A 115,343-nucleotide genomic window follows, 5' to 3' on the forward strand; every position below is an offset into this window, starting at 1 on the left:
CCCCGGGCCGGTCACACCATACGAATCAGCGACCCGCGAAGTACGGGACTAGCGGTTTAGTTCGCCGGGGCGGGGCCAATCCACCAGGCGCGGGGCCAGACCGCCGGGACGGGCGGTTCAGTTGGCCCGGAGCGGGCGGTTAGTTCGTTGACAGGCGGAACGCCGTTCGGCCGAAGGCTACTTGGTCGCCGTCTCTGACCACGGCTGCGCCGATGACGCGGCGGCCGTTGACCGTTGTGCCGTTGGTGGAGCCGAGGTCGCGCAGGACCCACATGCCGCCCTGGCGGCTGAGTTCGGCGTGTACGCGTGAGACGCTCTCGTGGGTGAGCCGCAGGCCGTTCACGGGGTCGCGGCCGATGCGCAGCGCGTGCGCGGTGCCGGGGTGCGGCAGCAGCAGCTTGGGCAGCCGTTCGGCCTGCCAGGCCCTGCGCAGCCGGACCGTGAAACCGGAGACCGCCTCGACGCTGCCGAAGACCGCGCGGGACAGCCGGCTCTCCTTGGGCAGGTCGGCGGTGAGGACGGCGAGCTCGTCCGAGCGGCGGGCGGTGAGCGCCAGCTCCATGCGCCGGATGAACGTGTCGTGCGACAGCCGCCCCATGGCGACGCCGTCACGCAACACCTTCAACGCCCGGTCGCGCTCCGCGTCGGACAACCGCGCGGGGTACGTGTTGAACTCGAATGACGACGTCACGGTGGTGATTGTCGGTCAGTGAACCCCGGGTGTCCAGAAAACGGGAAAGAGGGTGTCTGCGGAGCGCATCGGTCCGCCGTGGAGGACGATGGCGGTGCTACGTCACGGTGAGCAGACGAAGGGGAACCGTCCGTGCAGTTCGAGGTGTGGGCACCGCAGGCCGAACGCGTCACGCTCCAGTGCGACGGAGCCACCCGCGCGATGGAGCGCGATCCGGGACGGGCGGGGTGGTGGACCGGCGAGGCGAAGGCGTCCGACGGCACGCGGTACGGGTTCGCGGTGGACGACGGCCCCGTCCGCCCCGACCCGCGCTCACGCCGCCAGCCGGACGGCCCCGACGGGCTCAGCGCGGTCGTCGACCAGAGCCGGTACACGTGGCGGACCCGGTGGTCCGGGCGTCCACTGGCGGGCGCGGTCCTGTACGAGCTGCACGTGGGCACGTACACCCCCGAAGGCACCCTGGACGCGGCCGCCGAGCGTCTCGACCACCTCGCCGAACTCGGCGTCACGCACGTCGAGTTGATGCCGCTGTGCGCGTTCCCCGGCCGGCACGGCTGGGGGTACGACGGGGTGTCGCCGTGGGCGGTGCACGAGCCGTACGGCGGTCCCGAGGCGCTGAAGCGGTTCGTCGACCGGGCCCACGAACTCGGTCTCGGCGTGATCCTGGACGTGGTCCACAACCACCTGGGCCCGTCCGGCAACCACCTCCCCGAGTTCGGCCCGTACTTCACCAACACGCACCACACGCCGTGGGGCGCGGCCGTCAACCTGGACGCGCCCGGCTCGGACGAGGTGCGCGCCTACCTGCTGGGCAGCGCGCTGGCCTGGCTGCGCGACCACCGGCTCGACGGGCTGCGCCTGGACGCGGTGCACGCGCTGGCGGACACGCGCGCGTACCCGTTCCTGGAGGAGCTGTCGGCGGCCGTGGACGCCCTCGCCGCGCAGACCGGCCGGCCGCTGTTCCTGATCGCCGAGTCCGACCTCAACGACCCGCGGCTGATCACCCCCCGCCGGGCGGGCGGCCTGGGGCTGCACGCGCAGTGGAACGACGACTTCCACCACGCCCTGCACACCGCGCTCAGCGGTGAGTCCCAGGGCTACTACGGCGACTTCGCGCGCGACCCGTTCGCCGCCCTCGCCAAGACCCTCACCGGCGGTTTCTTCCACGACGGCACGTACTCCGGCTTCCGGGGCCGGCGCCACGGCCGCCCGCTGGACCGCTCCCTCGTGCCCGCGCACCGGCTCCTGGGGTACGCGCAGACCCACGACCAGGTCGGCAACCGCGCCCAGGGCGACCGGCTGTCGGCGTCGCTGTCCCCCGGCCTGCTGGCGTGCGCGGCGGCGTTGACGCTGACCGCGCCGTTCACGCCGATGCTGTTCATGGGCGAGGAGTGGGCGGCGGGCACGCCCTGGCAGTACTTCACCGACCACACCGACCCGGAGCTCGCCGAGGCCGTACGGCGGGGCAGGCGGCGGGAGTTCGCGGCGCACGGCTGGGCCGAGGAGGACGTGCCCGACCCGCAGGACCCGGCGACGCGCGAGCGCTCCTGTCTGGACTGGTCCGAGCCGGGGCGCGAGCCGCACGCGCGCGTGCTGGCCTGGTACCGCGAGCTGATCGCGCTGCGGCACGCACAGCCCGACCTCACCGATCCCGACCTGTCCGACATCAAGGTCGCCCACGACGCGCAGGCCCGCTGGCTGGCCTTCCGGCGCGGCGACGTCCGGGTCGCCGTCAACCTCGGCAAGGAACCCGCCGCGATCCCCCTGGGCCCGCGCCCGGCCCGCGTACTCGCCGCCTGGGACCCGGTGACCACCCCGGGCCCGGACGGCCTGCTGCACGTGCCCGGGGAGGCGTGCGTGGTCCTGGAACAGGAGTAACAGGAGTATCAGGAGTAACCCCTCAGGAGCTGGGCGAACTCCGAGGGGCTACTCCTCGTCGTCCGGCGCGCCGTCCCCGGCTCCCTCCCCGTCCTCGCGGAGCTCCGTCACCCGTTCCAGCAGGATCGGCTCCCAGGCCCGTAGCAGCCGGGTCCGTGCGTCGGCGTCGAGGTGCTGCGCGAGGTGGACGACGGTGTCGCAGCGGGCGAGCCACAGGCCGCGCAGGCAGGGGCGGGCGCCGTAGCCGGCGAGGGTGGCGGCGCGGACGGCGGCGCCGGAGCCGACGGCCACGGCGAGCCCGGCGATGTCCTCGGCGGGGTCCCCGATGACGGCGTCGCTCCAGCCGAGGACGCCGCGCACCCGGCCGTCGGCGCTCACCACGAGGTGCTCGCCCCGCAGGGCGTGGTGGACGAGGACGGTGGTGCCGGGCTGCGCGGCGAACTGGGCCGCGCCCGGCGCGGTGAGCTGGTGGAGGCGGGCGGCGTCGAACTCGTCGGCGCGGGCGAGGCGTTCGGCGGCGGCCACGGCCCTGCGGCGCAGCGCCTCCAGGGAGCGCGGGGCGGCGCGCGGCACGCCGAGCGTCTCGGCCTGCCGGGACGGCACCTCGCGCAGCCCCCGGAGCAGCCCGGCGAGGTCGGCCTCGCCGACGGCCGACACGTCGTACTCCTCGGCCGTGCCGCCGGGCAGCCTGGTGTCGAGGGTGTAGACGAGGCCCGGTGACCACTCGCCGTGCGCGACGCCGACCGGCACGGCCACAGGGACGTGCGGGCGGACGAGGTCGCGCAGCCGCAGTTCGCGGCGGCGGCGCACGGTCGCCGCGCGGTCGGGGGCGAGGCGCAGCACATGGCGGGAGCCGACCCACCAGGCGCTGTGCGCGCCGCCCTCGGTCACGCCTTCGGTGACGCCTTCGGTGACGCCTTCGGTGACGCCTTCGGAGACGTCCTCGGTGACGGGCCGTACCTCCGGTCCGGGGCCGCCGACGCCGACCTCGGCGAGGAGGGCGCGGACCAGTCGGCGGACGGTGTCCGCGGTGGGTGTCGGTGCCTGGTTCATGGTCGCGCCGCTGCCGTTCGGGATGGGTGCCGGGGACTCCTGGGGGTGGCTCAGTCCACTATGACCAGCTCGCGGGTGGTGTCGTTGAGCCGCCGGCCGCCGTCCTCGGTGACGGTGACGATGTCCTCGATACGGACCCCGAACCGGCCCGGCAGGTACACGCCGGGCTCCACGGAGAAGCACATGCCGGGCACGAGGGGCTGTTCCTCGCCCTCGATCATGTACGGCGGCTCGTGGGTGGTGACGCCGATGCCGTGTCCGGTGCGGTGGATGAAGTACGCGCCGTAGCCGGCGTCGGCGATGACCGCGCGGGCCGCCCGGTCGACCTCCTGGCAGGCGACGCCGGGCCGCACCGCCCGGAAACCGGCCTCCTGGGCGGCGCGCACGAGGTCGTGGACCCGGCGCTCCTCGTCGGTCGGCTCGCCGACGTGGACGGTGCGGGAGGTGTCGGAGCCGTAGCCGTCCTTGAGGCCGCCGAAGTCGAGGACGACCATGTCGCCGCGCTCGATGACCCGGTCGCCGACCTCGTGGTGCGGGTTCGCGCCGTTCGGCCCCGAGGCGACGATGGTGAAGTCGACCTGGGAGTGCCCGAACCGGCGCAGCAGACCGGCCAGGTCGGCGCCGACCTCCGTCTCCCGGCGCCCGGCGAAGGGAACCTTCCGGATCTCCTCGAACGTTGCATCTGCGGCTGCTCCCGCGGCCGCCATCAGCTCCAGCTCCGCCGCGTCCTTGACGGCGCGCAGCATGGGCAGGGCGTCGGTGAGAGCGGCGTAGGAGCTGGCGGGCAGAGCCCGCTGGAGGCCCAGCAGGTGCATCGCCCAGGCGTTGTCGCTGACGCCGAACCGGCCGCCCGGGTCGAGGAGGCCCGCCGTGGCGACGTAGGGGTCCGTGCCGTCGGTCCAGTCCCGCAGGGTGAACGAGGGGGCGCCGACCGCCTTCGCGGCGTCGGGTGCCTCCAGGGCCGGTACGACGAGGACGGGGTCCCGGCCCGCGGTGAGGACGAGCAGGGTGAGCCGTTCGGTGGCGGCGGTGGGCGCGTAGCCGGTGAGCCATACGAGGTCGGGGCCGGGTGCCACGAGCAGTCCGGCGAGCCCGGCGTCGGCGGCCTCGCGCGCGGCCCGCGCCATCCGGGCCCGGTAGTCGTCGGCGGTGAAGGGCGCGGGGGCGGTGCCGGTCATCCGGGCCTCCCAGACAGGACGTGGCGACTGACGCGTGGCGGACACTGACGTGTGGCGGACATGGTGCCACCGGCGCGGTGACCACGGGCAGCATCCTGCCCGTACGGCGTGGGTCGCGCGAGCCGGTGGCACGGGTTTCGCGCGGGAACACGGCCACCCTGAGGTCGGACGACGTCAGGTGACGATGCCGGGGACGACCATCAGGTGCTGGTACCCACCACTTCGATGACGCACCGTCACCTCCACCCCCTTTCCCGGGCGGACCTCGTCGACGGCCCGCGCGAGGTCCGTCGCCGAGTCGATCCGGGCGGTGCCGAAGGTCAGCAGGACGTCACCGCGCACCAGGCCCGCCGTGTAGCCGGGGCCGGGGATGTGGACGGCGACGATCTTCGCCCCCGCCTTCTCCGCGTCCACGATCTCCAGCCCGAGGGTGGCCTCGGCGAGCCGCGGCGACGCCCCGGCCGCCCCGGCCGTACCGGACAATGCGGACGACGCCCCGGACGCGGAGGGACCACCGCCCCGGCCGGACCCGGCACCCGGCCCGCCCTGCGTCCCCGCCGCCGTTCCTGCCGCGCCCTCCGCTCCCCGCGCCGCCTGCCTCTGCAGTTCGGCCAGTCTGCTCACGCCGATCACGGTCGCCCCCAGGGTGCCGAGTCCGACGCCGGACAGGAGCAGGACGGTGCCGGCGAACAGGCCGAGCAGCAGGGTGGCCGCCCGTCGGCCGCGGCGGCCGGGCACGGCGTGCGGACGCAGCCCCGGGCCGCCCGGCCCACCACCGCCACCGCTACCGCCGGGCTCCTGACCCGGCATGGGCTTGGGACGCAACGCTGTCTGTTCCATGGATCGCCTCCGGCTGGTGCTCTACCCGGCACACCGGCGCACCACGAGCCACGAACGGGTGACAGTCAGGAGATCATCAGGCCCGGAGCGGGTGCCGTCGGCGCGAGGTCCGGCAGGAAGCCGTGGGTGCGGCGGGACAGGAACTCGGACTTGTAGCGGTCGACCTCGCGGTGCCAGTGCAGGATGCCCGCCAGCCAGTTCTGCAGGTCGGCCACGTAGTGCCCCATCGCCGCGCGCGCCTCGGCCGAGAGGTCGAAGTCGTCGTAGAGGACGGGCAGCTCGTGGGCGATGACGTGCTCGAACTGCTCCATGCGCTGGGTCATCAGGTCGTGGACGATGCCCAGCCCGGTCGGGTAGTCGCAGCCGAAGAAGTTCTGCACGACGAGGATCGCGTTGTGCAGCTCGCCCTCGTACTCGATCTCCTTCTGGTAGGAGAAGACGTCGTTGGTGAGGCACGCGTAGTCCACGGCCGCGTTCTCCAGTGCGCGGACCGGGCCGCTGCGGTAGACCTCGGGTGGGATGGCGGGGCCCTGGCCCATGCGGCACAGGCTCAGGGTGAGGTCGGAGCCGAAGGTGGCGCGGCGCATCTCCAGGTAGTCGACCGGGTCGGGGACGCGGTTGAGGAGCTGGTTGGACAGCTCCCACACCCAGCTCTCGGTCATGGCGTCGACCGCGTCGCGCAGGGTGCGCCGCTGGTCGGGGGTCATGCCGGCGGTGGTGCGCGCCCACAGGTCGATCAGGCCGCGCTCCATGCCGTTGACGGGGACGACGGGGGCGTCCTCGCCGTCGACGGGCATGCAGGCCGACAGCCGGGCGGTGGTGAGACGGGCGGCGGCCAGGTCGCGGCGGGCGCCGAAGACCAGCGGGTAGTAGTCGTCGCCGTAGGTGCCCCAGGCGAGCCAGTGTGCGCTGAGGTCGAGGGCCTCCGGGGTGGCGTCCGGGTCGAGGCCGGCCGAGCACAGCGGAAGGTCGTAGGCGGCGAGTTTGTCCTCGTCCCAGACGCCCTCCTCCAGCATGCCCATCTGGTGCATCCACGCGGTCAGACGGGGGCGGCAGGCCTCCAGGTGCGGGCTGAGCTCGACCTGGAACGGCATGTGGAAGTCGGGCAGCAGGGACGGGCCGACCTTCTGGAACGGCACGTGCGTGTACGCGCGCAGGCGTTCGGCGGCGGCCGAGGCGAGCAGCGCGCCGACGTCGGCGGCGGAGGTGCCGGGGCCGGTGAGCCTCTGCCAGGGCGCGTCGGACCTGGCGCCCTTGTTCATGTAGCGGCTGGAGCGCATGTGCCATTCGTGGCCGCCGGACTGCCAGTCCTGGAGCCCCTTGGTGTAGGCGGCGACGGCGAGGACGTCGCCGGGGGTGAGGCCCTTCTCCAGGGCGATCGCGGGCACTTCGGTGAAGGCGGTGTGCTCGAACTGGTGGAGGCGGGAGGTGAGGATGTCGTTGACGGTGTCGGCGGCCTGCTGGGTGGTGCAGCCGAAGAACTTCTCCAGGACGAGCACGCCGTTGCTGTTCTCGCCCTCGTCCTCCACCTCGCGCTGATAGGAGAACAGGTCGTTGCGCAGGTGCACGGCGTCGGAGAAGGTCTCCATCAGCACGCGCAACGGCCTCGATCCGGCGACGGCGGCGGGGACTTCGGCGGTCGCGTACTCCACGAGCCCCGCCGACCAGGGCGCGCCGCCCACCTTGCGGCGCATCTCGATGTACTCGACGGGGTTGGCGATCCGCCCCTCGTTGATGTTGGACAGCTCCCACATCGACTCGTTGAGCAGATGCTCCGTCGCTACGGCGAAACGGCGGCGCCAGTCCTCCGACATGGCCGGCACCGTGCGCGCCCACAGGTCCTTGAGGCCCGCCTCGACCGGGTTCTGCGGCTCGGGCACGGCACTCGACAGGTCGAGCGGCATGAACAGCGGAAGCCGGTCCAGGTGGGCCTTGCCTGCGGCGCGGTCGGGGGTGCGTTTGAACATGTCGAGGAAGTGGTCGTCGAAGAAGAACACCCACACGTACCAGTCGGTGATCAGCGACAGCGCGGGGCCGTCGCAGTCGGGGTGGGTGTAGGCGCAGAGCAGGCCGTAGTCGTGCGCCTCAAGGTCGGCCTGGTCCCAGATCCCGGACCCCTCCAGCATGCCCATGTCGCGGGCCCACTGCGTCGAGTGGGCCCGCGCCTGTTCGACGTGCTGGTTCAGGCGCGCGGGATGCGGCATGTAGAAGTGCGGGAGTTCGAACGGTTGCGTCATGGCCGGGCCCTACCCGGGGGCCCGAACCGCCATCCCCGGCACGGCACATGATCACACCATCGCGTGAATCAACGGAAAGCGGTGAACCGTTCAGGAGTCTCCATGTCTCACTCCCGTACTTGGATCAGCGCGTGAGTGCCGCCGATGCGCCAGGCCTGGCCCTCGGCGGCGACGAGTGCGGCCTCCGTGTCGGCGGTGAGGCCGGTGATCACCTCGGACTTCAGTGTGCGCAGGGCCGCCACCGGGCCGGGGAAGTAGGCGGTGACGTCCGCGAAGGGGGTGGTCGGGGGCCGACGGCTGTCGCCCACCAGGCGGCGGTAGTTGAGGTCGCCCTTGACGATCGTCAGGCCGGCCTCGGCGAACTCGGCCCGCAGGTCGTCCGGCATCGCCGCGTACGGCAGCGGGGCGGCGGCGAAGGGGTGGGCGCGGACCGTCAGGGTGCCGTCCGCCATGGCCGCCCACAGCCGCCGACCGTGGTCGGCGGCCACGCCACGCGCGCCCGTCAGCTTCCGCAGCGCGTCGACGACGTCGGCCGTCGTGGCGTCGGAGACGTAGTACGGGTACGGCTTGACGTGCAGGACGACCCGGCCGCACCGCCCGTGGGCGAGGAGGTGCGAGGCCAGGAGGAGGTCGGGGATCAGCTCACGGCCCGCGTTGTCGGCCACCAGGCACAGGGTGTCCACGCGGGTCCCGGTGCCCGCCTGTGCGCCCGGCAGCAGGGACCACAGCGTCTCGCTGTCGTCGGCGACCAGACCCGGTACGGCGGCCCGCTCCTCGGCCCCGGCGTCGGACAGCCGGAAGCCGAGGTCGGCGCGGTTGCCCCAGAGAGAGCCGTGCAACAGGGCGCGGCCCCGCTCTTCGACCGTGCGGTCCTCGAGGGCGTCGAGCGCGGCCAGTTCCTCGTCCGTCTCGGGGGCGTTGAGCTCGGCGAGCTTGAACGGGCGGAAGGGGTCGATGCCTTGCCACGGGCCGGGGCCGAAGTAGCCGACGGCGTCGAGGAGTTGCCGGTAGAAGTAGCTCTCCGACCACAGCCAGGGAACGTCGAACCAGGAACGGCCGGCGTACGCGTCGAGACCCCAGGACCGCCACCGGTCCCGGTCGTGGGCGTCGGCGGGGAGCGGTTCCATCACGCCCTTGGTGCAGTTCGCCAGCAGCGCGTCCAGGGCCTGGTGGATCTCGGGGCCATAGGGGAACGCGTCCCGCACCTGCCGGATGATCGCCGGGTGCCGTTCGGCCAGGACGCTGTGCGGGAACGAGCCGGGTTCGTCGCCGAGGATCACGGGCGGGGCGGGGGTGTCGGGCATGCCGATCACCGTATCGCGGGGCCGACTCCCCCGGCCCTCCCGACCGCCCCGGCCGCCCTGGCCGACCCGATCGACCCGCCGTACGCACCCCCACCCACTACGCGGCGCCCCTCACACCACCGCCATGATCTCCCGCTCCAGGCGCGCCGCGAGGCTCAGGTAGCGCGGTCGGCGCGGTACCGGTACCAGGCCCCGGATGAGGACGTGCCACATCTCGGCCATCCGGCGGGGCAGTCGGCCGACGGGTTCGCGGGAGCGGCCGACGACGCGGGTGCCGACGAAGAAGCAGACCAGGGAGTGCGCGACGGCGTCGACATCGACGTCGGCGTGGATGTCGGACTCCTTGGCCGCGCTGACGAGTCGCCGGGAGATCAGGTCGAGCAACTCCGCGAAGGGGTGCGGCAGGGGCGGCCGGACCGCCACTCCCCCGGTCGCGAGCCGTAGCCCGGCCCGGGCGATCGGGCCCTCGACCGACAGACGCGTCAGACCGAACGTCAGGCGTATCAGGGCTTCCAGGGAGCAGTAGCCCCGGTCGTCGATCTCGCCGGCGACCCGGCGCGCGGCCTGGGACTGCAACTCCATGATGGCGTGGGCCAGATCCTCCTTGGCCGCGAAGTGGAAGTAGAGGGCGCCCTTGGTGACATGGGCGTGCTCGACGATGTCACTGAGGCTTGTCGACTCGTAGCCGTGCCGGTCGAACAGGTCGGCGGCGGCCGTGATGATCGTCGTGCGGGTTTGTTCGGCGCGTAACTGCCTCGCCATCGACTGGTACTCTCCCGGGCCGGTAAAGAACGGGTCATGCCGTTTTTTCTTACCCAGCGTACACGCTGGTTCACCGTACGGCGATGGTGACCATGTACGCGGGTGCCGCCGACTCCCCCTGCGATCCCCGGACTTGCCCGTGGATCATGGGCTGTCGGGAGGCAGCCTCCCATAGGAAACGTACCGTGGGCATAGTCGAGGAGACCAGCAAAAAAGACGGGTCGCGCGGTTTCTGTGCGCAAACTACCGGAGGACGAAGCCCTGGAGGGGCAGAGTGACACGTGTCATTGAACACCGAGGGAGCGCGGACGCGCCCGGCGAACGGTTGCGGGAAAAGACGAAAAGGCGGGCCGGTCGGTGTCCATCCACACCGGCCGGCCCGCCCGTTCATCGCTCGCGGTGACCGCGAGAGGTCGTTCAGAAGGTCAGCTTCCAACTGTTGAGCTGACCCGTGTCCCGCGCGGCCGTGTCCTGGACGCGCAGCTTCCAGGTGCCGTTGGCACTCTCGCCGGAAGCGTCCACCGAGTAGGTGGTGTTGACGTTGTCGGCGGAGTCCGAGGAGTTGGCCGACTTCAGCCGGTAGGCGGTCCCGTCGGGGGCGACCAGGTCGATCACCAGGTCACCGCGGTAGGTGTGGGTGATGTCGACGCCGACCTGAAGGGTGCTCGGCGCGTTGCCGGTGCGGCCGCTGACGGCGATGGACGACTCGATCGCGGAACCGTTGTCCGGGACGGCGGCCGTGGTGGTGCTGGAGAAGGTGGTGCCCGCCGTGGTGCCGCCGGAGCCGCTCACGGCCGCCACCGTCTTGGCCGCGTCGGCCAGACCCGCGCCGCAGCCGCCGGAGCAGGCGCCGGGCAGGGCACGGGCGTTGGCCTTGATGGCCGTCTCGATCTGCGCCGGGGTCAGCGTGGAGTTCGCCGACTTCATCAGCGCGACCAGGCCCGCGATGTGCGGGGTGGCCATGCTGGTGCCCTGGTAGTAGGCGTACGACTCGGTGGACGGCGTACGGCTGCCGGAGTTCAGCGTGGACAGGATGCCGTTGGCGGTGCCGGTGCTGGTCTGGCCGCCGGGGGCCGAGATGTCCACCAGGGAACCGAAGTTGGAGTAGGACGCCTTGGCGCCCGCACGGTTGGTCGCGGCGACCGAGATGACGTTGTTGCAGTTGCCCGGGTTGTGGTTCGCGACGTTGTCGTTGTCGTTGCCCGACGCCACGACGACGGTCGTACCCCGGCCCACCGCGCCGTTGATCGCGGTCTGGGTCGCGGAGGAGCAGGCGCCGTCGCCGCCCAGGCTCATGTTGATGACCTTGGCGACGTTGCCGTTGGCGGGCACGCCCGACACGGTGCCGCCGGACGCCCAGGTGATGGCGTCGATGATGTCGGAGTCGTAGCCGCCGCACTTGCCGAGCACGCGCACCGGGGAGATCTTCGCGCCGTACGCGATACCGGCGATGCCCTTGCTGTTGTTGGTGACGGCGGCGATGGTGCCGGCCACGTGGGTGCCGTGCCAGGAGGAGGAGCCGGCCGGGACGCCCGAGCCGCACTCGTTGGCGTTGTAACCGTCGCCCGGGTCGGCCGGGTTGCTGTCGCGGCCGTCGCCGTCGACGGAGACCGCGGTGTCGGCGATGAAGTCGTAGCCGCCGACGATGTTCGCGGCGAGGTCGGAGTGCGTGACGTAACCGGTGTCGATGACGGCCACCGTGACGCCGGTGCCGGTCGTCGTGCCCCAGGCCGCGGGAACGTTCATGCCGGCGGTGGACTCGAAGAGGTCCCACTGCTTGGCGTACTCGGTGTCGTTCGGGTCGGCCTTCGGCTTGTTCAGCCGGTCCGGGACGACGTAGGCGACCTGCGGGTCCGCCTGGTAGCGGGCGACGACGTCGGCGACGTCCGCCTTCGTGAGGTCGGCGCCCAGGTCGACCAGGGCGGCGCCGGTGCCCAGACGGCGCTGGAAGTCGACGTCCTCGCCGGCCTCCTTGCCCTTGGCGGCGGCGTCGGACTCGGCGGCCGGGTTCGACTTCGCCTCGGCGGCACCGGACTTGTAGCCGACGATGAGGCGCTCGGCGGGGGCGCCGGGCGCGGCCTCGGTCTGGGCGGCGGGGACGGCGGAGCCCGGGGAGACGGCGTCCGAGGCGGCGACGGCCGAAGCGGTGGAGGCGGCGGTGAGCAGGGCCGCGGAGACCGCGGCGACGGATATCAGCTTCCGTCGCAGGGCGGGGGACGTACGCAAGGGCGTGCCTTTCGTGGCCGGCTCCGGACAGGGCGGAGCGGCGGTCGATTCGCTTCGGCGTCGAAGCGGCAGGGGGTGAATCGAAAGCAGCGCGGAAGGCCGGCCAGCGCGAGCGTCGACCCCGTCGGGGGTTACCTGTGGATCGACTGTGCAGGAACGATAAGCAAAGAAAGAGTCATGGGGATACAGGGGAAACCCTCGATCCGACCAGAAAGCCACCCTTGACGATCAAGTTCGGTCAGAGATCGATTAAAGATCGCCCATTTTCATCCGGAACGTGATCCACCGCTTGGCCCGTCACTCGGTCGGCGGACGAGGGCGCGCTGAACGCGCCGGGACGCGTGCGCGTACTGACGGCTGACCGTTCCCGCGCCGGCCGAGGAGACGTCCCCGATGCCCCGCACCACCGCACAACGCACATACCGCGCACGCCGTACCGCGGCGCTGGCGGCCACCGCCGTGAGTCCGCTGCTGCTGGGACTGTGGGCCGCCGGCCCGGCGCAGGCGCACGGCGCGCCCACGGATCCGGTCAGCCGGGTGTACGCCTGCTCCCCCGAGGGCGGTGCCGACGCGCGGACCGCGGCCTGCCGGGCGGCCGTCGCCGAGAACGGCACGTCGTTCGCCGCCTGGGACAACCTGCGGGTCGCGAACGTGAACGGCCGCGACCGGCAGACCATCCCCGACGGGCAGTTGTGCAGCGGCGGCCTGTCCGCCTACAAGGGGCTGGACCTCGCCCGCGCCGACTGGCCCTCGACCCGGCTGACGGCGGGTGGGACGCTGCGGATGACGTACGCCTCGACGATCGCGCACACCGGCACGTTCAAGCTGTATCTGACGAAGCCCGGATACGACGCGTCGAAGCCGCTCACCTGGTCCGATCTGCCGGAGCGGCCGTTCGCCGAGGTCAAGGACCCGGAACTGACGGACGGCGCCTACCACTTCACGGCGAAGCTGCCCGTCGACCGGACGGGCCGTCAGATGCTGTACACGATCTGGCAGAACACCAGCACGCCCGACACGTACTACTCGTGCTCGGACGTGGTGTTCTCGGCGGCGGCTCCGGCGGGCGGAGCGGCGAGCGGGGCTGGCGGGGCCGGCGGGGCGACGAAGGCTCCTGCCGCGGCCACGCCGAAGGCGAGCGGTACCCCGACCCCGGCGTCCGGCACGCCGGCCACGTCGGCGTCCGCCTCCGCGTCGGCGCCCGCGGCGGCCGATGCCGCTCCCGCGCAGGCCGACGCGGCCGGTGCGGACAGCACGCCGGTGGCGTCCGCCGGCACGGCCGGCTCCGGACCGTCCGCGCCCATGCTGGCGGGCGGCGCCGCGGCGGTGTTGGTACTCACCGGCGGCGCCGCCCTGGTCATGCGGGTGCGTAAGCGCTGAACTCCGTTCTTACGGTGATCAGTTGACGTTGACGCCCGCGCCACCGTCGGTCACCGGGGCGTACTTCGCGGTGAAGTAGCCGTTGGCGAAGCAGAGCGACGAGCCGGACGACTTGGCGAACTGCTGGCCGGTGAAGGTGATGCTGTTGTCGGTGTTGCTGGTCGTACCGGTCAGACTGGCCGCCTGGTAGACGCAGTTGATGCTGCCCAGCAGGGTGCGCAGCACGACCGTGGTCTGGATGACGGAGCCGCTCGCCGGGGTCACCGTGATGGTGTTGTCCGAACCCACGCTGGCGGTGTACGGCAGGTTGTTGACCGTGACGCTGGTGACGCCGAGCACGCCGATCACGTTCGCGGTGCAGGTGCCGAAGGTGTGCGCCGAGAGCGACTCGGTGGCGGTGCCGGGCGCGGTCGGGTTGGCGGTGACGGTGGCGTTGAACCCGGACGAGGCGCAGGAGACGCCGCTGGTGCCGGTGGCGCTGGAGTACAGCGTGGCGGCGGTGCCGGTGGCCAGGGACGCGTTGAGGACGTCACCGACGGCGACGTCGCCGTTCGCGGTCGTCAGCACCGCACCGGCCGCGGCGGCCGGGGTGACGGCCGTGAGCGAGAGCGCGGCGACGGTTGCGGCCAGGGCGAGGAGGGAGCGGGAGCGGGTGCGCATTTGCGGGTGCCTCTTTCTCAAGTGGGGCTTTTGTGCGGGGGAGTTGGGGGGGTTGGAACAGTCGGGGGACGCGGGTCGGCGTCCGCCGTTGCCGGTCCGTGACGCCTTCTCCGTACGTGACGGACCGGCAGCGGTCTCCAGCCGGTGACCGGCAGGAGGCACTGGCGAGTGCTCCGGCAGGGCCGGGCGGAAGGGGCGACCGGTCGCGGCCCGCCGGGGGGAAGCGGCCGTGCCGGTGCCGTGAAGGGATCGAATCTCGGGACCGGGGGCCCGTATTGGCTGAAAAGAGTCCGGGGCGCGGACGGTGTCGCCGCGCTGCGGATCCGGCGCCACGGATCCGGGCTGGGCCAGAGAGAGTTCTAGACCTGAGGGTCCGTCAACGTCAAGACCAATAGCGGAAGTTGATGGCCCGAGGGGCACATCTGGGGGATATATGCGCAGCGGCGCCGCCGGGTGGAGTACCGCCCGCCGCCGCGGGCGGAGCGGGTGACGCATACGCGGCACAAAATGAACACTCTTTTTCCACATCTCCCTTGACCCGCCGCTGTAACCATCGGTAACTTCCTGGGCGGCTACTGCTGCGTAACGAGAAAGGCCTTACGGCTTCCGGGAGTTGTGAGGAGGCGTGCGCGGCAGCCGCTGTCCGCGCCAGGACAACGCGCCACTGAAGCCCAACCCGCACACTCAAGCGCATGGGAGCAGACATGGCCTCGTCCCCGGACGTCACGTCGTCCGCCGGCAACATCCCCGAGAACCCCGAAAGCGGTTCCACAGACAGACGTGGCCGGGTCCGGCTGCGCCGGGCCGCCGTCATGGCGGTGCCCGCCACCTTCGTCGCCGCGGGACTCGCGGTCCTCACCGCGCAGGGCGCCCTGGGAGTGCAGTTCGCGATCTCCGGGATGCCGTTCGTGGTCACCGCCGACCGGCTCGACGGAACCGGCTTCGAGCAGTTCGGCAGCCTGGACAGCATGATCGAGAACAGCCCCAACCAGGGCGACACCGGCGGCCAGGTCCTGGTCGTCACCTCGGTCGTCCAGGACGGCACGATCACCAACATGTGCCAGAGCGTCGACCTCGGCGGCATCCAGCTCATCCTCACCGCCGGTGGCGGATCCAAGCCGGTGAGCGTGTCGAACCTGGCCATCGACTCCGATGTCATCACCGGTGACGCCGAGTTCAACAACATCGAGATCGGCGGCGACGCGAGCACCTTCGCCAAGGGCGGCGTCAAGGGCCCCGAGGGCGTCTACGGGCAGCAGGCCGACAAGGTCGTCATCAAGAAGCTGTACCAGCACAACTACGCCGCCACCGCCGCCGTGTTCAAGCTTCCCGGCCTGCACATGAGCTTCTCCAGCGAGGGCTGCAAGCAGTGAACTCCACCCAGTGGCGGGACAGCTTCCGAGTGTGGCGGGGCCGTCGGCCCTTCGCGGGCGGTCTGCTGCTCGTCCTGGGCGGCGCCGAGATCCTGGTGACCATGAAGGCACCGCTGCCGGTCATCCTGCACGTCGGCATGCAGGGCCTGGCGGGCTACCTCCTGCCGGCCCTGATGGTCCTCTGCGGCCTGCTGATCCTGTTCAACCCGGCTCAGCGGCTGTTCTACTCGATCATCGCGATCGCCGTCTCGCTGGGCACCTGGCTGACGTCCAACATCGGCGGCTTCGTCGTCGGCCTCCTGCTGGGCGCGGTGGGCAGTTGCCTGGCCTTCGGCTGGCTGCCCGACCAGGAGCCGCGCAAGAGCCGCCGTCGGCGCCGCAAAGAGGCACAGGACGGTCCCCTGCCGGGGGCGGGGAAGCCGGCCTGAGGTCGGCCATCCGCCCGCACGTCACTCCACCACCCTCCTTCCGTACGTGGCACGTCAGCACTTGGGCACTTCAGCACTTCGGTACGTCGCTGTCTCACCGGCGGGGCCGACAAGCTGGAGTGCCTCAGTCTTTCTCGGCGAGCACCGCACGGATCACTTGGGAACTTCTTTGCCGTCGTGGGGAGTTCTGCGGATGATCACTGAATTGGGTTTCGACGTGAAGGAGCGACACCGGCATGGTGTTCAAACGGCTGCTCGGGGCGATCGGCGTAGGCGGCCCCTCGGTGGACACGGTGCTCGACGGCGGGGCGGTGCTGCCCGGCGGGGCGCTGTCGGGTGAGGTCCGCCTCCGGGGCGGCGGTGCGGCCGTGGAGATCGAGGCGATCGGCCTGGAGCTGATCGCGCGCGTCGAGGCGGAGCACGAGGAGGGCGAGAGCGAGGGCAGCGTCGTCTTCGAGCGGTATGTGGTCGGGGGCGGCTTCCGGCTCGACGCGGAAGAGGAGCGCAGCGTCCCGTTCACAATCACGGTGCCCTGGGAGACGCCGGTCACCGAGCTGTACGGGCAGCCGCTGGGCGTCGTCCTGGGGCTGCGCACCGAGCTGGCGGTGGCCGGCGCCCGCGACCGGGGCGACCTCGACCCGGTCGCCGTCCGTCCGCTGCCCGTGCAGGAGGCGGTGCTCGAAGCGCTCGGGCAGCTCGGGTTCGGCTTCCACTCCGCCGACCTGGAGTACGGCCGCATCGGCGGCACCGGGCAACGGCTGCCGTTCTACCAGGAGATCGAGCTCACCCCTCCCCCGCGGTACGCGCACGCGGTGACCGAGATCGAGCTGACCTTCCTCGCCACTCCGTCCGACCTGGAGGTCGTGCTCGAGGCCGACAAGCGCGGCGGCCACGACGCGCTGACCCGCTTCACGGTGCGGCATGAGGACGCCCCCGTCCTGGACTGGAACAGCGAGGTCGACGGCTGGATCCGCCGCCTCACCGAACACCGCGAGGCATACGGCGCACAGTCCTACGTCCACTCCACTCCGCACTCCGAGCACGGTTCCGGCATGGGCATGGGCGCGGCAGTCGCCGCGGGCGCGGCCGGCCTGGCCGTGGGGGTCGTCGGCGGGATGGTAGCGGCCGAAGTGGTCGACGAGATCGGTGACTTCTTCGAGGACGAGGACCAGGAGGAGTCGGGCGAGGAAGACTGAGACTGGGGTAGGAGTGAGGCGCCGGGGGGACTGAGGTGCGGTAGAGGGACACCTCCCGTGTGGAACTCGCCTCCGGCGGCACGGGCATCATCTCGGCGTCGGCGAACCGGCGGCCCGGCGCCGACGCCGAGTTGCTGGCCGCGCTTCAGCGGAACTGCGTTCCGAGGGTGGGCTGCTCTTCCGCACCCCACCCGCACCCGCACCCAACCGAATTGACCACCAGTCGACCCCCTATTGACGGTCAGTCAATTCGCGTGCGGACGTACACCTTTTCGGCGTCTCGCCGCCCTTCCACATCACAATGCGGTGGCGGCATCTCGCGCACGTGGTTGCTCACTTGACTACCAGCGGTCACACACGGTTGGCTCCGAGCCAAAGATGTCTGCCGCCGGGGCACACCCCTCGCTTCGGCGCCGTTCTCGCCCCGTCCTCCTGCTCTGCCGCCCAGCGAGGTGCCACCCCCCATGACGACTCCCGCCCCGCGCCTCGCCGCCGGAACTCGCTGACCAGGCAGTTCCCCGCTCCCCCCGCCCCGCTGATCACCCTAGGACGACTATGTCTCCACGGACAGGTGCCCGGCGCCGCCGTCTCGGCTCCATACGTCTCTCCCTGATCCTCCTGGCGCTGGTGCCCAGCATCACCCTCACCGCCATGTGGGGTGTGACGACGACCCAGATGTTCTCGGAGGGGCTGCGGCTGCGCGCGCAGACCGAACTGAGCCGGTCGACCGGCGCCATGGGCACCGAGGCGACGCTCGCACTGCAACGGGAACGCAGCCTGTCGGCCGTGTGGCTGTCCACGCCGGACGGCTCCCGGGCCGCGCTGGAGGCACAGCGCAAGAAGACGGACGCGGCGGTCGCCAAGCTGGCCGCCCGGGGGGACGACATCAAGCGGGCGCCCGCCCGGGTCAAGGACCGGCTGTACTCGGTCGTCGCGTCCGTGGGCAGCCTGGAGTACTACCGGGGCCAGGTCGACGATCCCACCGACATCACCCCCGCCCAGGCGCTCGACCAGTACACCTCGATCATCGACGACCAGATCCACGCCTTCCAGGAGCTGTCCCAGGTCGACGACGGCGACCTCACCTCGCAGGCCGGCCCGCTCGTCGCCCTGGAACACGCGGCCGAACTGGTCTCCGAGGAGGACCTGCAACTCACCCTGGCCGGGCCGAAGCAGCGGATGACCGAGGAGGAGTGGGCCGCGTTCGCGCAGTTGGTGAACACCCGCCGCTGGCTCGTGCAGGACCAGATCGTCCCCCTGCTCGACGGCCCCGGGAAGACCCAGACCGAGAAGATCCTCACGAGCTACCAGTGGCAGATCCTGGAGTCCATCGAGGACAAGGTGCTCGCGGCGCGGGCGACGCCGAGCGACAACGGTGACATCGTGCTGCCGGACGTGCAGAAGGAGTGGCGCTCCGCGCTCATCGACGTCTCCGACCAGTACGCGGGGCTCATCCTTCAGCAGACCGGCACCCTGCTCCAGCACAGCGCGGACAACGCGCGCGAACTGCTCATCAAGGCCGCCTCCCTGAGCGCCGGCGGTCTCGTCGCCCTGCTGCTGTGCATCGGCATGTCCTGGCGGATCACCCGCTCGCTGTCCCGGCGGCTGCGCGGGCTGCGGATGGCCACGCTGAGCCTGGCGCACGAACGGCTCCCGGACGTGGTCTCCCGGCTGGACCGCGGGGAGACCGTCGACGTCGACTCGGCGGCCCCGCAACTGGACTACGGCAGCGACGAACTCGGCCAGGTGGCCTCGGCGTTCAACACCGCGCAGCGCACCGCCGTGCACACCGCGGTCGAACTCGCCGACACCCGGCGCGGGTTCCAGAAGGTCATCCTCGGCATCGCCCTGCAGAGCCAGAACCTGGTCAACCTCCAGCTCAGCAAGCTCGACTCGCTGGAACGCCGGCACCAGGACCCCGACGTCCTGAGCGGCCTGTACGAACTGGACTCCACGGCAAGCCAGTTGCGCCGCTACGAGGAGAACCTCGTCATCATCAGCGGCGGCCGGCCGGGGCGTAGCTGGTCGGAGCCGGTGGGGCTGGTCGACATTCTACGCAGCGCCGTCGGGGAGGTCGCCGAGTACCAGCGGGTGGAGGTGCACACGGAGGAGGAGGTGTGCATAGCGCCGCCCGCCGTGGCCGACGTGATCCATCTGCTCGCCGAGCTGATCGACAACGCGACCTCCTACTCGCCGGCGCCCAGTCCGGTCGGGGTGCGGGCCGCGCTGGTGGCCCGGGGGCTGGCGATCGAGGTCGAGGACCGGGGCCTCGGCCTGTCCGGCGACGACTACGTCTCGTTCAACGCGCAGTTGGCGGTCGCTCCGAAGTTCGACGTGGTGGCGCTCGCCGACGACCTGCGGCTGGGCATGTTCGTGATCGCCCGGCTCGCGACCCGGCACGGCATCTCCGTCACCCTGCGCCCCTCGCCGTACGGCGGCACCACCGCCATCGTCCTGGTCCCGCACGACATCGTGGTCCGCGAGGCCCCCGGCTCCGAAACCCCGGCGGCCGACGCAGGACGCGTACCGGTGACCACCGGATTTCGGACCGCCCAGACCGTGACCGGCCCCCGGGAGCGCGAGCACGGACCGGAACAACGCCCGGAGCACAGCAGGTCCGCCCCCGAACGCGACCAGCCGGCCGCCCCGTCCCCGTCCCCGGCCTCGCCCTCCCCGGCGGGCGGTAGGTCCTCGGCGAGCCCCGCCCCGCTCCCGAGGCGTACGACGAAGTCGGCGGCGCAGGCTCGCGGAGTCGGTCACGGGGCGGCGACGGTCCGGGCCACGGGCCCGACCACCCGCGCCGCCGGCCTCGCCCCGCTGCCCCGCCGGGTCCCGCAGACCAGCCTCGCCACCGAGTTGCGCGAGGAATCCGCGTCCGCAGCGGCCGCCGAGGGAGACGGTTTCCCGGACGACGACTTCAACGCGGAGCGTGCGGCCTCTTCCCTCGCCGGGTTCCAGCGCGGCACGCTGCGGGCACAGACCGACACCGACACCGACACCGACCCCTTCGGCTCCGGCACCGACACTTTCGGCACCGACGGCTTCGGCTCCGCCGCCGACGGCTTCCGCTCCGACGTGTCGCTGTCCGGACCGCAGGACACGTCCGCCGAGGAGGCAGCCCCCGGACCGCCGGTCACCGCCGCCGGCGCCGCCCAGAGCCCCACCCCGCAACCCCCCACCGACCGCTCATGAAGGACAACCCGATGACACACTCCATCCCCGGCACGAACACCCAGCTCGACCAGTTGCTCACCGGTCTCGTGGACCGGGTCGCGGACGTGAACCAGGCCGTCGTCCTCTCCGAGGACGGGCTGGTGGTCAGCAAGTCCACCGGCTTCCTGCGGGAGGACGCCGAGCGGCTGGCGGCGACCGCGTCCGGCCTGATGAGCCTCAGCAAGGGCGTCAGCATGGACTTCCGCGGCGGCCCGGTGCGCCAGGCCCTCATCGAGATGGCCAACACCTACCTGATCCTGACCTCGGCCGGCCCGGGGGCCCACCTCGTCGTGCTGGCCGGGAAGAACGCGGACGTCGGCGTGGTGGCGTACCAGATGAACATGCTGGTGAAGAAGATCGGCGAGCACCTCAGCGCGGCACCGCGGGCCCATGTCGGTCCCGCCGTCCGCACCAACGGCGGGTGAGGTGAGCGTAGGCGACGAAGCGGGCCGGCTCGTCAGGCCGTTCACCCTCACCGGTGGCCGGACCCGGCCCAGCCGCGCCGACTTCACGCTCATCACGACGGTGACCGCGGTCGACCCGCCGCCCCCGCGGGTCGCCCGGCCGCAGCCGGAACGCGCCCGCATCCTGCGGATGTGCGCCCGGCCGCTCGCCGTGGCGGAACTCGCGGCCCACCTCGACCTGCCGGTGAGCGTGGTCGTCATCATGCTCTGCGACCTGCTGGAGGCGGGGCTGATCACGGCCCGGCCGCCCCGTCCCGTCAGCCGCGCCGGGGACCTGGACCTGCTGCAGAAAGTGAGGGACGGCCTTGGCCGGATCTGATCCCACCACTCAGGCACCCGACACCGTGAAGATCCTCATCGCGGGCGGTTTCGGCGTCGGCAAGACCACCATGGTCGGGTCGGTCAGCGAGATCGCGCCGCTGCGCACGGAGGAGCCGCTGACCATCGCCGGGCTGGAGGTGGACGATCTGAAGGGCATCGAGGAGAAACGGTCCACCACCGTGGCCCTCGACTTCGGACGGATCACCATCAGCGCCGACCTGGTGCTGTATCTCTTCGGCACGCCCGGCCAGCAGCGGTTCTGGTTCATGTGGAACGACCTGGCGGTCGGCGCGCTGGGGGCGGTGGTCCTCATCGACGTGCGCAGACCGGAGTCCAGCTTCGCCGCGATCGACTTCTTCGAGCGCCGGGGCATCCCCTTCGTCGTCGCCGTGAACGGCTTCGACGGGTCGCATCCCTATCCGACGGAGGAGATCAGGGAGTCGCTGACGCTGCCGCCGCACGTTCCCGTGCTGTTGTGCGACGCGCGGGAACGGGAGTCGTGCCGGGACGTGCTGATCGCCCTGATCGACCGGCTGATCGACGACGCCGACGAGATGGGCCGCCACCCGAGCCCGGCCCACTGACTGCGCGGCATCGTCAGCGGGCTCCCGTCGCGCGCAGTGCGTCGGCGGTCTCCGGGTGGGGTCCGGCGGTCGCCCACTCCAGCGGCGTCCGCCCGGTGCCGTGGTCCTCCCGGAGACCGGGGTCGGCGCCGTGGGCGAGGAGGGTGCGGACCGTCTCGGTGTGGCCCCAACAGGCCGCCGCGCACAGGGGTGTTCCCTCCGCGCCGGGGCCGGCGCTCTCGGCGTCGGGTGGCGCACCGGCCGCCAGCAGGCTGCGAGCGGTGTCGGCGGAGCCCTGAACGCAGGCCGCGTACAACGGAGTCGTGCCGTCGGCGTCGGCTGCCGACGGGTCCGCGCCGGCCCGCAGCAGCCGGTCGACCTCGGGAGCCGCCCCGGACATCGCCGCCGCCGTCAGACGCTTCGTCAGTTTCTTCCGCCGACGTCGGTTCACGTTCCGCCCCCGTCGTGGTTCACGGTCGCCGAGACCGACAACCCGCGCACGGTCACCGCGACCGGCCGCTCCCCGCGCACCGCCGACGAGCGCGATCAACTCGCCGACGGCGTCAGCCACTTCGGGCCGGGTGGTGTCAGGTCGGGCCGGATGGTGTCAGGTCGGGCCGGGGACCTCAGGCGCCCAGGCCGGCCGACTTGAGCCAGGCCTTGGCGACGTCCAGCGGGTCCTTGCTCTCCAACTGCACCTGGGAGTCGAGGTCGAGCAGGGTCTTGGTGTCGAGCTTGGCGGAGACGGCGTTGAGCGCGGCGACGCCCTCCTGGGAGAGCCCGCTCTTGTAGACCAGCGGCGTCACGTTCGCGAATCCGAAGAGGTTCTTCGGGTCCTGGAGGACGACGAACTTCTCCTTGACGATCGTCGGGTCCGTGGTGAAGAGGTCCGCGGCCTGCACGGTGTTCTTCTTCAGCGCGGCCTGGGTGAGCGGGCCGCCGGCGTCGAGGGCCTTGAAGGACTTGAACGTCAGCCCGTACTCCGACTTCAGACCGAGCAGGCCCTGCTGGCGGGTCTGGAACTCGGGCGAACCGCCGAGGACCAGCTCCGGCGCGACGTCCTTGAGGTCGGCGAGCGTGGACGTGGCCGTGAGGTTGTACTTCTTCGCGGTCTCCGCGTTGAGCGTGACGGAGTCCTTGTCCTCGGCGGGCGACGACTCGAGCAGCGTCAGCTTGGAGTCGAGCTTGGCCTTCGCCGCGGCGTTCACGGTCGCGAGCGAGGTCTGCGTGGCCTTGGCGTCCAGGTAGGCCAGCAGCGAGCCGTTGTACTCCGGCAGGACGGTGATGGAACCGTTCTTCAGCAGACCGTAGGTGGTCTCGCGGCTGCCGATGTTGGGCTTGTAGGACACCTTGATGCCCTTGGCCTTCAGGGCCTCGCCGTAGATGTCGGCGAGCAGGATGCTCTCGGCGAAGTTGTTGGAACCGACGATCACCGTGTCGCCGGCCGCCTTGTCGCCGGCGAGCGGGTTGTCGGAGCTGTCGGACGAGGAGGAACACCCCGCCAGCAGGGTTGTCATCGCGGCGAGGGCGACGACCGCCGCACCGGGGTGGTTCCTGATGGACCTGCTGCTGCGCGAGTTGGAAGTCACTGTTCCCGTTCCGGGCTGTGGGGTCGATAAGAGCTCAAACACTGTGGCCTGATCCAATCCACCGGCTTCTTGGTCAGTCAAGAGCAGCCGGGTTACCGATTGGCTTCGATCCGTGATCACTTGCATTCGGATCGCGTTCGGATCGCGTCCGGATCGGGAGACCACCTGTGTACCCCTCCCGAGGCCCCCGGAAGGCCGTAGTACACGGCTTCGTAATGGATTCTTGACGTAGGGCCGCGCTGTCGGCCGTTCGAATAGACGGTAGTGTCGCCAAAGTTGGCGTCAGCCACAGCAGTCGGCGTCGGCCACAGCGGTGTGCGGGGGTCGCCTTCGTATCGATCACAGTCGATTCACATTCGGATCACATTCGGACACGCGCGTGCGGCAGGTCGGCACGCACCACCCCTTGCACGCCTGCAACACCCCCTTGAAGGAGGCCCGGTGTCCACGAAAGAGGTGGACGCGCCCGCCCGGTCGGCATCCTCGGCACCGCCGTCGTCCGTGCGCCGGGGACTGCGGGGTTTCGCCGACCGGTGGCCCTTCCAGCGCAAGCTGAACGTACTCGTCGGCATCCCGCTGACGGTGATCGCCCTGCTGCTGACGTATCTCATCGTCGACCTGGTGCAGGAGTCCGACCGCGCGGAGGAGACCGCCCAACTGGTGCGCGACAGCACCCAGGTCGCCCAGCTCGTCGCCGACCTTCAGAACGAGCACCAGCAGGCGATCCTGCTCTCCGTGCGGCACGAGGCGTCGTTCGACGGCGGCACCCCCTCCACCGACGGCTACCGGCAGGCGCAGGCCACCGTGGACGCGCAGGTGCAGAAGGTGATCGAGGCCTTCGGCGACCGGCTGCCGGGCACCGAGGCGCAGGCGCTGCGGGAGGTCCAGGGCCTGACCGGCCTGCGGGCCACCATCGAGCAGAGTTATCTGCCCGCCGACAACATCGACCCCGCGTACTCGGGTGCGGCCGACGGCCTCATCGACAGCCTGGGACTGGAGCGCAACTCCGCCCTCGCCACCACCTTCACCGGCAACCTCCTCGACTCGCTGCTGCGCGCCGACGCCGCGCACGGCGCGTACGAGACCGGCGTGTTCTCCGCGCGCACCGGTGACAGCAACGCGCTCATCGAGTTCACCGGCGCGGTCGGCTCGTACGCGATGTTCACCTACCAGGCCGAGCGGTTCGAGCGGTTCGCCACCCCGGCGCAGGCCGACGAGTTCGGCGGCATCGAACACAACTCCTCGCAGGCCTCGATCGGCAAGCACTACGCCGAACTGGCCGTGGATCCCAGCGCGTTGCAGGCCGAGTCGCAGAGCGAGATCCGTACGTCGTTCCGGACGGCCCTGTCCTCCTACCCCGACTACAGCGCGCAGGCCGAGATCCGTCTGAAGATCACCGCGTCGCTCATCGACCAGATCGCCGACCGGGCCGACCACGCCGCGTCCAGCGCCCAGTGGCGCGCGGGCCTGCTGCTGACCCTGGCGCTGCTCTGCTTCGCCCTGTGGATCGCCTTCTCGATCCTGGTCCGGCGTTCCGTGGTGCGCCCGGTGCTGGCGCTGACCGGGGCCGCCCAGGAGGTCGCCGACGTCGCGGGCCGCGAGCTGGCCCGGGTCGCCGACGACGACGCCGAGGAGTCGGGCCCGCCGCTGCTGCGCGCGCTGCCGGTCACCGCGGACGACGAGATCGGTGAACTCGCCGAGGCCTTCAACAACGTGCAGACCACCGCGGCCGCGCTGCTGGAGCGCCAGGTGCTCAGCCGGCGCAACGTCGCCGAGATGTTCGGCAACGTCGGCCGCCGCGTCAGCAACCTGACGACCCGTCAACTCGCGCTGATCGACGCGGTGGAGCGCGGCGAGACCGATCCGGCGCTGCTGGAGCGCCTCTACTCCATCGACCACATCGCGGTCCGGCTGCGGCGCAACGCCGACAGCCTGATGCTGCTGGCCGGCATCCGCGAGACCGTCCTGGACTCCGGTCCGACCGCGCTCACCAACGTCGTACGCGCCGCGCTCGGCCAGATCGAGGGCTTCCAGCGGGTACGGCTGCGGGCCGCGACCGAGGCCATGGTGGAGCCCGACATCATCGGCGACCTGACGCTGATGATCGCCGAACTCCTGGAGAACGCCGTGTCGTTCTCGCCGGAGGGCAGCCCCGTCGAGGTCGTGGTCGGCACCGACCACGACGGCGCGTCGATCACCGTCGCCGACCACGGTCTGGGCATGAGCGCCGAGCGCCTCGCCGAGGAGAACGCGCGTCTGGTGCGCCGCGAACGCCTCGACGTCGTCCCGACGAAGGTGCTCGGCCTGTTCGTCGTCGGCGCGCTGGCCCGCCGCTGGGACGTCGACGTCACCCTGACCCGTACCCCCGGCGGCGGTGTGACGGCCGAGGTGCTGATCCCGTCGACGCTGCTCCTCACGATGAGCGAGCTGGACCCGGCCGACAAACCCGCCCTCACCGGCGCCCCGTCGACCCCCGCGGCCGGCCCCGCCCCGGCCGCCTCGGTCCCGTCCTGGGCCACGACCGACGACGACCCGACCACGCTCCCCCGCCGGGTCCCCCGCCGCGACCCGTCACCGGCCGGGCAGCCGGAGCCCCCGCGCACCCCGGCGCCCGTCACCGAGCACCCGCCGTACGAGCCCGCCCCGGCCGCGACGACCGCCACCCCGGCCGGTACGTCCGCCCCGGACACCCACACCCGCCCGACCGAGCCCCAGCCCGACACCGCCACGGCCCCGGACCCGACACACCTCGCCCGAACGGCCGGCCTCGAAAGCAGCCCCGTTCGCCCGGCAGACAGCCCCGAGGCCCCGGCCCCCGTCGGGCCCGACGGTGCCCGGCCGCTGCGGCGGCGGGTGCGCGGAGCGACGTTGCGGACGACCGTCGACGCCGCCGCCGCGCTACAGACCGCGCGGCAGGCCGCCCGTCCCGCCGACGCGGACGCCGTGCGCAGTGAGCTGGAGGAGTTCGAGGCGGCCGTGGCCCGCGCGCACCGGGACACCGGTGAGCACCCCGTCCCCACCGAGGCCCTGATCGCCCTGCGCGGCGACCACCGGACAGCGCCGTCCGACCCGATCGACGTCCGGGGCACAATGCACCACCAGAACCACCAGAACCACCTTCCGGAAGGAGCCGAGCAGTGAGCACGTCGACAGGTGAGACTCCCACCGGAGACGCCAAGCCGACCGATCTGCGGGCCGCCGCAGCCGACTTCACCTGGCTGCTCAACCGTTTCGCCACCGAGACCGCGGGGGTCGTGGACGCCATCGCGGTGTCCTCCGACGGGCTGCTGATCGCCGTGTCGGAGCTGCGCGAGCACGCCGACTCGGAGCGGCTGGCGGCGATCGTCTCGGGCATCACGAGCCTGGCCGCGGGCGCCTCCGGCAACTACGGTCTGGGCAGCCTGAACAAGGTCATCATCGACCTGGAGGGCGGCCATGTCCTGGTCTCCGCGATCGGCAGCGGCGCCGTCCTCGGCGTGGTCACCGACAAGGAGGCCAAGCTGGGCAACATCGCCTACGAGATGACGGTGTTCGCCAACCGCGCCGGCACCGCGCTCAGCCCGCAGCTCGTCCTGGAACTGAAGAACAGCGTCGGCGTCACGCGTACGCGCTGACCCGCGTGCCACCGGAGAGAGAGCGAACACCGATGGCGGACGGCCGCACACCGGAGGGCGAGGGCGAGGACGGCGTCGTACCCGTCGGCCCCGCCCCCGCCGTCCGGCCCTTCCTGGTCACCGCCGGCCGGGTGGCGGGCGCCGGTGAGGCGTCGTCCGGCCGGACGATGCCCGTGGAGACCCAGTTGGTGGCCACCACCGACGGGCTCGACGTACTCGACCGGCTCGCCTTCGAACAGCACGACATCGTCGCCGCCTGCCGGGTCCCGCAGTCCATCGCGGAGATCGCGGCCCGGCTGCGGCTGCACCTCAACGTGGTGCGGGTCCTCGCCGAGGACCTGCGGACGGCGGGGCAGCTCTCGGTGCACGTGCCCGACTCCGGCGTCACCCACGACGCATCCGTTCTGCGCAGGCTTATCGATGGCCTGCGGGCCATCCCCGACTCCCGGGGGGTACTTCCGTGACACCGACCGAACCACTGGTCCGCACCTCCGCCGACCGGGGCACCGTCCGACCGCCGCTGCCGGTGAAACTGGTCATCGCGGGCGGCTTCGGCGTGGGCAAGACCACCGCCGTCGGCTCGATCTCCGAGATCGCGCCGCTCACCACCGAGGCCGCCATCACCGAGGTCGCGGCGGGGGTGGACGACCTCAGCCACACCCCGCGCAAGACGACCACGACGGTCGCGATGGACTTCGGCTGCATCACCATCGACCCGACCCTGAAGCTGTACCTGTTCGGCACGCCCGGGCAGGAGCGGTTCGGGTTCATGTGGGACGACATCGTGGAGGGCGCGATCGGCGGGCTGGTCATCGTCGACACGCGCCGACTGGACGACTGCTACGCCGCCGTCGACTACTTCGAGCACAAGCAGATCCCGTTCGCCGTCGCCGTGAACGCCTTCGACGGCCAGGTCGCGCACACCCTGGACGAGGTCCGCTGGGCCCTCGACGTGTCGGAGGGCGTCCCGCTGCTGGTCTTCGACGCCCGCGAGCGCGGCTCGGTACGCGACGCCCTGCTCGTCGTCCTGGAACAGGCACTGGCCCGCTCGGAAGGCTGACAGGGCACATCCGTCCACGACTGGAGTCGGCCCTGCCCGCCCGGACCCTCGACGGCGTCGCCTCGCTCGCCCTGCCGGGCAGGCTGTTCGAGGTCGACGCCGTGGCCGTACGGCCCTCCCCCAAGGGCCAGTCGGTCCAGGCTAGTTGGTCCTGCGTACCCCGGGTGAGACGGCCGTCTTGCTCGCCGCCCAGAACAGGGCGAGGGTTCCGAGGGCCAGGCCGGCGACCAGGGTGGCGCCGCCGACGACCTTCTCGTAGTCGTGCTGGTAAAGGCCGTCGACGATGTAGCGGCCGAGGCCGCCGAGGCTGACGTAGGCGGCGATGGTGGCCGTCGAGACGATCTGGATGGCCGCCGAGCGCAGGCCGCCGAGGATCAGCGGGAGCGCCACGGGCAGTTCGACGCGCAGCAGGACGTCGGACTCGCGCATGCCCATGCCCCGGGCCGCGTCCACCGGGGACGGGTCGACGGAGCGCATCGCCTCGTAGGTGGTGACCAGGATCGGCGGTACGGCGAGGACGACCAGCGGGATCATCACGGGCAGCATGCCGAAGCCGAGCGCGATGGTCGCGACCACCAGCAGGCCGAAGGTGGGCAGCGCGCGGCCGGCCGTGGCGACCAGCGAGAGGACGTTCCCGCCGCGCCCGAAGTGGCCGGTGACCAGGCCGATCGGCAGGCCGATCAGGGCGGCGAGGGCCAGCGCCTCCACGGAGTACTGGACGTGTTCCCACAGCCGGGTGGGGATCCCGTCGTAGCCGTGCCAGTGCGCGCTGTCGCTGAAGAAGGCGTTGACGAAGTTGAGTACGTTCACCGGGCTGCGTCCTCCAGGGCGGGCACGGCCGGTTCGGTCCGCACTACGGTGCCGGTGGCCTTGGACTTTCCGGCGCGCGTGGCGCTCGGCATCCAGGGGGTGAGCAGGATGCGTACGACGACCAGCAGGGCGTCCGCGAGGACCGCGAGGGCGGCGCTGGTGAGCACGGAGTTCCAGGCGAGTTCCGGCCGGTTGTAGATCTGCGCGTCGTGCAGCAGGTTGCCGAGCGCGCCCTGGTTGCCGATCAGCATGCCGACGCTGACGAGGCTGATGCTCGACACGGTCGCCACCCGCAGACCGGCGATGATGGCGGGCACCGCGATCGGCAACTGGACCTGGAGATAACGGCGTACGGGTCCGAAGCCCATGGCGGTCGCGGCGGCGAGGGTCTCCTGCGGGACCGAGCGGACGCCGTCGACGATCGCCGGGACGAGCACGACGAGGCTGTAGATCGTGAGCGGGATCATCACGGTCAGTTCGGTCTGGCCCGTGTAGTCGATGAGGACGACGAAGAAGGCCAGCGACGGGATGGCGTAGAGCACGGTCGTCACCCACAGCACCGGCGGGTACAACCAGCGCAGCCGCACGCACAGTTGGGCCAGCGGAAGGGCGAGCAGCAGCCCGCCGAGCACCGGCAGCAGGGCCTCGCGCAGGTGCAGCCCGATCAGGCCGAGCCAGTCGTGCTGGAGGTCGCTGGGGATGTCGAAGAAGCGGTTCACCGGATGACCTTCTGCGCGGCTGCCGCGATCTCCGGGGCGGCCTGCGGCTGCTCGCGTCCGGCCGCGTGGGCGCCGCGGATGGCGTCGCCGATGACGCTCTGCGAGACGACTCCGGCGGCCCGGCCCTCGGCGTCCACGGCGACCGCCCAGCCGGTGGGCGACAGGACGGCGCAGTCGAGCGCGGCGCGCAGCGAGTCGCGGCCGGCGACGAACGGCCGTCCGTACGGCAGCAGTTGGCCGGCGTCGACCTGTCCGGCGGTGAGCCCGGCGGGCTCGCTCCAGCCGAGCGGGCGGCCGTCCAGCGCGGTGACGAGGAGGTAGGGGGCGTCGGCCGCGGCGCGGGCGAGCTGCTCGGCGGTGGCGTCGATCGCGACGATCGGGGCGGTGAGCAGGTCCAGTCCGGCGGAGGAGAAGAACGACAGGCGCCGGATGCCTCGGTCGGCGCCGAGGAAGTCCTCGACGAACGCGTCGGCCGGGTCGGACAACAGCTCGGCGGGCGGAGCGAATTGGGCGAGCCGCCCGCCGGTGCGCAGCACGGCGACCATCGTGCCGAGCTTGACGGCCTCGTCGATGTCATGCGTGACGAAGACGATCGTCTTGCCCAACTCCTCCTGGATGCGCAGGAGTTCCTCTTGCAGACCCTTGCGGACGACGGGGTCGACGGCGGAGAAGGGCTCGTCCATGAGCAGCACGGGCGGGTCGGCGGCGAGCGCCCGTGCCACGCCGACGCGCTGCTGCTGGCCGCCGGAGAGCTGGTAGGGGTAGCGCTTGGCGAACGAGGCGTCGAGGCCGACGCGTTCCATCAGTTCGCGGGCACGGGCGCGGGCCTTGTCCTTGTTCCAGCCGAGCATCCGGGGCACGGTGGCGATGTTGTCGACGATCGTGCGGTGCTGGAAGAGTCCGGCGTTCTGGATGACGTAGCCCATGGACCGGCGCAGGGTGTTGACCGGCTGCTGGCGGCTGTCGACGCCGTCGATGAGGATCGTGCCCTCGCTGGGCTCGACCATCCGGTTGATCATCCGCAGGGTGGTCGTCTTGCCGCAGCCGGAGGGTCCGACGAGGACCGTGATCGCGCGGTCCGGTATGTCGAGGGAGAGCCGGTCGACCGCCACCGTGCCGTCCGGGTATCGCTTGGTGACTGAATCTATCCGTATCAAAGCGCCGAATACCCTTCGGGTCTGGCATGTTCTGCCCGCACTCGACCACGCGTTTTCGGGTCGTTGCGGGTTGAGTCTAGACGGCTCGTGTGGCGGGCGTTTTGCGGGGAGCGGCCGAACTTCGCCCTGCGTTTCTCCCGTTACATCTGTGCCCGAGCTGTGAGTCCGCTGATTCTCACCCTTCCCTCAGGGTCGGCTCAGAGATCCCCCAGACACGGCCTCGATCGTCATGGCCATGAACGAAACGAACGCGGGAGGCGTCCGGCAGCGGTCGGTCGAGATCGTGGTGCCGGTCTACAACGAGGCACACGTCCTCGCTGACAGCATCGGCCGCCTCCACGCACACCTCGAAGAGTCCTTCCCGTTCCCGTTCCGCATCACGGTCGCGGACAACGCCAGCACGGACGACACCTGGTACGTGGCGACCGACCTGACTCTGCGCCTGCCGCACGTGCACGCCGTGCGGCTGGAGCAGAAGGGCCGGGGGCGCGCCCTCAACCACGTGTGGAGCCGGTCGGACGCCGACGTCGTCGCCTACATGGACGTGGACCTCTCCACCGGCCTGGAGGCGTTCCTGCCGCTGGTCGCCCCGCTGCTGTCCGGCCACAGCGACCTGGCGATCGGCAGCCGGCTGCACCGCCAGGCGGCCGTGGTCCGGGGCACGAAGCGGGAGTTCGTCTCCCGCTCCTACAACCTGCTGCTGAAGGCGGGGCTCGGCGCCCGCTTCTCGGACGCGCAGTGCGGCTTCAAGGCCGTACGCACCGACGTCTTCCGGGCGCTCGCCCCGCACATCGAGGACACCGCCTGGTTCTTCGACACCGAACTCCTGGTCCTGGCCCAGCGCAACAGGCTCCGCGTCCACGAGGTGCCGGTCGACTGGACCGACGACCCCGACAGCCGCGTCGACATCGTCCGCACGGCCGTCGACGACCTCAAGGGCATGGGCCGCATGCTCCGCGCCACTCTCACCGGCCGCACCCGCGTCCCCGCCGTACCCCGCCGCACGAGCACCCCGCAGGTGCCCGCCGCGCGCACCTCCCCCGCCGTCCAGCCCACCGGGGCGACCACCCACCTGGAGTACGCGTCATGACGACCCTCGCCCCGCCGCCCGCCCCCGCCCGGGAGGACGGCTCCCACCGCCGGACCACCCCGCCCGGCGACGGCGGACTCGCCGCCCGCGCCCGGCACCTGTTCACCGGCGCCCCCGACGACCCGCGCTGGGCCCGCCCGACCCTCTGGGCGATCCTCGTCCTGGCCACGGCCCTGTACGCCTGGAACCTCACCTCGATCAGCGGCAACACCTTCTACAACGCGGCCGTCTACAGCGGCACCAAGAGCTGGAAGGCGTTCTTCTTCGGGGCTCTGGACTCGGGCAGCTTCATCACGGTCGACAAACCGCCGTTCGCCCTGTGGGTGATGGGCCTGTCCGCCCGTGCCTTCGGATACGGCACCTGGCAGTTGACGCTGCCGATGATCGCCGTCGGAACCGGTTCCGTCGCACTGCTGTACCGGCTGGTCAAGCGGGACTTCGGCGCGGTCGCCGCGACGATCGCCGCGCTTGCCCTGACCCTCACCCCGATCACGGTCGCCATCACCCGGGACACCAACCCCGACCCGATCCTCGTCTTCCTGATGCTGCTCGGCGCGGCCGCCCTGCTGAAGGCCGTCCGCACGGGCCGGCTGATGCCGATGGTGTGGTCCGGCGTCGCCATCGGTTTCGCGTTCAACACGAAGATGATGCAGGCGTACGTCGTCCTGCCCGCGTTCTTCCTGGTGTACCTGTGGGCCGCGAACGCCTCCCTCGGCCGCCGGATCCGCAACCTGGCCGTCGGCACGGTCGCGCTGGTCGTCTCCAGCGCCTGGTGGATGGTGGTCGTCGACCTGATCCCGGCCTCCTCCCGCCCCTACATCGGCGGTTCGACCGACAACACGGTCTGGGACCTGGTCATCGGCTACAACGGCTTCGGCCGGATCTTCGGGGCGAGCTCGTCGGTGGGCTCGCAGGGCAACGGCGCGAGCTTCGGCGGCGACGCGGGCCTGTACCGGATGTTCAACGAGATCATGGGCGGCCAGATCTCCTGGCTGATCCCGTTCGCGGCGATCGCGCTGGCCGGCGGCCTGGTGCTGCGCGGCCGGACCCCGCGCACCGACGCCAAGCGCGCCGCGCTGATGCTGTGGGGCGGCTGGTTCGTCCTGCACTACCTGACCTTCGCCCTCGCCGAGGGCACCTTCCACCCGTACTACGTCACCGCCATGGCTCCCGGCATCGCGGCCGTGGCCGGCGCGGGCGGCGTCATGCTCTACGACGCCTTCCGGGGCGGCTCGGCGGCGAAGTGGGGTTGGGTGCTGCCGAGCGCGATCGCGGCCAGCTCGGTGTGGGCGGTCGTCCTGCTCCAGCGGGTGTCCGGTTCCGGGACGCTGTACACGGTCGCCGAGGTCGTGGCCGGTGTCGCCGGGGCGGCCTCGGTGATCGGGCTGCTGGTCGGCCGGTTCACGAAGCGGCAGCGCCTGATGGGCGTCGCGGCGCTGGCGGCGGTCGTCGCGCTGCTCGCCGGTCCGGCCGCCTACGCGGCCTCGGCCGCCACCTCCAGCACCAACGGCACCAACCCGACGGCCGGCCCGAACACGGGCGGCGGCATGGGCGGCATGGGCGGCGGCGGTGGCCAGCGGCCCAGCGGCACGAAGGGCGGACAGGGCACCAACTCCGGTAAGGCGCCCAGCGGTTCGGGCGGCGACCAGGAAATGGGCCAGCCCCCGTCGAACAGCGGCAGCGGCTCGACGGAGTCAGGCTCGACGGAGTCCGGGACCACGGAATCCGGCTCCACCGAGTCCGGCAGCGCCGAAGGCGGCGCCGGTGGCGGCATGGGCGGCGGCGGGACCCAGGTGTCGTCCGCGATGATCACGTACCTGAAGAAGAACCAGGACGGCGCGACCTGGCTGGTCGCGGTGGCCACCGACCAGACGGCCTCCTCGATCATCCTGGAGTCCGGTCAGCCGGTCATCTCCATGGGCGGCTGGTCCGGCAGCGACAACGCGATGACGCTCGCCAAGCTGAAGAGCCTCGTGAAGGCGGGCAAGCTGCACTACATCGTCGTCAGCGACAGCGGCCAGGGCTCCTCGAACTCCGAGATCTCGACCTGGGTCAAGGCGAACGGCACGGCCGTCTCCGACTACAGCGGCCTCTACCGCCTGGACGCCTCCGACGTCGGCTGAGAAACCCCGTACGGCAAGGACCGTACACACGAAGAGGCGGGCCCCGGTGAAACCGGCGGCCCGCCTCTCGCATGCCCGAAAGCCGCTAAGCGGCCGAAGCCGCAGCCGCCCCCGTCGCCGTCGCTGTCGCTGTCGGGAATCCGCCGGTGCGCAGTACCCGCCCGCCGGGCAGGACGGCGTACACCTCGCAGCCGTCCTGGGCCGCCGCCCAGTCGACGCCCTCCGCGCCCATGGCGAAGGCGGCCGTGGCGACGGTGTCGGCCTCGGTCAGGGTCGGGGCGACGACGGTGAGGCTGTCGAGGCCGGTGGCGGGGCGGCCGGTGCGGCCGTCGAGGATGTGCTCGCCACGCTCGTAGCGCGCGGAGGTGGCGACCGCCGCGTCGGTGAGGTCGAGGACGGCGCACAGCTTGTCGGCGATCTCCGGGTGCCGGACGCCGACCCGCCAGGGCCCGCCGGACACGACCACGTCGCCCCCGGCATTGAGGCAGAAGCGGCCGAGGCCGGCGCCGGTGAGCAGCTCCGCCGCCCGCTGCACGGACCAGCCCTTGACCACCGCGCAGGGGTCGAGGGCGCGGCCGGGCAGTCGGACGTCGAAGGCGCCGCCGGTGGCCACCCGGTACCGCTCGCAGAGGGCGAGGACCTCGACGAGGTCGGCGCTCAGCTCGCCGGCCGACAGCTCGCCCCGGCCGTACCGGGACACCTCGCTGTCGGCCTTGAACGGGCTGAACCGGGCGTCGACCTCGCGCAGCCAGGCGAACACGGCGTCCCCGGCGCCCTCCGGGACGACGGTGTCGTCGACCCGCAGGGAGACCGGGAACCCCATGACGTGTTCGACGCGGTGCACGTCAGGCGCCCTTGGCGTCGATGGCGGCCTGGAGGGACTCCTTGTAGCCGTCGCTCGTGACGGTCGCGCCGGACACGGTGTCGATGTCCGCGCTCTGCGCCGTCAGCGTCTCCGCGATCAGCTTCGGCACCGCCGCCGTCGTCTGCGGATGGTTGGGCTGCTTCAGCATCGCGACGGCCGTGATCTTGTCACCCTCGAAGGTGACCTGGACCTGCACGTCACCCTTCTCGGTGGCCACGGTCGTCCCCGCGACGGTCCGCGCGGCCGAAGCCGACGCCGAGGCCGACGCCGACGCCGACGGGGACGCCGAGGCGGCGGCCGTCCGCGCGTCGATCGCGGCCTGGAGGGACTCCCGGTAGCCGTCGCTCGTGACGGTCGCGCCGGACACGGTGTCGATGTCCGCGCTCTGCGCCGTCAGCGTCTCCGCGATCAGCTTCGGCACCGCCGCCGTCGTCTGCGGATGGTTGGGCTGCTTCAGCAGCTTCACGGCCGTGATCCTGCCGCCCGTGTAGGTCACCTGGACCTGGACGTCGCCCTTCTCCGTGGTCACGTTCGTACCGGTGAAGGTGGTCGAGCCCGAGGACCCGGCGGAGGTGGAGGACGTGGAGGGGGTCGAGACCGCCTCGGTCGTGGTGGTCGTCGTACCGGTCGACGGCTCGTAGCGCCAGACCGGGATCAGGCCCACCACGGACAGGACCAGGACAGGTATTGCTCGCTTCACGGTGTCTCTCTCATCCCGCCAGGCTGAAACGCTCGAAGTGGATCTGCGTCTTGGGCACGTCCAGCTCGCGCAGGGTGCCGAGGACCGCGGTCATCATCGGCGGCGGCCCGCACAGGAAGACGTCCCGCTCCGCGATGTCCGGCACGAGCGCGGCGAGTTCGCGCGGCGCCAGCCGGTCGGGCACCGGCGGCCCGGTGACCAGGTGCAGTTCGGCGCCCTTGGCGACGGCCAGCTCGCGCAGCTCGTCGTAGAGGACGGCGTCCCGCTCGCCGGACACCCGGTAGACGACCACCGCGTGGCCGTCGATCTCCTCGAGCAGCGCGCGGATCGGGGTGACGCCGACGCCGCCCGCGATGAGCAGGGACTCGGGGCGGGTGCGGTGCATCGCGGTGAACGCGCCGTAGGGGCCCTCGGCGAAGACGCGGGTGCCGGGCTTGATGTGGCGCAGGCCCGCCGAGCCGTCGCCGGCCGCCTTCGCGGTCAGCCGCAGCCGGGTGCCGTCGGGCGCGGCCGACAGCGAGAACGGGTTCGCCTGCCACCAGCGGTCCTTCGTCAGGAACCGCCACAGGAAGAACTGGCCGGCCCGGGCGGGCAGCTTGTCCAGGTCACGACCGGTGATGTAGACGCTGACGACGTTGTCCGCCTCGGGGACGACCGCCTCGACGCGGAGCCGGTGACGCCAGTTGCGCCACAGCGGCAGCACCGCGCGGCCCAGGAACACCGAGCCGAGGGCGACGCCCCACACGCCGTACCAGTACGCCGTGGCGGCCGGCGACGCGGTGAACGTCGTACCGACCGCGACCTGGTGGGTGAAGGCCAGCACCACGGCGACGTACGTGTACAGGTGGATGAAGTGCCAGGTCTCGTAGGCGAGCCGGCGGCGGGCCCAACGGGCCGAGACGCCGCCGATGACCAGGATGAGCACCATGGCGACGGTCGCGCGCAGCACGCCCTCGACGGTCTCGGCGAGGTCGACGAGCTGGCTCACCGGGTTCAGCGAGGAGGACTCGGCGTAGCCGAAGGTGATGAAGACCAGGTGGCCGACCAGCGTCCACAGCAGGCCGAAGCCGGTCCAGCGGTGCCAGTTGGTCAGCCGGTCCATGCCGATCCGGCGGTCCAGCCAGGGCAGCCGGGCCACCAGCAGCAACTGGAACGCCATCAGCAGCGAGCCGTACAGGCCGGCGAACCGGCCGATCACGACCAGCGCGTTGGACGCGAAGCCCGCCTGGACGGCGAAGAGGGTCACGACGGCCGCGTTCACGGCGAGCACGGCGTACAGGCCGGTGCGGGCCACTACTTTGGGACGTATCGCCGTGGGGGGCACGGGAGGCGATTGGACGGTCGTCACGGACGGAAGCTCCTAGTTCGGGTCCTCAGATCACAGAGCTTGTCCGTGCTTTGCTGTCGATTCCCTGTCGTACAACTTTCAAGATCTTATCGATCCGCGCGCGCGTGAGCCGCGGGTCTGGCGCCCGGGGCCGGGTGGCGCACTATGGGCGGGTGGAAAAAGTACGCCTCCTCGTCGTGGACGACGACCCGCCGATCGCCGATCTCGTGGCGACGGTCGCCCGCTACGAGGGATGGGACGCGGTCACCGCGAACTCGGGCGAGGAGGCGCTGCGCCGGGCCGCCGACTTCCGTCCCGACATCGTGGTGCTCGACCTGATGCTGCCCGACATCGACGGTTTCGGCGTCCTCGACCGCCTGCGCACCACCGGGACGATGGTGCCGGTGGTGTTCCTCACGGCCCGCGACGGGGTCGCCGACCGGGTCGCCGGGCTGACCCGGGGCGGCGACGACTACCTCGTGAAACCATTCGCCGTGGAGGAGCTGATGGCCCGGCTGCGGACCGTGCTGCGGCGCAGCACCGGCCCCGCCTTCCAGCGCTCCGTGCTGCGGGTGTCGGACCTCACCATGGACGAGGACACCCGCGAGGTCCGGCGCGGCGGCAAGCTGCTGACCCTCACGCCCACCGAGTACGAGGTGCTGCGCTACCTGATGCGCAAGTCCCCGACCGTGCTCACCAAGGCGCAGATCCTCGACCACGTGTGGGAGTACGGCTTCGGCGGCCGCTCCAACGTCGTCGAACTGGTCGTCAGCCGGCTGCGCCGCAAGCTCGACGCGACGGGCGACGACCCGCTGATCCAGACGGTCCGCGGTTTCGGGTACGTCATCCGGCAGGCGGCCGAGTGATCGGCAGGTGCTGGCAGTCGTACCGTCGGCTGCGGCTCGGCACCCGGCTGGCGCTGGGCCTCGGCGCGCTGTCGCTGGTGGTGTTCGCGGTCGTCGGCACGGCCCTGACGACCTATATGCGGGACTACCTGTCGGCCCAGATAACCGACCAGTTGAAGCTCGCGCAGGTGGCCCAGTCCAAGAGCATCGCGACGTCCGGCACCCTGGCGGGAAAGAAGTACTACCGCTGGTACTACGCCGTGTACGACGTGTCGAACGGCACGCCCGTGCTACGCAAGCCCGAGGACCCCGCCGACATCCCGAAGGACGTCGCCGACTTCGACGCGCTGGCCGAGGCGCAGACCGCCGCGCACACCGAACTGGTGCGCACCGACGACCTCAGCGGCGAGGGCCAGTACCGGCTGCGCGCCTGCGAGGTCGAACCGGGCCTGATCCTGGTCAGCGCCGCGCCGCTGGACAACCTCCAGGACACCGTCCGGCAGTTGATCACGATCCAGGTCGTCACCTTCGGCCTGGCGCTGCTCGCCCTCGTGGTGTTCGGCCGGGCGCTGCTGCGGCGCGGTCTGCAACCGCTCAGCGACATGGCGCACACCGCGCACGGCATCGCCTCGCACGATCTCACCGAATCGGCGTCCCGCCTCCCGCTGCGCGCGGACGCGCCGGGCGGCGGCCCCGAGGTGGAGGAGCTGCGCACGGCCTTCAACACCATGCTGGAGCACATCGACGACTCCCTCGCCGTGCGCGCGGAGGCCGAACAGCGGCTGCGCCGCTTCGTCGCCGACGCCTCGCACGAGCTGCGCACCCCGCTGATGTCGGTGCGCGGCTACGCGGACCTCTTCCAGTACGCCGCCGCCAACGCGCCCGAGGAGCGGGACAAGCACCTGGCCCGGCTGCGCGCCGAGGCCGCCCGGATGGGCGTCCTCCTCGACGACCTCCTGCTGCTGGCCCGGCTGGACGCGGCCGAGGTGGAGACACCCCTGCGGATGGAGGACGCCGACCTGGTGGAACTGGTCGAGCAGGCCGCCGACGCGTTTCGCGCGAGCCATCCCGGCCATCCGCTCACGGTGACGCCGGGCCCGGCGTCCGTACGGCTGCGCATGGACCCGCACCGCATCCGCCAGGTCCTGGACAACCTCCTCACCAACGCGGCCGTGCACACCCCGGCCGGCACCCCGGTCTCCATCGGGGTGAGCGTCTCCCCGGACACCGCGCGGGTCCAGGTCGCCGACCAGGGCCCCGGCATCCCGCCCGGCGACCGCGCCCGCGTCTTCGACCGCTTCTACCGCGTCGACAAGGCCCGCAGCCGCGACCACGGCGGCAGCGGCCTCGGCCTGTCGGTGGCCCGCTCCCTGCTCCGCGCACACGGCGGCGCGCTGGAACTGGGCGCGGGAGCGGAGGGCGAGGGCGGGAGCGAGGGCGGGGGCGCGACGGTGTTCACGGTGACACTCCCGTCGACGCCGACCCGCTGACGGCGGCGGTGGCGGTTACTGCGGTGGCGGGGACAGCTCAGACGGTGACGGCAGGGGCGCGGGAGTCGGCGACGGTACTGCGGGCCGGGTGAACCTCGGGGGGCGGCCGGGATGAACTCCTGGGGGTACGGGCAGAAATCCCACAGCCTCACCGCGCCTCCCCCCGCCCCACCACACCGCGGTCGCCCGTCCGCCCGCACTCCGTCGGCTTCCGGACACCGCACCGTCACACCGGAGGGGAACCACTCCCCCGTCCCCCTCCCCCGGCAGGCCCCACCCCGATCCGTCAAGCCGCCGCGCGCGGTCACGACGCGGAAGGACGACGTGCGCCGTGTCCCTGCTGCCCCTCGACGAACCCGCGACCCCGCCCCCGACGCCGGCCTCGCCCCCGCTCGCGGACGACCGCCCCCGCCCCCGCCCGCTGGCCTCCACCGCCACCCGCCGCGCCCTCGGCCTGCTCCCGCTGCTGCTGCTCGCCGTATGGGCGGCGGTCGACTGGCACGCCGTGCGCGACGGCGCCGCGCGGCTGGCCAGCGCCGATCCCTGGTGGCTGCTGGCAGGGCTGCTCTTCACCTACCTGGGCGCGGTCGTCGCGGCCTGTGTCCGCCAGGGCGCGGTCCCGGAGCGGCTGCCGCCGGGCCTGCTGGTGGCCTCCCAGATCGCCGCGGGCGCCGCGAACCACGTCCTGCCCGCGAGCATAGGAGCGCACGCGGTCACCCTCCGCTTCCTGCAACGCCAGGGCGTCGCCCTCCCCCGGGCCACCGCCTCGATCGCCCTGTACTCCCTGGTCAGAGCCGTGGCGAAGACGCCGGTTGTGCTGGTCTTCCTGCTCGCCGCGCCCAGCGCCGTACCCACCGCCAGGCTCCTGCCCGAGGGGCGGACGCTGTTCCTGGCCGCCGTGGGCCTGCTGCTGGCCCCCACGGCGTTCGCGGTGCTGCTGACGCTCGTCCGACCGCTGCGCCGCCCGGCCCTGGACTTCGTACGGACGGCCCTGACCGACGTCCGGCACCTGCACACCCGCCCCTCCCGCTTCCTCCCGCTGTGGGGCGGGGCGCTCGCGGCGCCGCTGGTGCAGGCGAGTGTGGTGGCCTCCGTGGGGACGGCGCTGGGCGTCCCGCTGTCCTGGGCGCAACTGCTCTTCGCCTACCTCGCGGCCAGCACCGCGGCCGGTGCCGTCCCCGCGCCGGGCGGGATCGGCCCCATGGACGCGGCCCTGATCCTCACCCTGGCCGGCTACGGCACCCCGCTGAGCCTGGCCACGGCGACGGTCATCGGCTACCGGGTGCTGACGGTCTGGCTGCCCCTGCTGCCGGGGATGCTGATCCTGTCGGCGCTGGTGCAGCGGGAGCACCTGTGAGCGGCCGTTGAGCGGCCGTGCGATGCGGCGTCCTCAGTTCTCGTCCGCCGCCAGCCGCAGCGAGATGCTGTTGATGCAGTACCGCTGGTCGGTCGGGGTCGCGTACCCCTCCCCGGCGAACACGTGCCCGAGGTGGGAGCCGCAGCGGGCGCAGCGCACCTCGGTGCGCAGCATCCCGTGGGTGCGGTCCTCGATCAGCTCCACCGCGTCGGTGTCCTTCGGGTCGAAGAAGGACGGCCAGCCGCAGTGCGACTCGAACTTGGTGGCGGAGGTGAACAGTTCGGCGCCGCAGGCGCGACAGGAGTAGACGCCCTTGGTCTTGGTGTCGGTGTACTCACCGCGGAACGCGGGCTCCGTCCCGGCCTGCCGCAGGACGGCGTACTCGGCCGGCGTCAGCTCCGCCCGCCACTGCTCGTCCGGCTTTTCGACGTCGTACGACATGAGCTCAGCCCCTCAACTGGAAAGACGGTCCAGAATGCGCGGGCCCAGGTCCGTCACGTCACCCGCGCCCATGGTGAGAACGAGATCACCGGCCTTCGCCATTCCCGCGATCGCGCCGGGCACCTCGTCCTTGTCGTGGACGGCGGTGACGTCCGCGTCCGCCGCGCGCGCCGCGTCGATGATCAGCGCACTGGTCACGCCCGGGATCGGGTCCTCGCGGGCGGGGTAGATGTCGAGGACGACGGAGGCGTCGGCGAGCGCCAGGGCCTGGCCCATCTCCTTGCCGAGCTCCTGCGTCCGGGAGAACAGGTGCGGCTGGAAGACGACGAGGATGCGAGCGTCGCCGGCCGCCGCGCGCATCGCCTCCAGGTCGGCCGTCATCTCGGTCGGGTGATGCGCGTAGGAGTCGATGACCTGGACGCCCGCCGCCTCGCCCTTGAGCTGGAGCCGACGCTTGACGCCCGTGTACGCGCCCAGCGCGGCGGCGAGGTCGGCGGCGGGGACCCCGAGGGCGACGCCCGCGGCGAGCGCGGCGACGGCGTTGTGCGCGTAGTGCCGGCCGGGCACGGAGACCGCGAAGGTGAGCTGCTGCCCGTCCAGCAGGACGGTGACCTCGCTCTTCAGCCCCTGCGGGACGACCGCGAGCACCCGCACATCGGCGTCCTCGGCCTCCCCGTACGTCACCACCCGCACGCCCTCGACGCGCCGCGTCAGCTCCCGCGCGCCCTCGTGGTCGGCGGTGATCACCAGCGTGCCGCCGGGGACGATCTTCCCGGCGAAGGTCTCGAAGGAGTCGTAGATCTCGTCCATCGAGGCGTAGTTGGCGTGGTGGTCGAGCTCCACGTTGAGGACGATCGCGACCTCGGGGGCGTACTTGTGGAAGCTGCGGTCCGATTCGTCGGCCTCGGCGACGAAGATCTCGCCGGTGCCGTGCAGCGCGTTGGAGCCGGGCGCGTCCAGGTCGCCGCCGATCGCGTACGAGGGGTGCAGCCCCAGCTCGGACAGCGACACCGCGAGCATGGACGTGGTGGTCGTCTTGCCGTGCGTGCCGGCCACGGCGATCGGACGCAGCCCGTCCATCAGGCGGGCGAGCGCGTCCGAGCGGTGGACCACCGGGATGCCCAGCTCGGCCGCGCGGGCCAGCTCCGGGTTGTCCGCGCGGATCGCCGACGACACGACGACACAGCTCGCGTCGTCGGCCAGGTGCGCGGCGGCGTGCCCGATGTGCACCGTCGCCCCGAGCGCCCGCAGCGCCGCCGCGGTCTCGGACTCCTTGGCGTCACTGCCGGCCACCTTCGCCCCACGCTGAGCCAGGATCTTCGCGATCCCCGACATCCCGGCCCCACCGATCCCGATGAAGTGCGGTCGGTCCATGGCGATAGGAAGGCCGGGTGCCATGCGTGTTCTCCCAGAGTGCGACGACAGCAAAACAGTGCACCCCACCTTATTCCGCAAGCCCCGCTTCAACCGACCGAGGCCCACGGGCACCTCTTCCGCAAGGCCAGACCAGCCAACTTAGGGGCGCGGGGAACTGCGCGACCAGCCACGACGCACCCGCAGCCGAAAACGCACCGCACCCCCCAACAACGGCGCCCCCGCCACCCCGCCGCCCTACGCCTTGCTGTGCGAGAACAACTTCAACACCGGCACCCCCACCTTGTGCCGCGCCCGCGAAGCCCAGTCCCGATGAAAGAACTCCTCCACGTAGTGGGGATCGGTCAGAACGATCACCTCGTCCGCCCCCACCTCCGCCACCAGCGCCTTCAACGCATCCAGCGGATGATCCTCGACCAACCGCCCCACCGCCTCATTCCCCGCCGCGCGCAACGCCGTCAAGGACACCGAAAGAGCCCGCTCACCGAACCCCTTCGCATCAACCCCTTCCGGCGTCTCCCGCTCCCGCGCCGCCTCGTCCAACTCGCCGAGGGCAACGTCGTCGATGGCCCGCAGCAACCGGTCCGCCTGATCGCCGCGCGGCTGGAGCAGCACCTGGAAGGAGACCGGCTCGTCCCCGTGCAAGGTGGTGACGAACTCCACGTCGGCGGACGTCAGGGCCTTCTCGATCATCAAAACGCTTGTGAACACCAGCGCCCCATTCTCCTTCGAGGACCCCCGTGGCCCTCTCTCCTCCGTGGGCCGTTCGTGGCCCTGCGGAAACCTGCGGAAACCATCCTTCCCCGTGTTCGCACGGGTACTTCGAGATTCAGTGTGCCCGTCGGAAGCTAAACGGAACGGGTGATTCCGCCGATTTCAGGACCATGGACCACGATCGAACTCGTTTCCGGCATCACGGCCGCCGGTACCTGGCGAACAGGAAACCCTCCTCCTCCAGGAGAGACGCCAGTGCGAACCGCTGCGGAACCGCGACCGACGGCCCGCCCGCGATCCGCTGCGCGTCACCGGCGGTGAGCATCGGGGAGACGGTCAGACACAGCTCGTCGAGCACGCCACCGGCGATGAACTGCCCCAGCAGCCGGGGCCCGCCCTCGGTCAGCAGCCGGGTGTACCCGAGCGCGGCGAGCGCCTGTACGGCCCGGGGCGGATCCACGCCCATGCCGTCACCGGCGACCACCACCCGCGCGCCCGCCTTCTCCGCCGCCGCGACCCGGCCGGGGTCCGCCGCCGCACCCGTCAGGAGCAGCGTGGGGACCAGCGGCGAGGTGAAGAGGGGAAGCGAGAAGTCCAGGTCGAGGCTGGCGGTGACGACCGCGACGGCGGGTGCGGGCCCCTGCCCGGCCGCCGCGCGCCGCCCCGCGAACTCGGCACGCGCGCGTGCCGGGCGGTACCCCTCCAGACGGACCGTTTCCGCGCCGACGACCACGACGTCCGCGAGCGCCCGCAGCGTGCCGAAGATCCGCATGTCGGCGGCGGTGGAGATGGGCTGCGAGCGGCCGTCGTGCTGGGCGGCGCCGTCGAGCGTGGACACCATGTTGCCCCGCAGCCAGACCCGCGACTCCCCGGTGCCGGCCTCCGGGTAGGCGTACGCATCGGCGAGTTCGTCGAGACTCCACTCACGGTCCGCCGCCGCGCCGGTGCGGGGCGTCACCGTCCCGTCTGTCTGGTTGGTCTGGACTGTCTGGTCGGTCACAGGGAACAGCCGTCGCATGCCAGGCAGTCTGGCATGCCCCGTAGCATGGGGAACCGTGTCGTCCTCCTCCCTCGCCCCCGGCATCGACCCGATAGCCGACGCGACCCCCGTCTCCCTCTGCACCCGCCAGCCGCACGTCCCCGCAGACCGGCTGGTCGCCGAGATGGTGCCGCCGCCACGCTTCGACTCGGTCCGTTTCAGCACGTACCTCCCGGACCCGAACCAGCCCAGCCAGCCGCAGGCGGTCGGCGTCCTGGAGGACTTCGCGGCCGGACTGGGCGGAGCGCACGCCGTGGGCACCGCCAAACGGGGGATTTTCGGCTTCGGCCGGGCGAAGGCGGCCAAGGTGCTCGCCGGACCGCGCGGCGTCTACCTCGACGGCGGCTACGGCGTCGGCAAGACGCACCTCCTGGCGTCCCTGTGGCACGCCACCCCGGCCGAGCCCGCGCTCAAGGCGTTCGGCACCTTCGTCGAGCTGACCAACCTGGTCGGCGCCCTCGGCTTCCAGCAGACGGTGCGCACCCTCTCCGGGCACCGGCTGCTGTGCATCGACGAGTTCGAGCTGGACGACCCGGGCGACACCGTGCTCGTCTCGACACTGCTCGGCAAGCTGGTCGACGCGGGCGTCGCGCTCGCCGCCACCTCCAACACCCTGCCCGGCAAGCTCGGCGAGGGCCGCTTCGCGTCCGTCGACTTCCTGCGCGAGATCCAAGGCCTGTCGGCGCACTTCCGCGCGCTGCGCATCGACGGCGAGGACTACCGCCACCGCGGTCTGCCCGCCGCGCCGACGCCGTACTCCGACGAACAGGTGACGAAGACGGCGTACGCCACCGGCGGCGCGTCGCTCGACGACTTCCCGCATCTCCTCGACCACCTCGCCAAGGTCCACCCGAGCCGGTACGGCGCGCTCACGGATGGCCTGAAGGCGGTCTGCCTCACCGATGTGCAGCCGGTTCCCGACCAGTCGACGGCCCTGCGGCTCGTCGTCCTGGCCGACCGGCTCTACGACCGCGAGGTCCCGGTGCTGGCCTCCGGACTCCCCTTCGACCGGCTGTTCAGCGAGGAGATGCTGAACGGCGGCTACCGCAAGAAGTACTTCCGCGCGATCTCCCGACTCACCGCGCTGGCCCGCGACGCGGGGCGACTCGTCGAGCACCATTAACCGGTCCGGACCATCCGGGTCAAGGGTCGGTTCACGCCAACTTCCGCCGCTTTTGAGGCGCACTTCTACTGGAAACGTCAAGTTAACGCTGCAAACAACTTTGCCGGGCTAACGTGTTTCTTGACCAGCAGTTGACCAACCGTTGGTCTGGACTAGAAGCGTGAACTACCTGGAGGGAGGCGTATGTTCCGAGGTGCGACGGCCCGGACCCTGATTTCGATCCTCGCCGCCGTCCTGCTCACCCTCCCCTTCTTCGCTCCGACGTCACCCTTCGCACAAGCGCACACAACGCGTCAGGCTGAGGCCAAAGCTCAGCCCGGAATCAAACTCTCCGGGAAGGCGAAGCGCGACGAGCTCGTCGCGTTGCGCGACTGCGACCACTCCGACGACCCGACCGGCCCGCTGCGTACCCGCGAAGGGCACCGGGCCGCCACCACCGCCCCCGTCGCCACGGCGCCCCAGGAACCCGAGCGTGCGCTGCTGGCCGAGGATCCCGCCGCCGCGCACCAGCCGGCCCGGCCGGGCGACTCGCATCACCGGTTGTCGAGATCCTCGACAGCCCACTCTCCGGCGGCACTTCAGGTCTTCCGCTGCTGAGAGAGCAGAGCAGAACAGCAATTCCCCCACCTGTCCTGTGTCCTGCACATCCGACGCGCCCCCACCGCGCGCCAGGAGGAGTCACCACGTCATGCAGCCCCTCATCGACAACGCCCGTATGTTCGGACAGCGCCCTGAGGAGTTCGCCAAGCTGGCCGAAGGCCAGTCCCCGCAAGTCCTCTTCATCACCTGCTCCGACTCGCGGGTCGTTCCCGCCCTGATCACCGGCGCCCGTCCCGGCGAGCTCTTCGAGCTGCGCACCGCGGGCAACATCGTGCCCCCGTACGGCTCCGACCGCCCCACCGGCGAGGCCGCCACCATCGAGTACGCGGTGGAGGTCCTCGGCGTCAGCGACGTCGTCGTCTGCGGCCACTCGCACTGCGGTGCCGTCGGCGCGTTGGTGCGCGGCGACGACCTCGACGCCGTCCCCGCCGTCCGCGACTGGCTCGCGCACGCGGCGGACGAGCCGGAGGCCAACGACCCGAGCGACCCCGACGACCCGACGGTCATGCGGGCGGTGCAGAACCACGTGCTCGCCCAACTGCTACGCCTGCGCTCCTACCCGTGCGTGGAGAAGCGGCTGGCCGACGGCCGGCTGCGGGTGCGCGGCTGGTACTACGAGGTGCACACCGGTGCCGTACGCGAACACAGCGTCGACACCGACGGCTTCGAGGCTCTGTGAGCGCCGCGATGACCAACCGCAGCCCTCGCCTCATATCCAAGTTCCCCTACCTGAAGCAGGACTTCGCCGCTTCACTCGTCGTCTTCCTGGTCGCGCTCCCGCTGTGCGTGGGCGTGGCCGTGGCCTCCGGCGTGCCGGCCGAGCTCGGGCTCGTCACCGGCATCGTCGGCGGCATCGTCACCGGATTCATGCGGGGCAGCAGCCTCCAGGTGTCCGGTCCCGCGGCCGGTCTGACCGTGCTGGTCTTCGAGGCGGTGCAGGAGTTCGGCCTGCCCGTCCTCGGAGTGATCGTCCTCGCCACCGGCGCCCTGCAACTCGCCATGGGCGCCCTGAAACTGGGCCGCTACTTCCGGGCCATCTCGGTCTCGGTCGTCGAAGGCATGCTCGCCGGAATCGGCCTGGTGCTGATCGCCGGTCAGTTGTACTCGGTGGTGGGCACCAAGGCCCCGTCGTCCGGCCTCGGCAAGATCGCCGGACTGCCGGCGGCGCTCGTGGACGCGGCCGGCAGCGCCGCCGCGCTGGCCTCGCTCGCCCTCGGCGCCGGCACCATCGCGGTGCTGGTGCTGTGGAAGCGGCTGCCGGCGAAGGTGCGTACGGTGCCAGGACCGCTCGCCGCGGTCGGCCTGGCCACGCTCGCCGCCCTGCTGCTCAACCTGCCCGTGGCCACCGTCGAGGTGCAGGGCCTGCTCGGCTCCATCCAGCCGCCGTCGCTGTCCGCCTTCGGCGATCTGGCCAGCGTCGGCCTGCTCGGCACGATCGTCGCGTTCACCCTGATCGCGTCGGCCGAGTCCCTGTTCAGCGCGGCGGCCGTGGACCGGCTGCACGACGGCCCGCGCACCGAGTACGACAAGGAACTGATGGCGCAGGGCGCGGGCAACGCGATCTGCGGCATGCTCGGCGCACTGCCGATGACCGCGGTGATCGTACGCAGCGCGGCCAATGTGCAGGCGGGCGCGCGGACAAAGGCGTCCCGCGTGCTGCACGGCCTGTGGCTGCTGCTGTTCGCGGCCCTGCTGCCCGACGTGCTGGCCTACATACCCATCCCGGCGCTGGCCGGCATCCTCGTGCACGCGGGCGCCAAGCTCGTGCCCGTGCGGGCGATCACGGGGCTGTGGCGCGAGCACCGCGGCGAGGCGCTGATACTCGTCGTCACGGCCGTGTCGATCGTCGCGGTCAGTATGTTCGAGGGCGTCCTCATCGGTCTCGCGCTGGCCGTCGCCAAGACGGCGTGGGAGGCCTCGCACATCAAGCTGGAGGTCGTCGACAAGGGCGCCGGGCCCGTTCAGGCGTACCTGTCGGGCAACGCGACCTTCCTGCGGCTGCCGAAGATGCTCGACAACCTGGAGGCCCTCCCGCAGGACCGCCCCGTCGAGCTCGACCTCTCCGGCCTGCACCACCTCGACCACGCCTGCCGTTCGGCCCTGGAGAACTGGGCCGAACGCCACAGCGCGGTCGGCACGGAGCCGGTCAAGGTCACCGAACCGGTCAAGGTCACCGAAGCGGCCACGGCCGTCTAGCCCACCACCCGCCCGCCGTCCGGTCCGGGGCCCGGGGCATGGCCCCGGACCGGACGGCGGGCATATCGTTGCAGTGCCAGACAAAACGGCCCTTACGGACCTCTTGCTGAGGAGGTCGTCATGCTCCAGGAGCTGCTGGGCGTGGCCGCGGCGGTCGCCGCCGGCGGTCTCGTGTACCTCGGGGCGGCCGCGCGGGTCGTCAAGCAGTACGAGCGCGGGGTCGTCCTGCGGCTCGGCCGGCTGCGCGGCGAGGTCCGCCCGCCGGGGTTCACGCTGGTCGTCCCGGCCGTGGACCGGCTGCGCAAGGTCAACATGCAGATCGTGACGATGCCGATCCCCGCCCAGGAGGGCATCAGCCGCGACAACGTGACCGTACGGGTCGACGCGGTCGTGTACTTCCGGGTGGTGGACGCGGCGGCCGCGCTCATCAACGTCGAGGACTACCGTTTCGCGGTCTCCCAGATGGCCCAGACCTCACTGCGTTCGATCATCGGCAAGAGCGAGCTGGACGACCTGCTGTCGAACCGCGAGAAGCTCAACGAGGGTCTGGAGCTGATGATCGACAGTCCCGCCATCGGCTGGGGCGTGCAGATCGACCGCGTCGAGATCAAGGACGTGTCGCTGCCGGACGCCATGAAGCGCTCGATGGCCCGCCAGGCCGAGGCCGACCGTGAGCGGCGGGCCCGGATCATCAACGCGGACGCCGAACTCCAGGCGTCCAAGAAGCTCGCCGAGGCGGCCAAGGAGATGTCCGAGCAGCCCGCCGCGCTCCAACTACGGCTGCTCCAGACGGTCGTGGCGGTCGCCGCCGAGAAGAACTCCACGCTGGTCCTGCCCTTCCCGGTGGAACTCCTCCGCTTCCTGGAAAAGGCCCAGCAACAGCCGCCCCCTCCACACCACGGATGACGGACACCACGGAGCCCTGTTGGTCAGGTCTGGTCTGGTCTGAGTCTGGTCTGGTCTGAGTCTGGTCTGGTCTGAGTCTGGTCTGAGTCTGGGTCCGGTCTGGTCCGGCGTGGACCGGGCGGGTGACTGACGCTCGGGCGCGCCCGCCCGTGGACCGAACCGGTCACTCATTACTCATATCTTCATACCGTGATCGTTCCCGTACGCCGCCTCGCCGCCGTCGCCACCGTCTGCGCCCTCGGCGCGACCCTCACCGCCTGCGGCACCTCCCAGACCCCACAGCAGCCACACCGCCCACAGCCACACACGGCGGAGCCAACCCCCGCCCACACCTCCACCCCGACCCCCACCCCCGCCGCCGCTCCGTCCCGGCCCCCCACCCTGGCCCCGGGCCCGGCCGGTCTCACCCCCGTCTTCGAGCACGCGCCGCGCACCGCCGACAAGACCGTCGCCCTCACCTTCGACGCCGACATGACCGCCGACCAGGGGTCCCGGGCGGCGTCCGGCGAGCACTTCGACAACCCGGGGCTGATCGCGGCACTGCGGGCGCTGAGGGTGCCGGCCACCGTGTTCATGACCGGGCGGTGGGCCGAGGAGTACCCGGACCAGGCCCGCTCGATCGGCCACGACCCGCAGTTCGAGATCGCCAACCACTCCTACAGCCACTACGCCTTCACCGACGACTGCTACGGCCTGCCGACCGTCCCCGAGTCCGGCATGCGGGCGGACGTGGAGCGCGCCTACACCGCCTTCCGCAAGGCGGGCGTGCCGAACGCGATGCCCTACTTCCGTTTCCCCGGCGGCTGCTACGACAAGCGGGCGCTGCGCGCGGTGAGCGGCACGGGCGTCACCGCCGTGCAGTGGGACGTGGTGAGCGGCGACGCCTTCGCGACGGACGCGGACGCGGTGGCCCAGCAGGTGCTGGACGGGGTGAAGCCGGGATCGGTCGTCGTCATGCACTGCACGCGCAGCGCCGCCCCGACGACCGAGCGGGCGGTGCGCGCGATCGTCCCCGAGTTGCGCCGCCAGGGGTACCGGTTCGTGAAGGTGTCCGAGCTGATCGGTGCGACGCGGACGCCGCACTGAGCCTCGTAGGCTGAAGGCATGAGCGATGACGACGGCGACCAGGGCGGCGGGCCGCCCTACGCGGAGTGTGTGCTGTGCCGCAAGCCGACCGAGTACCCGGAGTCACACAAGGGGATCACACTGTGCCCGGTCTGCGAGTGGCAGGAGGCCCAGCGCACCGCCTGCTCAGGGTGATCGGCGGGAGGTCAGTGCGCAGGCCGTGACCGTCGCGGCGGCCAGGAGTGCCGCGACGGCCAGGGGCAGGATCGGCAGGTGGACGGTCGCCGAGCGCGAGCCCTCGGCCAGACCGCGGCCGTGAGCAGCAGCGCGTCCTCTCGTGCGGCGGCGTCCAGTAGCCTGCGCCTTGTGAGTGAGAGTCCCTTTCAGACCGAGCCGAACCCCCGTGACCAGGCTCCCCAGTTCGTGTTGCCGCTTGTCGTGCGGGTGGAGAAGGCCGCGCCTCCCGCGCGTACCGACGCTCTCGAGACCGCCGCTCGTGCCGTGCTCGTGCTGCTCGGCGACGAGCGGTCCGTCGGGGACGGCGAGTGGGCGCAGGTCATGCGGGACTGGCAGGACGCGCGGATCCGCAAGGTCGTCCGGCGGGCCCGGGGAGCCGAGTGGCGGCGGGCCGGGGAGCTGCCGGGGATCACTCTCACCGGGAAGTCGGCGGAGGTGCGGGTGTTCCCGCCGGTGCCGTTGGACGGCTGGCCGAAGGAGCTGGCGAAGCTCCAGGTGTCCGGCACCGACCTCGACGACCCCGAGCCGCCGACGGAGGCCGAGGCCGGGACGGTCGTCCTGTGGATGAGCCCGGACGTGGACATGTCGGCGGGCAAGGCGATGGCGCAGGCCGGACACGGCGCGCAGCTCGCCTGGTGGGAGCTGTCGGACGAGGAGCGGACCACCTGGCGCGAGGCCGGTTTCCCGCTCGCCGTGCGGACCGCGACGCCCGAGCGGTGGCGTGAACTGACGGCGAGCGGGCTGCCGTTGGTGCGGGACGCGGGGTTCACGGAGATCGCGCCGGGCAGTTGCACGGTGGTCGCCGAGCATCCGGCCCTGCGCGCCCGCTGATCCTCCGTCGTTCCTCGCCGCTGATCTCCGTTGACCGTCTGAACCTCAAATGTTGCTCTGAAGGCGGGCGGCGGGCGGTTCGGCCGGCGTCGGTGCGGTCATACAACCGTCACCACGGAGGACCACTGAAGCGCGCGAAGGAGGCGGGGCCATGATGCGACTGGGCACGGGGATCGGCTGGCGGCCGGAGATCGCGGACGCCGTCGAGCGGATGCCGGGCATCGACTGGGTCGAGGCCGTCGCCGAGAACGTGTGTCCGGGGCATCTGCCCGACTCCCTGCTGCGGCTGCGCGAACGCGGGGTCACCGTGATCCCGCACGGCGTCTCGCTCGGGCTCGGCGACGCGGAGCGGCCCGACGCGGGGCGGCTCGCGGCCCTCGCCGAGCGGGCCGAGGCGCTGGGGTCGCCGCTGGTCACCGAGCACATCGCGTTCGTCCGCGCGGGCGGCCCCCTGACGGCGTCGCCGCGCCTGGAGGCCGGGCATCTGCTGCCGGTGCCGCGCACCCGTGACGCCCTCGACGTGCTGTGCGAGAACGTGCGCATCGCGCAGCAGGCGCTGCCCGTACCGCTCGCCGTCGAGAACATCGCCGCGCTCGTCGCGTGGCCGGGCGAGGAGATGACCGAGGGACAGTTCCTGTACGAACTGGCCGACCGCACGGGCGTACGGCTGCTCATCGACGTCGCCAACCTGCACACCAACCACGTCAACCGGGGCGAGGACCCCGCGAAGGCGCTCGCCGAACTGCCCCTGGAGGCCATCGCCTACGTCCATGTGGCGGGCGGCTTCGAGCGGGACGGCGTCTGGCACGACAGCCACGCCCACCCGGTGCCCCGGCCGGTCCTCGACATCCTGACCGACCTCGCGTCCCGGGTATCTCCGCCCGGAGTGCTGCTGGAGCGCGACGAGAACTTCCCCGAACCGGTCGAGCTGGAGCGGGAGTTGGGCACGATCCGGGAGGCCGTCGAGCTGGGCGCGGCCAGCGGTGCCGGTGCTGGTGCCGCTGCGCAAGTCCGGTCGAACGTACGGGAATTCGGCCCCGTGGAGGCCGAACTCGCGCCGCCCGCACGGGAGTCGGATCCGGGCACCCCGGACGAAGCCGCCCGGCAGCGCCTCGGCCTCGCCCAGACGGCCCTGTTGTCGGCGCTGGTGGCCGGGACGCCGGTGCCGGAGGGCTTCGACCGGGTGCGGCTCGGTGTCCAGTCCCGGGCGCTGGCGGCGAAGCGGGCGGACGTGGTGGCGAAGGTGGCCCCGGAGCTGCCGCTCATCCTCGGCGGCGGTTACCGGGCCGCGTTCGTCGCGTACGCCCAGGGGCATCCGATGCGCGGCGGCTACCGGCAGGACGCCCTCGACTTCGCCGAGGAACTGCTGCTGGGCGGACGGCTGACGGAGGGCCGGTCCCGTCGCGAACTGCGCCGCTGGTGGCTGGACCGCTCGGGCCCCGCACCCCGACCGAAGTCACGGCTGGGCCAAGTGGGGCGAGTGGGAAGGTCGTTGATCGGACGGTGACGGCGACTCCCGTTTCGCCCGTCATATCTGTTACGTCCGTGACGCACGCCTTCACCCCCGTACGGCAGTTGGCCGGGGCATCGCAGTAATATGCCAGGACTAGGACTAGTGACCAGGGCCAGAACTCGACCGAAGCGCACTACCGAATCGCAGCAGCGTGCAGTGCCGAGAGCAGGAGGCACATCATGCGCCCGCGACCCCCGATCAAGGGCAGAGGCATCTTCAGTGGTACCGGACTGATCATCACGGGCCTGGCGGCGACCCTCGCGGCGCTGGTCTTCCCGGTCTGGTCGTACTCCGACCGGTCGGGCACGGGAGTGGACGTCCTGAACGCGCAGAGCGTGTCGACGCAGTACGGGCCGCTGTCCGCGCTGGACCGGGAGTTCGTCACCAAGGTCCGGCTGGCCGGGCTGTGGGAGCTGCCCGCGGGCCGGCAGGCGCAGACGAAGGGCACGACCGAGGCCGTACGGACGGCGGGCGAGCACCTCGTCGAGGGGCACACGTTCCTCGACGAGCGGGTGCGCGCCGTCGCCTTCCGACTGGGCCTCGCGCTGCCGAACGAGCCCAACGACCAGCAGCGGGGCTGGCTGCGCGAGCTGGACGCGGCGCAGGGCGAGGAGTACGACTTCAAGTTCGCCAACATCCTGCGCGTCGCGCACGGGCGGGTGTTCTCCCTCGTCGCCCAGGTGCGGGCCGGCACCCGCAACTCGCTGGTGCGCGAGCTCGCCGACGACGCCAACACCACCGTGCTGGACCACATCAAGATCCTGGAGGCCACCGGGTACGTCAACTACGACGCCCTGGCCCGGGACCTGGCGGCGACCAGTACACCGCCGCTCACCTTCCCTCCCACCCCACCGGCCCTGTCCGCCCCGCCGACCCTGCCGGCCTCGCCGGTGGACCCCGGCTATCCGCTGCCGCCGGCCACGGCCAGCCCGCCACCGCCGTCGCTGTCACCGTCGCCGTCGCCCGGGTCCTGAAACGGAACGTCACATACCCACAACACTCCTCTACGGACCGTGGACAAGGCATGGCGTTTCCCGGTGGGTGTGGCATAGAAACGTGACATGTTCTGGGCCCTTCTCCTGCTGCTGGCATGGAGCGTCGCAGGCGCGGCGTGCACCCGGCTGTGCCTGGCCGCCGTCCGCGCGGCGGCCGTCCAGGAGCAGGCGGACGAGGACGCGGCAGCGGCCCGGCGGCATGACCTGACGCTCTACGAGGCGGCCTTCCTGTCCGGCGGACCGGGCCGGGTCGCCGACCTCACCATGGTCTCCATGGCCCGCCAGCGGCGGCTGCTGCTGGCCCGCACCGGCTGGGCGACCGTCGTGGATCCGCGCGGGCGCGACGAGATGGAGCGGTCGGTCATCGGGGCCATCGGCCCGGAGGGACAGTCCCGTATCGCGCCGGTGCGGGCGGCGGCGTCGGCCGCGGACGCGGTGCGCGGGCTCGCCGACCGACTCGTCAGCGCCGGCCTCGCGGTGCCCGACGGGGCCCGTACGACGGTCGCGGCCGGGGTGCGGCAGGTGCGGGTCGCCGCCGTGGTCGTCCTCGCGCTGGGCGCGACCGCGCTGCTGGTCCCCGCCACCCCGGACATGCCCCGCGACCTCGTCGCCCTCTGGTTCGCGCTGCCCCTCGCCCTCACCCTGAGCTGCCTGGCCGTGGCACGGGTCGAGGTCCACCCGTACGCGCGCTGGGCCTCCCCGGCCGGACAGCGGCTGCTGGGCGCGCTGGCCCGCCGCACCGGGGGCACGGGGGCCTTGGGGGACGACCGTACGTTTCTGACCTCTGTCGCCGTGCGGGGGATCCGCGCGGTCGGTGAGCCGGATCTGCGGGCGGCCTTCGCGCATCGTGAGCCGTACGGGCGCGACTGAGGCGCTGAGGCGGGGCGCGCTCGACCACCGGGGGGCGCACAAGGGGCATTGACGCCGACACCAGCCGACGGTGCTTGCCTTCCCCCACGACCGAACCAACCATCCCTTGTGTCGCCCGTGTCGCCGCCGTGCACCGAAGGGACCCCCCGATGAGAGCCGCCGCCCTCCACTCGGCCGCAGGAGCCCTGCTGCTGACCGCACTCTCCGCCGTCCCGGCGGGCGGCGTCCCGAGCGCCCCCGGTGCCCCCGGCCGCTCCGCCGCTTCCGGTGTCGTCCCCGGTGTCGCGCTCGCCGCCGTACGGGCCGCGGCGCGGGGCGTCGACTTCGGGAACTGCTCCGACGCCCAGGACCTGCCCGGCAGCATGCAGTGCGGCACGGTCACCGTCCCGCTCGACTACGCGCACCCGAACGGCAAGCAGATCAAGCTGTCCGTCAGCCGGGTGCAGGCCACCCACCGGGACCCGCACAACAGCAAGCGCCGGGTGCCCCGGCAGGGCGCGCTGGTGTTCAACCCGGGCGGTCCCGGCGGCTCCGGACGGTACTTCCCGCTGATCGGGCTGCTGCCGGAGTGGAAGCGGATCGGGGCCGCCTACGACCTCGTCGGCTACGACCCGCGCGGCGTCGGCGGCTCGGCGCCCCTGTCCTGCCAGGACCCCAAGCGCTTCTTCAAGGGCCCCGCCCCCGCCCCGGTCCACCCCTCCGAGTCGTACAAGCGGGAGCGCGTCGCGCAGGCGAAGGCGTACGCGCAGGGCTGTGCGCAGCGGGCGGGCAGCGCCCTCCAGCACTACAACTCGCTCAACAACGCCCGCGACCTGGACGTCCTGCGCGCCGCGCTGGGCGAGGAACGGCTGACGTTCATGGGGGCGTCGTACGGCACCTACTTCGGGGCGCTGTACGCGACCCTGTTCCCGTCGCACGTGCGGCGGATGGTGTTCGACGCGGCCGTGGACCCGGACCCGGCGCAGATCTGGTACCGCAACAACCTCGACCAGTCGGCGGCGTTCGAGAGCCGCTGGACGGACTTCCGGGAGTGGATCGCCGAGCACGACGACGTGTACGGCCTCGGCGACACGGCGGACGCGGTGCTCACCAGCTACGAGCGGGCCCGCGCCCGGCTGGCCGCGCAGCCGGCCGGCGGGAAGGTCGGCCCGGGCCAGCTCCAGGGCGCGTTTCTGCAGGCCGGGTACTACGACGACTACTGGCCCGCCCGCGCGCAGGCGCTGTCGGAGTACCTGAAGGGCGACCCGACGCAGCTCGTCGCGCAGGCCGGGCCGGTGCGGGAGGCCGCCGCGGAGGCGGAGAACGCCAATGCCGTGTACACGGCGGTGGAGTGCAACGACGCGCCCTGGCCGACGGACTGGAAGGTGTGGGACCGCGACAACACGCGGCTCGCGCGCGTCGCGCCGTTCGAGACGTGGGACAACGTGTGGGCGAACCTGCCGTGCGCCTACTGGCCGGCGCCCCGGCAGCAGCCGCTAGACGTGCGGACCGGTCCTGGCGAGCTGCCGCCGACGCTGATCCTGGCCGCCGAACGGGACGCCGCCGCGCCGTACGCCGGCGCCCTGGAGATGCACCGGCGGCTGACCGGCTCGGTGCTGGTGACCGAGCGGGACGCGGGCACGCACGGCATCGCGGGCGGCCCGAACGCCTGCGTCAACGGCCACCTCGACGCGTACCTGCTGGAGGGCCGGCTGCCGGTGCGGCGCGCGGCCTGCGCACCGCGCCCGGCGCCGAAGCCGGCGGCCCCCTCCGTGGAGCGGGCCGCCCGGCCGGCGAGCTGATCAGGCGAGGCCGGCGACCAGGTCGGCCACCGACTTGCGGCGGCCCGTGTAGAACGGGACCTCCTCGCGGACGTGCATACGGGCCTCCGAGGCGCGCAGGTGGCGCATGAGGTCGACGATGCGGTACAGCTCGTCGGCCTCGAACGCCAGCAGCCATTCGTAGTCGCCCAGCGAGAACGAGGCGACCGTGTTGGCGCGCACGTCGGGGAAGCCGCGGGCCATCTTGCCGTGGTCGGCGAGCATGCGGCGGCGGTCCTCATCGGGCAGCAGGTACCAGTCGTAGCTGCGCACGAAGGGGTAGACGCTGACGTAGTTCCGGGGCGTCTCGTCGGCGAGGAACGCCGGGATGTGCGAGCGGTTGAACTCGGCGGGGCGGTGCAGCGCCATGTTCGACCAGACCGGCTCCAGGGCGCGGCCCAGCTTCGTGCGGCGGAAGAGGTTGTAGGCCTCCTGGAGCTGGTCGGCGGTCTCGGCGTGCCACCAGATCATGAGGTCGGCGTCGGCGCGCAGGCCGGACACGTCGTACGTGCCGCGGACCGTCACGTCCTTCGCGGCGAGCTGGTCGAACAGCTCCTGGACCTCGTCGGCATAGCCCACGCGGTTCTCGGGGAGCACGTCCTTCAGCTTGAAGACGGACCACAGGGTGTAGCGGATGACCTCGTTGAGGTCCTTGGCCAGCTTGCCCTTGTTCGGGACCCGGCCGGACTCGGTGGTGGGGGCGTCGTCGCTCATGGTGCTCATTCTCCCGCTCCGCCGTGCAGACTTTGCACCGGGTTGGCCGTGAGCTCCCGGACGGCGCTCAGGTCGCCGCCGAGCTGGTCGACCGCGGCGTACGCGCTCGCGATGCAGGCCGGGATGCCGACGCCGTCGTACTGCGCGCCGCACACGGCGAGGCCCGGGAGCTTGGCTACGTCCTCGCGGATGCGGGCCACGCGCGCGTGGTGGCCGACCGGGTACTGCGGCAGGCCGTCCGTCCAACGGGTGACGCGGGTCTCGACGGGTGCCGCGGTCAGGCCGGTGGCCTCGCGCAGGTCGTGCCGGGAGACGTCGACGAGGCCGGCGTCGTCCCGCTGGAGGATCTCCGTCTCACCGTAGCGCCCCACGGAGGTGCGCAGGACGACCGTGTCGGGGTCCTCGTCGGCGATCCAGCCCCACTTCTGGGAGGCGAAGGTGGACGCCTTGATGGTGCGCCCGTCGACGGGCGGGACGAGGAAGCCGCTGCCGTCGGGCAGGGCGGTGTCGGCGCGCCGGTAGGCGAGGGTGATCAGGGCCATGGAGGCGTACTCCACCGCACGCAGTCCGGCGGCGGCCCCGGGGGACTCGGCGGCCAGCAGTGCGGCGGCGGCCGGTGCGGGGACGGCGACGACCACGGCGTCGGCGTGCAGCACCCGCTCCCCCGCGGTGACCTGCCAGCCGCCCGCGGGCTCCCTGCGCAGCCCGGTCACGGGCACGCGCGTGTGGATCTCCGCGCCGCGCGCCTCGACGGACGCGGCGACCGCGCGCGGGAGGGAGCCCACGCCGCCCTCGACGCCCATGAACACGGGCCCGGTCTGCTGGTTGGCCGCCGCCTTGGCCTGGATCTCGCGGACGGCCTCGGTCAACGACGTGTGCGTGCGCACCGCCTGGAAGAGCTGCGGGACGGCCGAGCGCATCGAGATCCGGTAGGCGTCACCCGCGTACACCCCGCCCAGCAGCGGTTCGATGAGGCGGTCGACGACCTCGCGGCCGAGGCGGGCGGCCACGTACTCCCCCACCGCCACGTCCTCGCCGACCTCGGTGCGGGGCAGGTCGGCGTCGCGCTCGATGCGGGCCAGGCCCTCGTCGGACAGGACGCCGGAGAGGGCGGCGGCGGTGCCGGGGACGCCCATGACATGGCCCTTGGGCATGGGGCGCAGGGCGCCCCGGGTCCAGATCGACGCCGTGGCGGTGGCGGGCGTGCGGAGGCGGTCGGTGAGGCCCACCTCGCGCGCGAGGGCGATCGCCTCGGGCCGGCGGGCCAGCATCGACTCGGCGCCGAAGTCCACGCGCACGCCCGCGATCTCGCCGGGCAGCAGCTTGCCGCCCACCCGCTCGGACGCCTCCAGCACGGTCACCCGCGCGCCGCGCTCCAGCAGCCGGTGGGCGGCGGCCAGCCCGGCGATCCCGGCTCCGATGACGACGACGTGCTGCCCCGCGCGTGGGCCCGTGCCCGTACCCGTTGTGCTCATGCCTCCCACTCTCTCAGACCCCACTGACAGCCCCACCGGCACGCCCCGGTGTCCTTCCCGCGTCCCGACCGTGACCGCATCGGAACCGATCCCCTCCAACGTCCCGGCCCGCCCATGCGTCGAAGAAGCGTCAGTCGTCACAACCCAGGGGGACCCACATGCGCACACGACGATCGGTACGCCTTTCGGTACGACGTCCCGTACGGCCCGGCCATGCCCTGGCCGGGCTCCTGCTGGCCGCCGCCCTCGCGCTCACCGGATGCAGCGGCGCGGACGACATGGGCGCGGGCAGCAGCGCCGACAAGGCCGCCGCCCCGGAGCCCGGCGCCGCCCAGGACGCGAAGGAGGGCGCGGGCGCGAGCGGCTCGCAGGCCACCGCCGCGCCGAAGCTGAACACCGCTCGCATCATCCGCACCGCCTCCCTGACCGTGCAGGTCAAGGACGTGCCGAAGGCCCTCGACGAGGCCCGCGCGACCACCGAGAACGCGGGCGGCTACATCGGCGACGAGACGACCGGCCGGGACGAGGACGGCGCCGAACACACCCGCGTGGTGCTGCGGGTGCCCGTCGAGAAGTACGACGCCGTCCTCGCCGCCCTCCAGGGCGCGGGCAAGCTCCTGGAGCGCACGGCGAAGGCGCAGGACGTCACCGACCAGGTCGTCGACGTCGAGAGCCGGATCGCCTCGCAGCGCGCCAGCGTCGCCCGGGTCCGCGCGCTGATGGACCGGGCCACCCGACTGAGCGACGTGGTCACCCTGGAGGGCGAGTTGAGCAGCCGGGAGGCCGATCTGGAGGCGCTGCTCGCCCAGCAGGCGTCCCTGAAGGACCGCACGAGCCTGGCCACGGTCACCCTGACCCTGTCTCAGAAGCCGGTCGCCCCCGCCGCCGAGAAGGACGACGACCCCGGGTTCACGGACGCGCTGGCGGGCGGCTGGGACGCGTTCGTGACGATGCTGCGCTGGATCACCGTCGTGTTCGGCGCGCTGCTGCCGTTCCTCGCGGTGGCCGCCGCGCTCCTGCTGGCGTGGCTGCGGCTGGTACGGCCGCGGCGACGGATCCGGCGGCAGCGCGCGGCACAGGTGAGCGGGGCGGAGCCGGGCGGGCCGTCGGCGGGCGTGCCTGGGCAGGACTGAACTGCGGGTCCACCGTAGCGTGTTCGTATGAGCATCGAGCGACTGGTCGTGATCGGCGGTGACGCCGCGGGCATGTCCGCGGCGTCCCAGGCCCGGCGTCTGAAGGGGCCCGGGGAACTGGAGATCGTCGCCTTCGAACGCGGCCACTTCACGTCGTACTCGGCGTGCGGCATCCCCTACTGGGTGGGCGGTGACGTCACCGCGCGGGACGACCTGATCGCGCGTACGCCCGAGGAGCACCGCGCGCGGGGCATCGATCTGCGGCTGCGCACCGAGGTCACGGAGATCGACGTGGCGAGGCGGCGGGTACGCGCGCGTGACGTGGATTCGGGGGCGCGGTCCTGGACGTCGTACGACAAGCTCGTCGTCGCGACCGGGGCCCGGCCGGTGCGGCCGGATCTGCCGGGGATGGACGCCGAGGGCGTGCACGGGGTGCAGACGCTGGACGACGGGCAGGCGCTGCTCGACACGCTGGCACGCGCGCGTGGGCGGCGGGCGGTCGTCGTGGGGGCCGGTTACATCGGCGTGGAGATGGCCGAGGCGCTCATCAACCGCGGGTATGAGGTGACGGTCGTCAACCGGGGCAGCGAGCCGATGTCGACCCTCGATCCGGACATGGGCCGGCTGGTGCACGCGGCCATGACGGGCCTGGGCATCACCATGGTGAACGACGCCGAGGTCACCGCGCTGCTCGCCGACGCGGACGGCCGGGTGCGGGCGGTGGTCACGAAGGACGCCCAGTACCCGGCGGACGTGGTGGTCCTCGGCATCGGCGTCCGCCCGGAGACCGCGCTCGCGAAGGCCGCCGGTCTGCCCCTGGGCGCGCACGGCGGGCTGCTCACGGACCTGGCGATGCGGGTGCGCGGCCATGAGGAGATCTGGGCGGGCGGCGACTGTGTGGAGGTCCTCGACCTGGTCTCGGGCCAGGAGCGGCACATCGCCCTCGGCACCCACGCCAACAAGCACGGCCAGGTCATCGGCGCCAACGTCGGCGGCGGGTACGCGACCTTCCCGGGCGTCGTCGGGACCGCCGTCAGCAAGGTGTGCGACCTGGAGATCGCCCGCACGGGCCTGCGCGAGAAGGACGCGCGCAGGGTCGGCCTCCAGTTGGAGACGGTCACCATCGAGTCCACCAACCGCGCCGGCTACTACCCCGGCGCCTCCCCCATGACGGTCAAGATGCTCGCCGAGCGCCGGACGGGCCGGCTGCTGGGCGTCCAGATCGTCGGGAGGGAGGGCGCGGGCAAACGCGTGGACATCGCGGCGGTGGCCCTGACGGCCGGAATGACGGTGGAGCAGATGACAGCCCTGGACCTGGGCTACGCCCCGCCGTTCAGCCCGGTGTGGGACCCGGTGCTGGTAGCTGCAAGAAAGGCAGCAGCGAAAGTACGGAACCTCTAGGCGGGCGTCAGGGCGACCGCTCCTTAAGCAGTCCCGGTGAGCCTCGGCAGGGCGGAAACCGCGGCCGGCGCCGTCTGCTGCTCCATCGGCTTCGCGTGTGCCGCGACCGCCGGCCGGGTCCGCAGCCGGTGGCTGACGGCCTCGTCCAGGGTCACCGGCCGCTGCATCTGCGAAGCGAGCCGCCCGGCCTCCTGGCCGAGTCGTGCCACGTCCTCCCAGGGCAGCCGGATCACCAGGGAGATCTCCGCCTCGCCGTCGGGCGTGGCGTGCATGGGGGGAGTAACTCGGTCGTTCATCGCCTGTTCCTCACGTCGTCCCCGCGGCCCGCCTTCCTTCGTGCCGCGAGCGGTTGCCGGTTCATACGCGCCCGTGCGAAGACGCGTTCACCGATTCGTCGAACGGATCGCGGGCAGTAATTTCCTGTGGTCATCCCCGTCCATGACGTGAACCCCGCGCGCCGCACCCCCGTGGTGACGTACGCGCTGATCGCGGTGAACGTCCTCGTGTTCTGGTTCATGCCGGGCCTGTCCGGCTCCGTGGCGGGTGACAGCGGCCTCGCGCAGAGCTGCCATCTGCACGCCTTCCTGGAGCACTTCGCGGCCGTACCGCGCGAGTTGATCCACCATCACCTGCCGCAGCTCGTCCCCACCGGCGAGGTGCGCGGCGCGTCCTGCCAACTGGGCCCGCCGGGCTACGACAAGTCGCCGGCGCTGAGCGTCCTGACCGCGATGTTCCTGCACGGCGGCTGGCTGCACCTGCTGGGCAACATGCTGTTTCTGCTGATCTTCGGAAACAACATCGAGGACCGCATGGGCCACGTCCGCTTCGCGCTCTTCTACGTCGTCTGCGGCTACGCGGCGTCCTACGGCTTCGCGCTGCTGAACGCCGACTCGACCGACCCGCTGATCGGCGCGTCGGGGGCGATCGCGGGGGTGCTGGGCGCCTATCTGGTGCTGTATCCGAAGGCCAGGGTGTGGGTGCTCGTCCCGTTCCTGGTGTTCCTGCCGCTGCGCCTGCCGGCCTGGCTGGTGCTTGGCTTCTGGTTCGGCCTTCAGGCCGTGTACTCCTCCGGCGAGGGCGTCTCCGACGTGGGCACCGTGGCGTACGCGGCGCATGTCGTCGGGTTCCTGGTGGGCATGCTGCTGGCCTGGCCGCTCAAGCCCGGCACGCCCCCGCCGCCGGAACCGCGCGGCCTGCTGTTCGGCAGACGGGCGCGGCCCCGGCACACGTGGTGAGCGCGCCTAGCGGGCCGTCTGCGTGTGGACGTACTCGGTGAGCCGGGTGAGCGCGTCCGGGTCGGTGGACGGCATCACGCCGTGCCCGAGGTTGAAGATGTGGCCCTCCAGGCCCTTCGCCGCGTCGAGGACCTCGCGGGTCTTCGCCTCGACGGCCTCGGTGCCGGCGAACAGGACGGTCGAGTCGAGGTTGCCCTGGAGCGCCTTGCCGGGGCCGACCCGGCGCGCTGCCTCGTCGAGCGGGACGCGCCAGTCGACGCCCACGACGTCCGCGCCGGCCTCGCCCATCAGGCCGAGCAGCTCGCCGGTGCCGACGCCGAAGTGGATGCGCGGGACGCCGTACCCCTCGACGGCCTTGAAGACCTTCGCGGAGGCGGGGAGGACCGAGCGGCGGTAGTCCACCGGGGCGAGCGCGCCGGCCCACGAGTCGAAGAGCTGGACGGCGCTGGCGCCCGCCTCGATCTGGACCTTGAGGAAGGCGGCCGTGATGTCGGCGAGGCGGTCCAGGAGGTCGGCCCAGAGCTCGGGGTCGCCGTACATGATCGCCTTGGCGTTCTCGTACGTGCGGGACGGGCCGCCCTCGATGAGGTAGCTCGCGAGGGTGAACGGGGCGCCGGCGAAGCCGATGAGGGGGGTGGCGCCGAGCTCGGCGGTCAGCAGGCCGATGGCCTCCGTGACGTAGGAGACGTCCTCGGGGGTGAGGTCGCGGAGCTGGGCGAGGTCGGCGCGGGTGCGGATCGGGTTCGCGACGACCGGGCCGACGCCGGGCTTGATGTCGAGGTCGATGCCGATGGCCTTGAGCGGGACGACGATGTCGCTGTAGTAGACCGCCGCGTCCACGTTGTGCCGGCGCACCGGCTGGAGCGTGATCTCGGCCACCAGCTCGGGCCGCGTGCAGGAGTCGAGCATCGCGATGCCCTCGCGCGCCTTGTGGTACTCGGGCAGCGAACGGCCGGCCTGCCGCATGAACCACACTGGCGTGTGCGGCACGGGCTCGCGCCTGCACGCCTTCAGGAAGGCACTGTCGTACGTCGCTGTCGGCTGGCGGCCCGCGGGGCTCTCGTTCGCGCTCACGACGGCAAGTCTCGCACGGCCCGCGAGCCACCGGGCCCGCCCCCTGCGGCACCTGTGCGCCGCGCCTCGGGTGTGCGCGGTCCGTGCGCCTGTTCGCCCAGCGCGCACCCGTCCGCGAGCCCCGCGCGGGTGTCTTGCCCTGCGCGAAGGCCCCGTTCCCCTTAATCTTCCCCGCATGGCTGCGGCTCAGGGACGACTGTCGGACGGCGCTGGCGGGATGGATGACGCGAACGAGGGGGACCGGGATGGGAGTGCGTCGACTCCGTTGCCCTTCCGGGCCGCCGTCGACGCGCTGAGGGCGGCCCGGTTGCGGCCGCAGATCGAGGTCGAGCCGACACCGGCTCCGAAGCGGCTCGCCCCGTTCGGGTACGCCCTGGAGGCGACGGTCGTGGACGGCGACCAGGATCTGGCCGACGGCCGTCTGGTGCTGCTGCACGATCCGGCCGGGCACGACGCCTGGCGCGGAACGTTCCGCCTGGTCACCCTCGTGCGGGCCGAGCTGGAGCCGGAGATGGCCGCCGACCCGCTGCTGCCGGACGTGTGCTGGTCGTGGCTGACCGGCGCGCTCCAGGCGCGCGGGCTGGCCTGCGGCGAGCCGAGCGGGACCGTCACACGCGCGAGTTCGCACTACTTCGGCGGGCTCGCCGAGCGCCCGGCGAACTCGCAGATCGAGATCCGGGCCTCCTGGACACCGCGCGAGGGCCTGGGCGGGGTGCCGGACACGGGGGCGCACCTGGCGTCCTGGTGCGATCTGCTGGCGCAGGTCGCCGGGCTGCCGCCGGCAGGTCCTGGCGACGCGTCGGTGGTGACGCTGCCCCAGCGCAGAGGCCCGCAGTCACGTTGACCGGCTGTCCGCCGCCGACCACCATCCCTTTGACGATGACCGTCTCTGCCTGATTGCCCGTCTCTGCCTCAATGCCCGCCCCTGCCTCAATGACCGTCCCTGCCTCAATGACCGTCTCTTTGTCGATACGACCATTTTCGATCCCGTAAGGCATCCACTTAAAACCGACTCGATCTTCGGATGATCGATCGCGTGTCCGAATTGCACAGATTGTTACTCACTAGATCGTGATCATTCTCTAAAGGACCCCAGGTTTACTGCCGAAGACGACTGTGACCTTGAAAGCACGGTTCGTCCCGGCTTCATCCCCACGAGCCCCACGAGCCGGCTCCCGTCCCCCACCCAGGAGGCCTGGTGTCCGTTCTCCTCGAGCAGCCCGCAAGCCTGGTCGCCTACCGCCCGAACAAGCCCACCGCCATGGTGGTCGTGGCCGACCCGCGCGTCCGCTCCACCGTCACCCGTCACCTGTGGGCGCTCGGTGTGCGCGACGTCATCGAGGCCTCGTCCATCGCGGAGGCTCGTCCCCGCATCGGCAACCCCCGCGACATCTGCGTCGCCGACGTCCACCTGCCCGACGGCTCCGGCCTCACCCTCCTGTCGGAGACCCGCGCCGCGGGCTGGCCCAACGGCCTCGCCCTCTCCGCCGCCGACGACATCGGCGCCGTGCGCAACGCCCTCGCGGGCGGCGTCAAGGGCTACGTCGTCACCGGCACCCGCACCAACCTCGGGCTCCCCAACCGGCCCGGCGGCGCGCCCATCGGTTCGGCCGCCCGGCTGCACCGCCGCCCCCCGGGCGCCCCGAGCCACCCGGGCGGCTACCGCGAGCTCTCCGGCCGTGAGGTCGAGGTGCTGCGGCTGGTCGCGGAGGGCCAGTCCAACAAGGCGATCGGCGTCTCGATGGGCCTGTCGGCGCTGACCGTCAAGAGCCACCTCGCCCGCATCGCCCGCAAGCTCGGCACGGGCGACCGCGCCGGCATGGTCGCGGTGGCCCTGCGGACCGGCATCATCCACTGACCCGCCCTCCCCCGCGCCCGCACCCGCCCCCGAGCCCTCCCTCACCCCCTCCTTCACCCCGACTTCACCGAGCTGACTGGTTTACGACCCTCTGACGCCCGTCGACGGAACGTTCCGTCGGCGGGCGCCGTCGATACACGGATACCCTTGACAGGTGACCGACGCCCAAGAAACCGCAGCAGCCAGCTCACTGCGAACCACCGGAGGCGCCCCTCCGGACGATGGCGGATCCACTGCTTCCGGGGCGCCGACACCTCTGCTGGAACCGCGCGAGGGCATTCCTCCCGTGATCGTCGACGACGCCTCCCTCGCCGAGGTGATCGCCGCCTTCGCCGCCGGCTCCGGTCCCGTCGCCGTGGACGCCGAGCGGGCGTCCGGCTACCGCTACGGACAGCGCGCCTATCTGGTGCAGCTTCGTCGCCAGGGCGCCGGCAGCGCGCTGATCGACCCCGTGGCCTGCCCGGACCTCTCCGCGCTCGGCGAGGCCCTCTCCGACGTCGAGTGGGTGCTGCACGCGGCCACCCAGGATCTGCCGTGTCTGCGCGAGATAGGCATGGTGCCGACGCGGCTGTTCGACACCGAGCTGGCCGGACGGCTCGCCGGATTCCCGCGGGTCGGCCTCGGCGCCATGGTCGAAGGCGTGCTGGGCTTCGTCCTCGAGAAGGGCCACTCCGCGGTCGACTGGTCGACGCGGCCGCTGCCCGAGCCGTGGCTGCGGTACGCGGCCCTCGACGTCGAGCTCCTGGTCGACCTGCGCGACGCGCTGGAGAAGGAGCTCGACCGGCAGGGCAAGCTGGAGTGGGCCCACCAGGAGTTCGACGCGATCGCCTCCGCCCCGCCGCCCGAGCCCCGCAAGGACCCGTGGCGGCGTACGTCCGGCATGCACAAGGTGCGCCGGCGGCGGCAGTTGGGGGTCGTGCGGGAGCTGTGGCAGACCCGGGACAAGATCGCGCAGCGGCGGGACGTGTCGCCGGGCAAGGTGCTGTCGGACGCGGCCATCGTGGAGGCCGCGCTCGGGCTTCCGCTGAACGTGCAGGCGCTCGCCGCGCTGAACGGCTTCGGGCACCGGATGGGACGACGGCAGCTCGAGCAGTGGCAGGCGGCCGTCGACCGCGCGAAGGCGCTCGGCGAGTCCCAACTGCCGCAGCCGGGGCAGCAGGTGACGGGGCCGCCACCGCCGCGGGCCTGGGCCGACAAGGATCCGGCGGCGGCCGCGCGGCTGAGTGCGGCGCGGTCGGCCGTCTCGGCGCTGGCCGAGGAGCTGAACATGCCGCAGGAGAACCTCATCGCTCCGGACTCGGTGCGCAGGGTCTGCTGGGAGCCGCCGAAGCCGCTGGACGGGGAGAAGGTCGCGCACGCGCTTGCTTCGTACGGGGCGCGGGCCTGGCAGGTGGAGCAGGTCGCTCCCGTTCTGGCCGCTGCGCTGGCGGACTCGGGCTCGGACTCGGGCTCGGGCTCGGCCTGAAGCCCCTCACCTCGTCGCTCCTCTCATGAAGCCGTTGTAGATGTACTTCTGGAGGGCCAGGAAAACGATCAGTGTCGGCAGGATGACCAGGACCGCTCCTGCCGAGATCGTTTCCCAGTGGGCCGCGTAGGGGCCCTTGAAGCGGAACAGGGACGTCGAGATCACGCCAAGATCTTGTGACGGCATGTAGAGGAACGGGATGTAGAAGTCGTTGTAGACGGCGATCCCCTTCACGATCACGACCGTCGCGATCGCGGGTTTCAGCAGCGGGAAGATGATCTTCCGGTAGATCGTGAAGGCGTTGGCGCCGTCGAGCCGGGCGGCCTCGTCCAGGGAGATCGGGATCGAGCGCACGAACTGCAGGAAGATGTAGATCGAGACGATGTCCGTGCCCATGTAGAGGGCGATGGGCGCCCAGCGGGTGTCGAACATGCCGAGGCTGTGGACGATCTGGAAGGTGGCCACCTGGGTGGTCACCCCGGGGACCAGCGCGGCGACCAGGAACAGGGCGATCACCAGTTTCCGGAAGCGGAAGGTGAACCGGTCGATCGCGTACGCCGTCATCGAGCCGATGAGGACCGTGCCGCCGACCGAGACGACGAGGATGAAGGCGGTGTTCCCGAACGCCCTGAGCATGCCGCCGTCCTGGAACGCCGTCACGTAGTTGTGGAAGTTCAGCAGGTCGTGCGGGAGCGTGAGCGCTCCGCCGCCGTCCGCCGTCTCGTTCTCGGTCTTCAGGGACGTCAGGAGGACGACGCCCAGCGGGAGCAGGACGATCAGCGTCGCGGCGAGCAACGACAGGTACACGAGGGCGCGGGCCACGGCTCGGCGTGTCATACGAGGTCCACCCTGTCGTCGGGGACGAGGCGTCGCTGCACCCAGGTGACCAGCAGGATGATCAGCAGCAGCACGACGGCCGCCGCCGAGGCGAGCCCCGTCTTGTTGAACTGGAAAGCCAGCTTCACGGTCTGGATCACGAAGGTCTCGGTGCCGGTCGCCCCGCCGGTCATGATGTACGGGATCTCGAACGCCGACAGCGAGCCGGAGACGGACAGGATCACCGTCAGGGTCAGCACCGGCTTGATGCCGGGCAGGATGATGTAGCGGAACTGGTGCCAGCGGCCCGCGCCGTCCAGTTCGGCCGCCTCGTACAGCTCCCCCGGGATGGACTGGATCGCGCCGAGGAACAGGACGAAGTTCATGCCGAGGTAGCGCCAGATCGAGACGCCGGCCAGGGAGACGTTCGCCGAGGTCGGGGTGCCTAGCCAGGCGTGGTCGGTGTGGTAGCCGAAGAGGCCGAGGACCGTGTCGAAGGTGCCGCGGTCCTGGAAGAAGTAGAGGAAGACGAAGCCGATCGCCACGCCGTTGACCAGGGACGGGAAGAAGAGCACGCCCTTGAAGAAGTTCCGGAAACGGATGTCGAAGCTCAGGATCGTCGCGAAGTAGAGCGCGGCGACGATCTGGATCACCGAGGCGGCCAGGTAGTAGCCGCTCACCCAGAAGACCTGGAAGAGGTCCTCCCTGGTGAAGATCTCCGTGTAGTTCTCGGCGCCCGTGTAGTGCAGTTCGGGGCTCACGCCGTCCCAGTCGGTGAAGCTGTAGGCCACCATGTTGGCGATCGGCGCGTAGGTGAAGGTGATCAGCAGGGCGAGCGGGGCGAGCAGGAACAGCCAGGGCGTCAGCAGCCGCCAGGCCGTGTGGGTGCGGCGGGCGGGGGTGTGCGTCATCAGTCGCCCACGTTCGTCTGCGCCGCGGTCCACTTCTTGCCGAGGCCGCCGAGGAAGTCGTCCAGGCTGCCCTTCTTCGCGCCGCGGGCGAGGTCGACCAGGTCCTGGCGGTACTCGGGCTTGTAGATGCCGACCTCGGACTCGTCGTCGATCAGCTTGACCTTCGCGCCCGCCGTGTCGTCCAGCTCGATGAGTTTGACGCCCGCCGTCTCGTACGGCTTCAGCACGTCGGGCATGGCCGCGTCCTTGAGCGGGGAGATCGCCAGGTTGTCCTTGTCGTAGCCGGACTTGTCGGTGAACCAGTCGATCCAGGCGCGGGCCGCCTCCTTGTGCTTCGAGTGGACGTTGACGGCCTGGTTGTAGTCGGGGCCGACGGTCGCGCAGTACGCGCCGTCCGTCTGGGCGGGGAACGGCATGAAGCCGATGTCGTCCGGGTTCACGCCGGCCTTCTTCGCGGCGTCCTGGAACTGGATGATCGCCCAGGTGCCGAGCCACTGGGTGGCGATCTCGCCCTTGGCCGTACGGGGCTTGGACTCCTCCCAGTTGCTGGTCGTCGGGTCCTTCTCGGCGAGGCCCTGCTTGACGATGTCGTACAGCAGCGTGTCCCCGACGCGCAGGTCGGAGCCCGCGGCCCAGGGGTCGCCCGCGGCGAGCTTCGCGGTGGCCTGAGGGTCGCAGTGGACCGCGCCGTCGACGTACGTCCATGAGGTCAGCGGCCACTGCGCGGCGAAGTTGGTGTAGTAGGGCACCGCGTCGGTCCTGGCCTTGATCGCCTTCAGGTCGGTGAGGAACTCGGCCGGGGTGGTGGGCCATCGGGTGACCCCGGCCTCCTTCCAGATCCGCTTGTTGTAGACGAAGCCGGGCATCACGCCGACCGGGCTCTGGCCGTAGACCTTGCCGCCGACGGTGGTGTAGTCGGTGAACCGGTATTTCCTGCCGCGTTCGGCGGCGGTGCCGAGGGAGGCGAAGAACTTCGGGTAGTCGTCCTTCTTGATGACCGCGGGGATCAGCAGGACGTCGCCGTAGTCGTCCGTGTTCATGCGGATCTTGATCTCGGACTCGTAGTTGGTGAGGGCCTGGAACTCCACTGTGACCTTGGGATAGGTCTTGTTGAATTCGGCGGCGTACTTTTTCATCGTGCCGTCCTGCACGAGGTCGGTCCGCACGGTGAGGACCGTGATGGTGCCGCTGACCTTCGCCGGGTCGGCGGGCGCGTTGGCGTCCGCGCCCTTGGTGCTGGCTCCGGTGCCGGTGCAGCCCGGGAGCAGCAGGGCCGCTCCCGCGACCGTGGCGAGGACCTGGACTGTTCGGCGGTTCAGGTGCCGGTTCATGTGCCGGTTCATGTGCGTCACTTCCGTTCTCGGGACGGATGAGCACGTGCGGGGTGGTCGAACACGAGCGGGTTGGCTGATTCGGCACTCTGACAGCGCTTTCCTCAACCGGTAAAGTCCCATTCCCGCCAACGATGAATACATGGCGCTCAGTTATGGGCTTGACCGGTTTAGGGAGTGCGCATGCTGGAGGCCTCACCGCTCGACGACGGATGGCAGTTGCGGCACGAGGGAAAGGCGCTCCCGGCCGTGGTGCCGGGCTGTGTGCACACCGATCTGCTCGCCGCCGGGGTGATCCCGGACCCGTTCCTCGGCACGGGTGAGACCGAGGTCGCGTGGGTGGGGCGGCGCGAGTGGACGTACGAGACGGAGCTGCCCGCGGCGGTGTCCGGGCATGAGCAGACCGACCTGGTCTTCGACGGGCTCGACACGGTCGCGGAGATCACGCTCGGCGGTCGACTCCTGGGCCGGGTGCGGAACATGCACCGCTCGTACCGGTTCGACGTGACGGGGCTGAGCGGGCCGCTGGCCGTCCGGTTCGTCTCGGCCTACGCGGAGGCGGAGGCCGTGCGCGGGAGGGTCGGCGACCGCCCGGCCGCCTACGCCGAGCCGTACCAGTACGTGCGCAAGATGGCCTGCTCGTTCGGCTGGGACTGGGGGCCGACCCTGGTGACGGCCGGGATCTGGCGGCCGGTGCGGGTGGAGCGCTGGTCGACGGCCCGGCTGGCGCGGGTGCGCCCGCTGGTCACCGTCGAACAGGGCGTCGGGGTCGTGGAGTTGCACGTGGACGTGGAGCGCACCCGGGTGGAGGCCGGGCTCACCCTGGAGGCCCGGGTGGGCGGCGTGCGGGCGCGGGCCGAGGTGAGGGGGTCGCGCGGCGTCGTGCGGGTGGAGGTGCCGGACGCGGAGCTGTGGTGGCCGCGCGGGTACGGCGAACAGCCGTTGTACGACGTCGAGTTGACGTTGCATCACGGGAACGCGCCGCTCGACGTGTGGCGGCGGCGGGTCGGTTTCCGCAGCGTCGAGCTGGACACCTCGGCCGATGCGCACGGCACCGGGTTCACCCTGGTCGTCAACGGGGAGCGGCTCTTCGCGCGGGGGGTCAACTGGATCCCGGACGACGTGTTCCCGTCCCGGGTGACCCGGGAGCGCTACCGCACACGGCTGCGGCAGGCCGCCGACGCCGGGGTCGACCTGGTCCGGGTGTGGGGCGGCGGGATCTACGAGAGCGAGGACTTCTACGACGCCTGCGACGAGTCGGGCCTGCTGGTCTGGCAGGACTTCCCGTTCGCGTGCGCGGCCTACCCGGAGGAGCAGCCGCTGCGCGGCGAGGTGGAGGCGGAGGCCCGGGAGAACGTCGTACGGCTGATGCCGCATCCGTCGCTCGTGCTGTGGAACGGGAACAACGAGAACCTGTGGGGGTTCCGGGACTGGGGGTGGGCGGAGCGGCTCGGCGGGGACTCCTGGGGCGAGGGGTACTACCTGGGCGTACTGCCGCGTGTCATGGGCGAGTTGGACCCGACGCGGCCGTACACGGCGGGCAGTCCCTGGTCGGGTTCGTGGGAGCACCATCCGAACGATCCGGCGCACGGCACGCACCACTCGTGGGAGGTGTGGAACCGGCGGGACTACGCCGAGTACCGGAGCGAAGTGCCGCGGTTCGTCGCCGAGTTCGGCTGGCAGGCGCCGCCCGCGTACGCGACGCTGCGGCGGGCGCTGCCGGGTGAGGAGCTCGCGGCGGACTCGCCCGGCATGCTGCACCACCAGAAGGCGGAGGACGGCAACGGCAAGCTGGAGCGCGGGCTCGCCCGCCACTTCGCCCTGCCCGAGGGGGACTTCGACCGGTGGCACTACCTCACGCAGGTCAATCAGGCGCGGGCGGTGGCGACGGGCATCGAGCACTGGCGGTCGCACTGGCCGGTGTGCGCGGGCACGATCGTCTGGCAGCTCAACGACTGCTGGCCGGTGACGTCCTGGGCGGCGATCGACGGGGACGGGCGGGAGAAACCGCTCTACCACGAGCTGCGCCGACTGTACGGGGACCGACTGCTCACGCTTCAAGTGCGCGGTGAGGAGCTGGTGTTGGCGGCCGTCAACCAGTCCGCCGAGCCGTGGACGGGGACCCTGTCGTTGCGGCGGGTGTCCGTGGCCGGGGAGGTGGTCGGCGCGGCGAGCGTCGAACTGGCCGTCGGGGCGCGGGCGGTGGGCGAGGTGCGGGTGCCGGTGGAGCTGACGCCGGACGGGGCGAAGGAGTTCCTGGTGGCCGACCTGGACGGGCTGCGGGCCGTGTACTTTCCGGTGCCCGACCGTGAAATCCCTTACCCGACGCCCGAGTTCGAGGTGAGTGTGGCGCCGGGGGCCGTCACGGTCACGGCCCGCACCCTCGTACGGGATCTGTTGTTGCAGGCCGACCGGCTGGATCCGGGGGCGCGCGCGGACCGGGGGCTGGTGACGTTGCTGCCCGGGGAGCGGGTGACCATCGGGGTCGAGGGCTGGGAGACTCCGGACGCCGCCGCCGCCCGGGCCGCGCTGTACTGCCAGGAGCCCGCTCGATGACAGCCTCCCCGTCGCCCCGCGTCACCATCAAGGACGTCGCCGCGCGCGCCGGAGTGTCCAAGGGTGCCGTGTCGCTGGCCTTCAACCGCAAGCCGGGGCTGTCGGAGGCGACCCGGGACCGGATCTTCGCGGCGGCGCGGGAGCTGGGCTGGGAGCCGAACCTCACGGCCCGGTCGCTGTCCAGCTCCCGGGTGGACGTGGTGGGGCTGGCGATCTGCCGGCCGGCCCGGATGCTGGGCCTGGAGCCGTTCTACATGGAGTTCGTCTCCGGGGTGGAGAGCGTGCTGACCGAGCACTCCTGCTCGCTGCTGCTGCGGCTGGTGCGCACCGTCGAGGAGGAGGTCGGGCTGCACGAGTCGTGGTGGCGGGGCCGCCAGATCGGCGGGTCGATCCTCGTCGACTTCCGCGCCGACGACCCCCGGGTGGCGGCGGCCGAACGGCTCGGGATACCGGTCGTCGCGGTCGGGCACCCCTCGCTGACCGGGAGCCTGACGTCCGTATGGACCGACGACACGACGGCGGTGACGGAGGCGGTGCGGTATCTCGCGGCGCTCGGGCACCGGCGGGTCGCCCGGGTCGGGGGCGCGGCGGCGCTCGGGCACACGACGATCCGGACGGCGGCCTTCGACGCGGCGGCGCGGAGCCTGGGGCTGGCCGGGGCGTGGCAGGTCGCCACGGACTACTCCGGGGAGGCGGGGGCGCGGGCCACCCGGTCGATGCTGACCGCCGCGCCGCCGGACCGGCCGACGGCCATCGTCTACGACAACGACATCATGGCGGTGGCCGGGCTGGCGGTGGCCGCCGAGATGGGGCTCGGGGTGCCGGGGGACGTCTCGCTGCTCGCCTGGGACGACTCGCAGTTGTGCCGGCTCACCCATCCGACGCTCTCCGCGATGAGCCATGACGTGCACGGATTCGGCGCGGAGGCGGCGCGGACGCTGTTCGGGGTGATCACGGGTGCGGGCCCGGGCTCGCACCCCGTGCCGACGCCGGTGCTGACGCCGAGAGGGTCGACCGCGCCGCCCCGGACGTGAGCGCGGGCGGGACGGAGAAGGGGATGGCGGGCGGGCCTGCGAATGTTTCTCGGGTGTGACCTTCGCCGCTTGGCCCTCCCGGACTGGGCAGCCACGTTACCCACAAGTAGCATGGGTTCTGAGCGCGCGCTCAGCGCTTGCGTGTCGCAGCAGTGCCACCCCGCACCTGGAGGAGAGCCATCGTGCCTCGTACCGTCAGGGACGTCGTCTTCGTAGACGGCGTCCGTACCCCGTTCGGCAAGGCGGGCCCGAAGGGCATCTACCACGAGACCCGGGCCGACGACCTCGTCGTGAAGGCGATCCGGGAGCTGCTGCGCCGCAACCCCGGTCTCGACCCCGCGAAGATCGACGAGGTCGCCATCGCCGCGACCACGCAGATCGGCGACCAGGGCCTGACCATCGGCCGCACCGCCGGCATCCTCGCGGGGCTGCCGACGTCGGTGCCCGGTTACTCGATCGACCGCATGTGCGCGGGCGCCCTGACCGCGGTCACCACGGTCGCCGGGTCCGTGGCCTTCGGCGCGTACGACATCGCCATCGCCGGCGGTGTCGAGCACATGGGCCGCCACCCGATGGGTGAGGGCGTGGACCCCAACCCGCGGTTCGTCAGCGAGAAGCTGGTCGACGAGTCCGCCCTGTTCATGGGCATGACGGCGGAGAACCTGCACGACCGCTACCCGCACATCACCAAGCAGCGCGCCGACGAGTACGCCGTGCGCTCCCAGGAGAAGGCCGCCAAGGCGTACGCCGACGGCAAGATCCAGGCCGACCTGGTGCCGATCTCGGTGCGCCGTACGAACGCGGAGGCCGGTGAGACGGGCTGGGGCCTGGTCACCGCCGACGAGCCGATGCGCCCGGGCACCACCCTGGAGAACCTCTCCGGGCTGAAGACGCCGTTCCGCGTGCACGGCCGGGTCACCGCCGGCAACGCGGCCGGTCTGAACGACGGCGCGACCGCCTCCCTCATCGCGTCCGAGGACTTCGCGCGCGAGCACGACCTGCCGGTGAAGATGCGCCTGGTGGCGTACTCCTTCGCGGGCGTCGAGCCGGAGGTCATGGGCTACGGCCCGATCCCGGCCACGGAGAAGGCCCTCGCGCAGGCGGGACTGTCCATCTCCGACATCGGCCTGTTCGAGGTCAACGAGGCGTTCGCCGTCCAGGTCCTGGCCTTCCTCGACCACTACGGCATCGCGGACGACGACGAGCGCGTCAACCAGTACGGCGGCGCGATCGCCTTCGGCCACCCGCTGGCCTCCTCCGGCGTCCGGCTGATGACGCAACTGGCCCGCCAGTTCGAGGAGCAGCCGAACGTCCGCTACGGCCTGACGACCATGTGCGTCGGCTTCGGCATGGGCGCGACGGTCATCTGGGAGAACCCGCACTTCGACGGAGGCGACAAGTGAGCACCACCGAACTCCTGAAGCGCGCGGCCGAGTTGTTCCCCGGCGAGGTCGTCACTCAGGCGCACGTACGCCACCTGGACCTGCCGTCCGGCGCGGGCCGCTTCGCCCTGATCACGCTGGACAACGGCCTGGACCACACCAAGCCGACCACCTTCGGACCGCAGTCCCTCGCGAACCTCGACGCCGCGATCGACCAGGTCGAGAAGGAGGCCGCGGCGGGCGAGATCGTCGGCGCGGGCGTCACCGGCAAGCCGTTCATCTTCGCGGTCGGCGCGGACCTCAAGGGCGTCGAGCTCCTCAAGGAGCACCCGGACGCGCTGGCCATCGGCAAGGGCGGCCACGAGGTCTTCAAGCGGCTGTCGGGCCTCGCGGTCCCGACCTTCGGGTACTACAACGGCGCGGCGATGGGCGGCGGCGTCGAGGTCGGTCTGCACTGCACGTACCGCACCGTGTCGAAGGCGCTGCCCGCGTTCTCCCTCCCCGAGGTCTTCCTCGGTCTGGTCCCCGGCTGGGGCGGCTGCACGCTGCTGCCGAACCTGATCGGCGCCGACAAGGCCGTCTCGGTGATCGTCGAGAACAGCCTCAACCAGAACAAGCAGCTCAAGGGCCAGCAGGTCTTCGACCTGGGGATCGCCGACGCGCTCTTCGACGGCGTCGACTTCCTTGAGCAGTCGCTGATCTGGACGGCGGGCGTCCTCAAGGGCGACGTCACGGTCGAGCGTCCGGTGATCGACCGCGGCGCCGCCTGGGACGAGGCCGTGGCGCGCGGCCGGTCCGTCGCGGACGGCAAGGTGCACGGGGCGGCCCCGGCCGCGTACCGCGCGCTGGACATCATCGCCGCCGCGAAGAACGGCGACCTCCAGCAGGGCTACGACGCCGAGGACGTCGCCCTCGCCGACCTGATCATGGGTGGCGAACTGCGCTCCGGCATCTACGCGTTCAACCTGGTGCAGAAGCGCGGCAAGCGCCCGGCGGGCGCCCCGGACAAGAACCTGGCGCGCCCGGTCACCAAGGTCGGCGTGGTGGGCGCGGGCCTGATGGCCTCGCAGCTCGCGCTGCTCTTCCTGCGCCGCCTGGAGGTCCCGGTCGTCCTCACGGACATCGACCAGGAGCGCGTCGACAAGGGTGTGGGCTACGTCCACGCCGAGATCGAGAAGCTGCTCGGCAAGGGCCGTATCAACCAGGACAAGGCCAACCGGCTGACGGCCCTGGTGAGCGGTGTCCTCGACAAGGCCGAGGGGTTCGCGGACGCGGACTTCATCATCGAGGCCGTGTTCGAGGAGATCGGCGTCAAGCAGCAGGTGTTCGCGGAGGTCGAGGCGGTCGCCCCGGCGCACGCGATCCTCGCCACCAACACCTCGTCGCTGTCGATCACCGAGATGGCGTCGAAGCTGAAGCACCCCGAGCGGGTCGTGGGCTTCCACTTCTTCAACCCGGTCGCGATCCTGCCGCTGCTGGAGATCGTCCGCGGCGAGCAGACCGACGACGCGTCGCTGGCCACCGCGTTCGCCGTCGCCAAGAAGCTGAAGAAGACCGCCGTCCTGGTGAAGGACGCCCCGGCGTTCGTCGTCAACCGCGTGCTGACCCGCTTCATGGGCGAGGTGCAGAACGTCATCGACGAGGGCACCCCGGTCGCGGTCGCGGAGAAGGCGGTGGAGCCGCTCGGCCTGCCGATGTCCCCGCTGGTCCTGCTGGAGCTGGTCGGTCCGGCGATCGGTCTGCACGTCTCGGAGACCCTCAACCGGGCCTTCCCGGACCGCTTCACGGTCTCCGCGAACCTCGCGGCCGTCGTCAAGGCGGGCAAGCGCGGCTTCTACGTCTACGACAGCGGCAAGCCGGAGCTGGACCCCGAGGTCGCCGCGCTGCTGAAGCAGGGCGACACCGCCCTGACCGAGGAGCAGGTGCGGGCGCGCGTCCTGGACGCGGTGGCGCAGGAGATCGGGCTGATGCTCGACGAGGGCGTCGTCGCCGAGGCCCAGGACATCGACCTCTGCCTGATCACGGGCGCGGGCTGGCCCTTCCACCTGGGCGGCGTCACGCCGTACCTGGACCGCGAGGGTGTCTCCGAGCGCGTGAACGGCAAGAAGTTCCTGGCGCCGGGCGTGGCGTCGGTGCCCGCGTAACCGTCGTAACCGTCGCGAACCGTTCGTGAAGAGGGCCTCCGCCAACCGGCGGGGGCCCTCTTGCCGTTGCCCTACCCTGGGGCCATGGACGGCTCCCCTGACGACACCGCCGCGCTGCTCGTGATCGTCGACGGCGCGAATGTCGTCGGGTCGGTGCCCGACGGCTGGTGGCGGGACCGGCGGGGGGCCGCCGAGCGGCTGCGGGACCGGCTGGCCGCCGACGGGCTGCCGGGGCACTCCGGGGCCGTGGAGATCGTGCTCGTGGTCGAGGGCGCGGCCCGTGGGGTGGCGGCGGTGCCCGGCGTACGGGTGGAGGCGGCGCCCGGCAGCGGGGACGACCGGATCGTCGAACTGGTCGCCGCCGCCGGCGATCGCCCCCGTCTGGTCGTCACCGCCGACCGCGAGCTGCGCCGCCGGGTGACGGAACTGGGCGCGGACGTCACGGGCCCGCGCTCGGTACGGGGCTGAGCGCCTCCCCCGCTTCTCCCTACGCCGGAGGGATCGGCGTCTGCTCCGCCGCCTGCTGCGCCCGGCCGAGGCGGCTGTGGGAGCGGCCGTACAGGAAGTAGACGGCGGCGCCGATGACCATCCAGATGCCGAACCGCAGCCAGGTCTCGGCGGGCAGGTTCAGCATCAGCCACAGCGAGGCCAGCACCGAGATGATCGGCAGGGCCGGCACCCACGGGGCACGGAACGAACGGGGCAGGTCGGGGCGGCTCCTGCGGAGGATGACGACGCCGATCGCGACCACGATGAACGCGAACAGCGTGCCGATGTTGACCAGTTCGGCGAGTTCGCTGAGGCTGGTGAAGCCGGCCAGGATCGCGATGATCACGCCGAGCAGGATGGTCGGCCGGTGCGGGGTCTTGAACCGCGGGTGGACGTGCGAGAAGAAGCGCGGCAGGAGTCCGTCGCGGCTCATCGCGAAGAAGACCCGGGTCTGGCCGAGCAGCAGGATCATGCAGACCGTCGTCAGGCCGACGGCCGCGCCGAAGCTGATGAAACCGGCGAACCAGGGGTGGCCGGTGGCCTTGAACGCGTCGGCGAGCGGGGCGTCCACGGACAGTTGCCTGTAGTTCTGCATACCCGTCACGACGATCGACACGGCGACGTACAGCGTCGTACAGATGATGAGGGAGCCGATGATGCCGCGTGGCATGTCCCGCTGCGGGTTGCGGGTCTCCTCGGCGGCGGTGGCGACCACGTCGAAGCCGATGAACGCGAAGAAGACGACCGACGCCGCGGTGAAGATGCCCATCACGCCGAAGTTGGACGGCGCCCAGCCGAAAATGAGCTGGATCAGCGGGGCGTGCAGCCCCTCGCCCGCCGGAACCTTCTGTGCCTTGGGGATGAACGGGTCGTAGTTGTCGCCGGTGATGAGGAAGGCGCCCGCGACGATCACGGTCAGCACGACGGTCACCTTGATGGCGACCACGACGGAGGTGACCCGCGCGGAGAGCTTCGTGCCGACCACCAGGATCGCGGTGAGGACCAGGACGAGGGCGGCGGCGAGGATGTCGAAGCCGAAGCCGTCGGCGCCCTCCCGCCCGCTCAGCGCCGCCGGCAGATGCCAGCCCGCGTTGTCCAGCAGCGAGGCGATGTACCCGGACCAGCCGACGGCGACCACCGCCGTGCCGAGCGCGAACTCCAGGACCAGGTCCCAGCCGATGATCCAGGCGGGCAGCTCGCCGAGGGAGGCGTACGCGAAGGTGTACGCGGAGCCCGCCACCGGGACGGTGGAGGCGAACTCGGCGTAGCAGAGCGCCGCGAGCGCGCAGACGACACCGGCCACCATGAAGGCCAGGGCGACGGCGGGGCCGGCGTTGTTCTTGGCGACGGTGCCGGTGAGGACGAAGATGCCGGTGCCGATGACGACACCGACGCCGAAGACGGTCAGATCGAGCGCGGACAGGGACTTCCTGAGCGAGTGCTCGGATTCCTCGGTGTCGAGGATGGACTGCTCGACCTTCTTCGTCCGGAAGAGGGTGCTGCTCACGGGTGTACCTCCCACGCTGTGTCGTCCTCGGCATGATCGAGAGGGGGCGTGGTACGTATGCCCCGGCGCGGGCGGATTCACGCGAACGGGCCGGTTCCACCACCCTTGAAGGTGGCGGAACCGGCCCGTCCGCAGCAGTCGTGCGGGTCTCTCGCGCGGGTCAGTCGCGCGCGGGCTCGACCGAGTCGACCTCGGCGGCCGTGCTGCCGTACTTGCCGTCGAGCTTGGAGACGAGGCCGGTGACCTGGCGGGCGATGTCGGGGGCGGTGAGCCCGATCTCCGTCATGACCTCGGCGCGGGAGGCGTGGTCGAGGAAGCGCGGCGGGATGCCGAAGTCACGCAGCGGGACGTCGACGCCCGCGTCGCGCAGGGCCTGGGCGATGGCCGAACCGACGCCGCCGACACGGGAGTTGTCCTCGACGGTGACGACGACGCGGTGCCGGTCGGCGAGCGGGGCCATGGCCTCGTCGACGGGCTTGACCCAGCGCGGGTCGACGACGGTGGTGGTGATGCCCTGCCGGTCGAGGAGGGTCGCGATCTCCAGGCACATCGGGGCGAGGGCGCCCACGGAGACCAGCAGCACGTCCGGCGTGTCGGTGCCGGCCTCGCGCAGCACGTCCATGCCGCCGACGCGTCCCACGGCCGGTACGGCGGGGCCGACGGCGCCCTTGGAGAAGCGGACGACGGTCGGCGCGTCCTCGACCTCGACGGCCTCGCGGAGCTGGGCGCGGACCTGGTCGGCGTCGCGTGGGGCGGCGAGCCTGAGGCCCGGGACGACCTGGAGGATCGACATGTCCCACATGCCGTTGTGGGAGGCGCCGTCCGTGCCGGTGACACCGGCCCGGTCCAGTACGAACGTCACACCGCACTTGTGCAGGGCGACGTCCATCAGCACCTGGTCGAAGGCGCGGTTGAGGAAGGTGGCGTACACCGCGAACACCGGGTGCAGCCCGCCGGTGGCCAGGCCCGCGGCGGAGACGGCGGCGTGCTGCTCGGCGATGCCGACGTCGTAGATGCGGTGCGGGAAGGCGTCCGCGAACTTCTTCAGGCCGACCGGCTGGAGCATCGCCGCCGTGATCGCGACGATGTCCTCGCGCTCCTTGCCGAGCGCGACCATCTCGTCGCCGAAGACGGACGTCCAGTCGGCGCCGGAGGCCTTGACCGGCAGGCCGGTGTCGGGGTGGATGGGGCCGATGCCGTGGAAGCGGTCCGCCTCGTCCTGGAGGGCGGGCTGGTAGCCGCGGCCCTTCTCGGTGAGGCAGTGCACGATCACCGGGCCGCCGAAGCGCTTGGCGCGGGCGAGGGCGGACTCCAGGGCCTCGATGTCGTGGCCGTCGATCGGGCCGACGTACTTCAGGCCGAGGTCCTCGAACATGCCCTGCGGGGCGATGAAGTCCTTCAGGCCCTTCTTCGCGCCGTGCAGGGTCTCGTAGAGCGGCCTGCCGACGACCGGGGTGCGCTCCAGCAGGTCCTTGCCGCGGGCGAGGAAACGCTCGTAGCCGTCCGTGGTGCGGAGGGTGGCGAGGTGGTTGGCGAGGCCGCCGATGGTCGGCGCGTAGGAGCGCTCGTTGTCGTTGACGACGATCACCAGCGGGCGGTCCCCGTCGGCGATGTTGTTCAGCGCCTCCCAGGCCATGCCGCCGGTGAGCGCCCCGTCACCGATGACGGCGACCACGTGGTCGTCGCGTTTCAGGATCTGGTTGGCCTTCGCGAGGCCGTCGGCCCAGCCGAGGACGGTGGAGGCGTGGCTGTTCTCGATGACGTCGTGCTCGGACTCGCCCTGCGAGGGGTAGCCGGAGAGGCCGCCCTTCATCTTCAGCCGCGAGAAGTCCTGCCGGCCCGTGAGCAGTTTGTGCACGTAGGACTGGTGGCCGGTGTCCCACAGCACCTTGTCCTTGGGGGACTCGAAGACCCGGTGCAGGGCGATGGTGAGCTCGACCACACCGAGGTTGGGGCCGAGGTGGCCACCGGTCTTGGACACGGCGTCGACGAGGAAGGTCCGGATCTCCTCGGCAAGCTGGTCGAGCTCCTCCGGGCTGAGCCGGTCCAGATCGCGCGGTCCCCTGATGCGGGTCAGCAGCGGCACCCGTGCCTCCTTGCAGTAAGAGCTGATCGAGCTGTTGCCGGGCTCGTCGAGTCTAATGTTCCGCCCCGGCGGACGGACTCCGGCCCATGCGTCATAGGTCACGCGAACGGCCGTACCCACAATGGGCCCTTCCTATGACACGACTTCGGCCGGGAAACATGGGAACGACTGTGCCCGGCATCCGAACGGACACCGGGCACAGAGGGTCACCTGACGGACCGGCAGCGGTCCTAGCCGCGACCGGCGGCCTTCTGGCTCCTGCGGGAGACGGAGTCGATGACGACCGCGCCGAGGAGCACGCCGCCGGTGATCATGTACTGGATCGAGGTGTTCATGTTCAGCAGGTCGAGACCGGTCTGGATGGACTGGATGACCAGCATGCCCAGGAGGGCGGACCAGACGGTGCCGCGACCGCCGAAGAGGCTGGTGCCGCCGATGACGGCCGCCGCGATGGCGAGCATCAGCGTGTTGCCGCCACCGGCGCTCAGCGAAGCGCCCGCGGTCTGACCGGCGAAGAACATGCCGCCCAGCGCCGCGAAGCCGCCGGAGATGGCGAACACGGTGATGCGGATCATCGGCACGTTGATACCGGCGCGGCGGGCGGCCTCGATGCCGCCGCCGACCGCGAACACCTTGCGGCCGTAGCGCGTACGACGCAGCACGAAGTCCACGATCACCAGCGCCGCCAGGAAGATCACCAGCGCGTTGGAGACACCGGACGCGTTGTTCAGCACGGCGGCCGACGCGAACGAGGCGAGGGCCAGCAGGCCGACGCGCAGCAGGATCTCGCTGGTCGCGCGGAACGGCACGCCCGCCGCCCGGCGCCGGCGCTGCTCGCCGAAGTTGCCGACCGCGGACAGCACGACGGCGAGACCGGCCAGGATGTACGCGCCGATGATGGCCTGGTCCATGAAGAAGGAGTTCTGGCCGAGCAGGTGGATCGGGCCGGAGTCCGACGGCAGGTTGATCGTGCCGCTGGAGCCCAGCAGCCACAGCATCAGACCGTTCCAGCCGAGGAAGCCGGCCAGGGTCACTACGAAGGCCGGTACGCCGATCCTCGCGAAGAACCACCCTTGCAGGGCGCCGATCCCGATGCCGGTGAGGATCGCCAGCACCAGCGCGAGCCAGGCACCCATGCCGTGGTCCACCACGAACACGGCGAACAGCGCGGACCCCAGACCGCTGACGGAACCGACCGACAGGTCGATCTCGCCGAGCAGCAGCACGAACACCAGGCCGATGGCGAGCATGCCGGTGGCCGAGAGGAAGTAGCTGATGTTGGAGAGGTTGTCGGCGCTCAGGAAGCGGTCGTTCTGGAGCTGGAAGATGGTCCAGATGATGATCAGGCCGATGACGACCGGGATCTGGCCCAGCTCACCGCCCTTGACCTTGCGCTTGAACTCGGTGACGTAGCCCTTGAGGCCCTCTTCGCGGACCAGCAGGCGCGGGTCGACGACGGAGACTCCGGCGGCCGTGGGGTCGTCCGCGGGCGCCACCGTCGCCTGGTCCTCGTCGAAGCCCTCGGGCTTCGAGGAGTCACTCTTCACGGTCTTCGACGTGTCGCTCACTTTGCCGCCTCCGCGGTGCGCCCCGCACGACGGGTCACGGCGTTGTCCGTGGCACCCGTGATCGCGGCGATGATCTCTTCGTGGCTGGTGTCCTTCACCGGGAAGGAGCCGTTGTTCTTGCCCAGGCGCAGGACGGCGACGGTGTCCGCGACCGCCTTGACGTCGGCCATGTTGTGGCTGATGAGGATGACACCGAGGTTGCGCTCACGCAGCCGCTCGACCAGGTCGAGGACCTGCGCGGTCTGCTCGACGCCGAGGGCGGCGGTCGGCTCGTCGAGGATGACGACCTTCGGCTCGCCGATCAGCGCGCGGGCGATGGCGACGACCTGGCGCTGACCGCCGGAGAGGCTCGCGATCGGGATGCGGACGCTCGGGATCCGGATGGAGAGCGTGGACAGCAGCTCCCGGGAGTTCTTCTCCATCGTCACCTCGTCGATGACGCCGCGGTGCAGCAGCTCGCGTCCGAGGTAGAGGTTGCCGACCACGTCGAGGTTGTCGCACAGGGCGAGATCCTGGTAGACGGTCGCGACGCCGAGTCCCTGGGCGTCGTGCGGCCTGGTGATGCTGACCGGCTTGCCCTCCCACTCGATGACGCCCTCATCGATGGGGTGGACACCCGCGATCGTCTTGACCAGGGTGGACTTTCCTGCGCCGTTGTCGCCCACCAGGGCGACCACTTCTCCGGCGTGAACCTCCAGCTCGACGTCGGTGAGTGCCTGCACCGCACCGAATCGCTTGGAGACTCCGCGCAACGCCAGCACGGGCGTAGCGGACACGTGAACCATCTCCTTCGCCGCCTGACCGGCGGGGATGCCGCGCGCAGAGATCAGGCGCGGAGGGATGTGCGCGACGGGCGTGGGCACGCGACGTCGAGCACGAGGTTTACAAGACACGAGGTTTACAAGCCGAACATGCGCGAATCCGCTGCGCTCGGCAACGGTTCCGTCCGACGCCCGCCCCGGCAGCGGGGTGTGAAGGTGGGGCGGGCGTCGGACAGGTCTCGCGGGGCCATGTCGGCCGGGTGCCTACTGAAGGCCGGCGGCCTTGCAGGCGGCTGCGTACTCGGGGGTGCAGATGTCCGCGACGGTGTACAGACCGTCCTTGACCACCGTGTCCTTGATGTTGGCCTTGGTGACCGACACCGGGGTCAGCAGTTGCGAGGGCACCTTGTCGCCGGAGCCGCTGGTCAGCGTGGTGGTGGCCAGGGACTTGATGTCCTTGCCCTCCAGCAGGTTGACGGCGAGCTGGGCGGCGGTCTCGGCCTCCGGCTTGTAGGCCTTGTAGACCGTGGCCGACTGGGTGCCGGCGACGATCCGCTGGATGGCGGCGAGTTCGGCGTCCTGGCCGGTCAGCGGGATGCCGCTGATCTTCGCACCCTTGAGGGTGTTGGCGATGCCACCGGCCATGCCGTCGTTGGCGGCGTAGACGCCGGCGATGTTCTTGGCGCCGAGCTGGGTGATGGCCGCCGACATCTTCTGGGCCGCGACGGTGTCCTTCCACAGGCCGGACTGCTCGTAGGCGATGGTGACCTTGCCGTCGAGGACCTTGTGCGCGCCCTGCTTGAACTGGGCGGCGTTCGGGTCGGCGTCGTCACCGTTGATCATGACGATCTTCGACGCGGTGGTCGCCTTGGCGCCGAGGGCGTCGAGCAGGGCCTGGCCCTGGAGCTCGCCGACCTTGACGTTGTCGAAGGAGACGTAGGCGCTGACGGGGCCCTGGGCGAGGCGGTCGTACGCGACGACCTTGACGCCCTTGGCCACCGCGGACTGGATCGACGACTTGATCGCGGCGGAGTCCTGGGCGGAGATCACGATGACCTTCACGCCCTTGGTGACCATGTTGCTGACCTGCTGCGCCTGCTTGGCGGGGTCGGCGGCGGCGTTCGCGTACTCGAGCTGGCAGTCCGAGCACAGCGCCTTGACCTTGGCGTCGAAGTACGGCTTGTCGAACTTCTCGTACCGCGCGGTGACGCTGTCGGGCAGCAGCAGGCCGATGGACTTGCCGCCCGAGCCGCTGCTGCCGGAGTCGCTGGCCTTGTCGTCGCCGGCCTTGCCGCAAGCGGCGATCGACAACGCCATGGACACGGCGGTGGCGCCGATCACGACTCTACGCATCGTTGCGTTCATTTGGGGTGTGCCTCCCTGACAGGGCCGCAGCGCTGCGGCCGAGGTGGCTGGAAGTCAACTCGGCCACACGTGCGACGTCAAGAAGTAAATACTTAACGAGATGGCAACGTCTCATTCGTTCTCTAAGTGAAGGCGGGTGTCGCTGCGTGCAGGGTGCCGTCCAAAAGGGTGGAATCGCCCATCTCGCTCAGCGCGAGAGCGAGCGCTCCCAGTACCTCCGCACGACCCCCAAGTGCCCCTGGGAGAACGGTGAGTTGACGCGCCGCACTCGGGATCGCATAGCGGCCGACGGACTCTCTTATCGGACCGAGCACCAGCTCACCGGCCTCGGCGAGATCACCGCCCAGGACCACTCGGCTCGGGTTCAGCAGGTTGCAGAGATTGGCCACTCCACTTCCGATGTGTCGGCCTACGTCGGCGATCACCCGACGACAGCCCGGGTCTCCTTCCCTCGCCAGCCGCACGACGCCTTCCATCGTGAGATCCGTGCCGTGGCTGGACTGGAGGAGCGGCAGCACATAGCGCGCGGCCGTGAAGGTCTCCAGGCAGCCCCGGTTTCCACAGCGGCAGACGGGGCCGGATTCGTCAAGTGTAATATGTCCGATTTCTCCTGCGGTTCCGCCGGGCCCGCGGTAGATCTTGCCATCGATCACCAGACCGGCCCCGACACCGCTCGCGACCTTGATGTAAGCAAGATCACGAACGCCCCGGCCGCTGCCCCAGACCATCTCGCCGAGAGCTCCGAGGTTCGCGTCGTTGTCCACATGTACAGCAACGCCGAGCCGGGCCCGCATCTCCTCGGCCGGTCTGGTGCCGATCCAGCCGGGCAGGATGGCGGAGGAACCGAGCGTGCCGGACTCCAGTTCGATCGGTCCGGGGACGCCGAGACCGACTCCCGCCACCTTCGTACGATCCACCCCGGTGGCTTCGATCAACCGGGTGACCAGTTGCTCCGCACGGTCGAACCCTTGCGTCGAGGAGGCGTCCACATCGAGCGGCTCGGACTCCTCGGCGAGGACCTGGTGGGCCAGGTTGCCCACGGCGACGCGCAGGTGGGTGTGGCCGAAATCGACCCCTATGACGATGCCGGCGTCGCCGCTGAGACTGACGCTGCGGGCCCTGCGTCCACCGGCCGAGGTGGGCGTCACCTCGACCGTGCCGCCGTCCTTCAGTTCGCGCACGATGTTGGAGACGGTCGCGGCGGACAGACCGGTCGTCCGGGCGATCTCCGCCTGCGTGAGGGACCCCGCCAGCCGCACGGCACGCACGACTCGCTCCAGGTTGGCTCGGTGCAGCGACGACTGCGACCCGGGAGTCTCCACGACGACCTCCTGCGCGCGGGACCGCTTCGATGAAGCCCCGTCCATGTCCAACTAGTGAACTCTAAGCTGAGCTGTTCGGGTCGCCTCCCGTCAAGAGGTTGAACGGTATCCGCGTGGTTGCAGAGAGACACAGGGGGTGGCCGGGGCGGTGGTTGCGGGGCGTATAGGGGCATGTGCGGGGTGTCGCGGAACGCGGTGGGCGAGAGCGGGCGGGGCTGGGGTGGGCGGGGCGCAGTGAGGGCGCGGTGGGGGCGGGGCCAGGTAGTGAAGGCGAGATCGGTCGGCCCGAGAAGGAGAAGGAGGAGGAGCGTCCCGGCGGGCGGGCGCGCCGCCCGTGCTCTGTCCGTGCTCCGGACGCGTGGCTGCTGGGGCTACTTCAGCGCGCCCGCGGTCAGTCCCTGCACCACCTGCCGCTGGAAGACGACGTACGCGGCCAGTACCGGCAGCATCGCCATCACCAGTCCCGCGAAGAGGCCCGACCAGTCACCCTTGTAGCCCTGGCTGACGGCCAGTTGGACCAGTCCCTGGGTGAGGACGCGTTTGTCGGGGTCGGTGTTGAGGACCGTGGGCAGCATGTACTGGTTCCACTGGCCCAGGAAGTTGAAGATGCCGACGCTGATCAGACCGGGCCTGGCCATGGGCAGCATGATCTGGAAGAACGTACGGCTGTGCGAGGCGCCGTCCACGAAGGCCGCCTCCGCCACCGACGTCGGCAGCGTGCGGAAGAACGCCGTCAGGAAGAACACCGTGAACGGCAGCGAGTACGCGATGTAGACGAGGATCAGGCCGGGCAGGGAGTTCAGCAGGCCCATGTTGTTCACGACGTAGAACAGCGGGACCAGCGCCAGCATGATCGGGAAGCTCATGCCGCCGATGAAGAGGAAGTAGATGAAGCGGTTGCCCGGGAAGTCGAAGCGCGCGAGGACATAGGCCGCCATGGAGCCGAGGACCAGCGTGCCGATGAGTGAACCGCCCACCACCACAACGGTGTTGAGGAAGTAGTCGCTCATGTTGGCCTCGGTCCAGGCCCGCGACCAGTTGTCGAAGTGCAGCGTGTGCGGCAGCGACCAGGGCGAGCCGAAGATGGCGCTGTCGTCCTTGAAGGACGTCATCACCGCCCAGAGCAGCGGCAGTACGACCATGATCGCCCAGAGGACCAGGATCCCGTGGGAGAAGACGTCGAGGACCTTTCCCCGCGGTCCCTCCGGTTTCGTCTCCCGGGGCGGCTGCTTTCCGGAGGGCGGGTCGACCTTCGTGACGGGAACGCCGGGGCCGGGTTCGGCCGGCAGGGGGGCGGGGGTCTGTGTCGTCTTCATCGTCAGTACTCCAGCCGCTCGCGCCGGCCCAGTCGCATCACGACCGCGGCGAAGGCCAGCGTCACGACGAGCAGGGCGACGCCGATGGTGGTGGCGTAGGCGGCCTGACCGTCCCGGAACGCCTTCTGGTACACGTACAGGACCATGACGGTCGTCGAGTAGTCGGGGCCGCCTGGTCCGGTCGTCATGATCTGTACGACTGCGAACGACTCGGCGCCGAGCGCGAGGATGCCCAGGTAGACCCAGCCCGACTGCACGGTGTCCCAGAGCAGGGGCAGGGTGACGCGGAAGAACGTCGCGGCCCGGCCCGCGCCGTCCAGCAGCGCGGCCTCGTACAGGTCGGCCGGGATGGCGGCCATGCCCGCCGAGAACAGGACCACGAAGAAGCCGACCGTGGACCAGACGAGCACCGCCATCACACACCACAGCGCGAGGTCCGGGTCGCCGAGCCAGAGGGGCTGGACGCCGTCCAGGCCGATCCCCCGCAGGAACGAGTTGATCGCCCCGCTGTCCGGGTTGTACGCGAAGGCGAACAGCAGCGCGACGATCGCGATCGACAGCACCTGTGGGAAGAAGTACACGATCTTGTAGAAGGAGGAGCCCCGGACGCCGGAGACGACCGGGCCGCCCTTCCTCCTACGGCCGCCGGCATTGATCATGAAGGCGAAGAACAGCGCCAGACAGATCGTCACCAGCGGCAGCACGATCGCGAACAGCAGGCTGTGCCGCAAGGATTTCCAGAAGACGTCGTCGTCCAGCATCCTCCGGTAATTGTCCAGGCCGACCATCCTGAATTCGGGGCTCAGGCCGGTCCAGTCCGTGAACGAGTAATAGATGGACTGGATGAACGGCCACACCACGAAGAGCGCGTACAGCCCCAGGGGCAGCGCCAAAAACCCCACGATGAACCGGTACTTGCCGTGCTGCATCGCCACTCCGGTGCTTTTATGGACAGTGCGCCGTAATTCTCGTCGTCACTGGTGCTTGTAATGCTTGATGTTCGTGTCCTTGGCCGTCGCGTCGGCGTATCCCTGGATCTTCTTGATCGCCTCGGCGGGGGTGAGCCGGCCGGCCATCATCTCGCCGAGACCGGACACGCCGATCTTCTCCTTCTGCAACTGCACATACCAGTCCTGCAGTCGCGGATTCACCACGTTGCCGCCCGCCTTGTCCAGCGCCGCGACCCCCGACTTCAGTCCCGGGGTGAGGGTGATGCCGTCGGTGCCGCCGTTGTAGGCGGTCAGCGACTTGACCTTGGCGGTGAAATTCCTGGACGACGCCTCGCCGAGCATGATGCGCAGTTGCTCCATGCCGCCCGGCGTGTTCGCCGCCTTGGCCGGTACGACGAACGGCTCGCCGCCGGAGGCCCAGATGGTGCCGAAGGGCAGCTTGTCGGAGGAGTCGATGCCGGTCGGTGCGGAGACGGCCAGGTCGAAGCCGGCGGGGATGACGTTCGCCGACTCGTTCTCCACCCAGGAGCCGTTGGGGAGGAACAGGGCCTTGCCCTTGGCCCACGCGGTCTGCGACTGGATGTGGTCAAGACCCGGGGTGCCCTGGAGGACGTACCCCTTCTTGTACAGCTCGTAGTAGGCCTCGAAACACGCCTTGACCGCCGGGTTCTTCCAGGCGTTCGGCTCAAGATTGTCGATGGCGTCGAGGACCTCGCGGCCGCCGACCTTGCCGATCATCGGGTACAGCGAGAAGGGCAGGTAGTACGGGTACTTGCCCGCGTACGTCCACCCGGCCATGCCCTTCTTCTTGGCCTTCGCGCAGACCGCGAGCATCTCGTCCCAGGTCTCGGGGTACGTGGCGTCGAGCGAGTCGAGGGCCTTGCGCGAGTACCAGACGCCGTACACGGTGTAGGCGTAGTACATGATCCAGACCGGGGCGCCGTCGAACTGGCCCATCTCGACGATGCCGGGGCGCAGCGTGTCGCGGACCTTCTTGCCGGGGTCGTCGTAGGAGGGGGCGTCGAGCAGCGGGGTGAGGTCGGCGAGCTGGTTCTTGCCGACCAGGACGCCCATGTCCATCTGCTCGGCGCCGGAGTTGTCGATGAGGTCGGGCGGGGTGCCCTGGTTGAAACGGGGCTGAAGCGTGGATTGGATCTTCTGGGTGGCGGAGAACTTCACTTTCGCACCGGGGAAGTTCTTCTCGTAGATCTTGACGGCGTCCTCGGCGTATTCCTTGCCGAAACCGCCGTCGAACAGAACGAATTCCATCGGGGCGGTCTCGTTGACCGCGAGGGGGTTCTTGGCGGTCTTCGTACCGGCCTTCGCCTTTTCCCCGCCGCCGTCCCCGCCGCTGCTGGCACAGGCGGACAGAAAACTCATCGCGGGGACGGATACCAGGCCGAGCGCCGCCGACCTCTTGATCAGATCTCGGCGACCGACACCCGCGGAGCTGTTTTTCTCAGAGTGGGATCCCATGCTCACATCCTCGCCTTCTCCAGGACTCAGGCGGTGAACCGAATCCTTCCCGGCACCGCGGTCAGGTCAAGCAGAGTCGTATGGATCGCGACAGGTATAGTCCACTTCCGGTCGACGGAGCAAGATCGAATGCACGGTTGGCCGCCGGTCTTTTCCGAGTTGCGACCTCATGGATATATGACCGGGCGGTGGGCTGCCTGTCGGAAAATCACAGGGCAGGTGTCCGGGCGGAGAGCGGAAAGGCCCCGCCCAGCCGCCTCGGGGGACGGAAAGACGGGGCCGCTCAGGGGCTCGTCGGATCTGCTACCGGCCTGGCCGACGCTCGGGCCGGTAGCGGAACTCAGGATGCTGGTGGCCTGCTGCCGGCCGGTGCCGCAGACCCTGCGAACGAGGCGACATCCACTTCCTCGACGCCGTGGAGAGCCACGACCATGCGGGCGGCGAGGACCCACCGCAGCCGTACGTCGTCCTCGTACGACACGAGGTCCAGGCCGTCGCTGTCGGCGCTCGAGGTGGGGCGGGGCCGCAGGGTTCTGGGCTGGTAGAGGATGCCTGCGACGCCCCAGGCCGGTGTGTGCTTGACGAGCGCCGCGGTCCACCCGCGCCGCAGATGCGGGCACTCCAGGACGGCTTCCCGTGCGCACGCCTCGTGGACGGGCGGAGCCGCCGTCAGCTCGCCTTCGCTGACGGGGCGTCCCGAGGCGGAGTGCATCAGGAAGAGCACCCGGCCGTCGGGGCGGTCGCCGACGGCCAACCTGCCGCACACCTGGCACAGGTCACGGTCCATGGCCTGCCGCTGGCGCAGGGCATGCACGCCGGCGAAGTGCGGCGTGCCGCGGCCGGGCGTGAGCGGCACCCGGATCCACAGCACGTCGTCACGGCGGTCGGTGTGGTGCTCGTCCTGGTAGCCGATGCCCGGGCCGACCCGTCTGCGCGGCACGATCGGCGGTTTCCCAGTGGCCTCGGCGGACCAGGGCGCGATCCACGGCACGCGCAGGCCTCGCCAGTACAGCGGACTGCGGGTCATGTCCCCTCCGGACAGCCGGAGTTGGCGATGCCCCATACGAGGGCCGCGGCCAGCGCGAGCAGGACGGCGATGTACAGCACGACGCGCCAGTCAGGCCTGCGCATCGCTGACCCCCTCGTCGAGCCCGTGGCATCCGGCGGCGATCAGCCGTGCCACGGCGGAGGCGTCGCCGAGTCGGCCCATCGCAGCCATCGGGACCGCCCAGTACGAGGAGTACGTCTGCGGGTCGAACCCGGTGTGGTCTGGTCGCGGCACGCCGACGTAGCTGTCACGCCCCAGGCACTCGACTCCCACATAGCGCCACGCGGCCGCCGCCCTGTGCCACATCGCGGGCAGATTGGCGGGTACCACCGCGTAGTAGTTGAGGCCGCGCGGGTCGCAGATGACCGGGGTGTCCACGAGAACCTCACGCAGGAACTCGTCGAGAGCCGGAGAAGGGGCCCGCTGCGGGCAGGGCACGGCGAGCAGTAGACGCACGGGGAGTTTCACCGCCGAGAACAGAGTTCCCGTGGGAACCAGAACCGGCTGGTTCCTGCCCCAATCGACCCGGGCCCGATCCCGATCAGGCCCCGGGAGACCGGACAGCAGCCACTGCCCGACTGCCACGCGGCGGTCGACAGCAGAGCGTACGAGCACGCCGGGGCCGCCGTCGACGGGGCCCAGCGCACGGGTTCTGGCGGGGGGTTCCTGCTCTGGCTGGGCACTCACCGGCATATCGACATCCACGACTGCACCGTCCCTATACGCTCTGTTTTCGGGTGACTACCTGGACAGTAGAAAGTGGCGCTCACGCGTTGAAGTGACCGCCCGTACAGGTAGGCACGGCGTACCGCACGGGGAATGGTGGTTGCATGCCGTCGAGTCCAGGACCAACCCTGACCGGCAGTCAGGGTTCGCCTTCAAAGCCCCGAGTCGGGGTCATCTCCGGCTACGTCTTCCGGGTGATGCGCGAGCAACTGGGCCACACCCAGGACACGATGGCCGAGCAGCTACGCGTCTCGGCCGACAGCATCGCGGGGTGGGAGTCCGGGCGCCGGCCGCTCACCGCGGTCTCCGTCGGCCAGATGCTCGTCTACCGCCATCAGTTCATGCAGATGGGTACCTCACCTGCGTTGCTCCAGGCCCTTGAGCGAGCGATAGAGGCAGACGTACTGCTGTCCAGCGCACTCGACGACGAGGCCCCATCGAGGACAGCCCGCTGGGGGCACGGGTCATGCAACGCGATCTGGTGGGGGTCCTCGCCTGGCCGCTCAACGGCGTGCCGCCGCAGCCGGTGCGCGACCTGCCGGCGGCGGCGCGGCCGCGACGCGGGCCCGCTCCCTCGACGCCTGAGCTGTCGGCCGTCGAACGCAAGCTGTTCTTCGCGCGGATGCGTCAGACCGCCGAACAGGCCCGCGGCGATCGCCAGTTCCTGTTACGGCGCCAGGCGCTCTACCTGTCCGGCTACGACGACCAGGACGATACCGCGGACGGGCTTGCCCACCAGCAGGCCACGGAGCGGCCGAGTGGCTGGCTCATCGACCGGCTCAATGCCCGCTCCGTCGCGGCCGTGGCTGCACGCCACGGCGACCGCGACCGCATGGGCCACTTCATCGACACCGCCCTCGGTGACGACCGGGGCAAGGCCGCCAACCTCAGCTACTGGGCCTACTGGATCGGCGAGATGGGGCAACTGGAGCTCTCGGACGACTTCATCGCCTCTCCCCACCCAGGCCCCTGGCCCGGTGACAGGCTGCTCACGCACCTCGCCCACGGGCTTTCGACAGCGCACGGTTACGTCGACCTCAACATCCATTCGCTGTGGTCTCTCCTCGCCGTCCGCCCGAACCTTCTCCGGTCGGGGGCAGCCAGCCGCGCCCTTCGCGCGCGGCTGCCCATGATGTTGGATAGCTCGGAGCTCTCTCCTCGCGCGCGCCGTGAGCTGGAGAGCGTCGAATATGCAGTCCGCCTCGCCGAGGCGTGAGAGGAGTCCGACGGTGACTGAGCTGGACCAGGTGGCACGGTTCTTGTACGAGGCGGGGACGCTCAAACAGTCCAGGCGTACGGGCTGGTGGATGGCCGGGGTGCGGGATCCGGAGAGCGTGGCCGAGCACGCTTGGCGGACGTCGCTGATCGCTTCGATCATCGCGAAGCTGGAGGGCGCGGATCCGGCCCGCGCTGCGTTCCTCTCGGTCTGGCACGACTCCCAGGAGACGAGGACCGGGGACGTCAACCACCTCGGTAAGAAGTACCTGGGCGGCGAGGCCGACCCACAGGCCGTGACCGCCGACCAGACGGCGGGCATGCCCGAGGTCCTCGCCTCCACGATCCGCGAGTTGATCGGCGAGTACGAGGACCGCGAGTCGGCTGAGGCCGTCTGCGCCCGCGACGCGGACAAGCTGGAATGCATGCTGCAGGGCATCGAGTACAAGGCGCAGGGGTACGAGCTGGCCCAGCGGTGGATCGACAACAGCCGCAGCCGCCTTGTGACCAAGACGGCGAACGATCTCGCGGACCAGCTCCTCAGCATGGACCCGCTCGACTGGCTGCGCGCCGTCCTGGGCGAGAAGTCGAGCTAGGGCCGGTCTCGATCACCGAGGACGCCAGGACACCGACGCCCCGCACCGACCACCGCTCCGGGCAGACCTTCGCCTGGGACCGGCAGACGCGTGCGTTCACCGTGCGGTCGACGGGTACGTACGAGAGGTACCGCCTGGTGTTCGATGGTCAAGTCCGGTTGTTCGAAGTGGAGTTGTTCTCTTGAACCGACCAGACAGAGCAGACCGACCAGATCCCGCGTGGTTGCCCCCGGAGGCCTTCCGGCCGTTGGGAACCCGGCGGACCCTGATCCGGGGTGCCGGTCCCCTGGTCGAGACCGTGTGCGCCGAAGTGGTCGGTGCCTGTGAGCGGTTCGGCGGGGAGGTCGTGCGGGACGGGCCGTGCGACCTGCTGTTCGAGCTGGTGGACGGCGACGAACTCGGGCTTGAGCTCGGCGCGGAAGGGTTCGCGTTGGCTCGGGACAGCGGTACCACGACCGTCGTGGCATCCGGTCAACACGGCCTGTTGTACGGGCTGTTCCATGTCGTGCGGCTCGGGGAGGGTGCCTTTCGGGGTGACCGTGCGCGCGAGGTGCACCGTCCGGCGACGGCGCTGCGGATGCTCGACCACTGGGACAACGTCGACGTGCACCCGGTCATGGGCCAGGTGGAGCGCGGGTACGCGGGCGGTTCGCTGTTCTGGCGGTACGGGCGCGCACGCGGGGACTTCGCGCGGGTGCGGGCGTACGGCAGGCTGCTGGCGGCCTGCGGGGTCAACGCCGTCTCCGTCAACAACGTCAACGTGCACGAGGCCGAGGCGCGGCTGCTGACCGACCGGATCGGCGAAGTGGCGCACATCGCGAACGCGTTGCGGCCGTACGGGGTGCGGACGCATCTGTCGGTGACCTTCGCCGCGCCGGTCGTGCTCGGCGGGCTGGCCACGGCGGACCCGCTCGACGAGGCGGTGCGGGCCTGGTGGGCGGAGGCCGTGCGCGGGGTGTACGCGGCGATCCCGGACTTCGGCGGGTTCGTGGTGAAGGCCGACTCGGAGGGCCAGCCGGGCCCGTTCACCTACGGCCGCACGCACGCGGACGGCGCGAACATGCTGGCCGCGGCGCTCGCACCGGTCGGCGGCACGGTCCACTGGCGGGCGTTCGTGTACGACCACCGCCAGGACTGGCGGGACCGCTCGACGGACCGCGCTCGGGCCGCGTACGACCATTTCGCCCCGCTGGACGGAGAGTTCGCCGACAACGCCGTGCTCCAGGTCAAGCACGGGCCGATGGACTTCCAGGTGCGCGAGCCGGTCTCACCGGTGCTCGGCGCGCTGCCGCACACCCGGTTCGCCGTGGAGGTACAGGCCACGCAGGAGTACACCGGGCAGCAACGGCACGTGTGTTGGCTGGGGCCGATGTGGAGCGAGGTGCTGCGCTTCCGGCCGAACGGGGAACAGGGTCCGAGCGTAGGGGAGTTGGCTCGGGGCGGGTTCGTGGCCGTGTCCAACGTGGGTGACGACCCGTTCTGGACCGGGCATCCGCTGGCCCAGGCGAACCTGTACACCTTCGGCCGGCTCGCGTGGCGACCGGACGCCGACCCGCACCACATCCTGGACGAGTGGATCGCGCTCACCTTCCCGGACGCCTCCGAGCGACTGGCCGCCGGGCTGCGCGCGGTGCTGCACGGTTCCTGGCGGACGTACGAGAAGTACACCGCGCCGCTGGGCGTCGGTTTCATGGTGCAGCCGGGGCACCACTACGGGCCCGGTGTCGACGGCTACGAGTACAGCCCCTGGGGGACGTACCACTTCGCGGACCGGGACGGGATCGGCGTCGACCGCAGTGCGGCGACCGGCACGGGGTATACGGCCCAGTACGCCAAGCCGTGGGCCGAGTTGTACGAGTCGGTCGCCTCCTGCCCCGACGAGTTGCTGCTGTTCTTCCACCATGTGCCGTACGGGCATGTGCTGAAGAGCGGGCAGACGGTCGTCCAGCACATCTACGACACGCGTTTCGAAGGCGTCGAGGAGGCCGAGGAGGCCCGCCGGGTGTGGGCGGGCCTCGCGGACCTCGTGGCACCGGCGCGGCACGCGCGCGTGGCGGAACGGTTCGAGGAACAGGTGCGCTGCGCGCGGGAGTGGCGGGACCAGGTGAACAGTTACTTCCTGCGGAAGTCCGGCATCCCCGACGAGCGGGGACGCACCATTCACTGAAGCCGCAGGACCGCTACGCCCAGCGGGTCCAGGGTGAGGGCTTCGCCCTGGTCGAGCCGTTTGCCGGTGAGAAGGTCGGTGGCGGGTGCGTGGGCCGTCAAGTGGGCTGGTGTCGTTGCGTGGTTGAGGAGGAAGAGGAGCCGGGTTCCGGTAGGGGCGACTCGGGTGGTGGTCTCTACAGTGCGGTGGTCGGCGTACGGGCCGATCAGGTCGTGGCGGGCGAGGACGCGGCGGACGACGTGGTCGACGCCGGGCTGGTCGAGGGCGGTCGCCACGTACCAGGCCTGTCCCGCACCGAAGTTGTGGCGGGTCACGGCCGGGGCGCCCGCGTAGAAGTCGGCGCCGTAGGTGGCGACCGCTTCGGCGCCGCGCAACTGGACGATCTCGAAGACCAGTCGGGACCGGGTCGTGAACTCCCCCAGTTTGATGAGCTGTTCGACGTCCTCCGGGCGAGCGTCCCACTCGTCTACACGGATGCCCATGAGGGGGGCCAGCGGGCCGGGGACGTCGGTGAGGAAGGCGCGGTCGTGTTCGTCCGAGCGGGCTGTGAGGAAGGTCGCGAGGACGGTGCCGCCGCGCCGGGCCACGGACTCCAGACGCTCGGCCAGATCGCCTTTGACGAGGTGCAGCACCGGCGCGAGGACCACGTCGTACGGTGCGAGGTCGGCGGTCACCGCCACGACGTCCACGTCGGCGCCGGCCTCGCGGGCGGCCCGGTAGTAGGCGTGTACGACGTCGGTGTAGCGGACCGATCGGGAGGGGCCGTCGGAGATCTCCAGGGCCCACCAACTGTCCCAGTCGAAGAGGAGCGCGGTCCGGGCCGGGGTCCTGGCACCGAGGGCGAGCGCCCCGAACTCCGTCAACTCCTGCCCCAGGGCGGCGACTTCGGCGAAGACTCGGGTGTCGGGGCGGCCCGCGTGGCCGATGACCGCGCCGTGGTACTTCTCGCAGGCACCGCGTGAGGCGCGCAGTTGGAAGTAGAGGGCGGCGTCCGCGCCGTGGGCGATGGCCTGCCAGGTGGCGAGGCGGAGTTCGCCGGGGCGGCGCAGCGGGTTGACGTCGCGGCAGGCGGTGGTGGACGGGGTCTGCTCCATCAGCCAGAAGGGTGCCCCGTCCTTGAGGCCGCGCATCAGGTCGTGGCCGAGGGCCGGACGAGTGGGCGGGGCGTCGAGGGGCGGGTAGTTGTCCCAGGAGGCGAAGTCGAGGTGGGGTGCCCAGCGGTGGTAGTCGAGCGGGCGGTAGGCGCCCATCAGGTTGGTGGTGACGGGCGTGTCCGGGTCGTGGACGCGGATGACCGCCTTCTCCGCGGTGAAGCAGCCGAGCAGGGCGTCGGTCATGAAGCGCTGGTAGTCGAGGGTGATGCCCTGGAACGCGGTGTGGTCGGGGCCGCGCCAGTGCTCGGTGAGGGCGCTGGGCGGCTCGATCTCGGCCCAGTCGGTGTAGCGGTGCGACCAGAAGGTCGTCCACCAGGCGTCGTTGAGGGCGTCGAGGGTGCCGTGCCGTTCGCGCAGCCAGTCACGGAAGGTGTCGGCGCACAGGTCGCAGTAACACGCGCCGCCGTACTCGTTGTTGATGTGCCACGCGAGCAACGCCGGGTGCGCCGCGTACCGTTCGGCGAGGCGGCCGGCCAAGGCCGTGGCCAGTCGGCGGTACGCGGGCGCGCTGGGGCAGAAGTTGTGCCGTTGGCCGTATCGGTGTCGGCGGCCCTCGAAGTCGGTGCGGTTGACCTCGGGGTACTTCTTCGCGAGCCAGGGCGGGAGTGCGGCCGTCGCGGTGGCGAGGCAGACCTGTCGGCCCTCGGCGGCGGCGCGGTCGAGTACGGCGTCGAGAATCGTGAAGTCGTAGACGTCCTCGGCGGGTTGGGTCACCGACCAGGTGAAGACGCCGACGGTGAGGGTGTCGATGCCGGCCTGCGTGAACAGGCGGTGGTCGTCGTCCCAGACGGGCCGCGGCCACTGCTCGGGGTTGTAGTCGCCGCCGTACGGGATCTTGCCGGTGCGCGGGAGGCGGCCATGTTTGCCGTTTCCGGGGGCGGGGCCGGGGGCGGTCATGCGGTGAAGTCCTCCTGGGTCTCGGCGATCACCGGGCGGCTCGACCGCAGCAGGGAGAGCAGCAGAGGTGCGGCCAGCAGCGCGGGCAGGGCCTCCGTGAGCAGGGCGGTCAGACCGGCGGCCAGGACGAGCAGCGAGGCCGCGGCGAGGGTGGCGCGTCCCTGCCGGAGCAGGAAGTACGCGGCGAGGCGGGCGGTGTCACGGGCGCGGAACGTGAACAGCGACGTGAGGACGAGGGCGTGGGCGCCCCAGAGGAGGGACGCCACGCCGATGGCCCCGAGGAGCACCGCCCACCAGCCGGGCAGTCCGGTGGCGGCGAAGTGGGTGAGGGTGAACGCGATCACGGTCAGCCAGGCCAGCAGGGGTGCCCAAAGTCGCAGCGCAGAAAGGGTGTTGAGCCGCCAGCCGCATAGGTACGCGCGGGCCGGGTGCAGGTCGGTGAGGTCGCGGCTGCGGTGGTGGAGGGCGTACAGCGCGGCGGAGGCGGCCGGGCCGAGCGGCAGCAGGCAGCCGGCGGCGAGCGGCAGGTTGGCCGGGTCGGGGCCCAGGAAGAGCAGGCCGGCGAGGCCCGGGGCGGCCGTCGCGAGGAGCAGGGCCTCGACGGTGAGGAGGGTGTGCAGGAGGGCGGCGGCGCGGGACAGGGGGCCGGTGCCGAAGCCCACGGTGTGCTGCGCGGTGCTCATGAGGCCGCCCCTGGCGGAGGAGCGGGCGGTCTCGGGGCGGATGCCGGGGTCATGACGCCGTACCGCCGAGCAGCCGTCGTTCGTCCCACCAGGGTGGGGTCTCGTCGGTGACCGGGGTCAGCTCGACGAGGGTGATCTCGTGGCGGGCCAGGGTGAGTTGGAGGTCGGTGCGGCCCTCGGGCGCGGGCAGTCGGCGGTGGCTGCGGGCGGGCTCGGCGGCCTCGTGCAGGACGTCCAGTTGCCCGGGGCTCGGCGAGCGCGGGCTGCCCATGTGCCGCCAGGCCGCGTAGGCGTTGCCGTGCTCCTCGTCGACGGTGGACCGGCGGACGAAGACCTCCCGGGCCGCGACCGGCAGGGACAGCCGCAGCTCGTGCCGGTCGGGGCCGGGGGTGTCGCCGGTCGGGTCGACGGGGGCCCAGGCCAGCACGGTGACCCGGCCGTCGGCGTGCCGGGTCACGAGGTGGTCGCCGCCGCGTGCCAGCAGGTCGGGGCCCATCCGGGCCATGAACGCGTACAGGTGGTACGTCGGTTTCCTGACCTGCCGGTGAGTGAGCAGCCCGAACCCGCCGTGGAAGAGGGCCGTGGGAACACCGGTCTCCTCGAACATGTCGCTGAACGTCCAGTACGAGAAGGAGTCGACGTGGTCGCCGCCGTGCGCGAGGACCGGGGCCAGATAGGCCGCGTGGAAGGCGGTGTCGTGGATCGGGTTGTCGGGACGGTAGGAGGAGTTGAACTCCGTGATGTGGACGGGGAGTTCGGCCAGCCGGGTGCCCTTGAGGCGGTCGCGCGGGGTGACGAACTGGTCGAGCAGGGCGGCGGCCGGGGCCAGCGTCTGGTGGACGCCGAACGGCACGTGCTGCGCGGGGCCGGAGGTGTAGGCGTGCTTCGACACGAAGTCGACGGGCACGTCCCGGTGTTCGGCGAACTCGGCGAACCGGTCCAGCCAGTCGTCGGCGCCCGGGGAGATCGCCGGGCCGCCGACCTGGAGCCCGGCGTCCACCTCCTTCACGGCGTGCGCGGTGACCTCGTACAGCCGGTGGTAGGCCTGTTCGTCGGCGTCCTGCCAGAAGTCGGGCAGGTTGGGCTCGTTCCACACCTCGATCGGCCAGGTGCGGACCTCGTCGAGGCCGTAGCGGTCGACGAGGTGGGCGAGGGTGGCGCGGACCAGGTCGGCCCACTCGCGGTGCGAGCGGGGCGGGGTGACATTGCCGCGCCACCAGAAGACCGTCTGCTTGCCCGACGCCAACTCCTCGGGCATGAAACCGAGTTCAAGGAACGGGCGGAGGCCGGCGGCGAGGTAGGCGTCGACGACCTGGTCGACGTAGGTGAAGGAGTGGTGGCGGTGCCGAGTGCCCTCGTGGTCGTACGGGCGGTACACGCCCATGCCGTCGCTGAGCAGGCCGTGGCCTCGGATGTAGCGGAAGCCGATGTCGCGCTGGAGCAGGGCCAGGGAGTCCTGGTAGTCGCGGCGCAGAGCGAGTTCGATGCGGCCGGTGCCGACGCAGTGACGCCAGGCGTCGGAGAGGCGGCCGGTCTGCTCGGCGGGCACGCTGATCACCCTCTCCCCACTCGCCCTTTCCCCACTCGCCTTCTCCTCTCTCGCCTTCTCCTCTCTCGCCCTCTCCCCTCTCACCCGTTCTCCTTCTTGAAGCGTTCGCGGGCCTTGTTGTGCAGGCCGACGAGCTGATCCATGTTCTTGGCCTTCAACTCGCCGACGTAGTCGCCCCATTCGGACAGTGGACGCTTGCCGAGGACGAACTTGAGCATGCTCTGCGTGACGTGGTCGCGCAGCGGGGTGTCCCAGAGCGAGGCCTGTTCCTGCTCGATGGACTGCAACGGGTGGGCCGGGCCGATGGGCAGTTGCTCGCGCTGCGCCATGGCGTCCTGGAACTTCTTCTCGTCCGGGCCGAAGGAGGAGGAGACCAGCGCCCAACTGCCGCCGTAGGTGAAGACGCCGTTGAAGAAGCCGTAGTCCTTCTGGAGGTCCTTCGGGGCGTCCGGGTTCGCCCCCATGAGGGAGATGCCGGGTTCCAGTTTGTACTGGCCGCCGGTGTACGTGTAAGTGACGCCCTGGACACCCCACTTGGAGAACCGCTGGCCCTCGTCCGAGTACCACAGCCAGTCCACGAACTGCATCATCGCGACGAAGGAGTCGCTCTTCAGGGCCTTGGTGGAGATCATGACGCCGTTCTCCAGCCGGGCGCCGCCCAGCACCACCGGGCCGGCCGGACCGAGCGGCACCGGCACCATCTCGATCTTCGCTCCCTTGACCTGTTTGGCAAGGTTGTAGCGGTAGTTCTGGACCAGCTCCTGCGGATTGGCGCTGATGACGAAGGACTTCTCGCCCAGGAGTTTCTGCACCGCCTCGTCATCGGTCTGGGTGAAGCTCTCCGGGTCCATGAGCTTCTCGGCGACCAGCTTTCTCAGGAACTCGACCATCTGGCGGTAGGCGTCCGTGGCGCCGGTGAAGACGAACTCCCCCGCCTTGGAGTCGAAGCTGATGTTGTCGTAGGTCCAGCCGGCCCGCACGCCGTACGCCTGGCCGAGGTAGCTGAGCAACGCGGCTGCGGGGAAAGGAGTGTTGGTGCTCCAGCGGTCCGTGAAGGGGTAGCGGTCCGGGTACTCGGCCTTGATCTCCTTGAGGACGTCGTACACCTGGTCCCAGGTGGTGGGCAGGCTCAGCCCGAGCTTGTCGAGGACGTCGGTGCGCAGGGACAGCGAGTAGCTGGACTTGATCTTCTCGTGCAGGCCGGGGAGGAGGTAGTACTTGCCGTCGGACTGCCGGATGGAGTCGAGCTCCGGTTCCAGCTTCCATCTTCTGACCTTGTCCTGGAAGTTGGGCATCAGGTGCACGTACTCACTGACGGGCAGGATCGCGCCCGACGACACGAAGGCGACCTCGGAGGGGTGGTACGTCTTGGGGATCAGGAACGGGGCGTCGCCCGCGCCGATGAGGACGCTGCGCTTCTTCTCGTAGTCACTGAGCGGGACGTCCACCGGCTTCAGGGTGATGCCGGTGCGCCGGGTGAGTTCCTTCCAGAACAGCCAACTGTCCTTCGTCGGATAGTTCGGGTTGTTGTTGTGCAGCATCGAGAAGGAGAGCGGCTTCGACGCCTTGAACTGCTGGCCCGCCCGGTACTCCTGCATCGCGCCGTTCTGCTTCTTGGAGAGGTCCTTCGAGTCCCCGCCGTCCTCGCCGCTGCCGCAGCCGGTGAGGGTGGCGAGGCCCACGAAGCCTGCGGCGGCGAGGAGTTGTCGGCGCGACAGGTGACCTGCGTTCTTCACGGATACTCCCTTGTTCGGTCAGAGGTACGGCTACGGCTCTCAGCCCTTGACCGCGCCGAGCATCACGCCCGAGACGAAGAAGCGCTGGACGAACGGGTACACGCAGAGAATGGGCAGCGACGTCAGGACGATCGTGACCGCCTGGATGTTCGCCCCGACCTGACTGAGCTGGTCCGTTTCGGCGCCGGAGTTGGCGCCCGAGGTGGCACCCGAGATGAGGTTGCGCAGATAGACGGTGGCGGGCATGAGCTCCGTCCGGTCCATGTACAGGTACGCCGAGAACCAGGAGTTCCAGAACGACACCGAGTAGAAGAGCACCATCGTCGCGATGACGGCCTTGGACAGCGGCAGCACGATCCTGAGCAGGATGCCGTAGGTGCTCAGCCCGTCGATCTCGGCGGCCTCCTCCAGCTCGGTCGGCAGGCTCTCGAAGAAGGCCTTCATCACCAGCAGGTTGAAGACGCTGATCGCGTTCGGCAGCGCGATCGCCCACACGGAGTTCTTCAGGCCGAGGCTGGTGACCAGGACGTAGTTGGGGATCAGCCCGCCGGTGAAGAACATGGTGAACACGGCGACGCCGACGAGGACCCCACGGCCCCTGAGGTTCCTCTTCGACAGGACGTAGGCGTAACAGGTCGTCAGAACCATGGCGACGACGGTGGATACGACCGTGTAGAACACGGTGTTGCCGTAGTTCCGCCAGAACATCGAGTCCTGGAAGACGATTTCGTAGGTGGTGAGGTTGAACCCCTTGGGCCACAGGTTCACTTCACCGGCGCGGATCTGCCGTTCGCCGCTGAAGGACCGGGCGACGATGTTGACGAAGGGGTAGAGGGTCACCAGCACGACCAGGGTGAGGAGCACGCCGTTGACGCCCTGGAAGACGCGGTAACCGCGCGTCGGCTGGTTCACGGAGGTGCGCGGACGCGGTGCGCGCGGGGTCAGGAGGCTCACCACACGCTCGTCCCCACCGTGCGGCGCGACAACTGGTTCGCGCCGGTGATCAGCACCAGGCCGATGACCGCCTCGAACAGGCCGATCGCGGCGGCGTAGCTGAAGCTGTTGGACTCCACACCGGCCCGGTAGAGGTAGGTGGAGACCACGTCGGCCGTCGGATACGTCAGCGGGTTGTACAGCAGCAGCACCTTCTCGAAGCCGACCGCCATGAACGTGCCGATGTTGAGGATCAGCAGCGTGATCATGGTGGGCCGGATGCCGGGCAGCGTGACGTGCCAGATCTGCCGCCAGCGGCTCGCGCCGTCGATGCGGGCGGCCTCGTACAGGTCCTCGTCGATCGTGGTGAGCGCGGCGAGGTAGAGGATCGTGCCCCAGCCTGCGGTCTGCCAGATCTCCGAGCCGACATAGATCGTGCGGAACCAGCCGGGTTCCTGGATGAACCGGATCGGATCGTGGCCGAGCCCGACCAGGACATGGTTGACCGGGCCGTCCGTGCCCAGCATCTGAAGGGTGATGCCCGCGACGATCACGATCGACAGGAAGTGCGGAAGATACGAGACCGACTGGACGAACCGTTTCAGCGAGCGCCTGCGCACCTCGTTGAGCAGCAGCGCCAGGACGATCGGGAGGGGGAAGCAGAACAGCAGCGTCAGCCCGCCGAGCCACAGCGTGTTGCGGAAGACCTGCCAGAACGTCGGGTCGGTCAGGAACATCCGCACATAGCGCAGCCCCACCCACTGCTCCCCCAGGATCGAACCGCCCGGCTCGAAGCGCCGGAAGGCGATCACGTTGCCGATCATCGGCAGGTAGCGGAAGACCAGGAAGAACAGCAGCGGCAGCACGGCCAGCGAGTACAACTGCCAGTCGCGGCGCAGGGATCGCCGCCAGCCGCGGCGCGCGGCCGGACGCGCGGGACCGTGCCGGGTCTTCGGCGGCGGGTCCTGGGTCCCTGGGGGTGGGGCCGATGTGGTGGAGGTGCTCATGGTCGGGCCTCCCGGGCGCTCTTCGAAACGCTCGACGCGCAGCGCGTGATCTCGAAACTTTCGTGCCCTTACCGGTAACTCTGCGGCAACGTAAGGGCTTTCGGAAACCGCTGTCAATGGGTGCTGCACGGCGGGCTGGTGGGACGTCGTACGGCGTTGGAATTCCTCACGGGCGGGGTAGAACCGGGGAGTTGAGTGTTACCGTCCTCCGCAAATTTCTGTACGCCCTACGCAACGATCGTTCGCCCACGACGTCTGTGAGGTGCCCCCGTGCCCGCGTTCGACCTGCCGCTGCCGGAGCTGGAACGCCACCGGCCCGAGCCCGCCGAGCCCGCCGACTTCGACGCGTTCTGGAGCGACACCCTGAAGGAGGCCGAGCAGCGGGACGTGCTGGTGTCGGCGCACCCCGTCGACACCGGTCTCCGCCTGACGCGGACCTGGGACGTCACGTTCCGGGGCTTCGCCGGCGATCCGGTACGGGCCTGGTTCAGCCTCCCGTCCGACGCGCGGGAACCGCTTCCCGCCGTCGTCGAGTACGCCGGTTACGGTCGTGGCCGCGGCCTCCCCCACGAGCGTCTGACCTGGGTGAACGCCGGCTATGCCCATCTGCTGATGGACAACCGGGGCCAGGGCGACCAGTACGGCAACGGGGGCGACACACCCGACCCGCACGCCGGCGCGCCCGGCGGTCCCGGGCCGGCCGTCCGCGGCCTCCTCGCCGCACGGGACTACCACTACCGCCGCCTGATGACGGACGCGGTGCGCGCGGTGGCGGCGGTCCGGGCGCTGCCGGGCGTGGACCCCGCCCGCACGGTCGCCGTCGGGAACAGCCAGGGCGGCGCGCTCGCCCTCGCCGTCGCGGGCCTGGTCCCCGACCTGGCCGCCGTCCTCGTCACGGCCCCGCTGCTGTGCGGTGTCCGACGGGCCCTGGACCTCACCGACGCGGGTCCCTACGGCGAGATCGCCGCCTACCTCTCCGTGCACCGAGGCGCGGCGGAGGCCGCCTACCGCACGCTGTCCTACGTGGAAGGCGTCTCCTTCGCCCGCCGCGCCCACGCCCCGGCCCACTTCGGCACGGGTCTGCGCGACACGGTCTGCCCGCCGAGCGGGGTGTACGCCGCCTTCAACCGGTACGGGGAGCTGACCGGCGGCCCGGATCCACAAAACGAGATCCACCCGTATCCGTTCAACGGACACGAGGGGGGCGAGGCCGAACAGGTACGACGCCAACTCGGGTGGCTGGCGGAGCGGTTGGCCGACTGACCGCCGTGTCGTACGCCCGGCGTGGCTTGTTCGGTTGACGTGCCGCCAACTCAGTTGGCCACTACATCTGTTGACCCGGTAGAGTCATGGCCGCGACACAGGAACGACGTTGTCGCCTCACGCAAACCCCGATCCTCGATCCCCGACCCGTCGCACCGTCCGGGCGGAGACACTCCGGACCGCCCCACTCCCCCCTTGGGGCAGGCCCGGCTCGCGGACCCGGTGGGCGGCTCGCCGCCCACCGGGTCCGCCCAGAGCGGGTGTTGCTCAACCGACCTGACAGGGCAGGCTCGTGGCGCTGTCACCGCCCGAGCCGGAGACGACGTAACCGAACGTCGTACTCTGACCTGGACTCAACGAGCCGTTCCAGTCGGAGTTGTGGACCATCACCGCCTGCCCGTTGTAGGTGGCGTTGCCGCTCCACAGGCTGGCCACCGACTGCCCGGCGGGCAGCGACCAGTCGACCATCCAGCCGAGCATCGGGACATCACCCGAGTTGGTGACGGTCACCTCGGACTGGTAGCCGCCGTTCCAGGTGTTGGTGGTCCGGCGGGTCGCGGTGCAGGTACCAGGGACGGGCTCGCTGGGGTTGCCCGGCTCGTGGATGCCGGTCACCTCGCCGTTTCCGCCGTCGAAGACGACGTCGGAGCAGGAGTAGAAGGTCTCGGCACTGTCCGAGCGCTGCCAGACCATGTAGATGATGTGCCGCCCGGACTTGTTGGCCGGAAGCTTGCCGGTCCAGGAGTAGTTGGCCTCGACCGTGCCCGGGCTGCCGTTGAGCGGCGGGTGGTCGACGGAGAGGAAGGGCTGCGCCTCGATGTCGTCCCAGGTGAGGGTCTTGGTCGGGTCGAAGCCGTCCTTGGTGACGTAGACGTAGAACCAACCCGGGTGCGCCGCCCAGGCGTTGTAGGAGAAGTCGACGGTCGCACCCGAGGTGAGGTGGGTGAGCGGCCAGTCGTTGCGGGGCGCGTTGAAGCCGGTGAAGTTGGCGTTGCCGCCGCTGCACAGCTGGCCGTCCGGCACGAACCCGCGGGTGCGGCCGGCGCCGTCGGAGCGCAGCACCGAGAACCAGTTGTAGAACGGCGTGGTGCCGCTCACCTGTTGCGCGTTCTTGCAGGCCGGGTTGACCGGCTTGATCTCACCGGTGTCGGTCAGCCCGTCCTGCCAGCACAGGAACGTACGGCTGCCGGGCTTCATGGGCGTGCCGTGCGCCTCGGCCTTGCCGCCGGTCGAGACGATCAGACCGAGGGCCGGGACCGTGGCCAACAGGGCCATGAGGACGAGGAACAGGGCTCGAGTACGTAACCTCGAGGGTGAATCTGGCGTGATCATGACAGTTCGCATGACAGATGAGTCCGCCTTCCAGGTACGGACCGTGCGTGCATGGGGTGCACTGCGGGTGGAGGTGCGGGGGGGGGATGTGCGGGTGGGGCGTATGAGTGGGGGGTGCGGGTGGGGGTGCGGGTGGGGGGTGCGAATACGGGTGCAGGTATGGGTACGGGTGCATGGAGCGGGAGCGTCCCCGAGTCGGGCCCGGCGGGTTCCGGTCCGCCGGGCACGAACGTCTATGGGAGCGCTCCCACTCCACCTGTGGCGGAAGGTAGCGCCGTACGGCCCACTTGTAAACGGGGTGCGTACGGCCTTCCTTCGAACGCCGGACTTTCCGTGGTGGTGCGGTGCCGCCGGGGCCTCGCCCCGCGTTACCGCACCGGCACCCGGGGACTCCAGGTCAGCGTGTCCGCCACCGGCTCCCCCGGCTGCTGCGGCTCCCCCGTCAGGGGCAGTTCCACCGTGAACTCCGTGTGGCCCGGCTCACTGTGTACGTCGATGTGGCCACCGTGCGCCGCCGTGATCGCGGCGACGACGGCGAGGCCCAGACCGGCGCCGCCGCCCGTGGTGGCGCGGGCGCGGGAGGCGTCGGCGCGGGTGAAGCGTTCGAAGACCGTCGGCAGCAGGTCGGGCGGGATGCCGGGGCCGTCGTCCCGGACGCGCACCACGCACCTGCCCTGGCGCGCCTCCACGACGGCGACGACGCTCGTGCCCGACGGCGTGTGCACGCGCGCGTTGGCCAGCAGGTTGGCGACCACCTGACGCAGCCGGACCTCGTCGCCGAGGACCAACGGCAGCTCGTCCAGGCCGAGTTCGAGCTGCCAGTCGTGACCGCTGCCCGCCGCCCGCGCGTCCCACACCGCCTCGGCGACCAGTGCCGCCAGGTCCACTTCGCTGGAGTGCAGCGGCCTGCCCTCGTCCAGGCGGGCGAGCAGCAGCAGGTCCTCAACCAGCCCGGTCATACGCGCCGACTCGGCCGTGACCCGGCGCCAGGCCAGGCCCGGTTCGATGCGGTCCGCGCCCCGGTTCATGAGTTCCGCGTAACCGGCGATGGAGGCGAGCGGGGTGCGCAGTTCGTGGCTGGCGTCGGCCAGGAAGCGGCGCATGCGTTCCTCGCCGCGGCGGCGTTCGGCGAGCGAGGACTCGACGTGGTCGATCATGCGGTTGAGGGCCGCGCCGACCTGGCCGGCCTCGCTGCCGGGGTCGGTGTCCCGTTCGGGAAGCCTGGGGAGGTCGGTCACCTCGTAGCGGTACAGCGGGGTCTGCGAGACCTCGACGGCCTTGGCGGCGACCCGGCCGAGGGGCCGTAGCTGCCGTCGTACGACCACCGCGCAGACGCCGCCCGCGACCGTCAGACCCGCCCCGGCGACGGCGGCCTCCACCGCCACCAAACCGCGGATCATGTCCTGGACGTCGCCCATGGGGAGGCCGGTGAGGACGCGGACGCCGTCGGCGTCGAGGACGGTGACGCGGTAGGTGCCCAGGCCGGGGACGGTCCGCGTGTGCGGGCCGCCGCCGGTCTCGATGCCTGCCAGGGACGACATTTGACGTGTCGTCAGACTCTGCGGCGGGGCGTCCTGGCGCACCGTCGCCGCCGTGAGGACGGTGCCGTCGGCGTCGAGGCGGGCGGCGAGCAGGCCGGCCGGGTGGCCGCTCTCGTCGAGGAAGGTCAGGTCTCGCGGCAGGTCCGGGTGGAGTGCGGCATCGGCGAGGCTGCGCCGCGCGGCGTCGGTGACCCGGTCGTCCAGGTTGCCCAGCAGGTAGGCGCGCTGGGCGAGGACGGCGGTGAGGGCCATCACGGCGCACACGGCGACGAGGGCGGCGGCGATGAGGATCAGGAGCCGGGTGCGCAGGGAGCCGCTCCGGGTGCGGACCCTCATCTCCGGCCCTCCATCGGCATGAAGGCGTGCCGCAGCCCCCGTACCGTGAGCACGGGCTCGTCGTCGACGATCGGAACGCGGACCCGTCCGCTGCGGGTACCGGAGATGCCAGCCATGTCCTGATCCTGTCCCGGTTGGCTGGGGGAATGCTGTGCTGCGCCTGAGCCGCAGCCGTGCGAAATGGTGACCAACCGGCTACGACGGTGTTTCCCGGGATGCCGGACATCCGCCAACCGCCGTAGCGGGACGGGCAGTTGCACACGCTGAAAGGCAGCGCGGAAGCAAACGCGGAGGGCCGCACCCCCGTCACCGGGGATGCGGCCCTCGACTGGCCTGCCGGACCGCTTACTTGGCGATCAGGCTGCGCAGCACGTACTGCAGGATGCCGCCGTTGCGGTAGTAGTCCGCCTCGCCGGGGGTGTCGATGCGGACGACCGCGTCGAACTCCACACCGGTGTCGGTGGTGACCTTGACCGTGGCGGGGGTGGTGCCGTCGTTCAGCTCGGTGATGCCGGCGATGGAGAAGGACTCCTCGCCGGTCAGGCCGAGGGACTCGGCGGACTGGCCCGCCGGGTACTGCAGCGGGATGACGCCCATGCCGATGAGGTTGGAGCGGTGGATGCGCTCGTAGGACTCGGCGACGACGGCCTTGACGCCGAGCAGCGCGGTGCCCTTGGCCGCCCAGTCGCGGGACGAGCCGGAGCCGTACTCCTTGCCGGCCAGGATGACCAGCGGGGTGCCCTGCTCGATGTAGTTGCGCGAGGCGTCGTAGATGAAGGCGACCGGGCCGCCGTCGACGGTGAAGTCGCGGGTGTAGCCGCCCTCGGTGCCCGGCGCGATCTGGTTGCGCAGGCGGATGTTGGCGAACGTGCCGCGGATCATGACCTCGTGGTTGCCTCGGCGCGAGCCGTAGGAGTTGAAGTCACGACGCTCCACACCGTGCTCGGTGAGGTACTTGCCGGCCGGGGTGTCGGCCTTGATGGCGCCGGCGGGCGAGATGTGGTCGGTGGTGACCGAGTCGCCGAGCTTGGCGAGGACTCGGGCGCCGGTGATGTCGGAGACCGGGGTGGTCTCCATCGTCATGCCCTCGAAGTACGGGGGCTTGCGGACGTACGTCGACTGCGGGTCCCACTCGAAGGTGTTGCCGGTCGGGATCGGCAGCGCCTGCCACTGGGCGTCGCCCGCGAAGACGTCGGCGTAGGACTTGTTGAACATGTCCTCGCCGATGGCGTTCGCCACGACGTCGTTGACCTCGGCCTCGGTCGGCCAGATGTCGGTCAGGAAGACCGGCTTGCCGTCCTGGTCGACACCGAGCGCGTCACGCGTGATGTCCACCTTCATGGAGCCCGCGAGGGCGTACGCGACGACCAGCGGCGGGGAGGCCAGGTAGTTCATCTTGACGTCGGGGTTGATCCGGCCCTCGAAGTTGCGGTTGCCGGAGAGCACCGAAGTCACGGCCAGGTCATGGTCGTTGACGGCCTTGGAGACCTCCTCCGGCAGCGGGCCGGAGTTGCCGATGCAGGTGGTGCAGCCGTAGCCGACGAGGTTGAAGCCGACCTTGTCGAGGTAGGGGGTGAGCCCCGCCTTGTCGAAGTAGTCGGTGACGACCTTGGAGCCGGGCGCGAGGGTGGTCTTGACCCACGGCTTGCGGGTCAGGCCCTTCTCCACGGCCTTCTTCGCGACGAGCGCGGCGGCGACCATGACGTACGGGTTGGAGGTGTTGGTGCAGGAGGTGATGGCCGCGACCGTCACCGCGCCGTGGTCGATCGTGTACGTCGAGCCGTCGGGGGCGGTCACGGTGACCGGGTTCGACGGGGCGCCGTTGGGGTGGTTGGCCGGGGCGTCGGAGGCCGGGAAGGACTCCTTGCCCGCCTCGTCGGCGGCGTCGACGTAGTTGCGGACGTCCTGCTTGAACTGCTCGGCGGCGTTCGCGAGGACGATGCGGTCCTGCGGGCGCTTCGGGCCGGCGATGGAGGGGACGACCGTCGAGAGGTCGAGCTCCAGCTTCTCGGAGAAGTCGGGCTCGGCGGCCGGGTCGAGCCAGAGGCCCTGCTCCTTGGCGTACGCCTCGACGAGCGCGACCTGCTGCTCGTCGCGGCCGGTCAGGCGCAGGTACTTCAGCGTCTCGTCGTCGATCGGGAAGATCGCGGCGGTGGAGCCGAACTCCGGCGACATGTTGCCGATGGTGGCGCGGTTCGCGAGGGAGGTGGCGGCGACGCCCTCACCGTAGAACTCGACGAACTTGCCGACGACGCCGTGCTTGCGGAGCATCTCGGTGATGGTCAGCACGAGGTCCGTGGCGGTGGTGCCCGGGGTCAGCTCGCCCGTGAGCTTGAAGCCGACGACGCGCGGGATGAGCATCGAGACCGGCTGGCCGAGCATCGCGGCCTCGGCCTCGATGCCGCCGACGCCCCAGCCCAGCACACCGAGGCCGTTGACCATGGTGGTGTGCGAGTCGGTGCCGACGAGGGTGTCGGGGTACGCCTGGCCGCCGCGGACCATGACCGTACGGGCCAGGTGCTCGATGTTGACCTGGTGGACGATGCCGGTGCCCGGCGGGACGACCTTGAACTCGTCGAACGCGGTCTGGCCCCAGCGCAGGAACTGGTAGCGCTCGCGGTTGCGGCCGTACTCCAGCTCGACGTTCTGCGCGAAGGCCTCGTTCGTGCCGAACTTGTCGGCGATGACGGAGTGGTCGATGACCAGCTCGGCGGGGGCGAGGGGGTTGATCTTCGCCGCGTCGCCGCCGAGCTCCTTGACGGCCTCACGCATGGTGGCGAGGTCGACGACACAGGGCACGCCGGTGAAGTCCTGCATGATCACGCGGGCCGGCGTGAACTGGATCTCCTGGCTGGGCTGCGCCTGCGAGTCCCAGCCACCGAGGGCCCGGATGTGGTCGGCGGTGATGTTCGCGCCGTCCTCGGTACGGAGCAGGTTCTCCAGCAGCACCTTCAGGCTGTACGGAAGGCGAGCCGAGCCTTCCACCTTGTCCAGCCGGAAGATCTCGTACGACTCGTCGCCCACGCTGAGCGTGCTACGGGCGTCGAAGCTGTTCGCCGACACGACAGTCTCCTTCATTGATGTGCGCGTACCACCGCATCCTGCCGTCACACGGGCTTGGCCGATCCGCTAAGGTCAGGCTAAGTTAGGTCACCCTTACTAGGGCGGGCGGCTGCGGTGCGCCTCGGCAGATATCTCGATGTCGAGATAACTCTAGTACATGGGGGCTGAATGGTCATGCCCGGGCTCGCCTCACCAAGGAAACGGCACGCCGTGTCAGCGGCGGGCCTGCGACCTCGCGCCTCCGGTCGGCGGACGGCAACGGAAGCGGATCAGGGGCATGCCTGACGGGTGACAGTGGGACAGGACACCGTTCCAGGGCGGCGCGGCCCACTACGAGCGGGGCATGCCGCCGTACGCCCCGGGCCAGGCATCGCGAGATGACCAACGCGCGGTGGGCGGCAGCCCGAGCGGAGGATCCGTCGGCCGGCCCGGGGGAGCTGGAGCTCCAGGGCGATTTCCGGGCCGTCGCGTCCGCCCAGTCCTCACCTGGAGCAAGCCGCACGGTCGTCGGCGTCACCGGCACGAGGGGTGACCGTTTCGGTTGATTTGGTCGGGTCTCGCCAGTGGTGTCACTGTTGTACAGCCAGGCGGCATTGACGGCATGTCACCCGAATGGGTTACCCAGGAGGTGCGATCTCATATCTGAGATAACCTCAGCCTCATGGCAGACGACTACCTCGTACGCATCGGCAAGCTCATCCGTGACGCCAGGCAGCACCGGGGCTGGACTCAGGCGCAGCTAGCCGAGGCGTTGGGCACCAGCCAGAGTGCCGTCAACCGCATCGAGCGGGGCAACCAGAACATCAGCCTTGAGATGATCGCTCGAATCGGCGAAGCACTGGACAGCGAAATCGTCTCTCTGGGATACGCGGGACCGATGCATCTGCGGGTCGTGGGCGGCCGTCGGCTGTCCGGCGCGATCGACGTGAAGACCAGCAAGAACGCGTGCGTGGCACTGCTGTGCGCCTCACTGCTCAACCAGGGGCGCACGGTGCTGCGCCGGGTCGCCCGCATCGAGGAGGTCTACCGCCTGCTGGAGGTCCTCAACTCCATCGGCGTACGCACCCGTTGGATCAACGACGGCGTCGACCTGGAGATCGTGCCGCCGGCCGTGCTGGACATGGCGGCGATCGACGCGGCGGCCGCCGTGCGCACCCGTTCCATCATCATGTTCCTCGGCCCGCTGCTGCACCGTATGAACCACTTCAAGCTGCCGTACGCCGGCGGCTGCGACCTCGGCACGCGGACCATCGAGCCGCACATGATCGCGCTGCGCCGGTTCGGGCTGGAGGTCGCGGCGACGGAGGGGCAGTACCACGCCGTCGTCGACCGTGCCGTGCGCCCGGACCGGCCGATCGTGCTGACCGAGCGCGGGGACACCGTCACCGAGAACGCGCTGCTCGCGGCCGCCCGGTACGACGGCGTGACCGTCATCCGCAACGCCTCGTCCAACTACATGGTCCAGGACCTGTGCTTCTTCCTGGAGGCGCTCGGCGTCGAGGTCGAGGGCATCGGCACCACCACGCTCACCGTGCACGGCGTGCCCGACATCGACGTCGACGTGGACTACTCGCCCTCCGAGGACCCGGTCGAGGCGATGAGCCTGCTCGCCGCCGCGGTCGTCACGGAGTCGGAGCTGACGGTGCGCCGGGTGCCCATCGAGTTCCTGGAGATCGAGCTGGCGGTCCTGGAGGAGATGGGGCTCGACCACGACCGTACGCCCGAGTACCCGGCCGACAACGGCCGCACCCGGCTGGTGGACCTCACGGTCCGGCCCTCCAAGCTGGAGGCGCCGATCGACAAGATCCACCCGATGCCGTTCCCCGGCCTGAACATCGACAACGTGCCGTTCTTCGCGGCCATCGCCGCCGTCGCGCAGGGCAAGACCCTCATCCACGACTGGGTCTACGACAACCGTGCGATCTACCTGACGGACCTGAACCGGCTCGGCGGGCGGCTCCAACTCCTCGACCCGCACCGGGTGCTGGTCGAGGGCCCGACGCGCTGGCGCGCCGCCGAGATGATGTGCCCGCCGGCGCTGCGTCCGGCGGTCGTCGTCCTGCTGGCGATGATGGCGGCGGAGGGCACGTCGGTGCTGCGCAACGTGTACGTCATCAACCGCGGCTACGAGGACCTGGCCGAGCGCCTCAACTCCATCGGGGCACAGATCGACATCTTCCGGGACATCTGAGCAACAACAACCGTGCCGCCGCACCTCGTTCGGCCTGCGTGCATGCGGGCCCGGGCGGGGTGCGGCGGCATTTCCGGGCCTCGGGGCGGGACGGGCGGTGGCTGGAAACCATGCATCGGCGGGCGCGGCATGAGTTCCGGTGTCGTAAATGATCGTGATGATCCTGAAATCAAGAAAGTTTTAGGACTTTTGATGACTCTTGTCAGGAGATCACCTAGCATCCTCACCACTGCCGCGAAGCGGAATGACTAGTTCTGGTTGTCGCGCTCGGACCCATGCACCCAAGGACGCTCGATGCCGTCACGGACCCCTGCCCTGCAGCGCCTCCGTTCCATCCGCGCCTCGTTGCTGCTGCTGGCCCTGGTCCCGAGTCTGGCGCTCGGCGGACTCTGGGCCACCACCAGCGCACGTGTGCTGTCGCAGGGCTTCGGTCTGCGCGCCGAGTTCAACACCAACCTCGCCGTCGCCAAGCCGTTCGGCGACATGATCGACGCCGCGGCCCGGGAACGGACGCTCAGCGCGGTCTGGCTGGCCGACCCCCATGCCTCACGCAAGGCGTTGGAGGCGCAGCGCCGCAAGACGGACGTCGCCGTGACCGAGATGGCGGGGCTGCCGGCCGCGCTGAAGGACGCGCCTGCGAAGTCCAAGGCGGCGTTCCAGCCGGTCGCGGACGCCGTGCAGGCGATGAACCTGCCCGAGCTCAGGGCCCGGATCGACAGCCGGACCACCGACGTCCGCACGGCCACCGCGGTGTTCACCCGCGTCATCGACGCCGAGATCGTCGGCACCGACTTCGCCTTCCGGGTCAACGACGCGTCCCTGGTGACCGCGTCCATACCGACCTCGACCCTGATCGACGCCCGTGAGCAACTGCTGCTGGAGGACGCCACGCTGGCCCCCGCGGTCGCGAGCGGGCGGCTCAGCGCCCAGGACCGGGCCGCCTTCCTGCACGCGGTGGGCGCCCGGCGCTTCCTGATGGGCAGCATGCCCAACCAGCTCAACGCCCGGGACATGGCGGCGGTGCGGAAGCTCACCGGCAGCCCGGAGTGGAAGACGCTGGAGAAGATCGAGGACGCCGTCATCGCCCAGCGGGACGGCGGGAGCACCGCGCTGCCCGCGGCGGCCCGGCAGTGGCCCGCCACCATGACCACGATCATCCCGCGGATGCAGAAGGTCACGGTCGACCCCATCTTCGCCTTCATCGGCCAGAGCCAGGCCCGAGCCGACTCACTGGTGTGGCAGGGTCTGGTCACGAGCGGGGCGGGGCTCGCCGCCCTCATCGTGGTGGCCCTGCTGTCCTGGCGGGTCACCCGTTCCCTGATGCGACGCCTGGCCGGCCTGCGCAGAGCCACCCTGGAGCTGGCCGACACCCGGCTGCCCGACCTGGTCGACCGGCTCAACCGCGGGGAGAACGTCGACGTCGAGGCGGAGGCGGCGGACCTCGACTACGGCGACGACGAACTCGGCAAGGTCGCCCACGCCTTCAACTCCGCCCAGCGCACCGCGCTGCGCAGCGCCGTAAGCCTGGCCGACGCCCGCCGCGGCTTCCAGAAGGCCATCCTGGGCGTCGCCCGGCACACCCAGAACCTGGTGAACCGCCAACTGAGCCTGCTGGACACCATGGAGCAGCAGCACCAGGAACCCGACGTGCTGAAGGGGCTCTACGAACTGGACTCCCAGGCCAGCCAGATGCGCCGCTACGAGGAGAACCTCGTGATCATCAGCGGCGGGCAGCCCGGCCGCCGCTGGACCCAGCCGGTCACCGTCGTCGACGTCATCCGCAGCGCCGTCGGGGAGGTCGCCGACTACCAGCGCGTCACCGTGCACGCCGACGAGGACCTGAAGCTGGCCGCGCACGCCGTGGCCGACGTGATCCACCTGCTCGCGGAACTCATGGAGAACGCCGCCCGCTACTCGCCGCCCGTCTGCCCGGTGTGGGTCCGCACGGAGCACGTCGGCAAGGGGCTCGCCATCGAGGTCGAGGACCGCGGGATAGGCATGGGGGAAGAGGAGTACGCCGAGGTCAACCGGCGACTCTCGCGGCCCCCGCAGTTCGACGTCCTGGCCCTCGCCGACGACTCCCGCCTCGGCCTCTTCGTGGTCGCCCGGCTGGCCGCCCAGCACGGTGTCCGGATCACGCTCCGCTCCTCGCCGTTCGGCGGCACCTCGGCGGTGGTCCTGATCCCCGCGGCCCTGCTGATCGACGAATCCGCGCCGGTCCCGGGCGCTCCGACGATTTCGGGCGCTCCGTTGGTCCCGGACGCCTCGATCGTGCCGGATTCACCGGCCACGCTCGTGGCGGAGGCCGGGCACCCGGCGGC

At 70.9% G+C, this 115,343-nt stretch carries 93 protein-coding genes and 3 pseudogenes (1 of these 96 running past the window's edge); 48 read left to right on the plus strand and 48 right to left on the minus strand.

Features of this window, described 5'->3' with window-relative positions; genetic code table 11:
* Positions 1–139: 139 nt before the first annotated feature.
* A complete protein-coding gene (locus BMZ82_RS15700; protein WP_093776056.1) occupies positions 140–691 on the minus strand; it encodes an FHA domain-containing protein in 552 nt (183 codons plus the stop codon).
* 132 nt (positions 692–823) lie between these two features.
* Here BMZ82_RS15700 and treZ point away from each other — a divergent pair, with 132 nt between their 5' ends.
* Positions 824–2,569, plus strand: a complete 1,746-nt coding sequence (treZ, locus tag BMZ82_RS15705) for a malto-oligosyltrehalose trehalohydrolase (protein WP_093776058.1) — start codon at positions 824–826, stop codon at positions 2,567–2,569.
* 48 nt (positions 2,570–2,617) lie between these two features.
* Here treZ and BMZ82_RS15710 read toward each other — a convergent pair whose 3' ends face one another.
* The 7 genes from BMZ82_RS15710 to BMZ82_RS15740 form a co-directional block, all read right to left on the minus strand.
* The gene (locus tag BMZ82_RS15710; protein WP_093776060.1) at positions 2,618–3,622 is read right to left on the minus strand and encodes an aminoglycoside phosphotransferase family protein; all 1,005 of its coding nucleotides are present in this window, start codon (positions 3,620–3,622) and stop codon (positions 2,618–2,620) included.
* Positions 3,623–3,672: 50 nt separating this feature from the next.
* Entirely contained in the window at positions 3,673–4,800 is a 1,128-nt protein-coding gene (locus BMZ82_RS15715) for an aminopeptidase P family protein (RefSeq protein WP_093776062.1), read from the minus strand.
* A 174-nt stretch (positions 4,801–4,974) separates the two neighbouring features.
* Positions 4,975–5,640: a PDZ domain-containing protein gene (locus BMZ82_RS15720; RefSeq protein ID WP_093776064.1), complete on the minus strand. Its 666-nt coding sequence runs from the start codon at positions 5,638–5,640 to the stop codon at positions 4,975–4,977.
* 65 nt (positions 5,641–5,705) lie between these two features.
* Positions 5,706–7,877, minus strand: coding sequence for a germacradienol/geosmin synthase Cyc2 (gene cyc2 / locus BMZ82_RS15725; protein ID WP_093776066.1), 2,172 nt, complete (start codon positions 7,875–7,877; stop codon positions 5,706–5,708).
* A gap of 107 nt (positions 7,878–7,984) precedes the next feature.
* The gene (locus tag BMZ82_RS15730; RefSeq protein ID WP_093776285.1) at positions 7,985–9,181 is read right to left on the minus strand and encodes a damage-control phosphatase ARMT1 family protein; all 1,197 of its coding nucleotides are present in this window, start codon (positions 9,179–9,181) and stop codon (positions 7,985–7,987) included.
* A gap of 111 nt (positions 9,182–9,292) precedes the next feature.
* Complete coding sequence (locus BMZ82_RS15735; protein WP_093776068.1) at positions 9,293–9,943, minus strand: ScbR family autoregulator-binding transcription factor; 651 nt, start codon at positions 9,941–9,943, stop codon at positions 9,293–9,295.
* 417 nt (positions 9,944–10,360) lie between these two features.
* Entirely contained in the window at positions 10,361–12,169 is a 1,809-nt protein-coding gene (locus BMZ82_RS15740) for a S8 family peptidase (protein WP_093776070.1), read from the minus strand.
* Positions 12,170–12,562: 393 nt separating this feature from the next.
* Between BMZ82_RS15740 and BMZ82_RS15745 the strand changes: the two genes are divergently transcribed.
* Positions 12,563–13,549, plus strand: a complete 987-nt coding sequence (locus BMZ82_RS15745) for a lytic polysaccharide monooxygenase (protein ID WP_093776072.1) — start codon at positions 12,563–12,565, stop codon at positions 13,547–13,549.
* 18 nt (positions 13,550–13,567) lie between these two features.
* On the opposite strand, the gene BMZ82_RS15750 is transcribed toward BMZ82_RS15745, so the two are convergent.
* Entirely contained in the window at positions 13,568–14,209 is a 642-nt protein-coding gene (locus tag BMZ82_RS15750; RefSeq protein ID WP_093776074.1) for a Tat pathway signal sequence domain protein, read from the minus strand.
* A gap of 704 nt (positions 14,210–14,913) precedes the next feature.
* Between BMZ82_RS15750 and BMZ82_RS15755 the strand changes: the two genes are divergently transcribed.
* The 7 genes from BMZ82_RS15755 (at position 14,914) to BMZ82_RS15785 (ending at position 21,788) form a co-directional block, all read left to right on the plus strand.
* Positions 14,914–15,582, plus strand: a complete 669-nt coding sequence (locus BMZ82_RS15755; protein ID WP_093776076.1) for a DUF6230 family protein — start codon at positions 14,914–14,916, stop codon at positions 15,580–15,582.
* Positions 15,579–16,010: a DUF6114 domain-containing protein gene (locus BMZ82_RS15760; protein WP_093776078.1), complete on the plus strand. Its 432-nt coding sequence runs from the start codon at positions 15,579–15,581 to the stop codon at positions 16,008–16,010. The genes BMZ82_RS15755 and BMZ82_RS15760 overlap by 4 nt, the downstream gene beginning before the upstream one ends.
* 236 nt (positions 16,011–16,246) lie before the next feature.
* On the plus strand, positions 16,247–17,206 hold the full coding sequence (locus BMZ82_RS15765) for a sporulation protein (protein ID WP_093776080.1): 960 nt from the start codon (positions 16,247–16,249) through the stop codon (positions 17,204–17,206).
* Between the two features lie 555 nt (positions 17,207–17,761).
* Positions 17,762–20,398: a sensor histidine kinase gene (locus BMZ82_RS15770; protein WP_093776082.1), complete on the plus strand. Its 2,637-nt coding sequence runs from the start codon at positions 17,762–17,764 to the stop codon at positions 20,396–20,398.
* Positions 20,399–20,409: 11 nt separating this feature from the next.
* On the plus strand, positions 20,410–20,844 hold the full coding sequence (locus BMZ82_RS15775; RefSeq protein WP_093776084.1) for a roadblock/LC7 domain-containing protein: 435 nt from the start codon (positions 20,410–20,412) through the stop codon (positions 20,842–20,844).
* Position 20,845: 1 nt separating this feature from the next.
* Positions 20,846–21,202: a DUF742 domain-containing protein gene (locus BMZ82_RS15780; protein ID WP_093776086.1), complete on the plus strand. Its 357-nt coding sequence runs from the start codon at positions 20,846–20,848 to the stop codon at positions 21,200–21,202.
* The gene (locus tag BMZ82_RS15785) at positions 21,189–21,788 is read left to right on the plus strand and encodes a GTP-binding protein (protein WP_093776088.1); all 600 of its coding nucleotides are present in this window, start codon (positions 21,189–21,191) and stop codon (positions 21,786–21,788) included. Before BMZ82_RS15780 ends, BMZ82_RS15785 begins: the two co-directional genes overlap by 14 nt.
* Positions 21,789–21,801: 13 nt before the next feature.
* On the opposite strand, the gene BMZ82_RS15790 is transcribed toward BMZ82_RS15785, so the two are convergent.
* The gene (locus BMZ82_RS15790; RefSeq protein WP_093776090.1) at positions 21,802–22,218 is read right to left on the minus strand and encodes an ankyrin repeat domain-containing protein; all 417 of its coding nucleotides are present in this window, start codon (positions 22,216–22,218) and stop codon (positions 21,802–21,804) included.
* Positions 22,219–22,393: 175 nt separating this feature from the next.
* On the minus strand, positions 22,394–23,284 hold the full coding sequence (locus tag BMZ82_RS15795; RefSeq protein WP_371271230.1) for an ABC transporter substrate-binding protein: 891 nt from the start codon (positions 23,282–23,284) through the stop codon (positions 22,394–22,396).
* 513 nt (positions 23,285–23,797) lie between these two features.
* Between BMZ82_RS15795 and BMZ82_RS15800 the strand changes: the two genes are divergently transcribed.
* The 5 genes and pseudogenes from BMZ82_RS15800 to BMZ82_RS42695 all read left to right on the plus strand — a co-directional run.
* Complete coding sequence (locus tag BMZ82_RS15800) at positions 23,798–26,497, plus strand: sensor histidine kinase (RefSeq protein ID WP_093776094.1); 2,700 nt, start codon at positions 23,798–23,800, stop codon at positions 26,495–26,497.
* On the plus strand, positions 26,494–26,970 hold the full coding sequence (locus BMZ82_RS15805) for a roadblock/LC7 domain-containing protein (protein WP_093776096.1): 477 nt from the start codon (positions 26,494–26,496) through the stop codon (positions 26,968–26,970). Before BMZ82_RS15800 ends, BMZ82_RS15805 begins: the two co-directional genes overlap by 4 nt.
* 32 nt (positions 26,971–27,002) lie before the next feature.
* Positions 27,003–27,441: pseudogene (locus BMZ82_RS15810) on the plus strand (DUF742 domain-containing protein); the annotation flags it as partial.
* Entirely contained in the window at positions 27,431–28,030 is a 600-nt protein-coding gene (locus tag BMZ82_RS15815) for a GTP-binding protein (RefSeq protein WP_093776100.1), read from the plus strand. The pseudogene BMZ82_RS15810 and the gene BMZ82_RS15815, both read left to right, overlap by 11 nt.
* A 26-nt stretch (positions 28,031–28,056) precedes the next feature.
* Positions 28,057–28,146 (plus strand): annotated as a pseudogene (locus BMZ82_RS42695) (RidA family protein); the annotation flags it as partial.
* A gap of 25 nt (positions 28,147–28,171) precedes the next feature.
* Here the strand turns inward: BMZ82_RS42695 and BMZ82_RS15820 are convergent.
* Genes BMZ82_RS15820 through BMZ82_RS15830 form a run of 3 tightly spaced genes read right to left on the minus strand, consistent with a single transcriptional unit; the run spans position 28,172 to position 30,716 of the window.
* A complete protein-coding gene (locus tag BMZ82_RS15820) occupies positions 28,172–28,840 on the minus strand; it encodes an ABC transporter permease (RefSeq protein ID WP_093776103.1) in 669 nt (222 codons plus the stop codon).
* Complete coding sequence (locus tag BMZ82_RS15825) at positions 28,837–29,559, minus strand: ABC transporter permease (RefSeq protein ID WP_093776105.1); 723 nt, start codon at positions 29,557–29,559, stop codon at positions 28,837–28,839. The genes BMZ82_RS15820 and BMZ82_RS15825 overlap by 4 nt, the downstream gene beginning before the upstream one ends.
* Positions 29,556–30,716, minus strand: a complete 1,161-nt coding sequence (locus BMZ82_RS15830; protein ID WP_093776107.1) for an ABC transporter ATP-binding protein — start codon at positions 30,714–30,716, stop codon at positions 29,556–29,558. The genes BMZ82_RS15825 and BMZ82_RS15830 overlap by 4 nt, the downstream gene beginning before the upstream one ends.
* A gap of 235 nt (positions 30,717–30,951) precedes the next feature.
* Here BMZ82_RS15830 and BMZ82_RS15835 point away from each other — a divergent pair, with 235 nt between their 5' ends.
* Both BMZ82_RS15835 and BMZ82_RS15840 read left to right on the plus strand, forming a co-directional pair.
* Positions 30,952–31,806, plus strand: a complete 855-nt coding sequence (locus tag BMZ82_RS15835; RefSeq protein ID WP_093776287.1) for a dolichyl-phosphate beta-glucosyltransferase — start codon at positions 30,952–30,954, stop codon at positions 31,804–31,806.
* A complete protein-coding gene (locus BMZ82_RS15840) occupies positions 31,803–33,929 on the plus strand; it encodes an ArnT family glycosyltransferase (RefSeq protein ID WP_093776109.1) in 2,127 nt (708 codons plus the stop codon). Before BMZ82_RS15835 ends, BMZ82_RS15840 begins: the two co-directional genes overlap by 4 nt.
* 85 nt (positions 33,930–34,014) lie before the next feature.
* Here the strand turns inward: BMZ82_RS15840 and BMZ82_RS15845 are convergent, their stop codons facing one another.
* From BMZ82_RS15845 to BMZ82_RS15855, 3 genes are read right to left on the minus strand one after another with little or no spacing between them, the layout of a single operon-like run.
* On the minus strand, positions 34,015–34,773 hold the full coding sequence (locus tag BMZ82_RS15845) for an FAD:protein FMN transferase (protein ID WP_256251932.1): 759 nt from the start codon (positions 34,771–34,773) through the stop codon (positions 34,015–34,017).
* Position 34,774: 1 nt separating this feature from the next.
* Positions 34,775–35,494, minus strand: coding sequence for an FMN-binding protein (locus tag BMZ82_RS15850; protein WP_093776111.1), 720 nt, complete (start codon positions 35,492–35,494; stop codon positions 34,775–34,777).
* 10 nt (positions 35,495–35,504) lie between these two features.
* The gene (locus BMZ82_RS15855) at positions 35,505–36,842 is read right to left on the minus strand and encodes a ferredoxin reductase family protein (protein ID WP_093776113.1); all 1,338 of its coding nucleotides are present in this window, start codon (positions 36,840–36,842) and stop codon (positions 35,505–35,507) included.
* A 152-nt stretch (positions 36,843–36,994) separates the two neighbouring features.
* On the opposite strand from BMZ82_RS15855, the gene BMZ82_RS15860 reads away from it, so the two are divergent.
* The 3 genes from BMZ82_RS15860 to BMZ82_RS15870 all read left to right on the plus strand — a co-directional run bounded on the left by BMZ82_RS15860 (position 36,995) and on the right by BMZ82_RS15870 (position 40,513).
* Complete coding sequence (locus tag BMZ82_RS15860) at positions 36,995–37,687, plus strand: response regulator transcription factor (protein WP_093776115.1); 693 nt, start codon at positions 36,995–36,997, stop codon at positions 37,685–37,687.
* Entirely contained in the window at positions 37,684–39,156 is a 1,473-nt protein-coding gene (locus tag BMZ82_RS15865) for a sensor histidine kinase (RefSeq protein ID WP_093776117.1), read from the plus strand. The genes BMZ82_RS15860 and BMZ82_RS15865 overlap by 4 nt, the downstream gene beginning before the upstream one ends.
* Positions 39,157–39,487: 331 nt before the next feature.
* Positions 39,488–40,513 carry a lysylphosphatidylglycerol synthase transmembrane domain-containing protein gene (locus BMZ82_RS15870; protein WP_093776119.1) on the plus strand — a complete coding sequence of 342 codons (1,026 nt, stop codon included), beginning with the start codon at positions 39,488–39,490 and terminating at the stop codon, positions 40,511–40,513.
* A 33-nt stretch (positions 40,514–40,546) separates the two neighbouring features.
* On the opposite strand, the gene msrB is transcribed toward BMZ82_RS15870, so the two are convergent.
* The 4 genes from msrB to BMZ82_RS15890 all read right to left on the minus strand — a co-directional run bounded on the left by msrB (position 40,547) and on the right by BMZ82_RS15890 (position 44,060).
* Positions 40,547–40,954, minus strand: a complete 408-nt coding sequence (msrB, locus tag BMZ82_RS15875; RefSeq protein ID WP_093776121.1) for a peptide-methionine (R)-S-oxide reductase MsrB — start codon at positions 40,952–40,954, stop codon at positions 40,547–40,549.
* A gap of 12 nt (positions 40,955–40,966) precedes the next feature.
* Positions 40,967–42,352 carry a UDP-N-acetylmuramate--L-alanine ligase gene (gene murC / locus BMZ82_RS15880; protein ID WP_093776123.1) on the minus strand — a complete coding sequence of 462 codons (1,386 nt, stop codon included), beginning with the start codon at positions 42,350–42,352 and terminating at the stop codon, positions 40,967–40,969.
* A 213-nt stretch (positions 42,353–42,565) separates the two neighbouring features.
* A complete protein-coding gene (locus BMZ82_RS15885; RefSeq protein WP_177244512.1) occupies positions 42,566–43,039 on the minus strand; it encodes an indole-3-glycerol phosphate synthase in 474 nt (157 codons plus the stop codon).
* A gap of 202 nt (positions 43,040–43,241) precedes the next feature.
* Positions 43,242–44,060 (minus strand): pyrimidine reductase family protein, encoded by an 819-nt coding sequence (locus BMZ82_RS15890; protein ID WP_093776125.1) that lies wholly within the window; start codon positions 44,058–44,060, stop codon positions 43,242–43,244.
* Between the two features lie 37 nt (positions 44,061–44,097).
* Here BMZ82_RS15890 and zapE point away from each other — a divergent pair, with 37 nt between their 5' ends.
* The 12 genes from zapE (at position 44,098) to BMZ82_RS15950 (ending at position 56,198) form a co-directional block, all read left to right on the plus strand.
* Entirely contained in the window at positions 44,098–45,204 is a 1,107-nt protein-coding gene (gene zapE / locus BMZ82_RS15895) for a cell division protein ZapE (protein ID WP_093776127.1), read from the plus strand.
* Between the two features lie 183 nt (positions 45,205–45,387).
* A complete protein-coding gene (locus BMZ82_RS15900) occupies positions 45,388–45,801 on the plus strand; it encodes a hypothetical protein (RefSeq protein ID WP_093776129.1) in 414 nt (137 codons plus the stop codon).
* Between the two features lie 91 nt (positions 45,802–45,892).
* Complete coding sequence (locus tag BMZ82_RS15905; protein ID WP_093776131.1) at positions 45,893–46,483, plus strand: carbonic anhydrase; 591 nt, start codon at positions 45,893–45,895, stop codon at positions 46,481–46,483.
* An 8-nt stretch (positions 46,484–46,491) separates the two neighbouring features.
* Positions 46,492–48,000: a SulP family inorganic anion transporter gene (locus BMZ82_RS15910; protein WP_093776293.1), complete on the plus strand. Its 1,509-nt coding sequence runs from the start codon at positions 46,492–46,494 to the stop codon at positions 47,998–48,000.
* A gap of 120 nt (positions 48,001–48,120) precedes the next feature.
* Positions 48,121–48,906 carry a slipin family protein gene (locus BMZ82_RS15915; RefSeq protein WP_093776133.1) on the plus strand — a complete coding sequence of 262 codons (786 nt, stop codon included), beginning with the start codon at positions 48,121–48,123 and terminating at the stop codon, positions 48,904–48,906.
* 189 nt (positions 48,907–49,095) lie between these two features.
* The gene (locus BMZ82_RS15920) at positions 49,096–49,992 is read left to right on the plus strand and encodes a polysaccharide deacetylase family protein (RefSeq protein ID WP_093776135.1); all 897 of its coding nucleotides are present in this window, start codon (positions 49,096–49,098) and stop codon (positions 49,990–49,992) included.
* Positions 49,993–50,010: 18 nt separating this feature from the next.
* Positions 50,011–50,166 carry a hypothetical protein gene (locus tag BMZ82_RS40695; RefSeq protein WP_177244513.1) on the plus strand — a complete coding sequence of 52 codons (156 nt, stop codon included), beginning with the start codon at positions 50,011–50,013 and terminating at the stop codon, positions 50,164–50,166.
* Positions 50,167–50,328: 162 nt separating this feature from the next.
* Positions 50,329–51,039 carry a peptidyl-tRNA hydrolase gene (locus tag BMZ82_RS15930; protein WP_093776295.1) on the plus strand — a complete coding sequence of 237 codons (711 nt, stop codon included), beginning with the start codon at positions 50,329–50,331 and terminating at the stop codon, positions 51,037–51,039.
* 151 nt (positions 51,040–51,190) lie between these two features.
* Positions 51,191–52,546: an MbnB/TglH/ChrH family RiPP precursor modification enzyme gene (locus BMZ82_RS15935; RefSeq protein WP_177244514.1), complete on the plus strand. Its 1,356-nt coding sequence runs from the start codon at positions 51,191–51,193 to the stop codon at positions 52,544–52,546.
* A gap of 185 nt (positions 52,547–52,731) precedes the next feature.
* Positions 52,732–53,526 carry a DUF4142 domain-containing protein gene (locus BMZ82_RS15940; RefSeq protein WP_093776137.1) on the plus strand — a complete coding sequence of 265 codons (795 nt, stop codon included), beginning with the start codon at positions 52,732–52,734 and terminating at the stop codon, positions 53,524–53,526.
* Between the two features lie 87 nt (positions 53,527–53,613).
* On the plus strand, positions 53,614–54,417 hold the full coding sequence (locus BMZ82_RS15945; RefSeq protein ID WP_093776139.1) for a TIGR04222 domain-containing membrane protein: 804 nt from the start codon (positions 53,614–53,616) through the stop codon (positions 54,415–54,417).
* 149 nt (positions 54,418–54,566) lie between these two features.
* Positions 54,567–56,198, plus strand: a complete 1,632-nt coding sequence (locus BMZ82_RS15950) for an alpha/beta hydrolase (RefSeq protein ID WP_093776141.1) — start codon at positions 54,567–54,569, stop codon at positions 56,196–56,198.
* Here the strand turns inward: BMZ82_RS15950 and hemQ are convergent, their stop codons facing one another.
* Together hemQ and hemG are read right to left on the minus strand one after the other, a co-directional pair.
* On the minus strand, positions 56,199–56,930 hold the full coding sequence (gene hemQ, locus BMZ82_RS15955) for a hydrogen peroxide-dependent heme synthase (RefSeq protein ID WP_093776299.1): 732 nt from the start codon (positions 56,928–56,930) through the stop codon (positions 56,199–56,201). It lies immediately after the preceding gene.
* A 5-nt stretch (positions 56,931–56,935) separates the two neighbouring features.
* Positions 56,936–58,405 (minus strand): protoporphyrinogen oxidase, encoded by a 1,470-nt coding sequence (hemG, locus tag BMZ82_RS15960; protein WP_093776143.1) that lies wholly within the window; start codon positions 58,403–58,405, stop codon positions 56,936–56,938.
* Positions 58,406–58,563: 158 nt separating this feature from the next.
* On the opposite strand from hemG, the gene BMZ82_RS15965 reads away from it, so the two are divergent.
* Both BMZ82_RS15965 and BMZ82_RS15970 read left to right on the plus strand, forming a co-directional pair.
* Positions 58,564–59,538, plus strand: a complete 975-nt coding sequence (locus BMZ82_RS15965; protein WP_093776145.1) for a DUF4349 domain-containing protein — start codon at positions 58,564–58,566, stop codon at positions 59,536–59,538.
* A 27-nt stretch (positions 59,539–59,565) separates the two neighbouring features.
* A complete protein-coding gene (locus tag BMZ82_RS15970) occupies positions 59,566–60,939 on the plus strand; it encodes an FAD-dependent oxidoreductase (protein WP_093776147.1) in 1,374 nt (457 codons plus the stop codon).
* A 23-nt stretch (positions 60,940–60,962) separates the two neighbouring features.
* Here the strand turns inward: BMZ82_RS15970 and BMZ82_RS15975 are convergent, their stop codons facing one another.
* Positions 60,963–61,235 (minus strand): hypothetical protein, encoded by a 273-nt coding sequence (locus BMZ82_RS15975; RefSeq protein ID WP_093776149.1) that lies wholly within the window; start codon positions 61,233–61,235, stop codon positions 60,963–60,965.
* A gap of 126 nt (positions 61,236–61,361) precedes the next feature.
* Between BMZ82_RS15975 and BMZ82_RS15980 the strand changes: the two genes are divergently transcribed.
* Positions 61,362–62,174: a rhomboid family intramembrane serine protease gene (locus BMZ82_RS15980; RefSeq protein ID WP_093776151.1), complete on the plus strand. Its 813-nt coding sequence runs from the start codon at positions 61,362–61,364 to the stop codon at positions 62,172–62,174.
* A 6-nt stretch (positions 62,175–62,180) separates the two neighbouring features.
* Here the strand turns inward: BMZ82_RS15980 and hemE are convergent, their stop codons facing one another.
* The gene (gene hemE, locus BMZ82_RS15985; protein ID WP_093776152.1) at positions 62,181–63,248 is read right to left on the minus strand and encodes a uroporphyrinogen decarboxylase; all 1,068 of its coding nucleotides are present in this window, start codon (positions 63,246–63,248) and stop codon (positions 62,181–62,183) included.
* A 175-nt stretch (positions 63,249–63,423) separates the two neighbouring features.
* Here hemE and BMZ82_RS15990 point away from each other — a divergent pair, with 175 nt between their 5' ends.
* The 3 genes from BMZ82_RS15990 to BMZ82_RS16000 all read left to right on the plus strand — a co-directional run bounded on the left by BMZ82_RS15990 (position 63,424) and on the right by BMZ82_RS16000 (position 66,571).
* Entirely contained in the window at positions 63,424–64,092 is a 669-nt protein-coding gene (locus BMZ82_RS15990) for a DUF3000 domain-containing protein (protein ID WP_093776153.1), read from the plus strand.
* A gap of 354 nt (positions 64,093–64,446) precedes the next feature.
* Positions 64,447–65,106, plus strand: coding sequence for a helix-turn-helix transcriptional regulator (locus BMZ82_RS15995; RefSeq protein ID WP_093776155.1), 660 nt, complete (start codon positions 64,447–64,449; stop codon positions 65,104–65,106).
* Between the two features lie 154 nt (positions 65,107–65,260).
* Positions 65,261–66,571: a ribonuclease D gene (locus BMZ82_RS16000; protein ID WP_093776157.1), complete on the plus strand. Its 1,311-nt coding sequence runs from the start codon at positions 65,261–65,263 to the stop codon at positions 66,569–66,571.
* Positions 66,572–66,577: 6 nt separating this feature from the next.
* Here the strand turns inward: BMZ82_RS16000 and BMZ82_RS16005 are convergent, their stop codons facing one another.
* The 3 genes from BMZ82_RS16005 to BMZ82_RS16015 are packed head-to-tail and all read right to left on the minus strand — an operon-like array spanning position 66,578 to position 69,617.
* On the minus strand, positions 66,578–67,408 hold the full coding sequence (locus BMZ82_RS16005) for a carbohydrate ABC transporter permease (RefSeq protein WP_093776159.1): 831 nt from the start codon (positions 67,406–67,408) through the stop codon (positions 66,578–66,580).
* Positions 67,405–68,298, minus strand: a complete 894-nt coding sequence (locus BMZ82_RS16010) for a carbohydrate ABC transporter permease (protein WP_093776161.1) — start codon at positions 68,296–68,298, stop codon at positions 67,405–67,407. The genes BMZ82_RS16005 and BMZ82_RS16010 overlap by 4 nt, the downstream gene beginning before the upstream one ends.
* Positions 68,298–69,617 (minus strand): ABC transporter substrate-binding protein, encoded by a 1,320-nt coding sequence (locus BMZ82_RS16015; protein WP_093776301.1) that lies wholly within the window; start codon positions 69,615–69,617, stop codon positions 68,298–68,300. The genes BMZ82_RS16010 and BMZ82_RS16015 overlap by 1 nt, the downstream gene beginning before the upstream one ends.
* 195 nt (positions 69,618–69,812) lie before the next feature.
* Here BMZ82_RS16015 and BMZ82_RS16020 point away from each other — a divergent pair, with 195 nt between their 5' ends.
* The 5 genes from BMZ82_RS16020 to BMZ82_RS16040 all read left to right on the plus strand — a co-directional run bounded on the left by BMZ82_RS16020 (position 69,813) and on the right by BMZ82_RS16040 (position 77,213).
* Positions 69,813–72,185, plus strand: coding sequence for a glycoside hydrolase family 2 protein (locus BMZ82_RS16020; RefSeq protein WP_093776163.1), 2,373 nt, complete (start codon positions 69,813–69,815; stop codon positions 72,183–72,185).
* The gene (locus tag BMZ82_RS16025) at positions 72,182–73,219 is read left to right on the plus strand and encodes a LacI family DNA-binding transcriptional regulator (protein ID WP_093776165.1); all 1,038 of its coding nucleotides are present in this window, start codon (positions 72,182–72,184) and stop codon (positions 73,217–73,219) included. The genes BMZ82_RS16020 and BMZ82_RS16025 overlap by 4 nt, the downstream gene beginning before the upstream one ends.
* 182 nt (positions 73,220–73,401) lie before the next feature.
* Positions 73,402–74,622 carry a thiolase family protein gene (locus tag BMZ82_RS16030; protein ID WP_093776167.1) on the plus strand — a complete coding sequence of 407 codons (1,221 nt, stop codon included), beginning with the start codon at positions 73,402–73,404 and terminating at the stop codon, positions 74,620–74,622.
* Positions 74,619–76,745, plus strand: coding sequence for a 3-hydroxyacyl-CoA dehydrogenase NAD-binding domain-containing protein (locus BMZ82_RS16035; RefSeq protein ID WP_093776169.1), 2,127 nt, complete (start codon positions 74,619–74,621; stop codon positions 76,743–76,745). The genes BMZ82_RS16030 and BMZ82_RS16035 overlap by 4 nt, the downstream gene beginning before the upstream one ends.
* 84 nt (positions 76,746–76,829) lie before the next feature.
* Positions 76,830–77,213 carry a PIN domain-containing protein gene (locus BMZ82_RS16040; protein ID WP_093776171.1) on the plus strand — a complete coding sequence of 128 codons (384 nt, stop codon included), beginning with the start codon at positions 76,830–76,832 and terminating at the stop codon, positions 77,211–77,213.
* A gap of 19 nt (positions 77,214–77,232) precedes the next feature.
* Here BMZ82_RS16040 and BMZ82_RS16045 read toward each other — a convergent pair whose 3' ends face one another.
* From BMZ82_RS16045 to BMZ82_RS16095, 11 genes are all read right to left on the minus strand, one after another.
* On the minus strand, positions 77,233–78,741 hold the full coding sequence (locus tag BMZ82_RS16045; RefSeq protein ID WP_093776173.1) for an amino acid permease: 1,509 nt from the start codon (positions 78,739–78,741) through the stop codon (positions 77,233–77,235).
* 160 nt (positions 78,742–78,901) lie between these two features.
* The gene (gene dxs, locus BMZ82_RS16050) at positions 78,902–80,827 is read right to left on the minus strand and encodes a 1-deoxy-D-xylulose-5-phosphate synthase (protein WP_093776175.1); all 1,926 of its coding nucleotides are present in this window, start codon (positions 80,825–80,827) and stop codon (positions 78,902–78,904) included.
* Between the two features lie 230 nt (positions 80,828–81,057).
* Positions 81,058–82,395, minus strand: a complete 1,338-nt coding sequence (locus tag BMZ82_RS16055; protein WP_093776177.1) for a sugar ABC transporter permease — start codon at positions 82,393–82,395, stop codon at positions 81,058–81,060.
* Positions 82,392–83,180 (minus strand): ATP-binding cassette domain-containing protein, encoded by a 789-nt coding sequence (locus BMZ82_RS16060; protein ID WP_093776179.1) that lies wholly within the window; start codon positions 83,178–83,180, stop codon positions 82,392–82,394. Before BMZ82_RS16060 ends, BMZ82_RS16055 begins: the two co-directional genes overlap by 4 nt.
* 240 nt (positions 83,181–83,420) lie before the next feature.
* Positions 83,421–84,521, minus strand: a complete 1,101-nt coding sequence (locus BMZ82_RS16065; RefSeq protein ID WP_371271227.1) for a sugar ABC transporter substrate-binding protein — start codon at positions 84,519–84,521, stop codon at positions 83,421–83,423.
* Positions 84,522–84,643: 122 nt separating this feature from the next.
* Positions 84,644–85,843, minus strand: a complete 1,200-nt coding sequence (locus BMZ82_RS16070; RefSeq protein WP_093776183.1) for an ROK family transcriptional regulator — start codon at positions 85,841–85,843, stop codon at positions 84,644–84,646.
* A 371-nt stretch (positions 85,844–86,214) separates the two neighbouring features.
* Positions 86,215–87,159: a carbohydrate ABC transporter permease gene (locus BMZ82_RS16075; protein WP_093776185.1), complete on the minus strand. Its 945-nt coding sequence runs from the start codon at positions 87,157–87,159 to the stop codon at positions 86,215–86,217.
* A gap of 2 nt (positions 87,160–87,161) precedes the next feature.
* A complete protein-coding gene (locus BMZ82_RS16080) occupies positions 87,162–88,088 on the minus strand; it encodes a carbohydrate ABC transporter permease (protein WP_093776187.1) in 927 nt (308 codons plus the stop codon).
* Between the two features lie 45 nt (positions 88,089–88,133).
* The gene (ngcE, locus tag BMZ82_RS16085; RefSeq protein WP_093776189.1) at positions 88,134–89,585 is read right to left on the minus strand and encodes an N-acetylglucosamine/diacetylchitobiose ABC transporter substrate-binding protein; all 1,452 of its coding nucleotides are present in this window, start codon (positions 89,583–89,585) and stop codon (positions 88,134–88,136) included.
* A gap of 340 nt (positions 89,586–89,925) precedes the next feature.
* Positions 89,926–90,612, minus strand: a complete 687-nt coding sequence (locus BMZ82_RS16090; protein ID WP_093776191.1) for a hypothetical protein — start codon at positions 90,610–90,612, stop codon at positions 89,926–89,928.
* A 90-nt stretch (positions 90,613–90,702) separates the two neighbouring features.
* Positions 90,703–91,089: a hypothetical protein gene (locus tag BMZ82_RS16095; RefSeq protein ID WP_143098866.1), complete on the minus strand. Its 387-nt coding sequence runs from the start codon at positions 91,087–91,089 to the stop codon at positions 90,703–90,705.
* 374 nt (positions 91,090–91,463) lie between these two features.
* Here BMZ82_RS16095 and BMZ82_RS16100 point away from each other — a divergent pair.
* The 3 genes and pseudogenes from BMZ82_RS16100 to BMZ82_RS16110 all read left to right on the plus strand — a co-directional run bounded on the left by BMZ82_RS16100 (position 91,464) and on the right by BMZ82_RS16110 (position 95,337).
* A pseudogene (locus tag BMZ82_RS16100) lies at positions 91,464–92,575 on the plus strand (helix-turn-helix domain-containing protein).
* A gap of 13 nt (positions 92,576–92,588) precedes the next feature.
* A complete protein-coding gene (locus BMZ82_RS16105) occupies positions 92,589–93,170 on the plus strand; it encodes an HD domain-containing protein (protein ID WP_256251935.1) in 582 nt (193 codons plus the stop codon).
* Between the two features lie 247 nt (positions 93,171–93,417).
* On the plus strand, positions 93,418–95,337 hold the full coding sequence (locus tag BMZ82_RS16110; protein WP_256251936.1) for an alpha-glucuronidase: 1,920 nt from the start codon (positions 93,418–93,420) through the stop codon (positions 95,335–95,337).
* Here the strand turns inward: BMZ82_RS16110 and BMZ82_RS16115 are convergent.
* From BMZ82_RS16115 to BMZ82_RS16140, 6 genes are all read right to left on the minus strand, one after another.
* Complete coding sequence (locus BMZ82_RS16115) at positions 95,331–97,388, minus strand: beta-galactosidase (protein WP_093776199.1); 2,058 nt, start codon at positions 97,386–97,388, stop codon at positions 95,331–95,333. The two genes, BMZ82_RS16110 and BMZ82_RS16115, sit on opposite strands and share 7 nt — an antisense overlap.
* Positions 97,385–98,071, minus strand: a complete 687-nt coding sequence (locus tag BMZ82_RS16120) for a hypothetical protein (RefSeq protein ID WP_093776201.1) — start codon at positions 98,069–98,071, stop codon at positions 97,385–97,387. Before BMZ82_RS16120 ends, BMZ82_RS16115 begins: the two co-directional genes overlap by 4 nt.
* A gap of 49 nt (positions 98,072–98,120) precedes the next feature.
* Positions 98,121–99,629: a GH39 family glycosyl hydrolase gene (locus BMZ82_RS16125; RefSeq protein ID WP_093776203.1), complete on the minus strand. Its 1,509-nt coding sequence runs from the start codon at positions 99,627–99,629 to the stop codon at positions 98,121–98,123.
* 71 nt (positions 99,630–99,700) lie between these two features.
* Positions 99,701–101,356, minus strand: a complete 1,656-nt coding sequence (locus BMZ82_RS16130) for an ABC transporter substrate-binding protein (RefSeq protein WP_093776205.1) — start codon at positions 101,354–101,356, stop codon at positions 99,701–99,703.
* 39 nt (positions 101,357–101,395) lie between these two features.
* Entirely contained in the window at positions 101,396–102,310 is a 915-nt protein-coding gene (locus BMZ82_RS16135; RefSeq protein ID WP_371271229.1) for a carbohydrate ABC transporter permease, read from the minus strand.
* Positions 102,307–103,296, minus strand: coding sequence for an ABC transporter permease (locus BMZ82_RS16140; protein WP_093776207.1), 990 nt, complete (start codon positions 103,294–103,296; stop codon positions 102,307–102,309). The genes BMZ82_RS16135 and BMZ82_RS16140 overlap by 4 nt, the downstream gene beginning before the upstream one ends.
* Before the next feature lie 270 nt (positions 103,297–103,566).
* Here BMZ82_RS16140 and BMZ82_RS16145 point away from each other — a divergent pair, with 270 nt between their 5' ends.
* Positions 103,567–104,559, plus strand: a complete 993-nt coding sequence (locus BMZ82_RS16145; protein ID WP_093776209.1) for an acetylxylan esterase — start codon at positions 103,567–103,569, stop codon at positions 104,557–104,559.
* Between the two features lie 267 nt (positions 104,560–104,826).
* Here BMZ82_RS16145 and BMZ82_RS16150 read toward each other — a convergent pair whose 3' ends face one another.
* The 3 genes from BMZ82_RS16150 to acnA all read right to left on the minus strand — a co-directional run bounded on the left by BMZ82_RS16150 (position 104,827) and on the right by acnA (position 110,831).
* On the minus strand, positions 104,827–105,891 hold the full coding sequence (locus tag BMZ82_RS16150) for a lytic polysaccharide monooxygenase auxiliary activity family 9 protein (RefSeq protein WP_093776211.1): 1,065 nt from the start codon (positions 105,889–105,891) through the stop codon (positions 104,827–104,829).
* 368 nt (positions 105,892–106,259) lie between these two features.
* Positions 106,260–107,768: a sensor histidine kinase gene (locus BMZ82_RS16155; RefSeq protein WP_093776213.1), complete on the minus strand. Its 1,509-nt coding sequence runs from the start codon at positions 107,766–107,768 to the stop codon at positions 106,260–106,262.
* 345 nt (positions 107,769–108,113) lie between these two features.
* A complete protein-coding gene (gene acnA / locus BMZ82_RS16160; RefSeq protein ID WP_093776305.1) occupies positions 108,114–110,831 on the minus strand; it encodes an aconitate hydratase AcnA in 2,718 nt (905 codons plus the stop codon).
* Between the two features lie 661 nt (positions 110,832–111,492).
* Here acnA and BMZ82_RS16165 point away from each other — a divergent pair.
* Together BMZ82_RS16165 and BMZ82_RS16170 are read left to right on the plus strand one after the other, a co-directional pair.
* A complete protein-coding gene (locus BMZ82_RS16165) occupies positions 111,493–113,022 on the plus strand; it encodes a helix-turn-helix domain-containing protein (RefSeq protein WP_093776215.1) in 1,530 nt (509 codons plus the stop codon).
* A gap of 294 nt (positions 113,023–113,316) precedes the next feature.
* On the plus strand, positions 113,317–115,343 hold the 5' portion of the coding sequence (locus BMZ82_RS16170) for a sensor histidine kinase (protein WP_093776217.1). Its footprint extends 580 nt past the window's final position; 2,027 of the gene's 2,607 nt are visible here — the first part of the coding sequence; the start codon lies at positions 113,317–113,319; the stop codon falls past the right edge of the window.

The organism is Streptomyces sp. yr375, from assembly GCF_900110755.1.
GTDB lineage: Bacteria > Actinomycetota > Actinomycetes > Streptomycetales > Streptomycetaceae > Streptomyces.

Bases quoted from the DNA above. Each gene is read 5' to 3' on its own strand.
- BMZ82_RS15710 (WP_093776060.1), bottom strand. From the start codon at position 3,622: ATGAACCAGGCACCGACACCCACCGCGGACACCGTCCGCCGACTGGTC.
- BMZ82_RS15715 (WP_093776062.1), bottom strand. From the start codon at position 4,800: ATGACCGGCACCGCCCCCGCGCCCTTCACCGCCGACGACTACCGGGCC.
- BMZ82_RS15720 (WP_093776064.1), bottom strand. From the start codon at position 5,640: ATGGAACAGACAGCGTTGCGTCCCAAGCCCATGCCGGGTCAGGAGCCC.
- cyc2 (WP_093776066.1), bottom strand. From the start codon at position 7,877: ATGACGCAACCGTTCGAACTCCCGCACTTCTACATGCCGCATCCCGCG.
- BMZ82_RS15730 (WP_093776285.1), bottom strand. From the start codon at position 9,181: ATGCCCGACACCCCCGCCCCGCCCGTGATCCTCGGCGACGAACCCGGC.
- BMZ82_RS15735 (WP_093776068.1), bottom strand. From the start codon at position 9,943: ATGGCGAGGCAGTTACGCGCCGAACAAACCCGCACGACGATCATCACG.
- BMZ82_RS15745 (WP_093776072.1), top strand. From the start codon at position 12,563: ATGCCCCGCACCACCGCACAACGCACATACCGCGCACGCCGTACCGCG.
- BMZ82_RS15750 (WP_093776074.1), bottom strand. From the start codon at position 14,209: ATGCGCACCCGCTCCCGCTCCCTCCTCGCCCTGGCCGCAACCGTCGCC.
- BMZ82_RS15755 (WP_093776076.1), top strand. From the start codon at position 14,914: ATGGCCTCGTCCCCGGACGTCACGTCGTCCGCCGGCAACATCCCCGAG.
- BMZ82_RS15765 (WP_093776080.1), top strand. From the start codon at position 16,247: ATGGTGTTCAAACGGCTGCTCGGGGCGATCGGCGTAGGCGGCCCCTCG.
- BMZ82_RS15770 (WP_093776082.1), top strand. From the start codon at position 17,762: ATGTCTCCACGGACAGGTGCCCGGCGCCGCCGTCTCGGCTCCATACGT.
- BMZ82_RS15775 (WP_093776084.1), top strand. From the start codon at position 20,410: ATGACACACTCCATCCCCGGCACGAACACCCAGCTCGACCAGTTGCTC.
- BMZ82_RS15795 (WP_371271230.1), bottom strand. From the start codon at position 23,284: ATGACAACCCTGCTGGCGGGGTGTTCCTCCTCGTCCGACAGCTCCGAC.
- BMZ82_RS15835 (WP_093776287.1), top strand. From the start codon at position 30,952: ATGAACGAAACGAACGCGGGAGGCGTCCGGCAGCGGTCGGTCGAGATC.
- BMZ82_RS15840 (WP_093776109.1), top strand. From the start codon at position 31,803: ATGACGACCCTCGCCCCGCCGCCCGCCCCCGCCCGGGAGGACGGCTCC.
- msrB (WP_093776121.1), bottom strand. From the start codon at position 40,954: ATGTCGTACGACGTCGAAAAGCCGGACGAGCAGTGGCGGGCGGAGCTG.
- murC (WP_093776123.1), bottom strand. From the start codon at position 42,352: ATGGCACCCGGCCTTCCTATCGCCATGGACCGACCGCACTTCATCGGG.
- BMZ82_RS15890 (WP_093776125.1), bottom strand. From the start codon at position 44,060: ATGCGACGGCTGTTCCCTGTGACCGACCAGACAGTCCAGACCAACCAG.
- BMZ82_RS15900 (WP_093776129.1), top strand. From the start codon at position 45,388: ATGTTCCGAGGTGCGACGGCCCGGACCCTGATTTCGATCCTCGCCGCC.
- BMZ82_RS15905 (WP_093776131.1), top strand. From the start codon at position 45,893: ATGCAGCCCCTCATCGACAACGCCCGTATGTTCGGACAGCGCCCTGAG.
- BMZ82_RS15910 (WP_093776293.1), top strand. From the start codon at position 46,492: ATGACCAACCGCAGCCCTCGCCTCATATCCAAGTTCCCCTACCTGAAG.
- BMZ82_RS15915 (WP_093776133.1), top strand. From the start codon at position 48,121: ATGCTCCAGGAGCTGCTGGGCGTGGCCGCGGCGGTCGCCGCCGGCGGT.
- BMZ82_RS40695 (WP_177244513.1), top strand. From the start codon at position 50,011: ATGAGCGATGACGACGGCGACCAGGGCGGCGGGCCGCCCTACGCGGAG.
- BMZ82_RS15935 (WP_177244514.1), top strand. From the start codon at position 51,191: ATGATGCGACTGGGCACGGGGATCGGCTGGCGGCCGGAGATCGCGGAC.
- BMZ82_RS15940 (WP_093776137.1), top strand. From the start codon at position 52,732: ATGCGCCCGCGACCCCCGATCAAGGGCAGAGGCATCTTCAGTGGTACC.
- BMZ82_RS15945 (WP_093776139.1), top strand. From the start codon at position 53,614: ATGTTCTGGGCCCTTCTCCTGCTGCTGGCATGGAGCGTCGCAGGCGCG.
- BMZ82_RS15950 (WP_093776141.1), top strand. From the start codon at position 54,567: ATGAGAGCCGCCGCCCTCCACTCGGCCGCAGGAGCCCTGCTGCTGACC.
- hemQ (WP_093776299.1), bottom strand. From the start codon at position 56,930: ATGAGCGACGACGCCCCCACCACCGAGTCCGGCCGGGTCCCGAACAAG.
- hemG (WP_093776143.1), bottom strand. From the start codon at position 58,405: ATGAGCACAACGGGTACGGGCACGGGCCCACGCGCGGGGCAGCACGTC.
- BMZ82_RS15965 (WP_093776145.1), top strand. From the start codon at position 58,564: ATGCGCACACGACGATCGGTACGCCTTTCGGTACGACGTCCCGTACGG.
- BMZ82_RS15970 (WP_093776147.1), top strand. From the start codon at position 59,566: ATGAGCATCGAGCGACTGGTCGTGATCGGCGGTGACGCCGCGGGCATG.
- BMZ82_RS15975 (WP_093776149.1), bottom strand. From the start codon at position 61,235: ATGAACGACCGAGTTACTCCCCCCATGCACGCCACGCCCGACGGCGAG.
- BMZ82_RS15990 (WP_093776153.1), top strand. From the start codon at position 63,424: ATGGCTGCGGCTCAGGGACGACTGTCGGACGGCGCTGGCGGGATGGAT.
- BMZ82_RS16005 (WP_093776159.1), bottom strand. From the start codon at position 67,408: ATGACACGCCGAGCCGTGGCCCGCGCCCTCGTGTACCTGTCGTTGCTC.
- BMZ82_RS16010 (WP_093776161.1), bottom strand. From the start codon at position 68,298: ATGACGCACACCCCCGCCCGCCGCACCCACACGGCCTGGCGGCTGCTG.
- BMZ82_RS16020 (WP_093776163.1), top strand. From the start codon at position 69,813: ATGCTGGAGGCCTCACCGCTCGACGACGGATGGCAGTTGCGGCACGAG.
- BMZ82_RS16025 (WP_093776165.1), top strand. From the start codon at position 72,182: ATGACAGCCTCCCCGTCGCCCCGCGTCACCATCAAGGACGTCGCCGCG.
- BMZ82_RS16040 (WP_093776171.1), top strand. From the start codon at position 76,830: ATGGACGGCTCCCCTGACGACACCGCCGCGCTGCTCGTGATCGTCGAC.
- BMZ82_RS16060 (WP_093776179.1), bottom strand. From the start codon at position 83,180: ATGGTTCACGTGTCCGCTACGCCCGTGCTGGCGTTGCGCGGAGTCTCC.
- BMZ82_RS16065 (WP_371271227.1), bottom strand. From the start codon at position 84,521: ATGAACGCAACGATGCGTAGAGTCGTGATCGGCGCCACCGCCGTGTCC.
- BMZ82_RS16075 (WP_093776185.1), bottom strand. From the start codon at position 87,159: ATGAAGACGACACAGACCCCCGCCCCCCTGCCGGCCGAACCCGGCCCC.
- BMZ82_RS16080 (WP_093776187.1), bottom strand. From the start codon at position 88,088: ATGCAGCACGGCAAGTACCGGTTCATCGTGGGGTTTTTGGCGCTGCCC.
- ngcE (WP_093776189.1), bottom strand. From the start codon at position 89,585: ATGGGATCCCACTCTGAGAAAAACAGCTCCGCGGGTGTCGGTCGCCGA.
- BMZ82_RS16090 (WP_093776191.1), bottom strand. From the start codon at position 90,612: ATGACCCGCAGTCCGCTGTACTGGCGAGGCCTGCGCGTGCCGTGGATC.
- BMZ82_RS16115 (WP_093776199.1), bottom strand. From the start codon at position 97,388: ATGACCGCCCCCGGCCCCGCCCCCGGAAACGGCAAACATGGCCGCCTC.
- BMZ82_RS16120 (WP_093776201.1), bottom strand. From the start codon at position 98,071: ATGAGCACCGCGCAGCACACCGTGGGCTTCGGCACCGGCCCCCTGTCC.
- BMZ82_RS16140 (WP_093776207.1), bottom strand. From the start codon at position 103,296: ATGAGCACCTCCACCACATCGGCCCCACCCCCAGGGACCCAGGACCCG.
- BMZ82_RS16150 (WP_093776211.1), bottom strand. From the start codon at position 105,891: ATGATCACGCCAGATTCACCCTCGAGGTTACGTACTCGAGCCCTGTTC.
- BMZ82_RS16155 (WP_093776213.1), bottom strand. From the start codon at position 107,768: ATGAGGGTCCGCACCCGGAGCGGCTCCCTGCGCACCCGGCTCCTGATC.
- BMZ82_RS16165 (WP_093776215.1), top strand. From the start codon at position 111,493: ATGGCAGACGACTACCTCGTACGCATCGGCAAGCTCATCCGTGACGCC.